Below are 115,343 nucleotides of genomic sequence, written 5' to 3' on the forward strand. Positions count from 1 at the left end.
TTCTCTTCCTGTAACGCTTTAAGTTCCTTAAGATGTTGTGCATCCATTCCTCCGTATTTCTGCTTCCACTGGTAGAAAGTAGCTGCTGAAATTCCATGCTCACGACAAATATCTTTTGTCGCTTTCCCAGATTCATATTCTTTCAGAATATTGATAATCTGATGTTCTGAAAATTTGCTCTTTTTCATAATGTTTAACAAACTAAATTTAATAATTTTAATTTGTCTGAAAAACAGGGAAGTTTACCGATCAACAATATTAATGAAACCAGTTCATTATTTCTTTTTTGCATCTGTAATGGCTTCGGAAATTCCGCTGCCTGCTGTTTCAAAAAAGGCAGGGCCAGCCAACAGATATACTTTTTCTAATTTTTTGGTTGTAGATAACTTGTGCTCTTTTAAGTAATTTTCGGAGCGATTGGCTTGAACAATACCTCGAACTACATTTCCTGCGATTAAGGCTGTTGGAGAATCTATTCCGGCATCTTTTAAATCGCTGGCAAAAGCAAAATTGGACACACCCAACCTCATCGCTTCCCGGGCTGCAACTTCTCCTACTGAAATCATCATATCAGGAGTAAATTTGTTCCGGTCTCCCAGACCGATTAATAATAATTTCTTTCCGGACATAGATCCGGTAGGAGGTGTAATTAAAATGGTTTCCAAAGAATGTCCCAGAAATTGTCCCGATTTTCTGATATTCGTAAGCTCGCCTTTTAAAGCTTCGTCTAAGTGTACCAGTCCGTTCAGATTAGCAGGCAAAGCCGGAGCCTTAAAAATATCGCCTTCTGTATATTCAAAAACGCAGGCAACCTGAAGTTGAGTATCCGCAGAAGAAGGCCCTTGCACCAGTCCTATCATGGAAATTCCATCCACAGAACCCCAATTTTTAGTCGTTCCTACCGTTGCTGTCTGCGCCAATATCAGGTTTGAAAACACTAATACAGCTGCTATCATTAATTTATTTACTAAATTTTTCATGATATTGTTATTTTACATTGTCATAGGAACCTCCATTAACAGAATCTCTGTACCTTCTGATGTAGCTTTAATGTTTAAATCATTAATATCCCAAACTCCAAAACCATCTCTTTCTTCTACTTGCTGACCCTCAATTTCAGCACTTCCTTTGAGGATAAAGGCATACACTCCATTTCCTTTTTTTCGGATCTGATAATTGATTTCTTTTCCCTGATCAAAAGTTCCCAAATGAAACCAGGCATCCTGATGAATCCACACCCCTTCATCATCGGCATTGGGTGAAAGGATCTGCTGGAATGTGTTGTGACTTTTTGTTTTGTCTAAAGTAATCTGATCATATCTTGGTGTCACATTTCTTTTTTTAGGATACACCCAGATCTGAAGAAATTTCACTAGCTGATCACTGTTTTTATTGAATTCACTATGCATGATTCCTGTTCCTGCACTCATCACCTGAATATCTCCACTTTTGATGATGGCTGTATTCCCCATGCTGTCTTTATGTTCCAGATCCCCTTCCAAAGGAATACTGATGATTTCCATATTATCATGCGGGTGGGTTCCAAAACCACGACCTGCTTCTACTCGGTCATCATTCAGAACTCTCAATACCCCAAAGTGCATTCTTTCCGGATTATAATAATTGGCAAAACTGAATGTATGCTGACTCAATAGCCATCCATGATCTGCCTTTCCTCTTGAATCGGCTTTATGAATGACAGAATTTTCTTTAATTTTCGAATCTGTATTAGGCAGATGATTATATCCTATAGGCTCTAACGGCTCTATTTCGTCAATTTCATTTTGCATTGTATTTCCCAGAGAAGCGGATGCTACAAACATTCCTGTTCCGAGTAACCCTTTTTTTAAAAAATCTTTTCTGTTCATATCTCAATTGTTATTTGTTTGTTTTGATAGGACAAATTTAGATCAATGAAAGGAACCAAACATTTAACTAGTTTAATAAATGACCTGAAGAAAAATATTTTTCCTGGTGCCATTCTGTTTTTAATTAAACCAGATCCATTGCTTTAGCCAGTCTGTAGGCTTCGATTGAGTTCTTTACCTGCAGCTTCTGAAGAATATTTTGCCGATGTCTGTTGACTGTATTTAAACTGATCTCAAGTGACTCCGCGATTTCTTTGCTCATTTTTCCATGAGCAATCAGCTTCAGTACTTCTTTCTCCCTTGCCGATAATATATCTCTATACCTAAATTCATTGTAATACAGCGTAGCACCATTCATAGAATTAACAATAACCCCGTTTTCATGAAGCATAGTATTCACATTGTTACCCGATATATTATAAATACAAAGTGCCAGTCTCACATTATTTTCCTCTACAGCATAGAACATTCGGTGCAATACCATGAGGTATTCTGCTGAACGGCTGCGCATTCTAAGGTTAATAACCATATAATAATCCATCCATTCAGCTCTTGGAATGTCTTTTAAAAAATGAAAAAAATAATGTTCCAGAACCAGCTTTTTCCTGACATCTTCAGGGTGTACTTTATTAAGGATTTCATCCTCCCAGATAGAAGAGATCTCTGATTCTTCTCCACTACGATCAATCCCGATCAGCGAACTCAAACCGCCATAATGAATCATACTTTTTCTGTTTTTAAGGTCTGTCAAAACACAGATCGCATTTTCAATTTCAGAATACATTTTTGCAATGGACCGGTACTTTAGCCAGATTTCGGAGACATTTTCATTTTCAAAAGATTGGTTTAATAATACTTTATCAAGCTTAGCTTTAATATTCATTGTATGGTTATTTCTAACTATTGAATTCTGTTTTTGGGGAAATTACCTTTGTAAATATAGATTTTTTAATGGTCATTCAATGAAACGGACATCAGTTTCAGACAATAACCTTCTGTTTATACTAAACTTTATACTTTTTTAATGAAAAAATTATTACTAGCGGCCACACTGTCTTTCATGATGGGATTTCTGCACTACGTCAGAGCACAGCGTTTAGAAAAAATGAATTGGTTCAATGAGCCTGAAAAATGGGAAATAAAGGACAATTCATTATCGATGTTCGTTACTCCACAAAGTGATTATTGGCGGATTTCCCATTATGGATTTACAGTGGATGATGCTCCGTTTTATTATGCTACTTATGGTGGGGAATTTGAAGTTAAAGTCAAAATTACAGGTGACTATAAAGTCCGGTTTGATCAAATGGGGCTGATGCTTCGTACAGATCATCAAAATTACATCAAATTTGGAATTGAATACGTAGATGGAAAATATAACTTAAGTACTGTAGTTACCCACACTACAAGTGACTGGAGTGTAATAGAACTTAAAGAAAAGCCACAGGCTGTATGGATTAAAGCAATCAGACGTCTGGATGCTGTTGAAATCTTCTATTCTTTTGATGACAAGAATTATATCATGATGAGAAATGCTCATCTGCAGGACAATACTCCCGTTATGGTAGGCTTAATGGCCGCCTGTCCGGATGGAAATGGTTTCAATGCAAAATTCGAGCATTTTCAGGTCAAGCACCTTCCTGATCAGAGAAGGCTGGACTGGCTGAATAAAAATAAATAAGATTTTTAAGGTCTCACCCTTGTCAAAGTTTAAAACCTTGACAAGGGTTGGCATTTCTACTTCTCTTTCGAAGCCAGACGTTTTCTAATCGTACTTACAAATTCTTTTGAAACACCAAGATAAGAAGCAATATAATATTGTGCTACTCTTTGTGGGATGGATGGATATACTTTGATAAATTCCAGATATCGGTCGGATGCGGATTTGGAAATGGTATCTACCAGACGACTTTGAAGCGTTGTGAGATTTCTTTGTACCAACATTCTGAAAACCCTTTCAAATTTAGGAATCTCATTTAATAATTTTTCTTTTGTTGTGGGGTTCAACATATAAATTTCCGAATCTTCTAATGTTTCGATATAAACTTTGGAAGGTTTTTGTTCCTGAAAAGAGGCAATATCACTGATCCACCAATCTTCAATGGCAAACAGTAACGTCACTTCAGTCCCATTATCATCCAAACAATACATCCTTACACACCCCTTATGAATATAACCTTCAAACTGGCAGATCTCTCCTTCTCTTAGCAATACGGTTTTCTTAGGAAACTTCTGACACACCAGCAAATCTGTAAATACTTTTTCTTCTTCCGGCGTGATGGTAATAAATCTTGAAATGTTTTTGATAATGTTTTCAAACATGGAGTAATGGTTTACTCCTGCAAATTAGGAAAAAGACTGTAAACTTCATTCTTTAAAAGTCCGCTTCCGCCTCCGTAATGATCAATTACTTTAACATCTTTATCTAAATCGGCACAGAATACTTTAATATCTTTTTCAAATTGATCCTCTAATCCTGAACTCAACAGTACAATATCTACATGATTTTTCTTGATGTACTCATAACAGAAATTTTCATCACTCTGAATTTCGGCCGTCCAGCCTTCATTATTTTCAATAATTCGTTTTAATACATCCAGAATTTCCTGATTCTTTCCTATGACTAAAAAATGTAAAGTTTTCATTGTAAGGTTTGATGTTTAAGGTTCTATATTTAAAATTAGGAGTTGATTATGGAAACCGGTATTTCATGATTAAACATAAATAAACAGCGATTTTCTCTCTTTAAGTTTGAGGTTTTTGGTTTTATGTCCTTTTCCTGTAATATCTTCTACCAGAAGAATTTCACCTGTCTTGAATTTCCTTTTTTCCCCCAGTGAAGTTTCTATTTCTACTCCGCCATCCAAAAGTACGATATATTGTTTTTGTGGAGCACAATGAAAATCATAATCGTAGGATGCAGAAACTTGTCTGAATTGCAATGCATTGACTTCAATCGTTTCAGAAAGGAAACCAATATCTCCCTGGTCAACAAGAGGAATTTCTATATTTTCAAAATGAGTTTCTCCTTTTTCATCGCTGAAAATTCTTGTGATATTCATTGTTTTTATTTTTATGAATTAATGGCTATCTTTTGCCTCTTATATCTCGCAAATTATTTTTCCCACAGATAACTCAGATTTTCACAGATGATCATGCTTTAAGATCTGTGTTATCTGTGAAATCTGCGGGAAATTATGAATGAGATCCTTCACTACGCTTTGCTTCGTTCAGAATGACAAATAACATGTTTTATCTCTTAAAAAAAACGTCTCTTTTCCTTACATCTCGCTGATTAAGCAGATCCAGCAGATTTTTTCACACAGATAACACAGGTTTTCACAGATGATTATGCAGAAAGATCTGCATTATCTGTGAAATCTGCGGGAGATTATGAATGAGATTCTCTATTTAAATACAATAGAGTTTGCCAGTTCAATTTCTTCCTGATTAATTGAATGTCCGAAATTGGCATATACCTTCTCCGTTACTTCCGCATTCATTTCTCTTAAAATATTGGCTGTAGCATATACTCTTTCTACAGGAACATGAAAATCTGGATTGCTGGTTCCCAATAATACTGGAGTTCCTGCAAAATCGCCTTTATAATTTTCACGGTTGATCTTATCTCCAATCACTCCTCCAATAATGGCTACTGCCCCACCAAACTTCTGAGCATTTCTGGCTAAAAATTCCAGTGTAAGACAAGCTCCCTGAGAAAATCCGAAAAAGTAAATATTTTCTGGAGCTATTCCTGCATCTGTTACTGCTTGTACAGTCTCTTCAACCATTTCCAATGCAGAAGAAAGCCACGGTTCATTTTGCTCTACCGGAGCCATGAATGACAATGGATACCAGGTATGATTCAAAGCCTGTGGGGCTACTATAGCGTAATCTTTTACATTCAAATGTTGTGAAAGGCTCAAAATATCCTGAGCACTTCCACCTCGTCCATGAACCATAATCAAAGCTTTTTTCGCCTGTCTTAATGGTATACCTGCGGTTTTTATATTTAAAATATGACTCATTATTTTTTATCTGTATTGTTCTGTTGGATAATTGATTTTAGGAAGAACATCAAGCAAACGTTCTCTTTGTGTTTCAAACTGTTGGGGCAACTGCAGATTTTCACCTAAAAATTCTGCTTCCTCATCGAGATCAAACCCAGGGCCAGAGGTGGCAATTTCAAACAAAACTCCTCCCGGCTCTTTAAAATAAACTGAAGTAAAGTATTTTCTGTCTTTCACTTCAGTATGTTCCAGTCCAAAAGCATTTAACCTTTCAACCATTTCAAGCTGAGACTGTGCATCTGGAGTTGCAAAAGCTACATGATGTACAGTACCTCTTCCTGCAAGTCCTTTCAATGCATTGGGAGCATAGATAAGATCTACATATTTTCCAGGAAGATCTTCTGTTCCTAGTCTTACTCTATCAGGGCTTTCAGAAATAACTTTATGATCCATCTGGGTAGTCAGAAGAGCCGCTGTTCTTTCATAAGCCTCCAACCATATTTCAACATGATGAATTCCTTTTAAAGCATAATCTTTAGGAATAAATCCATTATAATAGCCTTTTCTTTCATCTTTAGTATTAAAAACCAACTCTAGACCCAACCCATCAAAGTCTTCAAGATAAATAAAAACTTCACCGGATAATCTTTGCTGTGGCTGTTTATAGGCAATATTAAACTGATCCAGACGGCTCACCCAGTAATCCAATGCATCCATAGACACTGAAAAAGCAGTTGTATTGAGCATTCCTTTCCCGTGTCTTCCATTAATCAGATCTTTACCATACGGAAAAGTGGTCATGATGGTTCCTGGTGTCCCGTATTCATCCCCGAAATAAAAGTGGTACACATCTGAATAGTCAAAATTCACTGTTTTTTTAACCAAACGAAGTCCTAAAACTCCGGTATAAAAGTCTATATTTTCCTGCGCATTGCCTGTGATTGCTGTCACGTGGTGTAATCCTGTGATAAGTTTCATTATGTTGATTGTTATTAATGGGGTTGTTGTAATAATCTAAGAGAGCATAAAAGATAAAGAGGTGGCCCTTTTATTTGCTTTTCCCTCTTACATCCTCTAAGTATTTATTTTTCTTCTCTCAGCCACACATCATTATATTCCTCCGGATGACGTTTGAACTGTGCATGAACAAACGGACATAGCGGTACTATTTTCAGATCATTCTCTCTGGCATAAGAAACAAGCTTTTCCAATAAAATTTTAGCAAACCCTTTTCCTTCAAATTCCGGATCGACTTCAGTATGATATACGGTCAGTTTTTTTCCAATGACTGAAATATCCATTTTACCGGCTTTCTGATCATCTGAGAAAAATTGAATTTCTCCTTTTCTTCCTTCCAAAACGATTTCTGTTCTTTCCATATTTTTATTTTTTTCAAAGGTAAATCCTTTATTAAAGCTGAATCATGATCTATGATAACTTCGGCAATACACCTTCTATCTTTTCACGCATTCCTTCATATTGAACCGGTAATTTTAAATTTGTACCTAATTCCTCCAAAGATTCATCTACGGTAAACCCAGGATTATCTGTTGCAATTTCAAATAGAACTCCTCCAGGTTCACGGAAATACAATGAATAGAAATAATCTCTGTTGATTTTCGGAGTAATGCTCAAACCTGCGGATAAAGCTTTTTCACGATATTCCATCAAAATATTCTCATCTTTCACTCTGAAAGCAATGTGGTGATTGGTTCCGGCAGCATTTCTTCCGCTCGGAATTGTATCATTCTCTATAATATCGATGAGATTGGCTGTATCAATGGCATCTGTTGCCAATCGGTATCTTTCACCATCTTGTTTTTGAAGATCATATCCTAAAATATCAGTCAGTACTTTGATTGTAGGCTCAGCTCTTTTCAAGGTTAATGTTACATTATGGAATCCTTTCAAGGCATTTTCATCTTTAATATCATCTGTAGTCCATACTTTTCGGTGATCATCACCAGAGGGTTCTATGAACTGCAACTGAAGGCCATCGGGATCTTTAAAGGAAATCATCTTTTCACCAAAGATCTCATTTTCTTCAACATTTACATTGAAGTTTTTTAACCTGTTTTTCCAGAATTCTAAGCTTCCTTTAGGCACTGAATACCCAATATGAGTTGCCATTCCGCTTCCATTGGTACCTTGTCCCACTCCTTCCCATGGAAAGAAAGTAAGAATAGTTCCCGGTGTTCCATTTTCATTCCCAAAATAGAAATGATACGTTCCCGGATCATCAAAATTAACAGTTTTCTTTACCAATCTTACTCCTAAAACCTGAGTATAAAAATCTAAATTTCTTTTTGCATTGTCTGCAATAGCTGTAATATGATGCAGACCTAATATTCTATTGTCCATGTCTTTAATTTTAATGCTAAGTTACACCGACTGGAAATCCTGTACATTTAACTAGTTTAATAAATCAGCAAGATTTTTTTCTTTAAAACATAAAAACTCTCACAAAAAACACTTTATATAATTCTCAAAAATTTCAATTTATTTTATCTTTTTCACAACACACAAAAACTACCATTTCAAGTGCAAATCAATTAAAAAATTAAAATTCAAGTTTAAAACACAAAAAAATAAACAACACAAAAAACTGACAAACAAATAAATAAATCATTAACAATAAATTAATATTCAAAAACCCTACTTTTTTAGTGGACTAATTAAAATTATATTATATATTTGCAAACGTATTCAGGAAATAAAACAAAATGAGCACAGAAACAAAGAATAATGCAACACATAAACACATCATTAAAAATATGATGAAAACTATTTGTATGCCTGTGCATAAAGAATACTGTGGGTGACCTTACTTTTAATATGACATACTTTCAAAGGCCCTACCGAGTTGTAGAGCCTTTTTTATTTAAACACCAAAACATTAAAAAAAATAAAAATGAGCAATTCTAAAAACAAATGGCTGGTTCCATTGGCATTTACAAACATCTATGTAATATGGGGGATTACGTTTTTAGCTATTTCATTTGGCTTGAAAGGTTTTCCACCATTCATTCTTTCAGGATTGAGATTTCTGGTAGCAGGAATTTTGATGATCGGGTATCTCCTATCTAAAGGGGAAAAAGCCAATTCCCTGATCAACTGGAAGAAAAACGCGATCACCGGAGTTCTTATCCTAACCGGAGGAACAGGTCTTGTAGCCTGGGGAGAACAGTATGTTACAGCTTCTGAAGCTGCTATCTCTATAGCAACCGGGCCTTTCTGGTTCATTGCTATCGACAGAAAAAACTGGAAATATTATTTCTCAGATAAGTTTATTCCAATAGGTTTGATGATTGGCTTTGTTGGTTTAGTCTTTTTCTTAAAAGGAAGTGTTAATTCACATGCAGCACATGCCGCTACTGATGGTCATCTTCGTATTACGGCTTTTATTGTATTAGGATTAAGCTCCATTGCCTGGGTTTTGGGTTCTTTATATTCTAAGAAAAACCCCGCCTCACAATCTACCTTTATGAATATTGCTCAACAACTTATTGTTGCAGGAGCAGCTGCTTTTCTTATTGCCTTATTCAGAGGGGAATGGACTGATTTTTCGGTCTCTAGGGTACCAGTCTCAGCCTGGGCAGGAGTTCTGTTTTTGATCTTCTTTGGATCGATAGTCGCTTATTTGTCGTACATTTGGCTCTTGTCTGTGAAACCCGCTGCTTTGGTAAGCACCCATACCTACATTAACCCTATTGTTACCGTTATTGCAGGCTGGATTGTGGCCAATCAAAGCATCAATGGAGGCCAGTTATATGGTTTGGCAATCATATTGCTGGGAGTATTGCTGACCAATGTCACCAAGTATTTTAAACTTTCAAAACGGTCTAAGGTCAAAATCAGAAGAGTTAAAAGATTTTTTAACAGAACAGGCAAAAGATATCAGCCTATTTAATATAGTATAAAACATTAGAATGATAGAAATCAGAAACATATCAAAAACATTTTACCAGAAGAAACAGGCTTTTAAAGCATTGGATCAGGTGAGCCTCAATATAGATAAAGGAGATATTGTTGGGATCATAGGGTTCTCGGGTGCAGGAAAAAGTACCTTGATTCGTACGGTGAACCTATTAGAAAGACCGGAAGAAGGGCAAATTATTATTAATGGAAAGGATTTCACTCAATTGAGCTCAAAGCAGCTCGCTGAGGAACGTAAAAAAATAGGAATGATCTTCCAGCATTTTAATCTTCTTTCTTCAAGAACTGTTTTTGATAATGTAGCACTTCCATTGGAACTGGATCACATCAGTAAAGATCAAATTCATAGAAAGGTTAACGAATTACTGAAAATTGTAGGTCTTGAAGATAAAGCCAATGATTATCCTAAGAGCCTTTCGGGAGGTCAGAAACAGAGAGTAGCTATTGCCAGAGCTTTAGCTAACGACCCTCACCTTCTGCTTTGTGATGAAGCAACCAGTGCTCTTGATCCGGTAACCACTCAATCTATTTTACAACTGCTAAAGGATATTAATCAAAGACTAGGAATTACTATTCTTCTGATTACCCATGAAATGGAAGTCATTAAAACAGTTTGTAATCATGTTGCCGTGATAGACAAAGGAAAATTATTAGCCAAAGGAACTTTAAGTGAGATCATTTCAAACCGGGAAAATCCGGTGATCCAACAATTTATAAATTCAGATGTTATGACCCTGCCACAGGAACTCAGCAACAGACTACAGAAAGAGCCACAAGATGGTTTATTTCCACTCGTCGAAATAGAGCTTAACGAAAGCATAAGCGTTGAACAGATTCTTTCAGCGTTATATAATGAACATAAAATCCCTTACAAACTTTTGAAAGCAGATGTAGAATATTTTGGGAATTCTAATTTTGGTAAACTACTTTTGCAACTTCAAGGAGCGGCTGAGGAAAACCAAAAAGCCATTTATTATTTTAATCAGAATAAAATTCAAAATACAGTAAAAGGATATGCTTAGTGATGCAGTACTTGCCCTTTTGGCAAAAGGAACCTGGGAAACGGTTTATATGACATTTGTGTCTGGATTTTTTGGATTTGTCTTAGGGCTTCCGGTTGGGATTTTGTTATTTTTAACAAGAAAAGGACAATTGTTGGAAAATGCCATGTACTATAGAACATTATCCATTATTGTGAATATTTTCCGGGCCATTCCTTTTATTATTTTAATTGTGTGGATGATTCCTTTTACAAGAGTTTTAGCAGGAACATCTATTGGAGTCAATGCAGCATTGGTTCCATTAAGTGTGGGAGCAGCGCCATTTATTGCAAGATTAGTGGAAAATAGCCTTATTGAAGTCCCTCACGGATTAATAGAAACAGCAAGAGCATTGGGAGCGTCGCCTTTTCAAATTATTAGAAAAGTTTTACTTCCGGAAGCACTTCCTTCTCTAATTAATAATGCAACCATTACTTTAATCACCTTAGTAGGGTATTCTGCTATGGGAGGTGCCGTAGGTGCTGGAGGACTGGGACAGGTAGGATATCAATATGGATATATAGGTTATGATATTGTGATTATGAATACAGTTCTGATCTTATTGGTGCTTTTGGTATTCATCATTCAGTTTATGGGTGATAGATTGTCTAAGAAGTTTGACCATAGATAGGTTTGAAGGGTTCAAGGTGCAGGATTCGGGTTTGAAAGTTTTAGAGTAAGAGAGATGATTTTACTGTTGGAATTTTTTTACAAATTAAAAAGAATAGAATGAAAAAAATAAAGATTTTAGGTTTAATAGCTGCGGGAGTACTTCTTTTCAGCGCCTGTTCAGGGAGAAAAGATGATCCAAACTTTATCAGGGTCGGAATTACTTATGGACCGGAACAGGAAGTGGCTGAAGTAGCAAAAAAAGTGGCAAAGGAAAAATACAACCTTGAAGTGGAACTGATCCCCTTCAATGATTATGTTGTTCCTAATGAAGCCCTGATGAACGGGGATATTGATGCCAATGCTTTCCAGCATGCTCCTTATTTAACTGAACAATCTAAACAAAGAGGATATAATCTTGCAATTGTTGGAAATACATTTGTCTATCCTATCATAGCTTATTCAAAGAAAATTCAAAATATTAATCAACTGCAAAACGGGAGTACGATTGTTATTCCAAATGATCCTACTAACGGTGGGCGCTCTTTACTCCTGTTACAGAAAAATGGTTTATTGAAACTAAAAGCAGGGGTCGGATTACTTCCTAAGGTTACCGATATTACAGAAAATCCAAAACAGCTGAAAATTATGGAAATTGAGGGTGCCCAAATCCCAAGAGTTTTGGACGATAGAGATGTTGTAGTAGGAATCATCAATAATAATTTTGCAGCACAAGCCGGGCTGGATTCAGAAAAACAAGGCATATTTAAAGAAGATAAAGATTCTCCCTATGTAAACCTTGTGGTGGCAAGACAAGATAATAAGAACAGCCAGAAGGTAAAAAACTTTGTGAAAGCATACCAGTCAGATGAAGTGGAAAAGAAAGCCCTGGAAGTGTTTAAAGGTGGAGCAGTAAAGGGTTGGTAGTCGTGTTGAAGAGTTTCGGGGTGCGAGATTCGAGATACGGGAAACAGGATTGTTATCCCTTCACCTCTAATTGACGATTCACTTGCGAAGCAAAATTGACTATTGATATGTAAGGTCTCTCTGTCTATCATCTATCCGTCTATTATCTCTTCGTCTATTCTCTTTACATCTCTTATCTCACCAATCACATTTCTACCCAACAATAAATAACAAACTGTCAGCAATTTGCCGGCAGTTTTTTTATGTTCTAAAATTTATTTTCTCATTTTGAGATAATATAAAAATTTTGTTTATTTTTGCTTCAATCCAATAAAAAGGCAATATGTTAAAGAAAACCGCCATTGTAAGTTTATTCACCTTTATTTCTGTTTCTTATATGGCTCAGACTAATACTCCCGTATATTTAGACGAATCAAAACCTGTAGAACAGCGTATTCAGGACGCTCTTTCCAGAATGACGCTGGAAGAAAAAGTAGCAATGCTTCATGCTCAATCAAAATTCAGTTCTCCTGGGGTACCAAGGTTAGGAATTCCGGAATTCTGGACTACTGACGGTCCTCATGGTGTAAGACCTGAAGTGATGTGGGACGAATGGGATCAGGCTGGCTGGACTAATGATTCTATCATCGCCTACCCTGCCCTGACAGCTTTATCCGCTACCTGGAATAAGAAAATGTCCTGGAACTACGGAAAAGCATTAGGAGAAGAAGCTCGTTACAGAAAAAAAGATATTCTATTGGGGCCTGGTGTCAATATTTACAGAACACCTTTAAATGGAAGAAACTTTGAGTATATGGGTGAAGATCCTTACCTTACCTCAAAGATGGTGGTTCCTTATATTAAAGGAGTACAATCTAACGGGGTGGCAACTTCTGTGAAACATTTTGCCCTGAACAACCAGGAAATGTTTCGTCACACCAGTAATGTAAAGATAGATGACAGAACCTTGTATGAAATTTATCTTCCACCTTTCAAAGCAGCTGTTACAGAAGGAGATTCATGGACGATCATGGGAGCTTATGATATGTACAAAGGTCAATATGCCAGCCAAAATCAATACCTTTTAAACGATATCCTGAAAAAAGAATGGAATTATAAAGGTGTGGTCGTTTCTGACTGGGGTGCTGTTAACAATACTGAGCAAGCCATCCATAACGGGTTGGATCTTGAGTTTGGATCATGGACAAATGGCCTTTCTGCCGGAACTAAAAACGCTTACGATAATTATTATCTTGCAAAACCATATCTTGATCTGATTAAAGCAGGAAAAGTAGGAACAAAAGAACTGGACGATAAAGTAACCAGACTTCTTCGTCTTGCTTATAAAACTACCATGAACAAAAATAAGCCTTTCGGAAATATTGCTTCTGAAGAGCATAAAGCTGTTGCTAAAACAATAGGAGAAGAGGGGATTGTTTTATTAAAAAATCAAGGAAATATACTTCCTATCGACCTTAATAAGGCTAAAAAAATCGCCGTCATTGGTGAAAATGCCATTAAAATAATGACTGTTGGTGGTGGTTCATCTTCATTGAAAGTAAAATACGAAACGCTTCCATTAGATGGTATAAAATCCAGATTTGGAAAACAATCTGATGTGCAATATGCCAGAGGATATGTAGGAGATATAGGTGGTGAATATAATGGTGTAAAATCCGGACAAGACCTAAAAGATACCCGCTCTGAAACGGAATTGCTAAATGAAGCTGTAGACCTTGCCAAAAAATCAGATTATGTAATTTTTGTAGGCGGACTGAATAAAGCAGACTTCCAGGATAGTGAAGGAAACGATAGAAAAAATTATGATCTTCCCTACAATCAGGATAACGTGATTTCAGCACTTGCTAAAGCCAATAAAAATCTGGCTGTAGTTCTGGTTTCCGGAAATGCTGTGGCCATGCCTTGGATTAAAGATGTTCCAACAGTTTTACAAGCTTGGTATCTTGGTTCTGAAGCTGGAAATTCAATCGCTTCTATTTTAGCGGGTGATGCTAATCCTTCAGGAAAATTACCGTTTACATTTCCTGTAAAACTTGAAGATAATTCAGCACATCAGCTTGGAGAATATCCTGGTCAAAGGGATGAATTGGCAGCGGGAAAAGGAAAAGATCAGAAAAATCCAATCAATATTACTTATAATGAAGGAATATTAGTAGGATACCGTTGGCATGACACTAAAAACATCAAACCTCTTTTCAGCTTTGGACATGGATTAAGCTATACTACTTTTGAGTTGGGTAAAGCGAAGGCTGATAAAACAACTTTATCACTTAATGACACTATTACTTTTACTGTAACCGTTAAAAATACAGGGAAGAAAGCCGGAGCAGAGGTTGCACAATTATATATTTCTGACTTAAAATCATCAGTCCCACGCCCTGCCAAAGAATTAAAAGGCTTTGAAAAGGTATATTTAAATCCCGGAGAAGAAAAAGAAGTAACATTTACCATCGATAAAACGGCTTTAAGCTTCTTTGATGCTCAGAAACATGACTGGGTTGCAGAACCTGGAGATTTCGAAGCACAAATCGGGAATTCTTCTGATGCTATTAAAACAAAAATAAAGTTTACGTTGAAATAGTAAAAGATGGAAGCATGAAGATGGAAATTACTATTTGACAGCTAACTTATCTATCTATTAATTTTGTAGAACTTTGAAGCAGGTTTCCTATTGGAACCTGCTTTTTTTGTTTTTCACTCAATAAGCAACCTGATTGTTTAGATTTTCTCATAAATCTGCATAATTTGCGATATCTGCGAGCGCTTTAAACTCTTAAACCTTTAAGAAAAATAAAGATTTAAGAGAAACTAAGCTTATTCAAAGATGAATAAAGATACGCTGCTTATCAATAATTTCAGCTATAATCTTAATGATGCTTAAACACTTAAAAATTCTTAATGGTTCAGATTAAAAAAAAAGCAGGATTCAAAACTGAAACCTGCCTTTATATTGAACTACCTTTTTTATTTTGCTCCGCCGGAGTTTTTCTCAACATCCGTTTTGGTATTTTCTTTCACTTTCTGATTTCCGAAACGTTTTACAAAAGTAAGAGAAACACCGTACCAATCCCATTTTGAATACTCTCTAAAAGTTCCGTCAGGGCTATACGTTGTGTTATCTCCATAAGGTCTTTTAAAGATGTTCATAAGCTGCATACTCAACTCCATCTGGGTTTTCGGGAATATCTTGGTCACTGAAATATTATGGAAGACATTGGTATTGTTTGCGTATGAATTTCCGTTATTTTGATTGGCGAGCTCCATCCATGCACTTAAATTAATATTCTTATTAAACAGATTAGTATAAGAGATATTTGCAGAAGCTCCCCAGTAACTGATATAATCTTTACCACCCAGCTTATTCTTTTCATTAAAATCCTTATTATTAATATAATACCAACCAAATCCGGCATTGATATTCAGTTTATTTTTCAGAAAATTCTGATTGGTATTGGCAAAAAGATAATATTTTTCAACCTTTCCGTCAAAATTACCGGGTAAGGAAACCGTTCTTCCATTTTCCGTTACATAAGTCGTCCAATAATCCTGATTGGTATGCATGTATCTTGCGGAAATAAAATACTTTTTCAGAATTCCAAATTTCAGATAAAGCCTGTCATTGGGATTGGGATTCAGATAAAGGTTTCCTCTGGAATAGGTACCATTGATTTCAGGCATCAGGAAAGGGTTGAATTCAGAATACCACGGTCTCCAGATACTTCTATTATAGGTAAGGCTCAAATCAAATTTCTCTGAAAAATTATATTTCAGCAATAGATTGGGAAGAAAAGTCCCATATTTATCTTTTCTTTCCGTACCTGCTACATCCTGTCTTACTTTATAATCAATATATTCATATCGAAGTCCGATTCTGGTTTCCAGTTTTTCAAAAAAAGTTTTACTATAATTAGCATATAAAGAACTCAGCCTGTCTTCATAATGAAACCGATCGTTCTTAGATAGATTAGAATAGTCTGAAGCAGGATCATTGATACTGAATCCATAAAGACTGTTAGGAATCACATGATTATTAATTTCCGATTTACCCCCTACCTCTATTGTTCCGCCTGATTTACCTAAAGGTTGTGTATAATCTATTTTCAAGTAGTAATTACGCATCTGATTAGAACTGAGAACACCAAGCTGCTGATCTGTTTTCACCCCTTGTTTATCAATTTGTTTATCAATTAAGTTATCATTATTATTACTTGAATAATTGGTTCCTACATTAATATCTAAAATTCTATTCTTTTCTTTATCATAATATTTATAGAAAGCATTCGTACCCAAATTACGACTGAATCCCCAATCAGTTTGATTCTGACGGAAAGATTCGCCAGGATCTCCATCTCTGGAGATCATCCCATCAGATTCTGCTGTATGTAAACTCCTATTCTGTGAATATTCCAGGACAAATCCAAAATTATTCTTGTCATTGATTTCAAACTCTGAGGTGGAAGAAATAGAAGGACTTTCATTTCTCATTAGATTTTTCAGATTGAATTGCGTAAGTTTATTCCCGTCATATCGATGATCCCACGTCTGATTCGTCTGTACATAATTCCCGTTATTATACCCTCCTATAAGAGTCTGTGTGAATTTTTTCTTATGGTAGTTCAGGTTAAAATTTGTGTATTGTGAGTTTTTGGTACTCTGTCTGTTATTAAGAGATATACTTCCTTTTATCCCTTCATCATCTCTTTTTTTAAGGACAATATTGATAACAGATCCTGAAGTTTCGTAACGGGAAGATGGGCTGGTAATCACTTCAATCTTCAGTAGGTTATCAGCCGGAATTGTTTTAAGATATTCCTTTAATTCCTTTCCTGTAAAAACTGATTTTCTATCATTGATATAGACTGTTACCGTTTGGCCTTCAGCCTTTACTGCGTCATTATTATCTATGCTTACCAAAGGAGTCATTCTCAGAACATCCCATGTTGTATTTCCAGCTACGATAGCACTGTTGGCTACGTTAAAAACAGTTCGGTCTACTTTAGACTCTACCGTTGGTTTTCTTGCCACAATGGTAACCGCTTCTATCTCTTTTGCATTGCCTTTTACAGTATCCTTAGCAGCCGGAGTCTGAGTCTGAGCTAATGCCAGAGAACCCGTTAATACTGCTATAGGAAATAATATTATTTTCATGTGAAATCTTAGTTTATCTATAAGACCACTATATCTCAATATTTGTTACATCAAGAAAATAAAAATTTGAAATAAACCTCTCTGTTTTAACATTTTACAAAATTCAATTTTAGGAATAATTTAAAAAAATAACATTTATTAAGATAAAATAAATAAACAAAACCACTTACACCGAGAGCATATATAAAAAATTAAAGAAAAAAAAATTCTCTCAAGGTCAAATTTTAACATAAAAAAAGCCCGGATCTCACCCGGGCCGCTAGCAATAGCAAATTTACAAGGATTAAAAAATAAAAAATATGCTAGTTTATATTCTCAAAATAATGAATCATACCTACTTCTGAAAGATGGTGCTGATCCTCATTAAAATCAGAGTTCTGATTATTACTGTTTTCTAAAAAAGAATTACTGAATAAAGCATAAGAAGGTTTCTCTGCCCATCCATTTTTCAACAACTGATGAGCCTCCACGATCGGCTTGCCATATAATTTCCTGAAATTCCCAATACTATACTGCGAAAATGCTCCATAATGGACAATAAACTTCAGAGATAAATCGATTGTTGTACTCAAACTTTTACTCAATTCTTTTATTTTCCTGTTGAATGCGTTTCTCATTTTCCAAAGCATCTTTGAAATATTTTGATACGATGGATTTTCCTCATATCGATAAAATAAAATGGCATCGCCTTCGATTTCAGAAATCTCAAAATACTGATCATTCACATCAATCAGTGTAGATAGTAGTTGTCTTACAATATATTCTCCTGTGTAAAGTTTTGTATTGAACACAAATTCGGTAAATCCACTGAAATCCGGAATTAGAATGATACCCTCTTGTATATTTGTATTCTTCATAATAATCATAGATTAAAAACCTGCTGCATCATTAAAGACGAAGCAGGTTTAATTTTACTTTATTGCCATCCGCCACCTACGGAACGATACAGCGCAGTGATTGCATTCAATCGTTGAGCTTTCAGAGAAGCCAGTTCCAATTCAGCATTAAGCTTATTGGTTTGTGTCATAATCACCTCTACATAGGTCGCCGAATTATACTTAAACAATACATCAGCTTTTTTTACAGCTTCATTTGATTTCACCACCAATCCTTCTGCAATTTTCTGTTGCTCTTCAAGCTTTTGAATCTGTACTAAAGCATCAGAAACCTCTCCTACCGCTTTTAAAACAGATTGTTTAAAACCTATTTCCGCCTGATCTGCTAATACTTTAGACTGCTCATACTGCGTTTTAAGTTGCTTTCCATTTAAAATAGGCTGTGCAATGGCTCCGGCAGCCATTCCGAAAAGAGATCCCGGAACGCTAAACCATTTGCTGATCTGGAAAGCATTTACTCCTCCCTGAGCCGTAATATTCAAGGATGGATACATACTCATTTTAGCCACGTGAATCGCTGCTGCACTTTTTCTCACCTCCAATTCAGCAGTTTTTACATCGGGTCTATAACTCAGCAATTCTAACGGAATTCCCGCCGAAACATGATCCGGTGACTGAACATTATTCAGGCTTGCACTTCTTTCAATTTTACCAGGCATAGAACCGGTTAACAGACTCAATGCATTTTCCTGAGTAGCCACAGAACTTTCAATCGCAGGAATCGTTTTCAGAATCTGATCTTTTACGATTTCTTGTTGTTGCACTGCTAAAGCTGTTGTCAATCCAAGTTCTTGTTGCTTCACCAAAAACTTCAGGGTATTATCGGCATACATCAGATTGGATTTAGTAATTTCCAATTGAGTATCCAACATCAAAAGATTATAATATCCTTGAACAACAGCAGCTACCACTTGTGTTTTTACCGCCTTTGCTGCTTCCTGGGTTTTAAGATAATCAGCCAAAGCCTGCTCTTTTCTTCCTTTAATTTTCCCCCAGATATCAGCTTCCCATGAAAAATTGAGTGCGGTAGTATAATCTTCCGTATACCTCTTTCCCATGAACTGCCTTCCCATCATTCCGTTCATACTGTTGTCTGAAGCTCGATTGATCGTAGCGTTTGCTGTAGCATTCACCGTTGGAACATTTCCCCATTTACTTTGATTATACGCCAGTGAAGCAAATTCTATCTGTTTTAAAGCTACCTGCAGGTCATTATTCTGTATCATTGCTTTATCAATCAAACCAACTAAAACAGGATCTTTGAAAAAGTCTTTGTAACTGATCTTTGCTATATTTTCATTTTGCTCCACCACAATACTGTCACTCCTGAAAGCCTCCGGCATCTTCACTTCAGGTCGCTCATATTTCTGAACACCACAGGAGACCGCTGTTCCTGAAATGAATGCGATATATGCTATATTTTTAATTTTCATTGTTAAAATCATTTGAATTAATATTCCCAATCTGCATCCGTTACTACTTTTCCGTTAATTTTCTCATGCAAAGCCTGGAACATCACGAAAAGTACAGGTACTACAAAGATTCCCAGAATAGTACCGAAAAGCATACCTGAAATCGCAGCATATCCAATAGAATGGTTACCCATTGCAGATGGCCCTACCACAAAAATTAATGGAAGTAATCCTGTAATGAACGCCAAAGAGGTCATCAAAATCGGACGTAAACGTGCTTTTGCTCCTTCAACCGCTGAAGCAATAAGACTCTTCCCTGCTCTACGTCTCTGAATCGCAAATTCTACGATCAAAATACCATTCTTTGCTAAAAGCCCGATCAACATTACCAAAGCAATCTGAACATAGATATTGTTAGACAATTCCGCGAAAGTAATTCCTACAAAAACTCCTGACAAACCAACCGGAATAGCAATTAATACTGCAAATGGAAGAATATAACTTTCATACTGTGCAGACAACAGAAAGAATACAAACACAATACACAATCCGAAAATCATTACTGATTGCGAACTTGATCCCGCTTCTTCACGGCTCATTCCTTTATAATCGTAAGTATATCCCGGAGGAAGTACCTGCTTACTCACTTCTTCCACAGCAGCCATTGCCTGACCTGTACTGTATCCTGGAGCAGCCATTACAGTTAAGTTAGACGAGTTAAAGAGATTGAAACGATCCACCACTTCAGCTCCTGTTACTTGTTTTAAGCTAACCAAAGTATTAATAGGAACCATTTGGCCCAGATTATTTTTAACGAAAACACCGTTCAAAGATTCTTTATCCTGTCTCATTTCCGGAGTAGACTGTACTAAAACTCTGTAGTACTTCCCAAATCTGTTGAAATCAGAAGCCTGAATACTTCCATAATACCCTTGCATTACTCCTAACGCGTCAGAAACATTCACTCCTAATTGCGCTGCTTTCACCTCATCTACAAGTACTTCAAACTGTGGATAGGTAACATCAAACGTAGTAAACGCTACCGCTACTTCCGGTCTCTGCATCAAAGCACCCATCATTCCATAAGAAATATTCCCAAGGTTTTGAAGTTCCCCATTGGTACGATCCTGAAGCACAAGCTCCATTCCGCTGGTATTTCCGAAACCATCCACTGTAGGTGTATTAAGCACTAAGAAATTAGCTCTCTTATCCTGAGAAAGTGCCCCCTGAGTTTGTCCAATAATATCATTAATATTGTTAACAGCTCCTCTTTCTCCTGATTTTTTCAGTTTAACGAAAATAGAAGCTGCAGAAGAAGACATTGAACCACTGAACAGGTTCAATCCATCCACTGAAATCACTTTATCTACTGCCGGATTCTTCATCAAAAGATCTTCCGTGTCAGAAACTACTTTAGACGTTCGATCCTTAGACGCTCCCGGAGCAAGATTAGCAGTTACAATAATAAAGCTCTGGTCTTCATCAGGAATAAATCCTTTTGGAGTGGTCATAGACATCCAAGCGAACAATCCTCCAAAGGCAACAATTATTGCCAATGCAATCCATTTTTTCTTCAAAAGAAACAATACAGCTTTCCCATAACGGAATGTAAGCTTATTAAAACTCGCGTTAAATCCGGCAAAGAATCGATCTTTGAAATTCATTTTTTCATGAGCTCCTCCGTGATGCTGCTTCAGGAACAATGCGCATAAAGCAGGACTCAAAGTCAATGCATTAATCGCTGAAATCACAATCGCAATCGCTAATGTTAAGGCAAACTGCTGATAGAACAACCCTGTAGAACCACTCATAAATGCCACCGGAACGAATACTGCAGACATAATTAAGGTAATGGAAACAATTGCCCCTGTAATCTCACTCATCGCAGACATCGTTGCGGCTCTTGGGTTCAGTTTTTTATGTTCCATTTTTGCATGAACTGCTTCCACTACTACAATGGCATCATCTACCACAATACCAATCGCGAGCACAAGGGCAAACAACGTAAGAATATTGATTGAGAAACCAAATATCTTCATAAAGAAGAACGTCCCTACAATCGATACCGGAACTGCAATAGCCGGAATTAATGTAGATCTGAAATCCTGCAGGAAAATATACACCACAATGAATACAAGGATAAATGCTTCAATTAAGGTATGAATTACCTGATCAATTGACTGATCTAAGGCTTCTTTAGTTGCATACGGAATTTCATAAGTCACTCCTGCCGGGAACGATTTTTCAAGTTCCTTCATTCTTTCCTGAAGTGCAATCTGAACTTCATTTCCATTGGAGCCAGCCATCTGGAAAATAGCCATCGTTACAGAAGCTTTTTTGTTAAAATTAGAAGATACGGTATAACTATAAGCTCCGAATTCAATTTTAGCGATATCTTTTAGTTTTAAAACAGAACCATCGTTCAACGCTTTAATTGTAATATTTTCATATTGCTCAGGTTCCGTGAACTTTCCTTTATATCGAAGGACATATTCCATTACTTCTTTACTTCTTTCTCCTAATCTTCCAGGTGCCGCTTCAAGGTTTTGCGTCTGAATAGCACGGGAAACATCAGATGGAGTAAGATTATAAGAAGCCAATTTATTTGGATCAAGCCAGACACGCATAGAATAATCCTTATTTCCATATACCATGGCATCTCCTACCCCTTTTACTCTTTTCAGTTCCGGTACAATATTGATTTTTGCATAGTTTTCAAGGAAAAGATCACTCATTGAGCCATCTTTACTTGTAAGAGAAACCATGGCAATCATGCTGTTCTGTCTCTTTACCGTAGTAATTCCGGCCTGGATTACTTCAGCAGGAAGCTGATTCGTTACTTGTGCTACCCTGTTCTGAACGTTGATCGCTGCCTGATCGGGATTCGTTCCCAATTTAAAAATCACCGTGATGCTTAATGTACCATCATTACTCGCTGTAGAAGTAATGTAATCCATATTTTCCACTCCATTGATTGCATTTTCCAACGGCGGGGCTACAGATCTTGCAATCGTTTCAGCATTAGCTCCCGGATAGGCAGCTGTTACCATAACAGTAGGTGGGGCAATGTCCGGAAATTTTGTAATCGGCAGGCTGACCATACCGACGATCCCGAGAATGACAAGCAATACGGAAATAACCGTTGCCAGTACGGGTCTTTTTATAATTTTCTTTAACATGATTTCTTCTTACGATTTTTTCTGTTGAGCATTTTTCTTTTGTGCCACTACAGGAGTTCCCGGCTGTAGCCTGTCGAAACCAGAAACGATATACTGATCACCCGCTTTCAGCCCTTTTGTTACGATAAAATTATCGCCAGCTTTTCCATTAATTTCAACAGGAAGCATTTCTGCTTTTCCATTTTTGATTGTGAATACGAAAACCTTATCCTGAATAGTTCTCGTAGACGCTATAGGAAGCAAAACAACATTGCTATAAAACTGATCCAATAAGATCTTTCCTGTATTTCCACTTCTCAGAAGGTTATTCGGGTTATTGAATTTTGCTCTTAAAGTAATAGAGCCGGTAGTTTTGTTAAACTGTCCTTCCACAGCATCAATTCTCCCCGTTTCTGCATATTTCTCCCCTGCAGAAAGCTGAAGAGATACTGCCGGAGTATTCTTAATTACCTCATCAATATTGCTTCCTACATATTGTTTCTGAAAATTATTAAAATCATTTTCACTCAAACTGAAGTAAGTATACACTTGATGAATATCTGACAACAAGGTAATCGGTTCCTGATTAGTTGGAGTCATCAAACTTCCTAAACGATAGTTGAATCTCCCGATAAATCCACTTACTGGTGCTTTAATGGTTGAAAAATTAAGATTGATCTTTGCAGATTCAATAGATGATGTGGATTGACTCACTGCTCCTCTAGCAGCATTATAAGCTGCTTCAGCCTCTTTCACCTGAATATCGGAAACCATTTTATTTTTAAATAGTTCCTTTTTTCTGTCCAGGTCAATTTTTGAACTTGCAAGATTTGCCTGTGCAGTAATCAGTGCTGCCTGTGCACTTTTCAACTGCTCACCGAAGATTTGATCTTCAATTTTAAACAAGGGCTGCCCTGCTCTTACATACTCTCCTTCATCTACAAAGATTTTACTTAAATATCCTGTTACCTGAGGCCTGATCTCCACATTGGAAATCCCCTCAATGGATGCTGCATATTCTCTTGAAACAGAAGCATCCCCCTGTTTTACTATTTCTACAGGAAGTTCCGGTGCCTGCTGTTGATAAGATTGGTTTTGGTTATTTTTCCTACACCCCGCCAAGGCGATAAGCGAGAGGAAAATTATGGTTGATTTCTGAATAAAAAATCTTTGCATAACTCTAGTCATTTAAATTTTCGCCACAAAATTCGAATGAAAAAAGTTCAATAAGATTATTCAAAAAACTCCTTGTTTTGTCAAAAAGACACCTTATTTTGAAAAACATGAGATATATCATTAATAGACAAAAAACATAATATATTTCGAAATTTTAAATCAGAAATAACGTTCACTTTATCAAAAAGACATCTAAAATGAAAATTTTATTATTCATCAATACAAATCATCTTTTCTATATTCCAAAGGAGACCTGCCTGTATGTTTTTTGAAAAACTTGCTAAAGGAAGCCTGATCTGAAAACTTAAGCTTTACAGCTACCTCATTGATATTCAGATTGGGATTTCTAAGCAACAATCTAGCTTCTACGGCCAATACCTGATGAATAATCTCCCGAGGTGTTTTGAACATCGTCTTATTAATGACCTTAGTAAGATATTTTCGGCTGATAAACAACTTATCTGCATAGAATTGTACATTATGTTCTTCTTTGAAATGCTCCTGAACAAGTTTAAAAAAACTAGTCGTTAACTCATCCTCTCTAGGGGTAACTAAATGTGGTTTTTCTATTTTTTTAAAATAATTATCAATCTCGTAGATCACCAATGAAAAGTGATGCCAGATCATTTCATTGAAATAGTAATTATCTTTCTCCTTGTTATTCAGCGCTTCCAATTCACCAAGATAGAACTGCAATCTTTTATACAATTCCGGTTCATTCCTTACAATATGGGTAGGGTCAGAGGATAGGCTTTTCAGTACATTATTAGATTTATAGTTAAAACCAGCCTGTGAAATAAAATCCACTGAAAAGAAAATGTATCTTGCATTGTAATTGTCTGCAATATCATCTACCCAAAAGGTTTCAGCCATGGGACAAAAGACAATATCACCTTTATAAACCATGTACTTTTTATCATCCAGCCTGAATCCTACACTTCCATCCTGTACCAAAAAAATACAGAAATAATCAGAACGATAAGGGATATTGGGTTTGATACTATAATTCGCCTTGTCAATTTCCATCACCACAAACTCCTTGATTCTGAGATCAAATTCTACTTGTTGTAAAACTTCATCAAAAGCCAATTGAGAAACAAAATCGGGTTCTTTAGGAGGTTCTTTGCGGGATCTTTTAGCCATAGGAAATGGATTATGAAAGTACTAAGGTAATGAAAAAGGGGAAACTAAGGAAAAGCAAAACAATAATCATTGGGTACGGTACACCCTATTTTTTGCTTTTCTTCATTTATGGAAAACCGTAAAGTATCCGCTTTCAATGTTCCTATTTTTGAACCATTAATTACTCTTTTATAAAAACCTAATTATAAATACCATGATTCAAGACTCAATTTCTAATACTGATGAGATTCTGGAAAGGATCAAATCAGAATTACACAATGCAAAATCAGAAATTCTCATTGCAATGGCCTGGTTTACCAATCAGGATTTATACCATATCATCCGCGATAAGCTTAAAGAAAACATAACAGTATCACTTATTCTCTCTGATCAACCAGACAATGAAAAGCTTGACTTCGATCTGCTTGTTGAACTGGGATTGAATTTCACAAAAATAAAGAATATAGGCTATGGAATGATGAATCTTAAATTTTGTGTGATTGACAGAGCCTTAGCAATTTCCGGTTCATACAATTGGTCAAACAATGCCAAAAATAATCATGAACAGGTTTTAATTACCAATTACCCCAAAACAATCAACGAACTTACAGAAAGCTTTTTCACCATCAAAAACAGAATTGAGAAATTGAACAGCGGGCTCAGCATTGAAGAAATAGAAAATGAGGAAAAAACATTTGAGAAACCAACAATGAATAAACTCCCTAATGAAACAAAAGTTCAATCACTTAACTTCCAGGAACAGTCATTAAAAGAATTTAAAGATGTACTAGACAACATCATTGCTACCGAAGTAGGATCCTTTGACAAAAATCTTCTGAAAGAGAATGCTTATCAGCGAGCCTTTGAAAACCAGGGAGATCATCAGGTACTCCCTCAGGCAATGGATAGCCTTTATTCAAATTTCATTAACGAAATTGAAGTGATCACTGAGAAGAAAACAAGATTGAAAAACAGAATTGAAGAGCAACTTAAAGTAAGCATCAGCAATGTAGAAATGAAAACTCAGAATGAGATCGATACACTACAATACAACCTCATTTCTGAGACGCAAAATATAAAAGATACAATCCATACTACAGAGAAGGAAATTGAAGATAAAAAACATCGCATAGAAACTAATACATCTATTAAAATCCCTTTTATACAAGATAAAATTGATGTTTTGATAAAAAAGATCAATGAGTTAAAAGTAGATTTTGTTATGCCTCCGATCAACTGGCCTTTAACTTCACTTTTAAGTTTTATTACGGTGATGCTGATCTTGTATATTTTCGTCTTTTATTCTTCTGTAGCCTATATTTTTATCTTTTCAAAAGAAGATATTCTCTCTGAACTTAGAAAAGGAATTGTCACAGAAATACCCGAAGTTTTCAATGCCCATGCTATTACCAAGATTTGGAATAAAGGAGTGGGCGGGATTATGTTTCTCTTTCTTTTTGTAAGCATTCCATTAGCATTAGGTATGTTGAAGTTAATTAAGCCCGATAAAACACCTTTTGAAATAGCGAACCAACCTCAAAACATTCTTTTAAAAATCAACAAAATCATCCAAGAGAACAAAGGTTTGATATTGATTTTCCTGGTAGACTGCTTTATCGCCTACAAGGTTGCTAAAAATATCAATGATATAGAGTACCTCACCAACCAGACAGATAAAAAGTCTTCATTTTCTGAAATTGTATTTTCCCAAAACTTCCTTCTTGTTTTTACCTTAGGAACGTTAGGAGTTTATCTTTTCAGTTTGGTTATCAATAAACTCTATCATTCTCATCAAAAGAGAACAAAAACACATCATCAGGAGAAAACCGAATTTATTGTAAAAAAATTAGAAGAGGAAAAGGAAGTGCTTCAACTACAAATGAATGCCTTTAAAGAGGAAAACGGCCAATTAAATAGTGAAAACCAGGGATTGGAAAGAAACAATATCATTTTAAATAAGCAACTTCAGGAGTTTCCTATTTTAACTAATACCAAAATAAATAACTTTAAACAACTTCTCCTTACCTTCAAAGAGAAAGTAGAAAATCTGGCTCAGATCTATAAAAGCCAGGTAGATAACGACAGGCTTCCTATCTCAAAAACGGAAATGGAAAACAGAGTAAATATTTTCATGGAAGGCTGGAGTAAATATTTATATGAAATTTACTCTATCAATAAAGCAGAAGTTAAAACGACTGAAGCTATCAGAGAATGTGAAAACTGGCTTAATGTCATTGCATTTCATGAACAATTCACTTCAGAATTCGCTCAAAACTAATTTTACTAAGATGAAAAAACAATTCATATTAAGCTTCATTGCTCTATTATCTGTTTCTACACTTTCAAATTGTTGCAAAAAGAATAACACACCTTCTGCTGATTCATCATCAGATATCCCAAAAATTTACGATTATAACGTCCTCATTGTTCCGGATTTATCTAACAGAATCAACGCTGAGATTCACCCCAAGCCATTACAGGACACCGTACTCATCAACAATATTGCTGACAATATAGAAAGTCTTCTAAAAATTAAAAATAGACAAATGAACCAACTGGACACCTATAAAATTGATTTTATCAACCGGGGAATCCTGAATCAGAATATTGCAGATACTCAAAAGTTAGAAATTAATTTCAGAAAATTCAAAAATAATCAACGTGAGTCTTCAGATTATAAAAGAGGGCAACTCAAGTCAGACATCTCTTTATTAAAAAATAATCTTTCAAAAATCTACACTTACTCTTTACAAAATCTATCAGGCTCTGATGTCTGGAATTATTTTAACCAAACCGTAAGTAATTCTCTTATTAATACCCCTGATACAAAAGTTGACATCGGAAACAATCAGGCAATTATCAAAGGAACAAGAAATATCATCGTTTTATTCACCGATGGCTATATTGAAAGCGCAAATAATACTTCCGAATATACTCTGGATCAGAAAACCATAAAAAAAATAAGAGAAAGTTATTTGAAAAGCGGAAGTCATAATCTGGAAGAATTCATCAAATCAAAACCTGAATATCTGATAAGAAAAACCTCGACTCCACTCCGCAATACTTCCGTACTGGTTTTGGAAATAACAGACCGATCTTTAGACAAAAATGGAGCCAGCACCCTACAACCAACAGACTTTGAGATTATGAAAATTCTCTGGTCGCAATGGCTGACTGCTTCCGGAGCTTCAAAAGTTGAAATCTATCCAACCTTCTCTCAAAAAACAGAAGCTTACGAAGCGTTAAAAAGATTTATGGAAAATATTTAGATAAATGGAATGGTAAATAGAGTAAAGAGAGCAAAGGAAGTTAACTTATCCCGATCGCTCTCTTTTCACTATTTTTTATTTGTATTTTATATCTCAACAATCAATTCCTTCTCATAGCCGTTATCCTTTTCATCTATATAGCCGTGAGGATTACAAATGATTTCTGTTTTCCCAATATTATACCTACATGGCGTGTGAATATGGCCATGAATCCAATATAACGGTTGATATTCAAGAATCATCTCCTCCAGATTGGATGCATAAGCAGAAGTCAATGGATCTTTTTTGTAATGTTCCGGCACAGATTGAATACTCGGAGCATGATGGGTAACCACTATATTGGTAAGCTCTTTTGAAATTTCCAGACTTTCTTGCAGCCATATTTTTGAAAATTGATGAATCTTAAAGGTATCTATCGTTCTCATTTTTGAATAAGACGGATCGCGCTTGATCATTTTATAATCATTCATTTTCGGCTGGCAGAGCATTCCATATTCCACAGGGTTTCCAAAGATTGAAAAATCAGTCCATAAAGTAGTCCCATGAAAGCGTATCCCTTCAATATCTACCCATGAATTTTCAAGCACAAAAACATTAGAGTTTTCAGCAGCTTCTTTTATTTTATGGAGTGTCTTAGGGTATGAACCTTTATAATATTCATGATTTCCCAGAACATAAATAACCGGCTTATCAGAGATCGTTTCTTTAATCCATTCTATTCCTTTCGTTCCCAAATTAATATCTCCAGCCAGAACAATAACATCTGCATTATCAAAACATAATTCAGTCCGCCCAAACTCCTGATGAAGATCACTAATGATTTGTATTCTCATGATACAAAAGTAATAAAGAATAACACCATCCTAAAAAACAAAACAAAAAAAGGAACCCATGCCTAGACACCGATTCCTCACTCATATAGTTTGTGTAATTTTAAGGTCGCTTATTATGAAACAGCTATTTCTGTCTGCTTCACTTTTAAGCTTTTTACTATAAAATAGAATAACATTCCGAGGGCTAGAAGAGCATAACTAATCAATACGATCAGATTCAAGCTTCCCACCGCAAATTTTGAAGGAAAAACCTGACTCATTAAAGTCATAAACGACAGTCCGATCCCCGCTCCAAGGAAGTAAGTAGTAGAAGTCAAACTTGATGCCAATCCGTAATTAGCAGGTTCAACATCCTGAATTCCCATTACAGAAAGCGCTGTAAAACAGAACGTCATTCCAATTCCTGAGATACAAGCCGCTCCTAATAAAACAACAGTTAGAGGATGCCCTGTATACACAGAAATTAACAACAGTATCCCACCAGCCAGCATAAAAGCCCAACCCAATATTCCCATTTGAGACGAACTCAATCGCTTGGCAATATGTGGTAAAATAAATTTAGCTGTCAAAGCTGATAAAACACTGAACGGAACAAGCATCAATCCTGCAGAAGCTGCACTATACCCCATATCTTTCTGAAGCATTAATGAAATCAGGAATAAAAACCCGATAAAAAATGCTCCTAAGGTAAAGAAAGCAGCATTAGAAACCACTAATGAACTATGTCTGAATAATTTTAAATCAAATAACGGCTCAGCAACAGTTCTCAATCTGAAAAATACCATTAGTAATAACACTACCGCTGTTACTAAAGAACCTATTACAAGAAACGGTTCTTCTTTAACATGAACCAGTTCATGGGTTCCATAGGTAAGGCTTAAAAGCCCTAGCACCATTAATATTCCGGAAATTACATCTGTTTTCTGTGGAGTCTCATTCTTCTCATCTGTTGGTAGATAATAATAAGACAAAATGAGAGTAATCAAAAGAATCGGAACATTAATAAGAAAAACCCAATGCCAGCTTAAATAGGTACTGATAATCCCTCCTACTGAAAGGCCACTTCCCGAACCAATTGCTGCAAAGGAACTGAAAATACCAATTGCACGATTCCTCTCCTGTTCTTCTCTGAAAGTATTGGTTACAATCGATAAGGCTGCCGGCATTACTAGCGCGGCTCCTAATCCCTGCAAAGCACGGAATATTGCTAATACACTGAAACTTTCAGAAAGCCCTGCTCCTAATGAGGTCAACATAAAAATAAAGGCACCCAATAAAAACATTTTCTTTCTTCCAATCTGATCAGAAAGCTTTCCGCCAATGATTAAAAAACCTCCAAAGAACAATACGTACAAAGTCTGCAACCACTGTACAGTTCCTGCTCCGATATGGAACTGCTCTTGAATAGAAGGAATTGTTAAATTAATAATGGCAATATCCAACGCCTCTACAAAGGTTCCTACCGATGCTAAAATTAATATTATATTTTTCCTTGTATCCATATATTCAAATTTCCTGCAAAATTAAAATTAACAGAACGTATTTGAAAATTTTACATTAAATTTGGAACAAAGATACCACACATAACAAATCAAAAGAACAAAACTACTGAAACAACAAAAGTAACCCTATAAAAACAGAACAAATGCCAACAGAAAATTATATCTCAGACGAAAAAGATCTTTCCATCCTACGACTTCTTCAGAAAGATGCAAAGATGAGTGTACGAGACATTTCAGCCAGGATCAATCTAAGCCCAACACCTACTCATGAACGGATTAAGCGTATGGAAAAACTGGGAATCATTAGGGAATACACAGCTGTAGTAGATCGCAAAAAAGTAAATAAAGGGATGATGGTCATTTGTATGATCGCATTGAATGTTCACAATAAAAAAACGGCTGGAAAATTCATTGAAGAGGTTGGAAAATTAAAAGAGGTTGTAGAATTCTATAATATCAGCGGAGATTTTGATTTTATGCTTAAAATCCTTGCTCCCAATATGGATGAATTTCACGAATTTTTCATCAATAAACTATCTGAAATTGAAGGAATTGGCCAGACGAAAAGTATTTTCGTAATGAGCAGTATTAAGGAAAGTGCTCAAATTTTATAACTCTCCTAAAAGCCTGTATTCTACAAATTAATGTATTGACAACACAATTCCTGCCAACTCATACACAAAAACCCAGTATCATACTATATCTCAACAAACTAGCGTAAACAATTCCAACATTTAGGTTTTCAATACATCAGGTAGGTATTGGCTGCTTGTTTATTTTTTAGTACTTTAGTTCTTCAAATTTCACCTTATAAAAAAGGGGGAATTTTATTTAAGTTACAAAAAAAATGATGAGCACTAAATTTATTAATTCAGGCAACTGTAATAGGTTGTCCGGTATCATGATACCAAAAAATTCACGTCAATATAAGAGGAATCCATACAGTTTTACAACGGATTAAAACTGAAACAACAGGCTTATGAAAAGCTGCAATATATCTTTTCATACGAAAGTATCAAGATTGAGATTATGAAAATAATTTCATCATTATGTAAATGATTACAAAATCACACCCCATGAGCTGTATAAGTGATCCTTTTTTAAAAAATTACCCTTTATTTTTATATCTGTTTATTGCAATCTCTTTATGTAGCTGCAGTAAAAAAATCAACACCCAAGAAATCGATAACGCTTTACTTCAAAAAAATGAAAAATTAAGACTTGAAGGAAAAGACAAGGAACTCATCACTCTTAATAATGAAAACATCAACCTCTCCAAGCAAGGAGGATATTTAAAAGGAGAAGCTTTAGGTTATATTAATCTTGCCAATACTTATGGTATGATGGGAAAATACAAGACAAGCCATGCTTATCTGAAATCAGCTGAAAAAATCATCACCCATCTTAATGACAATTTCCTTTATGCTAAACTTTATCATGAGTATGGTCAGATCAATTATGTTACAGGATTAGTTAATACCGCTTTAAGCTACAATGCTAAAGCCATTTATTATGGTAAAAAACTGGATAAAAAAGGATGGTTATTAGGAAATATGTATGAACAAAGAGCAGATTTTATTTCCTCATCATATAGAGATTCGGCATTGATTTACCGCCACAAAGGCTTCCGTGTAGACCCTTCAGCTCTCAATGCATCGTTGATTGGTAATTATCATTTACAACAAACCAAAAATCTTGATTCTGCCACTTTATACAATAACAAAGCATTAAGCCTTCTTAAAAAAGCCGAATACGGAACCGTAAGACAAGGGATTATTTACTCTTTTTATGCTGATCTCCTTTCTAAAAAAAAGGAATATGAGAAAGCATTAAACTTTTATCAAAAAGCTTCAGACATTTTAGTCAAAACTAAAAGAATCAATAAATTACCTGGACTTTATCGACAGATTGCTTTCGTTTACCAAAGTCTTAATGATCGTAAAATGGAGGAAGTTTACACTTCCAAGGCTGAAGATCTGGATCAGAAGCTTAAATTATCCGGAAATGAAGCCATTGACCTTTCCCTTAGTGAAATCATTGAAGAAAAAAGCGAGAGTAATACTAATCTCATCTTTATTTTCATCGGAATATTTGCTCTTGTCACGGGTATTATTTTATTTTTATTGATCAGAAACAGAAAATATAAAAAGGAGGATCAACTCTCTGAAAGATCTAGTGCTTTAGCATTCTCATCAAAGGGAATAATATCGAAGGAAGATTTCGCAGAATTATTAGACCTTGCTAAAACTAATGATCTTAAATTTATCAAAAGATTTGAAGAGATCAATCCTGGTTTATTTCAGAATATTTTAAAAATCAATTCACAATTGACAAAATCAGAACTGTCTTTATGTGCTATGATATGGCTAGGCTTCTCTTCAAAAGACATTGCAGATTTTACTTTTATACAACACAGATCAGTACAAACTAAAAAAGGCAGGCTTAGAAAGAAACTTGATATTCCTTCTGAAACTGATCTTTATAGTTTTTTTACCTCTTTGTAGATTTAAAATATCACCATCAATACCCTCCTGCTCAACGGCAGGATTTTTTATATCTGATAAACTACAGTTTTATTTTTTTATCATATTCAATACATAATATTTAATATAAAATTTACATTATAAAGAATCTTTTTATTGAAAAAACAATCGATTTTCAAAGTTAGGAATGATACTTCTATTCAAAACATTCAACTTTAATATCATAAAAATAAATTGCAAAACCGTTCCCAAACAAAACACAAAAACCTATATATCAACAAATTAAACACAAGGTAGTACCCATAGTGTAGCTATGTCGTATGTTGTTTTTTGGAAAATCCTCACATTATTGAATATGTTTGCCATGTGAAAAATATAAACCTTATACAATTAAGAGTATTACTAAAAACAAACATAAATAATTTCAAGAATAATTATAAAACCTCCCCCTCTGCAACTACTTAATTTAATCTAAAAAAGTATTAAGAACACAAATGAAAAACACAAGTGATGAAAACCAGGAGGGGTGAGCGTTTTTACAAAAAAACAAATAATATTAACTAGAAACACAAATAAAAGAGAGGCCTATTTAACACAACATCCTATGATGAAACAATGTCTCAGCATTATGATCTTCGTCCGTTCATAAAAAATTGAGAATATTACAATTTATATTATTTGTTTAAATGAGAGATTGCCCTTTAAAAGCAGCAGTCTCTTATTTTTTTATAAAATACGACAAAAAAAACAGCAGTATATATTCATATACCACTGTTTCAATACACATTATAAACTTATATAAACCGGTTTCCCGGAAATTATTTCATATCAAGATTATTTATTTCCAGTAATTCCAGACTGATCCGTCAAATACCGCCAATGATTTACTGGTTGTATCATAACATACCATTCCCGGATATGGATTCTTTACATTAATATGCGGAGTAGCGATCTGAGGAAGGATCATTGCTTTATCCGTAGCTTCCAACACCAATACTCCATCTGCAGTACTGGATGATGCCCCGATTACAACCCCTTTCCCTAGCTCTGCAGAATTGTTTACCACAATGCTATTTGAGCTTCCTGCATCAGATAGAGGCTTCCATACATCATTCTCATAAACCTTTACTTTATTATCATTAACATCAAAGACAAATGTTCCATTCACTAAAGATCCTGTAGGAAGACCCGAAGTAGCCGGAAGGATCAATCCTTTTGTGTTCCCGGATACATTATTGAAATCAAGAACCGTACTGCTGCCATCTACCGTCTGCTTTCCAATAGCTACTTGGGCAACAGAAAGATTAAAAATAACAAGAGCAAGGGCTATGCTTATATTTTTTATATTTTTCATCCTTTTATCAATTTTTAAATTAATCATTACAGCTTCTCACCACGCACTTCCATTCAGTACCATTATAAAGCTTTACACATTTATCCTGTATATCATACAACAACATTCCTTCTTTAGGATCTGCAATAGCATCTCCTGGCTGTGGAGTCTGGCTTACATGCTGAACTCTTGTGATTACAAAGCCTTTATCTTTTGCTTCCATGGCAACAAAACCATTAGGAATATTTTCTGGCCAAGCATTGTTTTTTTGCTGTATGGTAATTCCGAACTTGGTAAAACCATCTGGTGTTCCTGTTGCTCCCGGTTTTGTACAAAAACTATCCATATCATCAATAATTGTAGGTGCGTTACCACAACTTGATTTATCATCAGATAATCCTTTTGGCCAAAGAGACGGACATAAAGCTGATGTAGCATTCGGGCCACAGAAACTTGCAGCTCCAGGGCCAAGACTGGTAACAGATGCCATTGCAATAGCTATAATCTGACTGTCATTACTTAAAACAGATCCATTACCACCACTCACATCTCCTTTAGCAATACAATAAGCTTTACCAGTAGGAAGACCTACATATTTAATAAAAGGATAAGTTGTTGACTGCTGAGTAAATGTACCACATATCTCCACTACACTATTGGTTCCCATTTCTAGAGTAGAACTTACATTGGGATAAGTTCCCATAAATGAAGTATCACCCTGTACTACTGATCCTACAAGAGATAAAAATGATTTAGTACCCAATTTAACTTTTGAATTTTGGTTCGTTCCAAAAGTACCTATAAGAATGGATCCATTAGACTTAACACTTGCTCCGTCTCCAATTTCTAAAACTCCGTCCACCTGAATATTAACAGACTGCAACTGTCCAGACTGAACAATAAGTGTTGCACCATTTGGGATGCTGATATTCGTCCCTACAGTAAGATTCCCATTAAGACAGTAAGTTGTTCCGCTTACCATTGGCTGTCCCGTATAAGGTGTACAGGTCTGGGCATAGGTAATACCGTAAAAGGCAACCATTAATAAAAAAATCAATTTTTTATTAATATCGAAAAAATTTAAGTTATTCATATATTTTTATGCTAAATTAACAAATTATTCACATTTTAATGAGAAATCATCAAATTTTCTACATCATCGAATCCCTACTCAACAATTAATATACCAAACTCTCTTACTATTATAAATAACAATACAATACCATGCCGAAATTTATTTTCATCAAAAATATTTTTTTACTGCGTTTAATTCTACAACATAAACAACTTATTGATAGGCAATGTCTTAAATAAATCAAAATTAAATATATTTAAGAAGTCATTTTATATTATTTAAAAATTCAATATTGTAATGGATATATAGCAGTTGACAAGTCTCAGAAAAAAGAAAAATCAGAAAACCTAAACCTATATGTATCAGCATAGTATATTTAAGAAATACCTTCTCTAATGAGAGCAAAAATCCTCCTAAAATCCTCCTGTATACCATAAATAATTTCAGATTTCCGGGTGACCAGCCAGGGAAAGCCATCATAATAAAATTTATCTATCAGAGCGACACCATTGATGTGAATAGACTCCTTTTTTCCATCCAGCAATCCTGGAATATTGATATAATTAAAGTTACTTTTACACCCTACTGCCTCTATGATGGTATCAATCTGATCATAATTCAATCTTAAAATGCCCTATCAGCTTTGAATTCAATATCTGCGCTATCAGCATAATCAACCTCCGTTTTAAGGGGAATTTCCATTCTATTTTGTTAGAATTCCCGAAACAGAAAGCCAAAAGACTTCTCTTGGATGATAAAGTATTTGTAAACGGAGTAAATGATTTTCTGGGTTCTAAAAATCCTCAACATTTTACAGTCGCTTTTAAAAATTTCATGGCTTTTTCACCAGTTTATTTAAAGGGTAATTTCAATAGACAATATTTATGAACCACGACTGCCTGATAAGAAGTATAGACAATACATATAGCGGCCTCTATAAAATTTGCATTAAAAAGCGTAAATTTGCCGCATGAATAACGATACTATTTGTGCCCTGGCTACAGCCAATGGAATTGGTGCTTTAGGCATTATCAGAGTTTCCGGAAATGATGTTTTGCCTATAGTTCAGAAAAGTTTTCCAGCGAAAAAACTGGAGAAACAAAAGTCCCATACCATTCACTACGGTTATTTTATGGATGGAGAAGAAGCAATTGATGAAATTATGCTTTCTATTTTCCTGGCACCGAAAAGTTTTACTACAGAAAACTCTGTAGAAATTGCTTTTCACGGTTCACCGCATATTGGAAAACGTATTCTTGAAACCCTTATTAAAAATGGCGCCAGAATGGCTAAAGCCGGAGAATTTACCCTTCGTGCTTTTATTAATGGAAGAATTGATCTTTCTCAGGCAGAAGCGATTGCAGATGTGATTGCTTCGGAAAACGAAGCATCCAGAAAGGTAGCCATCAACCAATTAAAGGGTGGAATCACTAATGAAATTTCGTTATTAAGAACAGACCTTCTGAATTTTGTTTCTCTTATAGAGCTTGAACTGGATTTTGCAGAAGAAGATGTGGAGTTCGCTGACAGAACTGTTTTAAGCGGATTGCTGGATAAAATTGATACAAAACTGATGTCTCTTATTGAAAGCTTCCAATATGGAAATGCCATTAAAAACGGAACCGCTGTTGCGATTATCGGAAAACCTAATGCAGGAAAATCTACGCTACTTAATGCTTTATTAAAAGAAGAAAGGGCTATTGTAAGCAATATCGCAGGAACCACGAGAGATACTATTGAGGAAGTTCTTCATATTAAAGGCCATGCTTTCCGCTTGATTGATACTGCCGGATTGCGTGAAACAGTGGATGAAATTGAAGCAATTGGAGTAAAAAAAGCCAAAGAAAAGGTCGAAAACGCTAATATTCTAGTATATCTGGCTGATGCTGCTACAGAAGATTTTTCCGAAGATATTGAAATGATCCAGTCTTTATTAAGAGATGATCTAAAATTAATTATTTGCGCAACGAAGATTGATGAAGTTACTCCAACAAAATACGAAACGGTAGAAGATATCTTCAGGAAGGCTATCTCGCATGAATTTGATTTCATTAAAATCTCTGCAGTTGAGAACCAAAATATTCAGGATCTTAAAAATGAATTATCATCTTACGTTGAACAATTAAAATCGGAAGAAAATAATGTAGTCATTATTAATCAGCGTCACTTTGAGGCTTTACAAAAGTCTTTAGAGGCTGTCAATAAGGTAAAAGAAGCTATTTCTTTCCAAATTTCTACGGAATTACTGGCTTATGAGCTAAGAAACGCCCTGGAACACCTTGGAGAAATCTCAGGAGAGGTTACCAACGATGAAGTGCTTGGAAATATTTTTTCTAAGTTTTGTATCGGAAAGTAGATGTTTTGAGACGATATAATTGAGATTTTTATAAAAATTAGAGCGAGTTGTTAACTCGCTTTTTTTGTGTTTATATTTTATGAAATAATGAGCAACGAGCATTACGCTCTCGCCAGCGAGGGTAAAAAGACATGCAATCTGGATTGCCTGTCTCATTTATTTTACTTTGATGATTATTTTTCCCTTTGATCTGCCAGAAGCCAAATGTTCAAAAGCCTCAATACTTTCCGAAAAAGGATATACAGTATCTACCACCGGTTTTATCATTCTATCTTCCACTGCTATTTTAAGCCAGGCCAACTGCCGTCCGTCAGGCTTCATGATCACCATCTTATAGGTAGCATCTTTATTTTCAATCGCTTGCGAAAGATTAGCTGGAAGTTTATAATTGGGAATACCCAAATGCCTTGCTGTTTCTTCGTCCAGTGGTCCCACAATGCTAACTACTCTTCCTCCCTTTTTTATGACCTCAAAGGCTTCCTCCGTGTAATTTCTTCCCAAAGTGTCAAAGACAATGTCAAGATCGGTTGCAATGGTTCTATAATCTTCTGTTTTATAATCAATAACACGATCCGCACCAAGTTCTTTTACCCAATCCATATTTTCAGTACTGGTTGTTGTATAGACATATGCACCTCTAGTCTTGGCAAACTGGATGGCAAAACTTCCCACACCACCCGATCCCGCATGGATCAGAACTCTGTCGCCTTCTTTCATACCCACCCGTTCTAAAGACTGAATTGAAGTAAGAGCAACGAGCGGAAGACTGGCAGCTTCCTCAAACGTAATATTAGTTGGTTTGACTGCGACTATACCACTGTCAACAGCAATATATTCTGCAATTGTTCCAAAACGCCGCTGCGCTACCCGGGAGTAGACCTCATCCCCAATTTCAAATTCAGTAACCTCACCACCTTTGTCAACAACAACTCCGCTGACATCAAAGCCAATCGTTGCCGGCAAATCCAAAGGCTGGGAATCTTTTAAGTTTCCGGCAATAAATAATTTATCAATTGGATTTACAGAAGCTGCATATACTTCAATAAGTACATCATGGGGCAGTATCTCAGGCTTGACAACTTCATTAAAAGCAAGGCTATCGGTAAGATCGCCATAAGATATTAGTTGCAACGCTTTCATAATATTCTTTTTTTTGTTTAACGGATATTAAGCTTTCCAATTTTCCGGTCTTGTACTGATCTCTTATATAATAACAACAGCCATTCCAAATAGTTCTACTATACCCCCAACAATCAAACTACATCAGAAATAAAATAGGGAACACAATTTTCATTCGCCATATATAAAAACCATTTACTCTGAATAGGTTGTTGTTTTTAATAATATTATATCAAAATTGTAATATTGTAGGAACAAAACAAAAAAAACAGATACGACACAGATATGACACCAATATAAAAAACTGATAACAAACCCATTAGAACCGCCGTAAAATTAACTTCTAAAGAATCTCCATTTCCACAACAAAATAAAGGAACTCATTATTTGACAACTTCTTTTTCGGCAGTCCAATTTTGTGCTCCTGTGGATATGGAGATCTGAAAGTCATACTGACATTCCTAATCCTTAAAATGAAGGAATTAATGTTATAAATTATTTGAATTTGTTCCCTGTTTTGTCCCTCAACTCTTAACTAAGAAAAAAATTGCTTACACATTCATATTCGGACATACTCTTTTTTGTGGGCACAGTTGATGAAATTTATTACATATCATCATATCAATATCATAAAAAGGACAGAAACCAGAGGTTCCTATCCTTAATTAATTAAAACCTTCTGAAAACAGATCTCCTATTTTTATTGGGATTTTAATATGCTCATTATCAAAATTGAGAATCCATAAGCCTATTAATTTTATCATGGTGTATATTGGCTTTTCCAGTCTTTTTTTACTACTACGATGTTTTCAAATACCGGAGAACAGCATGTTATATGATAAATATTTTCAACTGTTCACTATATTTTCCTATCTAAAATTGCACTATTTATGGTGATATAAACTTTATGGATTGGGTGAATTCCTGATTATTATACTACAAAGATGGCCGTTTCAGTATATACTAAGCTATATATATCCGGAATAATCTTACACATATCCCACTTTTTACAAGTCTTCCAAATTTCCAAGACGTCTTTGTTTCAACTGTTTGTAAAATGAAGGAGAAAGCCCTGTGATCTTTTTAAACTGGTTGGAAAGATGGGCTACACTACTGTAATTGAGTTTATAAGAGATTTCTGTAAGATTGAGTTCATCATACAACAGCAATTCTTTTACCTTTTCTACTTTATTAATAATGATAAAATGCTGAAGAGTCATTCCTTTCACTTCTGAAAAGGTATTGGCAAGATAAGTATAATCATATCCTAATTTTTCACTTACATAATCTGAGAAATTTTCTTTTGGGAGTTCCTCTGAATAATGAATCATTTCTATGACTACATTTTTTATTTTTTCTATCAGGATACTTTTTTTATCATCTAATACTTCAAGCCCTGTTTTAAGTAAATTTTCTTTCAGAATTTGTCTTAGTTCGGTGCTGATATCTTCCAATAATTCCACAGTTCCCAAATCTACAATAGCATTTTTAATGCCCAGCCTTTCCAGTTCCTGATGAACAACCATTTTGCAACGCAAACTTACCATATATTTTATATACAACTTCATCTCCCTTATTGTTTATACCTGTCAATTATTTCATTAACAGTCATTTACCCAAAGTTAATCTATTCAATCGGAAATATCTATGATTTATACAACAAATTAAAAGACAATTGCAAAGCTTTCCTTTTTTAATGATTGAAATTTACAGTTAACAAAAAATATTTCATAATGTCAAAAGAAAAAGAGGGAAAAAAGAAGTCAGATAAAACTCCACCCGCAAAATCCGCAAAAGAGAAACGGGAAGATAAGATGAATAAACGAAGAGGCTGGGAAAACGAATCCCAAAATACCGACAACTAAATGATATCTCTGAAAAAAGACGGAATTATACTCAGAAAAACAACATTAGACTTTGAGAGTGAGGGTGTTTTAAATCCTGCAGTCATTCAGGATAATGGAAAAATACATTTATTATACAGGGCTGTTGCCAAGAATAATTTCTCCAGTATTGGATACTGTACATTATCAGATTATAAAACGATAGAAACCCGGTTAAGCAATCCGATTATCATCCCCGAGTTTGAATATGAAAAACATGGTGTTGAAGATCCAAGAATCGTAAAAATCGACCATTTATTTTACCTTACTTATACGAGTTATGACGGAATTAATGCATTGGGAACTCTTGCTGTATCTGAGGATCTTACATCGTGGCAAAAGCTGGGGATTATTGTTCCCCAAATTCCATACAAAAAATTTAGACTTTTATCTGAATCTCAAGGTGAAATAGGTGAAAAGTACAGACGCTTCAATAAATTCCCACCTACTTATAAAAAGAATAAAGATATCTTCCTATGGGATAAAAATGTGATATTTTTTCCAAGACGAATTAACGGTAAGCTTTATTTTCTTCACCGCATAAGACCAGATATCCAAATTGCATGTATAGAAAGTATTGAAGACCTAACCCCTGATTTCTGGAAAGACTATTTTCTTCACTTTAAAAAACATATTGTATTATCTCCCCAGTATGAGCATGAAGTAAGTTATATTGGCGGCGGATGTCCCCCTATAGAAACCGAACATGGATGGCTTTTAATCTATCATGGTGTACATGATACCATTGAAGGATATGTGTACAGCGCATGTGCGGCTTTACTGAATCTTGACCATCCTGAAAAAGAAATTTCAAGACTTCCTTATCCTATTTTCAAACCTGATGAAGAATGGGAACAAAAGGGAGAAGTGAACAATGTCTGCTTCCCTACCGGAGCCATTGTAGAAGGAGAGACACTCCATATTTATTACGGAGCTGCAGATAAAAGAATAGCTGTTACTTCTTTAAGTATTCCGGAATTACTGAAAGAATTACTACAGTACATATCATAACTGGCTATTCACTACAGAATATCAGTCTTTAAAACAGATATCATCATGAATAAAAATATAAACCCAGATGTGGAGGGAAAGACAAAAAGACGATCTGTCCAAAATAAAAAAAACACAATTAACTATAAACCTGAAATTATCTTTATAAGTACTTTTCCTCCTAAGGTGTGCGGTATTGCAACGTATTGTCAGGATTTGATAAAATCTCTTCAGCTAAAGTTCAAAGAATCATTTAGCATAGTTACCTGTCCAATGGAAACTGAGGATGAAAGCTATCAATACGAAGAAAATCCTCAATATCGACTCAATACATCCGATGCTATTTCTTATTTGGAGCTGGCTGATAAAATCAACAAAAATGACAATATTCAATTGGTTATGCTTCAGCATGAGTTTGGATTTTTCGCTGAAGCTAAAAACGGATTGCCGCTTTTTCTTCAAAATGTAGAGAAAGATATCATCATTACTTTTCACACCGTTCTGCCGAAACCGGATTTGGAATTAAAAGAAAAGGTAAAAGAAATCAGCCGTTTCGTAAAATCTATTATTGTAATGACCAGTATTTCTGCAGATATCCTCACCAATGATTATGATATACCATCTGATAAAATTAAAGTAATTCCCCACGGTACACATTTACTACCATTTATCGATAAGATTTCACTGAAAGCGAAGTACGGATTTAAAGATAAAAAAGTTCTTTCAACATTTGGGTTACTGGGTTCGGGAAAAAATATTGAAACCACCTTAGAAGCTCTGCCTGAAATCATTTCCAAAAATCCAGATGCAATGTTTCTGATTATTGGAAAAACACATCCCGGCATCATTAAATATGAAGGTGAGAAGTATCGTGATTTTTTGCAGAATACTGTTAAGAGACTCCATCTGGAAAAACATACTTATTTTATCAACCAGTATCTGCCTTTGGATGAGTTGTTGGATTATCTTCAGCTTACCAATATCTATCTTTTCACTTCAAAAGACAGAAATCAGGCAGTAAGCGGTACCTTTTCCTACGCCATCAGCTGTGGCTGCCCTATTGTTTCCACTCCTATTCCCCATGCTCTGGAAATATTAAATGAAGACCTGGGAATTATTATTGATTTTGAAGCACCGAAACAACTTGCGTCTGCCGTGAATACATTACTGAAAAATGAAACCGCACAGGAAAAATTACGATCAAATAGTTTGGAAAAAATGGCTCCCACAGCCTGGGAGAATTCTTCTATTTCACATGCCCTATTATTTCAACAATACAGCAAAGATAAAATGACATTACATTATACCTTCCCCAACATTAATCTCAGCCATATCAAAAATATGACAACAGATTTTGGGATGATCCAGTTTTCTAAAATCAACAAACCTGATATCAATTCCGGGTATACTTTGGACGATAATGCCCGTGCTATGATTGTGGCCTGCAGACATTACGAACTGAGCAAAGATGAATCTGACCTTGATTTAATCTCAACTTACCTGAAGCTCATTAAGTTTTGTCAACAACCGGATGGATGCTTCCTCAATTATATCAATCAACACAAGGAATTTGCGCAGCAGAATTATGAGACCAATCTGGAAGATTCTAATGGAAGGGCTATCTGGGCACTGGGCTATCTTCTTTCTATAAAAGCTATATTACCGCAGCAGTTTTCTGATGAAGCGGAATCAATTATTGAAAAAAGTTTTCCGTCTATTGATAAAATACATTCTACCCGTGCAATGGCTTTTATCATCAAGGGATTGCATTATCAAAATGCTGAAAACAATATTCCATTATTGAAAAAGCTGGCCAATCGACTGGTAAAAATGTATCAGCATGAAAAACACAGAGACTGGCATTGGTTTGAAAGCTACCTAACCTATGGAAACAGCGTACTTCCTGAGGCTTTATTATGTGCATGGATTACGACACAAGACGAAATGTATAAACAGGTTGCCAATGAATCCTTCAAGTTTTTGCTTTCTAAAATATTTATTAAAGGAGGTATCAAAGTAATATCTAACAAAGGATGGCTACACAAAGAAACGATTAAAAGCCCTGAATCAATTGGTGGTGAACAGCCTATTGATGTTGCTTACACCATACTGGCCTTATCTACATTCTACAAGGTTTTTAAGGACGAAAAATATTTACAGATGATGAGGAATGCTTTTAGCTGGTTTTTAGGAAAAAATCATTTACATCAGATTATTTATAACCCTGCAACAGGAGGATGCTATGATGGTCTTGAAGAGAAAAATGTCAATCTCAATCAGGGTGCTGAATCCACAGTAAGTTATCTCATGGCAAGGCTTTGTTTTCCAAAATAGCACCTTTAAGGGGCAATCTTATTGCGTTTACAATGTAATAATTGATAAAAAAAAAGAGAGATCTGATCTGATATTTGTAAAAGTGTGATATGTGCAACATAAAAGAAACAATCTGTAATACAATAAATTATTAAACGCTCAACTTTGTACTGTAGCAATGAAGTTACACTAAAAACCCACCTTATGGACACCAGCCACAACAAAGACGATAAATCTTTCAAAATTCCGGAAAACTGGAATGAACAGTCAAAACAACTGAAAGAAAAATTTTCAACATTAACGGATTATGACCTAAAGCTTGAAGAGGGTAAAGAAAAGGAAATGCTTGAAAGAATCGGAAACAGATTAAGAAAAAACCGAGAAGAAGTTCTCAGTATTATCAAAGAAATTAATCTTTCATAAATTGTTTTCAAGGACAGTTAAAGCCTATGATAAAGACATATTCATCAAAAGTTTTAACTGAAAAAAGGGACGGAATATTAGACAGTTCTGTCCCTTTTATTTACAATATCTTCTATTCTTTTTATGCTTAAACCAACCGTGATGAATCATAAAGAACTTGAGAAATCAAAAGTATATATTACCAGCCACATTGTAGATTACATTCCAAATTCTGTAGTAAGCAAAACGATACTGGAAAAACTAACCGGCACTATCAGCACTTTATCTTTTGATGACAAAGAAGGATTACCCGAAAAAATTTCTCCTTTTGACGCTGTTGCACAGATTATTGAAGGTAAAGCAGAAGTTATAATAGACGGAGCTTCTTATTTTATGGAAGAAGGAGAATGCATTATCATTCCCGCTCATAAATCTCATTCTATAAAAGGAAATAAGCGCTTTAAAATGATAGTAACGATAATAAAAAGCGGCTATGAATAATGTAAATACCATATCTATTTTAACAAAAAAGATATTTAAAAAAACGGTTGAAATTCAAAAAGAATTTCCTGAATTGTATGAACTTTTAGACGAAACTCCACTATTTTTTTCTGCAAAAGAGAAAAATATTACAATTAAAGATTTAAGACAATATCTTATTTCACTTATCATACAGCAAAAGTCCTTTGAAAAAGGGATTATCAAGAAAAAAGATTTACAATAAAACCTTAATGAAAAAGCGAACTAAACACCCCAAGAAGAGATTAGGATTCCGAAATAAACCTCAATCTAAATTTTCATCTTATTAAATATTTTGCAGTGAAAACAATACATCTTTTTAGGTTCAACGATACTATTTTCCATAAAATTCCTTTTTTTAAAGAAGAACACAGGCTGAAAAACGATGTAACAGAACTCGATGTAATGAATATTGAAATCGTCACCGAGTATATTGTGAAAACCCATGATGATTTCAGTTTTGAGAACACATCCAGAAATGACCTTCTATCAATGTGCAAAGAAGCACAAAAAACAATTGAACATTATTTTGTGATAAGCCTAGATCATTTATGATTCTATATGAAATGATAAAGAAAAATAACATCTCCTACATAAGCAGGTTTGACCTGATCTCTTATAAGAAGCTTCGCTTCTACCACTACCTTTACCGTTCCTCTGAGATCTGTTACCGTTTTTACAGATGCCTGTAGCCTCACCTCACTATCCACCAGAACAGCCTGCCCAAATTTAAGATTCTCAATTCCGTAATTGATTTCCATTTTTACATTTCTCACCTCTGCAATTTGTTTCCAGAGATAAGGAATCAGTGATAATGTTAAGTAACCGTGAGCTATAGTGGACTTAAAAGGGCCTTCCTTTTCTGCTTTTTCTTTATCAGTATGAATCCACTGATAATCCAGAGTTGCTTCTGCAAATCTGTCAATCTGAGCCTGATGTATTGTATGCCAGGCAGAAGTTCCTATCATTTTACCTTCCAGAGCTTTATATTCAATAAAATTGTTGATGACAGTCATTCTCTTTTGTTTTTATATTAAGCTGGTTGTATTCTTTCCTTAAAAACCTCTCACTAAAAGTAAGAGGCCAAATGAACATTATGGAAATAAAAAATAGTGTATTTATAGTAATGTCCGTTCAAATACCATATCCAAACAAATAGCCTGAATTCTGAATTTGTAAAAAAATATAAAAATATGAAACTGAAATTGCAAAAAATTATCTTTTGAAATATCTACAATCAAGTTTAAATTATGCCAATTTTACATTGACAGCATTTAAGCCCTTGTCGCTTTTTTGTACATCAAAAACGACTTTATCATTTTCACGAATTGCACTTACGCTCAATCCTGAAGAATGTACAAATATGTCCTTACTTCCATCTGCTGGAGTAATAAATCCGAAGCCCTTTGCTTCATTGAAAAATTTTACGGTGCCTTGTTGCATTGTAATTATTATTAAAAATTGAATAGTATGTTCTGTAAACGCTACAGAATTTATTTATAAAATGATCTGACCGGTACTGTAAAGCCGATCAGCTTTTGAATATTTTTAAGGTCTACACGTTCGTCTGCATCACAAAACGAAATAGCAGTACCCTCTGCCCCAGCCCTTCCGGTTCTTCCAATCCGATGAACATAAGTTTCCGGGATATTAGGAAGTTCGTAGTTAACAACATTGGGAAGGTCATCTATATCAATGCCTCTTGCTGCAATATCTGTAGCCACCAATACATTAATTCTGCTGGTTTTAAAATCATCAAGTGCATTTTGCCTGGCTGCCTGTGATTTATTTCCATGAATAGCAGCGGCAAAAATCCCTACATCTTCTAATTGCTGAACAAGTTTATTCGCGACATGTTTGGTACGGGTAAAAACTAATGATCTGACCGTACTTTTTTCCTGTAATATATCAATCAACAGATCTGTTTTATCTTTTTTCTCTACAAAATATACAGACTGCTTTACTGTTTGTGCCGTTGAAGATACAGGAGTTACGGTAACCTCAACAGGATTATTAAGAATGCTTGCAGCAAACCTCTTTATACTTAACGGCATGGTGGCAGAAAAAAATAAGGTTTGTCTTCTTCTGGGAACTAAGGCTAACACCTTTTTTACATCATTTACGAATCCCATATCAAGCATCCTGTCTGCTTCATCCAAAACCAATATTTCAATCTTAGAGAGATCAATATGTCTTTTATCCACCAAATCCAATAATCTTCCTGGTGTTGCTACAAGAATATCCACTCTTTTTCTCAGAGCAGCAAGCTGGCCACCTATTGAAACTCCCCCAAAAACAGAAAGTTGGGATAAAGGCAGATATTTGCTGTAAATGCTAAAGTTTTCTTCTATCTGTATCGCCAATTCCCGGGTTGGAGTAAGAATTAAGGTACGTATTTCTTTATGTTCAGGATTATGTCTTTTCAGTAACTGTAATATAGGCATAGCAAACGCTGCAGTTTTCCCGGTTCCGGTTTGTGCACATGCTATGATATCCCTTCCTCCCAGAATATGTGGAATTGCAGTACTCTGTATTTCGGTGGGCCTGGAATATCCGGCTTCCGTTACAGCACGAACAATGGGATTGATTAAGTTTAAATTTTTAAAGCTCATTATAAATTCCGGTCTTCCGGTAGTTGGTAAACAAATCTGTTGATCAGAATTTGAATTGGTGTACGGATAAACAAATAAAGAATACCTTTCCGGTTTATCATTTTGCTTGCTTTATCGGTAACAATATCATTCAATATTATTTATGATCAGCAATAACATATCATTCCTATTTATAGTAGGATTTTTACAATCTTCGACTTTTTACTCATGAAATCAAGATTATAAATGGGTAGCTGGAAAAGCAAAACTGGAAAAGAAAATTGTGATTTTAAACTATTACAGAATAGCAAAGGCAGAAACCTGTTTTATAAATGTTTTGCAAACCTACGATAAAAAAAACAAACAAAGCTATATTTAATTAACTGATTATCAAAAATTTATTTATACCTTCCGCACGTTAATCGAATTGTTTGCAGATGCGGATGATTTTAAGCTTCCCAAAATGCAAACTGCTTTTCCCAAAACCCAACCTCAGACCCAGACCCTGAAATCACATGCAACATCGCATGTAAAAATTGCCTATTTTATTATGATTCATCATAAACCTCATGTATTCAAGGCAATGTTTCAGAAAATTTATACAAAAGATCAGTTCTATTTTATTCACATTGACAGAAAAGCCCAAGACTCTTTTACAGAAGAAATACAGCTCTATATAACACAATTTCCGAATGTTTTTATTCTAGAAAGTCTGAATATTGTTTCAGGTGGCTTCAGTATGATCCAGGCAGAGCTTAATGCAATGGAGTTTCTCTTAAATGCAAGCCGGGAATGGGATTATTTCATCAATCTCAGTGGTGAAGATTATCCCCTGAAATCCCAACCCATCATACGTAATTTTCTTACCGTAAATAACGGCCGGAATTATCTATTCTACTATGATCAGAAATTTTACAGACCAGATACCCTGAAAAGAATACAGAATCATTTCACTGAATTAGCCTATATGATCTCCTCATTCATCTATAAAAGAGAATTTATGAAAGGAGTAATACCCTATATTGGTGGGAAATGGTTTATGTTTACAAGGGAAACTTGTGCTTTCTTAACAAGCAATAAAAAAGTAATGGACTTTGAAGATTACTACCTACACACTTTTTTACCTGCCGAATCTTTTTTTCAGACTGTTCTTATGAACACATCTTTTAATGACATTATTGTGAATGATGATAAAAGAGCAATATTTGAAAAATCAATTTTTCATAATAAACAAGATATATTGAAGTATATAGATTCTCTGAAATCTACCAATCAGCTCTTTATCAGAAAAATAAACCATAAAACAGATGAAAATATCCGGAACTATATTGAAAACACCTTTCTTCTTCCCTTAACCGAGGTTGATGAAGTGGAAAGAGAATTAAAAAGAGACGACCAGCAAAATAATTAAACTTCTGGGTGAAAGAAAGAACACCATGGAAGAAACTGAACCTGAGAAATAGTCTCTGATCTACATTACAATAACACAAAATCCCTTTAAACAGATATTTAAAGGGATTTTTATTTACTATATGATTTTTAATCATAGAAATTTTATTCAGCTTTTATATTCCAAGGATAAGAATCCTGTTCAGGAATATTATAGAATTCTGCTGTGCTATCTAAAGACAGCTCATCCGTTATTGGGAAACAATATCTAAGTGCTGAATGCTTTATTTGATTGATATAATCATTATTTACAAACCAAAGTTTTTGAAAATCTGCAGTTTCAACAATATCAGATAAACGATCGGTATTCACATTTCCAAAAGATTTTTCAAAAGAAATAAAATTCTTTATCATCCCCTTTTTATCGATGCATACTTTTTTATTTAAAAATACATTATGCTCTAAGCTTTCTAAATAAAAATTTAAATTCATATAGATAGGATTTTGGCTTTGAGAAATATAATTAGACAGCGATAAATCGTCCTGTGAAAAATAGAAATTTTTCTCAGACTTACTAACCGTATGATTATAAATGATTAGCTCTGTTTTATTCAAGTCTTTCCAGCCCTGATCTATAAATGCAATATCAGCATCTGATAAGAAATTATGATTAAGAACAATCTGTATTGTTCTCATAAATGAATTTTCAAATTTTTTGACAATAGAAACTAATTTTTCAAGTTCCATTTTATCTTTTACCCAAATTTCAACTTTACCGCAAAACAATTCGTTAAGCTGAGTAAGTACAGATTCAATATCGTAGTTTTCAAAATTTTCTACTTCAATAATTGAATTATTGATGATATCAGGTGTTACATAAGAAGTATTAATTTTAGGATACTGATTGACATCATCCACATAAAATCCGAAATCATTTTCTACAAGAAAATCAAGAATTTCAGCAGAATCTTCTCTCAGGTCGGAATCATTTTTAATTTCGGAAATATTTTTAACCTCACAAGTGTCTGTGATTAAATCATAGATATACTCATCAATTTCAAGATAGCTAATCTTATGCAGATCAAAAAGTAAAATCTCCTCTTCTCCCTTAACAGGAATACAATTCGCAAAAAGTTTAAAGAAATAATTTTCAGGAGTTTTCATCATCTATTTTTTTGAGTTTAAGTTTCGTTGTAGGCTTATAGCTTACATACCTTTGATAGGCTGAAGATTTATGTATTTTACTGGCAGTAGATGTTTCGTAGCCAGATTCCATCTGTCTGATTTTTTTAAAATCCATCTGAAACATAAATCTAAAATATAAAGGAAGTGTTTTTAATTCATCTTCACTGAAGTACTGAAATTCATTCATAATCATTATTTATTAACCATTCTGCGACCTCTTTTTCCAAGGTATAGTTCGTAGGAGTGCTATACCCAATTATTTGCCCTACCGGGTTTACTTCAAGGAAATAAAACTCTCCGGAAGTTGTTTTGATAATATCAATTGCTCCGCAGTTCAACCCTAGATCCTTCATTAATCCAGTGATCTTTGTTTCAATTTCTTCAGGAAATTTAAAAGGAATCATTCTTACGGTTTCCGCATCAAAACCTACACTTCTTTTGATATCTAAAGTCTTAGAATTCAAAATCGCTGTTGGGAAGAATTTACCATCCAGATAAAAACATCTGATTTCGTGAGCCGAGTCTATTTTTCCTTGTAACAATGATGGAAAGAAAGATTCTCCATCATTCATAGCAGATAAATCCATTTTTTCTGTAAAAGATTTATAGCAAAAATTTTGGTCTTTATCTACAATAAGCTTGGAATCTGATATCGGTTTTGTGATATACTCTGTCTCAGTATCCAGTTCCGCAGTCACAGAGTTTACAATAAAAGAAGGAGCTATATTAATCCCATGTTTATGAGCCAGATATAAAGTATACAACTTATTGTGATTCTTATTGGCAAAGGGATTACATAAGGTTTTTTTACCAGAGAGCAACATGAATATAAAGGAACTGATTTCATTAAGCTCCGAACTTAATTCAAAATTCAATTGAGATCGGTTAGGAATATCTTTAGGAAGCTGAAATCCGAATTCATTCCATCTTCTGTACCAAACCACATTAATTTCATCAATTGAAATTACCATGTCATTGATTTTTATTATTCCTTTTGCTACATCAATATATAAAGACTTATTATTGAGAATATCTTCACTATTCAGCCTAATAAATGGTGCTTTTTTATACAGAAGCCAATCGATGACCATGTCAGTCGTTGGTTCTTTTTCATTTGAAAAAATTAAAATCATAAATTAAAAAAAATTAAAAAAATAAAATACAAGATCAGATCCTGTATTTTATTTTTTTTATATGTGCATTTATTATTTAGTTATCGAAATCAGCAACAAGTGAACACAAAGTTTGCTCACCTTTTTTATCTATATCGTGATCCCATGAACACATTGTAATATCAAAAGATTCTTCCATTTGTTGAAGTCCGCCATGTGCTTTGGCCATCTGATTTTTGTTGATTACCTTCATTTTAGATAAATCAATCTTTTTCATTTCTTTTTTCATATCAGTTTAATTTTAAAAGTCAATATCTTTAAATACAGAACATAATGATCCTTTGTCATAATCGTATGCAACCGAAGTTAATCCGATATCTGCAACTTCTTCCATTTGCTGAAGTCCCCCATGCAGGGTAGCCATTTCTTTTTGATCAATTACCTTTAATGTACTAAGGTTTATTTTTTTAGCATTTTTTTTCATAATTAAGATTTTATAATGTTATACATCATTATCACTGAAAAGAGATGAAAATCCTCCGTCATGCTCAATATCTGAGAATAAAGAAGAGAATTTTTCAGGAGCCAATGACTCATCAGGAGAGCTTGATCCTCCAAGAACTGTAATTAAGCTCTTCTTGTCAACGACTTTTAGAGACTTAATATCTATTTTTTTTACTTCTTTCTTTTTCATGATATGTCATTTATTTGTCAATGTCTGAAAATAGAGAAGAAAAAGAACCTTTATCTGTATCATCAAAAAGTGATGTAAAGGCCGCAGGCGCTAAAGAGTCTTCCATTTGCTGAAGTCCTCCATGAAGTGTTGCTAATTTCTTTTGATCAATTACCTTCAATGTACTAAGGTTCATTGTTTTGTTCGCGTTTTTTTTCATAGTAATTAAGATTTTAAAAATGTGTTATATATCATTATCACCGAGAAAAGATGTATTCATTTCTTTTCTTCGTGATCAGCTGATGAACATTAATTAGTTTTCAATATCTGAGAATAAAGAAGAGAAAGAGCCTTTGTCTGTATCATCAAAAAGAGATGTAAAGGCTGAAGGGGCCATAGTATCTTCAATATTGATTGCTCCTCCATGAAGTGTTTTTAATTTGTTTTGATCAATTACCTTTAGCTTATCAAGGTTCATTGTTTTGATGGATTGTTTTTTCATAGTTAAAATTTTTAAAAAGTTTTACATGGTTGATTAGATCTGAAAAAAGAGATAGAATTTCCCGCTCTACCCAAATATTTATGAGTAAAGAGATTTTTTTTCAGATATTAATGACTCTTGAATCTATTATTTCCCAAGAATTGTCATTAATTTTTTCGTGAAGAATTAGTTTTTATTTTTCAATATCTGAGAATAGGGAGGAAAAAGTATCAGTGTTATCATTATCACTTACAAGAGAAGACCATGCAGACTGCTCTAGGGATAATTCTCTACCTCCACCGTGTATTGAATTAAGATTTTCTTTGTTGATTACTTTTAAAGAGTTTAAATCAATCTTTTTAGAATTTTTGTTAGTTTTTTTCATAGTTAATAAGTTTTTATAAAATTATTTCTTTAAACAAAAGCTACTATTCTTTGCTCGTACCCTTAATTTCAAAAATCAATTATTTAACAAATTAAGCAAAAAGTACAAAACATGAATAAACAACCTTTATTTTCTTGAGTATTTCACTCTCATGTGGTTAGTTTGGTAAATATATAAAAAAAATGAATAGAAAATTTTTTTTTATACTTATCTTAGAAAAAAAATTAATTTTTCATGAAAAAGCACTCTCAAACAATGAGAATTAAATATTTGCCAATACTATATATATTTATATTTCAACCTCTTATTGGACAAAACTATGAGCAATTAATTTTAGAAGCTCAAAATAACATTCAAAAAAAAGATTATTGTAAAGCTCTTGCCAGCTATAATTTAGCTTTAAAAACCCCTGAAGGAGTAAGTGAAAAGAATCCTTACACATTTTATTATGCTGCTATAAGTGCCAGCCATTGCAATGACAACAACCAATCTATCCTATGGTTATCAGAAGCTCAGAAAAAAGGATTGGGTAATAAGCCAGGGGAAATAAACCATATCGAAAAAGACAGTGCTTTCGAAAAATTACATGAACTAAAAGAATGGAATGAAATCATTGGGAAAATGAAAGAAAGCATAATTGAAAAACAGGCGATAGAAGATAAACTGAATAAGGAGTGGAATCAATCGATCCAAGAAAACGCTTTAAAGCTAATGGATAAGAAAGGTCTCACTACCGGTTCCGGATATGCATTGTTTTTCACACAGGTAAAAGATTTAAAAGTTCCCTACCTAGTTTTCATCCCTCAAAAATTTGATTTTCAAAAGCCCTCAAAAATGATCGTGTATCTTCATGGCGGTATTGTAAGTACAGACCGATTTAATCATGATCAGTACCAGCTGCAGCAAGAACCTATTTTCTCAATAGCAGACACGCTCAATACAATTGTTGTCTATCCTTTGGGCAAGAAAGATTTCGGCTGGGTTAATCAACAGGAAGCGTTTGATAATATTTTCACAATTATTAATAATGTTAAAAAGAATTTTAAGATTGATGAGAAGAACATATTCTTAGGCGGAATGTCTAATGGTGGTAATGCTACATTTTATTTTGCCACACAAAAACCCAATATATTTAAAGGCTTTTTCGCCATCTCTGCCAACCCGCATGCTTTTCCAAGGAAAATAGAATTTAAAAATTTGGCTCAAGGGAAAAAATTTATAACATTAAACTGTCAGGATGATAGTGTTTATAATTTTAAGGAGGTTGAAAAGGTATATTTAGATAATAAAGGTTTAGCTAAAGACTGGACATTTCGTTCTCTTCCGGAAGGTGAGCATGGCTTTATTTATAACCCCGAAAATGGGAAAGATCTTTTGGGAGAAGTTGTTAAAAGTCTTATAGAATAGAAAAAGACTCCACTTTTTAAAAAGTGGAGTCTTTTTTTTAATATCGATACGTAATCTCTATTGTAAGCTTTAAAAGTTTAATTACATTCAAATGTAAGTATAGAATTTTTGATCTCTTTATTAAAAAACAGTAACTGATATCCATATCCGGAAACTCCATTGAAAAGCCCAGGAATGATGAGTCCTCTATTATTTTTAATAAAAGATAAGCTATTAAATGAATTGAGATGGCTTTCTATTTCGCTTAATAGTTTGGTATCCTTAATATGATCAGAAAAACGAACGAGAAGTTCAGAGTTCCCAAATTTCCCAAAAATCAATGAATCATTTCCTTTGAAACCATTTTTATAGGTAGATTCAACACAGTTTTGCAAATCGGTTTTTAAAATATTTAAAAAGTCTTCCGATTGAAATATATTGGATTCTATTAATTCCAAACGAACCAATCCTATTCCAGGGGCACCATGCGACCATCCAAAAGTAGAATACTTTAGTTCTTCAGAAACAAAACTTCTGTTGTCTGCCCAATTATTATGTTTTGTGCTATATAGGGTATTTTCAAACAATACAGCCTGTTGAATGATATTTTTACATTCAGCATCTTCAAATAATTTAAAGTATCTTAAAAGTGACAAAATGATACCAGAAGACCCATGGGCTACTCCACATAATGGCTGATGATGGAATTCTGAAAGCCAGTGTATCCCTTCCGGGGTTACAACAGCAGAAGAAATCATTTGATTATAGGTAAAATGGATCAACTGATTTACAGCTGAGTCATTCTTTATTTTTTTGAGTTCAATTAAAGCAATTAATAATCCTGCCCTTCCATAAATAACTCCATTATTTTGAGATTTTTCAATATTATTCATTAAATCGGAAGATTCAATACAGCGTAAAGCTTCATTGATGTATTGATCGTCATTATAGATCCTATACATTCTTGATAGAAAATATATTGCCCCGCCCATTCCTGCCATTCCTATATATTCAGAGCTGCATAATTGTTGAACGTTATCTTTATAAAGACGGGATATCGTTTCGCTTATATAAGAGTTTTTGAATATTTTATTTGCTTCGGCTAAGAATAATATGTCTCCAAACATCCCATTAATTAGATCACGATGAGTATATTCCAGATTATACTGATTGGCTTCTTTATAAGATTCCTGAAGAGTAAAGTAAGTACTGCTCTCGCCTACTAAGTTTTTGAAATGATCATATATTAAATTGATATTCTCTGAAACATATCTTTTGGAAAATATCTTCGTAGAATTCTGAGATGTATTCTGAGCAAAACTATATCTGATTAGTAATAACTGCTGCTCTAAATCTCTTTTTGAGATCTTATTGTACAACTTATAGTGAAGAGCATCTAACGGACTTTTTTCAAAAAACTGATCCTGGCTTAATCCACTGGTGTTTTCCAGAGTTGTGGATTTAACATTGCAATAATAATAAGGAATATCATTATTATACAGGTCTGCTACTTCCGAATCTAACAAATTATTAAATCCAAAATAAGGTTCTTCCAATTGTTGCATAAATGAAATTCTATCTTCCTGATCCGTTAATAAAATAGGAGATAAAGATTCATACAATACATGAGAATAGAGGTAGGTATTTCGGAGTAAAAAACGGATAGGATAATCTGCTGAGTCTGTATCAAAAAATGCTATTAATTCATCTTTATTCTCCATTAAGAAGAGATATGATTTTTTAAAACCGGCTAGTATTTCATCAATATAATCATTAGCATTCTCCTGCCCATCAAGTTGAAAATTATTGGGTTTAACCAATATATTTTTTCCTTCAATTGCTGTTATTTCTCCATTTTCAATACTTATAGCTTCTCTTTCTATTGGAGAGTCTTGGGTGATATCCGCATTGAGATTTAACCCACTAAAATCTACCTGCTGATTTCCTACTTTAATCTTTTTAGGCAAAAGTCCTATAGAAAGTACATTATGCTCATTTCTTCGGGTATTAACAATAGGATACAAAAGGGATTCACAGTCTATGAGCACCAAACCTTCTGTGTCATTAACAATTATATTTTCGTAATGAAAATCTGTACCATTAAGGAAGTACAAAAGACAAATTGTATGTCCTATTTCTTCAAATAAATAAGCTTTTTGGGTGTCCTGATTGGAAGACTTAATAAATTCTGTCCATGAATATTTTTTTCTGTATAAAGTCTTAGGTAAATAGATATTGGTACCACAAGAATTATTATAATAGGTAAGAAAATTAGAAAAGCATACTTCAAGAGCTAAGTCTCTGGGTTTAAAAATAATAGGAGACTCATTATTTATTTTCAGTAAGCTGGTGCTTTTATTTTTATTATGATTGTCACCCAATCCGATCCTTATATATTCAATATCAGAATTTTGGACATTGAACATTGCCTTAATTTCGTCGAAATCGTTTATATAGTTAGAAATAATATCATTAAGATTCTCAACAAAATAATTAATATTTTCAAAAACCAATCTAAAAAGCTCCGGATATTCTTCGAGTACATATTTTCTATACTCTACGGATAAAAGTTCTTTTTCAAATTCTAATAATTTTTCTTCGCCGGATTCTTTATTGAGCTCTTCTTCAAAAACTCTATACTCAACTACTAGTGCCCTTTCAGAGATTTCTATGATGGTATCATATAGGGAATTAAAAGATAATGTTATTGCTTTTTCAGATATAAAACCTTCTGCAATTAAAATTTTTTGTTGGGCTGCCTCTAACCAATCTGAAAATAAATTTAAAAACAAGGTCTTTTTATAATTCTTATTTGTAATAAGGGTTCTTTTTTTTACGATGAAAAGTGAATTATATTCCATATAGGTGATAATAAGTGAAAAACTTTTATAAGTTTATCTAAAATTTGAAAAAGCTGCTATGATGTTTTAATTGTAATTTCTGATGACTACCTGGCTACAATAGCAAAGGGCTATTCTCAATAAATTAGAGAATAGCCCTTTGTTAATTATGCCTGATAATTAAAAAGGCCAAGGCCAGCAGCTGCTACCGTCTGGTCTACACTCTCCACTGATCGTATAGAAATGGCCACACTTATTAGATATTGTAATCTCTGCAGATTCTTCGATTGCTGCTACACCTCCTTTCACTTTATTCAACAAATCCTTGTTTAAGTTAGGAAGTTTTGAAAATTTCTCAAATTTTGTTTTCTTGGTTTTCATAAATAAATTTTGGTATTAAACTTTTTTAAATATAATAAATATATCAATTCCTAAATTATTTTTGTTTCATAAAATTTCAAAATTAACGCAACTATCAGAGAAACAGCTATAATAATCACATTAATTCTCCCTTTTTGGGGATTAAAAAACAAAGATTTTAACAAATCAACCACTTTATCCCTATCAAATACCAATAGTAAAATTATCAATATCTGGTAGTAAATCGCAGATGACAATGCGACAATATGAAATACATAGTCCTGAATAATAATATTGACGAGTATCGTTGTTAAAAGTAAACAGCCTAAAACCCTTGTTCTATTAAATAATATCAGCAGCGCTCCTGTCACTTCAAAAAAGCCAATAATAATAGGATATAATTTTGAATAGCCGTAAAAAGCCCACATAAGCTGCTGGCCGGATAACTTGCCGATCACCTGTGTATTTTCAACACTTCCAAATTGAAATGGTTTACTTAGCCCATAGATAAGCATAGAGATAGACACTATAAAAATAGAAGTCCAGTAAATAAAATCTTTTAATGTTGTTTTATTAAGCATTGTTCTGGTTGAATTAGTTTTTTTCTATATAAAGTGATTTTTCAAAAGAAAGTCAAATATAATCGGAAAAACCATTACTTAGATCAAATACTCAAAAATTATCATGTAAGAGCTGGGAATAAAGGCAGCACTTCTTCCGAGAGTTCTTCCATTCTAACGATTGTTGGCTTGCAGTAAATTTGCCAAAAAAAGGTTGCCAAAAGGGTAAAACAATACTTTCGATTCCTAATGCAATATTTTTGTAATTCCAGCAAAGTGAGACCAATACTAGAAACGTCTATTAGCCAAGATATTTTTTAAAATCAATTTCCAAAATTCACGAAATGGGGTACTTCCGTTGCAAAGCTATTCATTGGCAGAAGATTATTTCTATTGCTGTTAAAATCAAAAACAGAATTATTATCAAATGGAACCCGAGGATAATACGTGAAAGAAATCTGGATTCTGTTGAATACCAAAAATGGATTATTAATTAAAACACCCACCCCTATTTTAGTATTTGCATGGGTGCTTAATAGCTTTTGATCAGGCATACCCAGCCAGCCCACAGCCATTGTTAAATAAGGACTGAAATGAAAGTTTTTCCATGTTTTATGGATGAACATTTGAAGCTGATATCTTAAAACCAATTTTTTGGTTCCGATATAATCTGCATTATATACAGGAAACTCATCCGGAGAAGAAAGAGTAATACGATCTTTATAAGAATAATTATGCTGCGGATTTCCTAATGCCACTGTTGGAGAAAAGAAATGTCTTACTTTGGCAAATTTCCAATCCATGAGATTCGTAAAATACGTTCCATCTATACGAAATGATTCTTTGTTTTGATTATCTTCATTAAAAAACCTTCCAAACTGTGCTTTTAAAGTAAAGTATCCCAATCTTGTAAAGCTCCCGTAAGATGCAGAAACTCCCACATAAGGATTCACTTCTTTGTTTCTTGATAAGCCACCTGCAATAAGACTCAGTGAATTTCCGTAAGCAATATCCTCCGGCAAATCATATTGGAAAATATTTTTCTGAACGGAAAAGCGTCTGTTTATAAGCCCAACGGACACCAAAAAGCTGTTGTAGGAGCTAAAATATTTATACTGATCGATCCCTGGGCTGTCCTTATACTGATAGTTCTGAAAACGTCCTATCACGGCAATATTACTGGTCACTTTTTCACCAGAATCTGATGCAACAGGTATTTGATACCCACCCCATAAATCCTGACTGTACACCTTGATCTGAACTTCCGGAAAAGCTGTATCTGTTTCTAAAGGAAGAAGTACATTACGCTTAAAATATTCAAAAGTAAAACCACCCGCCCATTTGGTCAAAGGAGAGAAAAAGTCTCGTCTCACATTGAAATTGATTCTTTCATTTCTTAAAAAATCTCTTTCGCCAAGGATTTGAGCACTGATATAAGATCCAAAAAGATTGTGTGTGGTATAGCTTCCTAAGAGGTAGTCCTGCTTTTCTTTGGAATCATTTCTATAAAGGAAATCAAGGGTATGCCCTAATCCTAAAACATTTTCCTCAGTCACTCCCAAACCGATTTTACTTCCGGAATAACTCACTCTCGGCTTCAGACTCCAGGAATCCAGGACTTTTACTACGACATCGATAGAATCTTTACTGGAAGTATCGTCCGAAACACTGATATTAACCCTATTGACAAAAGGCATGGTTCTCAGCAAACGTTCAGATTCGTAAAGTTTCTGAGCGTTATATTCTTCTCCTTCCTTAAAAAGCAAATAATTATTAACGATGGAAGTTCTGGTGGTGGAGTGAAGATGATCTGTAAACCAATCGTACCACTTCAGTTTTTCTTTCTGGTCTTTTGAATCATATCCAAAAGGGTCAATTGTTTCTATTCTTACATTCCTAATGTATCTTTTATTGTAAGCTTCCTGCGGTAATTTTTCAATTCTGGACTTCACTGAAGTAGAATCTGCTTCTCTACGGAATATGAAACGATGAAGAAATTTGGTGACTTTTCTTTTATCTGAAAATTCTTCTATCTTATAATAAAGCGAGTCTTTCTTCTCTTGTGCATTTAAAAAGAAAAAACCACTTAAAAGGAAAATTAAAGTTACAATCGATCTAGTCATTTGCCGTCAAAATTCAATACAATTATTTCAAGAATCTAAAAATCAAAATACAGTGAAATAAGAAAATATCTTATAAATATACTACTTTTGAATGAAATTTGGTTATATAATACACTAAATACCATCCCTAACAAATCAAAAGCAACCGATATTCTCCTTCATTTTCAACAGGTGCTCGGTGAACACAAGGCAGAACCTGCTGTGTCGGGTGATCTACTGCCAGTCGCCAAAGATGTCCTATTCCCAGATTCGTAGGGGTTGCATCGGGTTTGGGCTGATAATGTAAATCGAAAAAACAATCTTTCAAAAAGGTTTCAAATTCCTCTTCTGGGCCATCATGCAGTTCTTTAAGCTTTTCCCGGATTTCAGGCACCTCTATCTTTTGCATAGCCTGATTATTGGGCAGTATATCACTCGCAGCTCCAAAGTAAGTGCATAAAAAAGTATCGGTTCCAATGGGTGAACGATCCACATGATATGAATATACATCGGTTGAAATGAAATCGAATTCTACATCCCGCTCATAGTTTTTAAGTAGATTAAGAGAAGGTGAAGCACCGAAATCCGTGAGTAATTGTAAATCATTTAAGATAATTTCCCTGGCAACATTTCCCTTTTCTGATAAGTGTAATGCCAAAAGATCCTCAGCAGAAACTTCTGTAATATTCTCCTCAAGGGTAAGCTTGGAAACAATTTCTTCAAAATCTCCTTCTAAATTCCTGTACCAGCACATGGCATTGATATCGCCCTGAAAATGAGTATTTACAAGTTCAGAGAATGTAGAAACCATTCCTATTTGAGAATTGTCAGAAAATATATCATTCATATCTTAGAATAAATGTCTTTGTCATTGTTCTCTGCAAAAATAAGGAATCGCTTTTATTATAACTCTAATCCGCCAGAAACAAAACTGACTTCATCTAACTTAAAAATCCTTCACAAAAAATGTTTAGGTTTCTTGCCCTGTGCCGCGTGTTCTGCAATTTCAGTAATCCGCTTATTTCGGGTTTCCGGTCGTTTGGCAAGAACGATCCATTGGAGCATCATTTTTTTCATCGACTTGCTTAATCCCCAGAAATACTCTTCTGAACCTGTATACTCTTTAAAAGCTTCATTCAGATCTTCCGGAATGATCAGATCTTCTACTGTATCAAGGATTGCCCATGACCCATTTTCCTTAGCCAATCTGATGCATTCATACCCAGCTTCTGCCATTAATTTATCATCAATGAGCCGCTGCACTTTTTCTTTATTGATCCTAGACCATGTACTCTTCGGTTTGCGTTGACTGAATAATTGTTTGAAAGAGTTTTCATTAATGGTTTTTCTCGTGCTGTCAATCCAGCCAAAACAAAGCGCTTCGTCCACCAGTTCACTCCATTCCACTACAGGTAATCCTGATCTTTTGGTATTACAGATAACCCATACTGATGGATGAGATTGGTGAAATTCCGCCAGCCATTTCCGCCACTCTGCTTTTGTATTGATATAAATCTCCTTTCTTTTATGGGTTGCTTCCATCGTCGTTTTGTTTGGAATTAATGTAACATTATTATACACGAAAATACAGAATATCTGATATTTATCCCACATGATTACATGGTCATCCTCTCGCCTTTCATCTCAACAGTTTTTCTCCTTTTCCGTAAAAAATCCTTTATTTAATTTATTCTATTGTAAAAAATTATTAAACCCATATCAATTATGTTTAAATATTTGCTATTTAACATAAAATTATTCTGATTTATTATTAAGTTTGTTCTCGATCTTATCTTATGAAAAATATTGATTTCTTAAAAAGAAACCTCATTCCATTTATCATATTCTGCAGCACACTAAGTAGCTGTACGTCAAAAAATCAGGAAAAAGAAAGTTTCGATTACCCGCTTTTACAGAAAAATGAAGCCCTTCGTCTTGCCGGAAACTACGAACAAGTATTACACCTTAACCGGGAATATCTTCATACAGCTCAAAAAAATGGCTACACGGATGGGATTGCACTTTGCTATATTAATATATCCAACCTGTCTGTTACTGTAGGAAACTATGAAAAAGGGCTGGCATTTTTAAAAAAAGCAGAAGAGTTACTCAAAGATTCTGATAATAAAGCTCTAAAAGCAAGACTTTTTCAGGAATATGGTCAGATGAGTAAAGTAACCAAGCTGTACAACACTGCACTTGGGTATAATGCAAAAGCCCTTTATTATACTCACCAATGCTCTTTGACAGATAAAAAGAAATACAACCTGCAAAAGGTTTTTGCAAACAGAGCCGAATTTCTTTATGATATCAAACAAAATGACTCTGCTCTGATCTATTTCCATAAAGCCATGCAAATTGACAATACAGACCTCATCAACAGTCTAATTGCAAAGCATCAGCTATACTATACAAAACGAATAGACTCAGCAGAATTTTATATTGAAAGGGCTCTTGCTATCGCTGAACAGAAAAAAGGAATATTGGAATCACAGAAAGGACAGGTGTATCGAGTTGCTGGTGATTATTATAAGATCAAAGAGAAAGATTCTCTATCCCTACAATATTATCAGAAAGGATTAGCTATTTTCATTCAGACTCATAGGATCTATAATATTCCCTATATATATGAAGCAATGGCAGAAACCTATGGCAATCTGGGAGATAAAGAGAAACAAACTGAATTCAAAAATAAATTCATCCATGCAAAAGAGCAGTTGGCCAACATTCAGAATAATACTGTAAATCTGCTTATTGACAAATTATTGACTGAAAAAGAAGCTTCTGCACAGACTTTTAAGTTCAATACCCTTATGTTTTCCGGATTACTATTACTTGTGATCGTCTTTGCCGGAATCCTGGTTTACAAAAGATTGAAACATACGAAAAGGCGAATCATCAATGAAACTGCTAACTTAAAAGATAGTATCATACGATTGCAGAGTGAAAGTGAAAGCCTGAACAGCATAATGACTAAAAATAATAATGATCTGATCCTACTTGCTGAAAACAATGACTCTTCTTTTTTAACCCGATTTCAGGAAATATATCCGGATTTCATTGATGCTTTGCTTACAAGAAATAACGACCTTTCCGCCACAGATTTGTGGCTTTGTGCTATGATCAGGCTTAATTTCAGTTCTAAAGAGATTGCCTCTATAATGTCTATTGAGCACAAATCTGTTCAGCAAAAAAAATATCGATTAAGAAAAAAACTCAGCATTCCCACTGAAGAGGACTTTCTGGTCTTTTTTCAAAAACTGGAGAACGATGAAAACCCTTGATAATAAAATTCTACAATCATCAATATTTGGTTGTAAAATCCACTCCTCTATTCGGATAAAAATACAGCATTACCTAGATCTTTATTAATCTTTATCATGATATGTTTTTTATGCTTTCCCGTAAAAACAAAACGTAAAAAGAAGTGTACATTTGAGCCCTAAAATATAAACGATGGAGAATTTCCAGTTTTGGAGCGGATATTGTTTATAAAGGAACACCAAATTAGACAACATATAGATTTCAATACGATTTAAGAGAGGCAAACGTGTATTATAAAGAAAACAAAAAATATTATTTTAAAATTGATACTGAAAACAGTGAAGGAGTTGAAGTATTTGTGGGACAAAACGCAGGCAATCAACTCAATAAAGACATTCTGAATGCAAAGGCAGAAGTTTTAATCATCTCTCCCTATATTGATGAAGTAAAGCTGGATGATCTTATCATGCTGAAAAACAGAAATATTAATGTGAGATTAGCATTCAGTGATCTTCGCCCAGAACAATATGGTAGTATTTTACGAAAGCTCATTCATCAGAACCGGGTAACAGATGCAAAGAAAAAAGAGAAAAGGGAAAGTTTAAAAAATCTTTTCTTTTTGTCTTCTATTGTACTGTTTTGTTTGGGAATTTTTGCGATCATTTATTTGGGAATCCATCTGGTGGATGATCTTACCAATTCCAATAACGTTGTGGCGCTTTTGGTTGCTATTGCTTCCTTATATGGATTCTTCAGATGCTGGGAAAAGAAAACAGAAGTAGAAAAAATGCAGATCTACACTTATCATTACTCTGAAAATTTAAATTTTAAATTTATCAGGAATAACCGTTATGACAATAAGTTTCTGCATTCAAAGATTTATATTATTGATCGCAAAGTTGCTTATCTTGGATCATTGAATTATACTAAGAGTGGATTCACTACTAATTTTGAATCCCGAATCAGAATTACCCAAAGGGAAAAGGTAAACGAATTGGTTCGCTTTGTACACGATATTTTTGAAGACCATATGAATCTTAAAAAACATGAACTATTCTATCTTGGAAAGCAGGTCTACAGTGAAGAAATGTATTAATTTCTGTCCATAAAGACACAAATACTTCTGTAAAGCCTCTTACCAATACTTCCAGTCATTGATGACATTCTATAAAAAACAATGCCCTCCATAAGAGGGCACTGTTTTTGAAAATGAAATATGGATTAATTTTTAATCAACTTGCCTTGCAACGAGGTTTCTCCCGCTTGTACAATGACAATATAAGTACTCTGCAACCAGTGAGAAATATCTACATTTACCTCTCCTGAAGCTGCTTTTAGTTCCTTATGGAATTTAACATTACCCATGGTATCAAAAACCTTGATCTGTGTCGCCAGTAATTTCTCATTACCGGTATTGTATGACACTTTTACAATCTCCTTCGCAGGATTCGGCATCAATTTCAGTGATGAAGCCGTAGTAAGACTTGGTGTTTTAGCCGCTGAAGCAATAGACTTGCCTTTAATTTCAGGCTCAACAACAAACTTACAATCACCCTGACCCATGAATAAGATCGCATCACTTCCGCCAGGGAAGTTTGAATTTGGATAGAATGCCAACGGATTCGCATTCATATCGTATGTTCCTCCTGCCGGAATCGTAATCATAGATGGAAAATAAGTTCCATATCCGTTAACGCTTGAAATTGTAAGCATTATCGGCTGGCTTCCCGCATTATATAAGGTTCCGTGAACATTATAATGATCGCCATCCCATTTGAATGCTGTGATATTAGCATCAACTTGACATTGAGTTTCTACACCACATTTTTTACCAGGATAATAGTTCAGTGCTCCTGAATAATATTCACAATGAAGTCCAGGTGCATTCTGATCAATTCTTAATTGATAGCTTCCGGATGCATCAACATAGTAGAATGGATAGATAACGTCATTCACTCCACTTTGTAAATTAACTCCAAATCTCTCCCATTGGTGATAATCGAAGTTCCCTTTTGGTCCTAAGACATAACGATCTTTTTCTCTACAGAAATCATAACAGCCTGTAGGGAATACCCACATCAGACTTTCTATGCTCAACGGTACATCTTTCTGGCCAAACACTTTACAACCGCTTGGAGCTGTATAAATTACTCTATATACCCCTCCTTCTTCTACGGTAATTGATTGTCCACTCATTCCGTTACTCCAGTTGTATTCTCCATTAGTCGGCCCTGATGCTGTTAACTTAACTCTATAAGGCTGGCAGCTCACCTGAGTAGCTGTAATGACAGGTGCTGCTGGAGGATTACTCACTGTAACCACAAATTCTTTAGATCCGGCACAATCTGTAGTTCCCGGTATACGAGCTTCCAACCTAAAGGTATAAGTACCTGCAGGTAACCCGCTTGTAGTGTAAATAATCGGGTGAGTAGCAGACCAGCCCGTTGTCACTGGAACGGCATCTCTTAGCCATCTATATTCCAGCGTATTATCACCTACAATACCTCTAAGCGTTATTGAGCCATTAGAACAAACATTTGATTGTCCTGAAATATTCACGTATGGTGGTTTCTTAAATGCTACACCTACTGATTTAACACTCATATCAAAATTCATACATCCATTTGCGGATATCAGTACAGGCCAATAATTTCCTGTTTCTGTAGGAATGTAATTTATTGAATTAGATACTCCAGATGCTACTGAATTACCATTCATCCACATATAACCTGACGGCGCAGTGCCCGACGGAACAAATGAAATTACCGGAGAAGCTCCTTCACATGCTACTACACTTAAAGGAGTAAGCGATCCAGTAAGATTAGCTTCATTGATCGTAATAGAACGAACAGCAGAGTTATATACACATCCTTGCGGTGTTGTCACTTGTAAGCTCACAGACTTTAATCCGGCAGTATTGAATGTAACAGTAGTGCCTGATTGTGAAGTCACGAAAGATGTTCCGTCAAAATTCCAGGTATAAATATTTCCAGGAGTATATGATCCCGCGGAAAGACTCACTCCACTTCCTTTACATGCTGTATTCGGTAGTGTAAAATTCATATCCGGAACTGGTGCTAATGTAACTGTTTTCGTCATTACACATTCAGGATATCCAAGTGTTGGTGCAGACACCCTCATTGTAAAGGTGTAAGTACCCGGTGCCAAATTGTTGTAATTAGCAGTCTGACCAATCTGATCAGGGTATCCAGGCAAACTAAATTTATACACAACAGCATTGGTATTGGCACCAAGATCAAATACTGTAGAAGTATTGTATAAAGTAACATTATATCCATTGCCGTTACAAGTCTGGGCAACATTAAACTTAGGTTCATAATGTTTTTTAACTTCTACACTTGCAGAATACCAACATGTACCATATCTTACTCGAAGGGAAACAATATGTGCTCCTGCTAGATTGGTCTGGAAGGTAGCTGAAGGCAGTCCTTGAGGACTCACCAAAGTAAGCACCCCGTTAGAAACCCATTGGATCTCATCCGGTGAAGTGGTAAAATTCACGTTACTTACAGTAATTGTGTTGCAACCTGTCCATTTCGGAACGAAAGAAAATGGTGGTGGCGATGGACAATTACCTGTAGATGGGCATGAATTTGTTACATGAATTTCCTGTGAATATACAACACAGCCATTTTGATCGGTTGCTCTTACCTGATAAGTACCTGCAACCCCCATTCCTGATAAAGTATATGAGTGGGTATTATTACCGATAGGCGCTCCATCTTTGAACCACTGCCAACCTGTAGTATTCGTAAGTCCTGTAGAGCTATTAGCCGTAAGCGTATAAGGCTGCATAGGATAATCTCCACAAACTTCAAGATTGTATACTGGTGAAATAGTAATAATGGTCTCCGGAAGAATAATGAAACTTGCGCTTGCTTTAGGTTTATAAGCACATCCATTAGTTCCGCTATACGTTACAGTAACTATCTGAGAAACATTACCCCCCGTATTATTCTGAATATATCCGTTATTTGGGAAATCATAAACTCCAGACGGATTGAACCCTGTCGTGTAAGTAGATCCATTCGCAAAAGTAAATGTTACATTTGTTGCAGAGGTAATAATACCCTGGTTAACCGTAAAGTGTAAATTCGAACCTAAACAAATATTTCCAACATTTGTAAAGTTTATTACCGGAAGTTGTAACTTACTTATTGGCATGGTCACTATTTTTTCTTTTCCACATACTACAACTCTTAATTTAAGATTTGTTGTATATATATTATTAGCAACCTCATTGATGTTTACGGTAACATTTTGGGAATCTTTCCCATTGATAAAGCTTCCGAAATTAGGATTTTCAAAGCTCCATTCTATAATATCCGGAACAATATTTCCCAGGTTCGCTTTAAACATCTGAGTACTGCTCGGGCAGAAAGGCCCTGGATTCGGAATGATAGAAATAGTATTAAGATCTATAGGTGTCACTGTTTTAGATACAGCTTTGGATACACAACCTGCCGGGCTTAACAATTTATTAGCAACGGAAACAACATACGAAGAAGCTCCCGGGTTAAATATAATAGTCACAGAATCCCCTGTATTACCTCCTTGAATAGTACCATTCGTAACACTCCATACAGGAACTACTCCTCCTATCATGGTAATGGTTGAGTAAACATAAGGTCTTCCCGGGCATATCACTGATTCTCCCATTATAGTAGGTTTCGGAGGTTTCGGCATAGGTACCACCTTAACGAATATTGCGTTACTCTCACAAGCTCCGCCTTCTTTAATTGCCGTAATCATATAGCTTCCTGCCGTTAAAAAAGGATAATCAAGAGGTATAGTGGTTGCTTGTGGCGAAGTATATACTAAATTACCGTTTAAAGTAATGTTCCAAATAACAGGGACATTGGGAGAAGCGATAAAGGTCTGAGGAGTTCCTATACAGATTTCCTCTTGTCCGCCTGATATTGTTACAGGTGCTTCCACTACAATCGTTTTTTCTGCATACCCTTTACATTTCAATAAAGTATTAGTGTATTCAACAGTCAATGTATACGTACCAGGTACAGTTCCTGTGAAAAGAACTTCATTCCTTTGTTGATTGTACGTCAACATTCCAGATGCAGGGCCTATTACATCCCATTTTTCAATTTTTGTAGTTGGCCATTGTGGGATAGAATACTTATATTGTTTTCCTAAACATACTATTGGCTCACCTTTAATGGATCCTTTTTTCAAAATCACCGGAATCTTAACAGTCGTCCACTCTGGGCAACCACATTCAGACTTATACATTACATAGCCGAAACCATCTTCAGGATCTACATTATCCCATTTTACCTCGATTTCATTTTCGCCGGTAACAGACCATGATCCTCCAATGACTTTCCAATCTCCTTTGCATGCATTCTGAACACTGTATTTTGCAATGCTTCCTTCACATACTACAGACGCACAGTTGATCTGGATAGGAGGAGCCTCCATTACTTCTAATTTTCGATAAGTTGTTTCCGAACACCCACACTTGTTAGTTACCGTTAATGCAACGGTCATTCCGCCTCCTTGAGTATAGGTATGAGAAGGTTCAAAAGCTGTGGACGTTGTTCCATCTCCAAAATCCCAAAAATAGTTGACAATATCCGTCCCGCCATTCGCATGAGAAAAATTCTTAAAATGAACCTCTGTATTTTTACATACTCTGTCTTTGAGATTTACCATTTCAAATGATGCGGAAGGTTTATGTATTTTCTCAATGCAGATGTTTTGGACTTCCATTGTTCCATTAGTAAATGTTACAAGTGCCTGTAAGGAGCCTGATCCAGCAGTTCCCCATACAATGGTAGCCTCAAGATTGGCTCCCCCTGAAGTGCTCTGTACGTTCCCTCCGGTAGATGTCCAGGCAACAAAAGAAATATTCGACCCGTGAGCCGTATATTTTACGGTACTGCCCTCACAGACACGAACACATTTTCCGGAGTCGATATCTGCCGCTGCAAATGAATCGGTACCCGGCCCTTTTTCGCCACGGTATATCTGACATCCCACTTGGGAATCCCAGGTAATATTGGTTAATGATTGTGCTTGCAGCCCCCAAGGTACAAGGAGCCAACATAGTAGAAGCCATCTGAAGATGTGCTGCCTACTAAAGTAAGTAGTGTTTTTCATGGTTATTAAAAATGTATTAATTTTCATTTGGAAATTAATAAAAATTTTAACACTAAAATCATTTATAAGTGAAAAATACAATAATATCAAACATTAAATATCAACAAAACACCATCATTACTGACTAAATCACAATTAATACACCCGAAAAACATTTATAAAAAAGTAAATTTTTATCCTTTTAACGTGATAAAAAGAGAATTTTTTACTACACAAATACTTATTTTAAAGAAAAAAATTAACACAAAACAACAGTCAATTATCTCATTTTTTATTTTTTAATAATATTTTAAACCCAAAATGTTCTTTATTAATATTAATCATAGCATATTTGAATAACAGCCGGAATCACTCCACACAATACCCCGGCTACCCGATTATATTGAATAAGAATTTACTTGTATTATTGTTATTACAAATTCACAACCATGAAAAGAATTTTCACCTACCTCCTGTTTATTCTCTTTTCTCTTCCTTTCCAGGCCCAGAGCAACCAGCCTCAGGCTTTATCCGACACCCTGAGTAGACCCAAAACACCCCAAAAAGATATCGTAGACATCCTTCATCAAATTCTTCATAAAAAAAGCAATGGAGATACCATACGCGCTGAGAAGAAATTCAACTGGTCGATGATCCCAGCTGTCGGATATACTCTACAGACAGGGTTTGCAGGTGTTATAAGTGGTAACATTGGTTTTTATCAGCAAAGATCCAAAGGCCAGAAAATCTCCAACATTTCCACCAGCTATACCTATTCTCAGTACAAACAAACAATCTTCCCTCTATACGCCAATATCTGGACAAAGGGAAACAAAATCAATTTTGTCAGTGATTTTAAATACCTCAATTACCCCTCAGAAGTATATGGACTGGGAGGAAAAAGAATTTCAATAGAAGCAAACTCCAATACAGCTTATACCGTTAACTTTAAATACATAAAACTGCATCAATCCGTCATGTTTAATATTTTAAAAGATTTTTACATAGGGGGAGGAATCTATTATGATCAGTTTTGGAATATCAAAGTCACAGATTCACTGGGAACAAAAATAAGTCATCTTCTCTCCCGGGATTTAAAAACATCCGAGAGAGCATCAGGACTCGCTATAAAAGCTCTATACGACAACAGAATCAATCAAATCAACCCTCAAAACGGAGGATATATAAGCATTACTTACCGTCCCAATTTCACTTTCATGGGAAGCCAGTCCAATTGGTCTTCACTTCAAATAGATGCAAGAAAATATGTTCACTTTCCAGCTAATTCAAAAAACATTCTTGCATTTTGGGGATTTGCCTGGTTGACAACAAGTAAAACAACCCCACCCTACCTTATGCTCCCCAGTACAGGATGGGATGACCAGAACAACACAGGAAGAGGCTACATACAAAGCAGATTTCGTGGAAAAAACATGTACTATTATGAAAATGAATATCGTTTTGGGATTACCAGAAACGGATTGTTAGGAGGAGTCGTTTTTGCAAATGTTCAATCTTTCTCTGCAGACCTTTCCAATGAGTATAAAAAACTTCTCTTTGGATACGGAGTTGGATTACGCATCAAACTCAACAAGCACAGCAACACCAACCTATGTATAGATTACGGTTTTGGCCAGAATAATTCACATGGCTTTTTCGCTAATATTGGAGAAGTATTTTAACTGATGATCACATTAAAAAAAATATCAACAAAGATAAAACATCCGCCTTACCTAAGGATAAAAGCCTCAAACTATCCTTCTTATTAAGTAAAAAAGAACTTATTTTGCGTTAGAAAACAATTAACAGGTACAATGAAAAAATACTTCAAGGAAATAATGATAGTTTTAATAGTACTGCTGTCACGGTTACCTTTTATTTTTAATAGTTTAGGTTCTGATTTGGATGCCTGGAGAGAAGTATATACCGGAAAAATACTCTCTGAAGATCATACTTACAATGCTTCCCGACTCCCCGGTTATCCGTTTCCGGAATTTTCATATTCATTACTCTACAATTCTCCTTATTGGATCATCAATTTAGTGTCAGTTCTGTTTACAGTCGGTTGCTGTTTATATCTTTTTAAGATTTTGAATTTCCTTAAAGTCAATTTATCTTTTCCCATCTCAATAGTATTCTCTTTTGTTCCGGTTATCTATCTCAACAGCACTGTAGCCATGGAATACAATTGGTCTTTATTCTTTTTACTAAGCAGCACTTATTATCTTCTGAATAAAAATCTTTGGGCATCTGCTATTTTATTTGGACTGATGGTCAGCGCAAGATTCAACAACATCATCTTCCTGCCCGCTTTTGTTTTTTTAATTTATGCTTATTCAAAAAAGGACATCAAAAAGGTAATTCAGTTTTCAGCTCTGGCCTTTCTTTTCACTTGCCTGTTCTTCTCCCCTGTTATTTTTAAATACGGAATCAGCTTCCTGCAAAGTTCAGGAGACTCAGCATTTAACCTTTCAAGTTTATTAAGTCTAGCTACACTATACATATATGGAGCTTTAGGAATATCAGCCATTATTCTAGGCTTAGCCATCCAGTTCTTCACTCAAGGATATCAAAAACTAAATAACTTACCCAAAAATAACTTTGCTGTATTCAGCATTCTAATCATCATTTTAAATCTGGTATTTTTTATTAAGTATCCATTGGAAGCCGGATATCTTATTCCATCAATCCCTTTTGTTCTTACACTCCTTCAATATATAGTAAATGAAAAACTCATGAAACCTGTATTATTTGGACTACTCCTTTCTCCTTTTTTAATTCATGTAAACGCAGCAAAAGTCCAGATTAAAGGAACTGTATTTGTCAATGAAAATTATGAAAATCAGCAATTACAATACGCTAAAGATCTCATTCGGGAAATCAATACACACTCTAAAGACAAGCCTACTATTTTTCATTTAGGCAATTATTCCGAGCAAGTCTTACTGATGGGAAACTTTGACAAAAAAAACAATATAAAAATCGTTAAAAATCTTAGCGAGAAGGACCAGGAAGAGATCATCACTCAAAAGAGTTCACTATACTACATCAACACCGGTGACGGAAAGATAGAAAATAGCAAAACCCATATGCTGGATAAATACGGAGTTTTACTTTATAAGGATTTTGAGTTAAAAAAGTAAACACACTGAATTCTTTCAAATCTTGCACAAAAAATGAAATACTTATCTTTGTTTTTTCGAGGCTTATTATAAACTTTTATTCGAAAATATTCTACATGAAAAAAAATAGCTTTTTATTTTCCGCCAAAGGAATTCTTATCGCAGGCTTTTTGTCCTTAAACACAGTAATCTATGCTCAGAAAACAACTGATCTTTCCACCATTTCAGAAAAAACACTAAGCAGCATTCTGGAAAAAAACAGAAATTACTACACACAAGGCAAAGTAGCAGATTATATTCCTGAACTGGGTAAGATGGATGCCAAAGCAATTGCATTTTCAGTAGTAGACAAGAATGGAAAAGTATTCAACACAGGTGATGTACAAAAGAAATTCACCATGCAAAGCATTTCCAAAATCATTGCTTTAATGGTTGCTGTTAACGAAAGAGGAGAAGCTAATGTTTTCGATAAAATGGGTTATTTTGGATCAGATAGACCTTTTAATCATTTTTCAAATCTTGAAACAACAGGAAAGCCACTTAATCCGATGATGAATGCAGGCGCAATCCTTACCACCTCCTTAATCCCCGGTGAAGACGAAAAACCCTTCCTTAAAGTATTGGACATGGTACGTTATATCACCAAAAACCCATCCATTGACTATAGCAAATCTGTATATGAATCTGAAAAATCTACAGGACATCGTAACCGCGGAATGTTCTATATCATGAAAAACAGCGGATTGATTTCAGGAAATGAAGACCAACTAGATAATTATTTCAAGCAATGTTCTATTGAACTTACCGCTGAAGATCTTGCGAAAATCGGATATTTCTTTGCCAATCAATGCGTACGTTTTGATGGCGACTCTCAATATAAAAATGCTGATGTTGCCAAACTGATAGAATCTCAGATGCTTACTGCCGGAATGTATGAATTCAGTGGTGAATATTCCCGAATGGTAGGACTACCCAGCAAATCAGGAGTAGGCGGTGGAATTACTGTAAGTGTTCCGGGAAAAATGGGTATTGGTGTATTCAGCCCTGCCTTGGATCAGCATGGAAATTCATTGGCCGGATATCATATCATTTTAGACCTTGCTAAACAGTATAACCTAAGTATATTCTAAAGAGATCACACTCTGTAAAAAACTCCAAGAACAAATTGTTTTTGGAGTTTTTTATATTATTTATTTTTTGCTTTTAACAAAAATTCACTAATTACATCAGCCATATCCACTAATACATGCCCTTTTTCTGGATCAATAAAAAATTCAAAATCAGGCAGGAGACCGGCAAGTCTTGTTTTAATTTTCTCTGAATCGCGAACAACATCATGAGCACCTCCGATAAAAAGAACAGGCATTGCTAGTTTCTTCAATTCTTCATCAGAAAAAATATATTCTTTATCCATTCTGGAATTAACAGCCGATTGCATAAGCTCCATAAAATCTAAAACCTGATGATCCACCTTTTGATTCCCTATGATCAATTCATTGATTTTTCTTTTCCCGAAATTTCCGAAAAGAGAATAAAATACCGCCTTCAAAATAAAACTACCCGTTGTATTTACAATTCCGGCCGGAGAAAGCAAAGCGAGTCTTTTCACTTTTTCAGGATACTTTACTGCAAACTTAACAGCAATCCATCCACCCTGTGAAAGCCCAACCAAACAAGCCTTATCTATTTTTAATTGTTGGAAAACTTCATTCAGCCAGTCACTGTAGTTTTCATTTTCATAAGACAGCCTGTTTTGCTCACTTTTCCCAGGCTCACCGATAATATCAATAGCATACACTTTATATTCATTAGCATACATTGTAAAATCTTTTACCCATGATACCGCATTGGAGTTAGCACCATGAAGCAAAACCAACTTAGGATGAGTATCATTTCCAAAGCTCAAAACATTTGTTTTTCCAAAACCGGTATCCACCATATCCTGCCTAACGATTCCGTTGAAATCTGACAAAGAATTATTGTACTGCATAAGCACTTTTCTTTGATCATCATTTGATTTAAAAACAGCTACCTGTTTCATATATTCTTATTTTTTGATTAAACCTTCTTTTTATATCCAAAATAATTTACGGATCTGATCATTTCCAAAAACAGAATCACTATTTCTTTTTAAATAAAAATTATTCAAAATTAGACACAGTAAAGACCATCATTTGAAATGAAGATGAATTAATACAATTTTTGATGATATGTGACTTGAAAAAATAAGTCAGATAGTATCCAGGTAAAGTAAATATAAAACTGATTTCCAGCAGTCCGCTGAATATAATCCGGTTTTATAGGGAGCAAAAATACAAAATTTATGTAAAGATAAAAAATAAAGAGGATTAATAAATTAAAATTTACGATACTGTTTCTTAAACAATCTATAAACTAATAGGTATAAAACAATTTATTAATATTATGAATTTCTCAAACTATTTTGTTAAATAATTCACAAAAACCATTCCCTACTTTCACTTCTATAGCATTCCATTTCAGCTTCATGCGGAATAACCTGAAATTTTTATCTCATTTTCAAATTCAATTTTTACAGGATTTATCGTTAATCCGGAATGTTATCTTTTTGTAATATTAAAGAAAACAAATCTCTTCTTTTTGAAATATTTTATTTTTTATTCCTATCTTTGCTTAACATTTCTTTAACTATAATTCTTTATATTTATAGTTACATAGTTTGTGCCGGCTTGTTTATAATGAATAAGAAAATAAACCGAATACTTTAATAACATTTGAATAATTAACAAATGTTTGTTAAAAAATTATTATCGAATTTTATTTATGATTAATAAAATATCATAAATTTATTATTTCTATTCACGCATAACAAACAATAAGTCTTTATATTCATAAGATTGATGTTTCAATGCGAAATCGCATATTATTATTTTAATATTAATTGCTATGAAAAACTTGACCATTACGAGGCTAATACCTCTTGAAAAGCTGGACACATACCTTTACTCTAATTACCTTAGGGCTATATACACCTTGTTGAATGATTCTCAACAAAAAAGCCTGACGATTAAAAATTTAATAAAAACCAATTTTATGATTTTGTAATAAGCATTTTTCTTTGCTTCAAAGACTTATGTATTTTTTACAATATCCTTACTAACATATCACGCCATGAAAAACTTAACCATTATTGGACTAACGCCTTTTGAAAAGCCGGATGTCAGCCTTATGCCTAAATTGCATCAGGCAGGTATATTTCCTGTCCTAAGCTTAGGCCAAGAGTTAACGACCGCCCAGGAAGCACTTAGTCAACTGGAAGAAACAGCCCTACCCTCTTATGGTATTTATGTTTCTAATCAAAAATTATCAACACTTCAACTTTCTGAAAGTGTAAGATTTGCGATCTTACCATTCGGAATGAAAGTTCCCCAAAATCCGGAGCTGGATATTATCTATCAGGTAACCAGTTTAGAAGAAGCAAAACAAGCTGAACAATCAGGAGCTAAAGGAATTATCATCAAAGGAAATGAAGCAGGAGGTCAAATCGGTTACGAATCCACATTTGTATTGTTCCAGCGCATTATCAAAGAAATCATAAGCATTCCAGTATGGGTACAAGGAGGAATAGGTCTTCATACCGCCGCTGCTGTAAAAGCTTTAGGAGCAGCAGGAGTTGTACTGGACAGCCAGCTTGCGTTATTCCCTGAAAGTTCTGTTCCAAAGGACATCAAGGATTTATGCTCAAAGTTGAACGGAACTGAAACCAAAATCATTGCCGATCACCGTATATTGGTAAGACCCAATTCCCCTTCATTACCAGACGATATCAATGCTGAAGAGCTTAAACAATATTTTACAGATCTTGATATCAGCAAGAGCTATATCCCAATGGGACAAGATATTTCGCTGGCAACCGACCTGTATGAAGAGTTCAGAACGTTGAAAAAACTGGCATTCGGACTTAAAGAAGCCATGTATGGTCATTTAAAGCAAGCCAAAACACTTCAGGTTATTGACCAAAACAATCCATTAGCACAGGAACTTGGATTAAAATATCCAATTGCACAAGGCCCAATGACCCGCGTGAGCGATGTTCCCGGATTCGCCAATGCCGTTGCAGAAGCCGGAGCATTACCATTCGTTGCCTTATCACTATTGAAAGGGAATTCTGCAAAATCTTTGGTCATGGAAACAAAAGAATTAGCAGGTAACAAAACATGGGGTGTAGGTATTTTAGGATTTGCTCCTCAGGAACTAAGAGATGAACAAACCTCATACATTCTGGAAGCTCAGCCGCCTGTAGTATTAATCGCAGGTGGACGACCGGCTCAAGCTAAAGTATTTGAAAAAGCGGGAATAAAGACATTCCTGCACGTTCCCTCTCCTGCCTTATTGGATATTTTCCTTAAAGAAGGTGCAAGGAATTTTATTTTCGAAGGCCGAGAGTGCGGTGGTCACGTAGGACCATTATCAAGTACAGTTCTTTGGGAAAAACAAATTGAGCGTATACTAAAAGAAGATCACCCGGAAAATATAAGTGTATTTTTTGCAGGTGGAATCCATAATGATTTCTCAACAGCATTTGTTTCCATCATGGCTGCTCCATTGGCTGCCAGAGGGGTAAAAGTAGGGGTATTGATGGGAACTGCTTACCTGTATACTCAGGAAGCTGTACAAACCGGAGCCATTCAGGAAGAATTTCAGTTACAGGCTATGCAGGCTAAAGATACTGTATTATTAGAAACAGCTCCAGGCCATGAAACCCGCTGCTTAAATACAGCATTTGCCAACCACTTCAATACCGAAAAAGCTAAACTTTTAGCTGCCGGAACGGATAAAAAAGAAGTATGGGAAAAACTTGAAAAATTAAATGTAGGCCGTTTAAGAATTGCAGCAAAAGGTATAGAACGTCAAGGAGATCAATTAGTAAATATTCCTAAAGATGACCAGCTTGATCTTGGAATGTACATGATTGGCCAGATTGCCACTATGCAAAACAAAGTGATGACTCTTGAAGAGCTTCACCAAAATGTAAGTATCAGCAATCACGAATACATCCAAAATGCAGCGTTATCAGAACAACCTACATCAAGCGAAAAGCCTTTGGATATTGCGATTGTTGGAATGGAATGTATTTTCCCTGGTGCTAAAAACCTTGATGAATTCTGGAGAAATATTATTTTAGGAAAAGACAGCGTTACTGAAGTTCCGGATGAAAGATGGAATAAAGATCTTTATTACAAACCGGATTCAGACGAAGCTGATGTATCGCATTCCAAATGGGGTGGCTTTATTCCAAAAATAGACTTCGATCCACTTGCATTTGGGATTCCGCCGCAATCTCTTGCTGCTATTGAACCTACACAATTGCTTACTTTATTGGTAGCAAAACGTGCTATGGAAGATGCAGGATATGGCGAAAAACATATTAATAGAGAAAACATCTCTGTAATTATTGGAGCTGAAGGAGGTAACGACCTTGCCAACAGCTATAGTTTCAGAGGATATTATAAACAAGTCTTTGGAGAACTTCATGAAGAAGTAAAAGAGGCATTCCCACACACCACAGAGGATTCTTTCCCTGGTATCTTAGCCAATGTAATCGCAGGTAGGATTACGAACCGTCTGGATCTTGGTGGAAGAAACTTTACCGTAGATGCAGCATGTGCTTCTTCATTAGCCGCTATTGATTTGGCTTGTCAGGAACTTGTATTAGGTAAATCTGATATGGTTCTTGCCGGAGGAGCAGATTTACATAACGGAATCAATGATTACCTGATGTTCTCCAGCACGCATGCTCTTTCCAGAAAAGGAAGATGTGCTACTTTCGACAGTGAAGCAGACGGAATTGCCCTTGGAGAAGGAATCGCTATTCTTGTTTTAAAAAGATATGAAGATGCCATCAACGATGGAGATCGTATTTACTCTGTAATCAAAGGAGTGGGCGGATCCAGTGATGGAAAAGCTCTTGGATTAACAGCTCCTAGAAAAGTAGGCCAGGTAAGAGCTTTGGAGCGTGCTTATACCCAAGCAGGAATCAGTGCTGCCTCTGTAGGATTGGTAGAAGCTCACGGCACAGGAACTGTGGTTGGAGATAAAACAGAATTAAGTGCTTTAACAAATCTATTCAGTCGTTCGGGTGCTTTACCGGGACAGACACATCTAGGTTCTGTGAAGACACAAATCGGACATACTAAATGTGCTGCAGGATTAGCAGGATTAATTAAAGCTTCTCTTGCTGTTTACCATGGTGTGAAACCTCCTACCCTTCACCTTAAACAGCCTAATGCTTACTATAACGCACAAACCAGCCCATTCTCTTTCCATGCTGAAACGGGATTATGGACGGAGAAAAACCGTTATGCAGGAATCAGTGCATTTGGATTTGGAGGAACCAATTTCCACACTGTAATTGCCAACCATCCAAAACAGGATAACTCTATTGCAATGCAGTCGTGGCCTTCAGAATTATTTGTATTCCGTGGGGATACATATGAAGAAGCTAAAGGACAATCAAGCCAGATCAAAACATTATTGGAAATCAATGATGAGATTCCATTAAAAGATATTGCATACAGTTTAAGTATTGCTTCAGAAAAACCAATTCAGTTCAGTATTGTGGCTGATAACGCTGTAGATCTGATGATGAAGCTTGAACTGGTATTGCTAGGAATTGAAACCAAAGATACTTTTACTGTTAATAAAAAAGAAGGTAAAGTAGCATTCACATTCCCTGGACAAGGAAGTCAGAGAATCAACATGGCGCGTGATTTATTCGTGGTTTTCCCGGCTATGCGTAAAGTGATCGATAATTATCCTGAACTTGAAAAAGTAGTTTTCCCTTCAACAACATTCAATGAAGCGGATTTAAAACAACAAAAAGAAACCATTAAAGATACTCGTTTAGCACAACCGCTTCTAGGAATCGTTGATCTTGCATTGGCCAAATTCTTAGAATCATTAGGAATTATTCCTGATATGCTGGCTGGTCATAGCTATGGTGAATTACCTGCTCTATGTTTCTCAGGAGTATTTGGTGAAGATAAATTGGTTGATTTAAGTATCCAGAGAGCTCAATCAATATTAAATTCAGTAGAAGGTGGAGATCCGGGTTCAATGCTAGCAGCAAGTGCTACTCATGAGCGCTTACAGCCGATCATTGCTAAAGTGGAAGGATGTTACCCCGTTAACTTCAATGCTCCTACTCAATGTGTTATTGCAGGAAGCACTCCAGCTATCAATACATTACTGGAAGTCCTTAAACAGGAAGGAATTTCTGCTAAAAAACTAGAAGTAGCGTGTGCATTCCACAGTCCATTACTGGCAAAATCAAAAGATTTATATGCTGAGGTATTAAAAGACGTTCCTTTTGAGGAAATGCAGATCCCTGTATGGTCTAATACGACAGCAGAAGTATATCCATCGAAACCTTCAGACATCAAAGAAAGATTGACTGATCACTTAGTTCAGCCAGTAAGATTCGTGGAGCAAATGCAAGCGATGTATAACGATGGAGCGAGAATCTTCATCGAAGTAGGGCCTGGAAAAGTCCTTACAGGATTGGCAAAATCATGTCTTGAAAAAGACCAGTTGACCTTATATGTTGAAGACAGCAGCCGTAACAAATTCAGCCATTTACTGTGCATGTTAGCACAGTATTTAGGAACCGGACGCAGCTTCAATATAGAGAAACTTTTCGATGGCCGCTTCGTTCAGCTTGTTGACATCAACCAGCCTGAATCGTACAAAAAAAGCCCTGCCATCTGGCGCGTTAACGGACAAGCAGCACATCCGACAACAGGTTCATTACCTGCTAATGGTGCACTCCCTATCATAAATCCTATTCCTATGAACAATTTTACGACTCACAATACGCAAGCTCCTGCACCGGAAAGCCTATCAACGGCAGAACGTATGTTGCAGGAATATTTAAACAGCATGAAATTAATGATACAGGCACAACGTGATGTGATGCTTTCCTTTATGGGACAGAATCCTCAAGTGAATCCAATGCCTGTTTATAATACTCCAATACCTGCCGCCGTTCCTGAACGTACTATTCCTGTACAGCAGGTTCAACAGACAACTGTTGCAGTAGCAGCTTCTGCCGTTGCTGTAAAAGCAACTCCAACAAGAGATATCAAAGCTTTATTACTACAGGTTGTAAGTGATAAAACAGGATATCCTCAGGAAATGCTAGGAATGGAAATGGATCTTGAAGCTGACTTAAGTATCGACTCTATCAAGAGAGTGGAAATCATCGGAACCCTTCGTAACGAATTGGGAACCTTAGCTAAAGGCAATACCAATGAAGATATGGTGATGGAACAGTTAGCAGGAATCAAAACCCTAAGCGGATTAGTTTCATGGCTTACCGAGTTCTCCGGAGCAGATGCAACACCAGCAACTCCTGAAAAAAACGGAACTGCACCTGAAGTTTCTTCAAAACCACAAGCAAAATCTGCATTATCACTAGAAGACCTTCAAAACGCTATCCTGAATATCGTAAGCGAAAAAACAGGATATCCAAAAGAGATGTTAGGACTAGACTTAGATTTGGAAGCAGATCTTAGTATCGATTCTATCAAACGTATGGAAATCATCGCAGATCTTAAAAACAAAATCGGTTTTGGTGAAAACCTTGAACAGGCTGATGATGTAATGGAAAAACTGGCAGCCATTAAAACCCTTCGTGGATTGGCAAGCTGGATCAGTGAAATGAGCGGCGACAATAGTGAAGTAAAAAACGAAGTAAAGGAAGAAGTAACTTCTGAACCGACTAACAATGTATTATCACGTCTTCGTTTCGATATCACTCCTACAGATGCTTCATCTGTACAAAATACAGATATTTTGCAAGGAAAACGCTTTGCGATCACCCAAGATGACACCCAACAAACCTCAGCAATTAAAGCTGAATTGGAAAAACACGGTGCTATTGTAGAATTGGTAGATGCAGACAAAGATCTTTCCAATGTTGATGGATTAATTATGCTAGACCTATTCTCAGCAACCGATAAACCAAGCATTATCGATCATGTAGACCTGATCAAAAAACTTGATTTCGACAAAGCAAAATGGGTCTACTTAATCTCCGATATTGCGGCTCATATTCAGGAAGTAACTGATGCTCGTGTACTGCGTCATCACCAGGGTTATCCGGGACTTTTCAAAAGTTTAGCAAGAGAATTCGATCATACAACTTGCAGATTGATCAGTTTGAGCACTCCTCAGGAAGTAAATCAGATTGCTGATATTACTTTAAAGGAAATCCTTACCAACGATAAACCAGCTGAGGTTATTTATAAAAACGAAAAAAGACATAAGGTAGATATTATCCCTTCCCCATTGTCAACAAGTTTAAATGAAGCTCACATTCAGCTAGATCAAAAATCAGTAGTACTGGTATTAGGAGGAGCACAGGGAATCACTGCAGAATTGGTGAAACACATGTCTCAGGCATATCCATGTACTTATATTTTAGTAGGAAGATCAGCAGATCCAAGAAATGAAGCTTCTGCTAAAGAATTCGAAGGAATGAAGACTAAGGAAGAAATCAGAGCTTACTTAATTAAGTCCGGAAAATTCACTTCCCCTGCTGAGATTGAAAAAGAAACCACAAAAGTTTTCAAAAATAATCAGATCCTACGCACAATCCGTGATATGGAAGCACTTGGAAACACCATTATTTATCAATCATTAGACCTTTGTGACGAAGAAGGATTAAGCAGCCTGATTAGCGATATTTATGAAAAATACAATCGTTTAGACGGAGTAATCCACGGAGCAGGTCTTTTAGAAGATAAATTGTTCAAACAAAAAACAACTTCATCTTTCGGACGTGTATTTGATACCAAAGTAAAACCACTTCGTGTATTGGCTGAACAACTTCGTACAGACTGCCAGTTTGTAGTATTATTCTCAAGTATTGCATCCGTATACGGCAACAAAGGCCAGACAGATTATGCGGCTGCCAACAGCGTACTGGATGATTACGCTAACGCTCTGAATAAAAGATTAAAAGGAAAAGTAATCTCCATCAACTGGGGACCTTGGAAAGGAGCAGGAATGGTTTCTTCCACCCTTGAATCTGAATACGAACGTAGAGGTATTTCTATGATCCCATTGGATGAAGGAAAAGAAATCTTCCTTAACGAAATAAAATACGGAACTGAAAGCCAAGTGCTTATCATGTCAGGAAATAATTGGTAATCCTCTGTAAACACTAAACATGAAAAAAACAGATGTTGCTGTAGTTGGACTATCCTGCGTCTTTCCCGGGGCGCAGGATGCCCATACTTTTTGGCAGAATATTGTCAACAAAGTAGACTCTACCCAATCGGCTCCGGCTGATCGGATAGATCCGGTACACTTTAGTGATGCCACCAATCCTGTCGATCGTTTCTATTGCCAACGAGGCGGGTTTATCCCTGACTATGAGTTTGATCCTACCAGCTTTGGAATTTTACCCCTTGCAGTGGAAGGAACAGAACCCGATCATTTACTGACCCTTGATTTGGTTCAGAAAGCTTTGGAAGATGCCGGAGTATTTCAAAAGAATACTTCTCTTGAAAAAGCAGGAATCATCATCGGGAAAGGAAACTATACCGGGCCGGGAGCTACCCGTGCCATTGAAATTGTAAGAACCGGAGAACAGATCTCCTCCTTATTGCAGGAATTGCTCCCTCAGGTATCTTCTGCGGATATTGAAAAAGTAAAACATGCTTTCCAGGAACGCAAAGGACGTTTCGCTGCTGATACTGCTATGGGATTAATTCCCAATCTGGTAGCTTCATTGGTAGCCAACCGTTTTGACCTTGGAGGTGTTGCTTTTACCGTAGATGCTGCTTGTGCCAGTGCTTTAATCGCTGTAGATCACGCTGTACAGGAACTTCAGAGAGGTCGTTCCGATATGATGATCGCCGGAGGTGTTCACACCGGACAAAATGCTGCGTTCTGGAGTATTTTTGCTCAATTGGGAGCAATGTCCCGTCAACAGCAAATCAAGCCCTTCAGTATGGATGCTGATGGATTACTGATTGGCGAAGGCTGTGGTTTCGTCGTTTTAAAACGATTGGAAGATGCCGTTCGCGATCAGGATAAAATCTATGCGGTGATCAAAGGTGTGGGTGTCAGTAGTGATGGTAACGGAACCAGCGTAATGAGCCCATCCGTAAAAGGACAGCTGAAAGCTTTAGAACAAGCCTGGATCAATGCTGATCTGGATAAAAATAAAGTAGGTTACCTGGAAGCCCATGGTACCGGAACTCCGCTTGGAGATAAAACAGAACTTCAGACCTTAGCACAGTTCTTTGGGAAAGAAGAAGCTGCTCCGGTAGCAGGAATCGGATCGGTAAAGTCCAATATCGGACATGCTATGCCGGCTGCAGGAATCGCAGGACTGATTAAAACCTGTCTTGCTTTACACCATGACACATTACCACCAACATTGTACTGTGAGAATCCAACAGCAGACATGCAGAATACAAGATTCGAACCGGTACAGGAAGCCAAAAACTGGTCAAAAACCGGACTGCCAAAAGTAGCGGCGGTCAATGCTTTCGGATTTGGAGGAATCAATGCACACGTTGTTCTTGAAGGCTATGATATGCCGAAAAAAGACAATGTTCTGCTATTGGCAAGACCTACCCATGCAGCATTGCTTGCTGCATTAAAAAATAACGAAACAACAACAGGAGAAGGAGATTTCAGAGTAGCGATATTTGATCCTACGCCTGCAAGAGTAGAAAAAGCCCTTAAAATTGTTTCTAAAAACCTGATCTGGAAAAACAAACAGGACATTTGGTACACTTCGACTCCATTATTAAAAGATGGCGGAAAAGTAGCCTTTGTATTCCCTGGTTTGGATGGACTGGCAAAAGGTGAGGTGGAAAGTGTAAGCCGTTATTTCGGATTAACAGCCCCTATAGAAACAGAAGGTGAAGGCCTTTTAACAGATGCTTTAAACATCTTCAACAACTGCAGTATCCTTGATAATTCATTAAAAAAACTGGGAATCATCCCGGACATGAATGCGGGACACAGTTTAGGAGAATGGCTCGCAGGATATTCATCAGAATTAGCAGAAGCCAATTCTGTAAAAGCTCTGATCGATGTATTGAATCCGGAAACTTTTGAATTAAAAGACTCTAAATTCATTGCCATCGGAGCCGGAATTGATGTCGTACAGCCTTTTATTACTGAAATTTCAGATCTGTATGTTTCTAATGACAATTGCCCTAATCAGGTTATTCTTTGTGGTAGCAATGCTGCATTGGATGAATTGGTTCCGCAATTAAAATCAAAACAAATTTTCCATCAGGTACTGCCATTCCAATCCGGATTCCACTCTCCTTTTATCGCTGATAAACTGGATGTGATCCTTGCCGGAATGGAAAAAGCTCAGTTCCAGAAAACGAAGATCCCGTTATGGTCAGCCACTACATTAGAACCTTATCCTGCAGATCAGGCAGCTATCAGAAAACTGAGTGCTGAGCATTTGGTTGAACCTGTTCGTTTCCGTGAACTGACAGATAAATTATACGATGAAGGTGTAAGAGTTTTCATTCAGGTAGGTACAGGAGGTCTGATCGGATTTATTGATGATACCTTAAAAGGAAAAGCATTCAGTACAATTGCTTCCAGTGTTCCTGCCCGTTCTGCATTGGCACAGTTACAACGTGTTGTAGCTTCACTATTTGTAGAAGGTAAAACGATTGCTCTTGACTTTTTGGAGCTTCAGCAGCAATCAAAAAAATCATCAGGTAAAGGAATAAAGCTGGAATTAGGCTCGCCTATTATCCGAAATTTTAAAGAAGTAAAAGCATTAGCTCCAGCCTTTGAAACACCAAAACAATATACTGCTTCAGCCATGACTGCTAAAAGTGGTCATCCGCTGGTACAAGCATTCCAGGACAACGTTGCCGATATGATCCGTATGCAGGAAGAAGTATTGACTTTATTCCAAAACCGTCCGGAGATCACAATCCCACGTCCTGCTCCTGTAGTACAACAAGCAGCACCCAAAGCACCAAGAAGTACAACCTTCACAAAAGATCTGTACGTAACGCTGGAAAGTCATCCGTACCTGATTGACCACAGCTTATTGAGACAACCTAAAGGATGGGCTCATGTAGCAGATATGGAACCGGTTATTCCGATGACCATGATCTTTGAGCAGCTTGCAGAAATTGCAGAAGCAGAAATTCCGGGAACACAGGTTCATAAAATCATGAATGTAAGTGTATTCCAATGGATGAACGTAGCCCAACCTTTTGAAAAAACCGTAAAAGGACAATGGCGTGGCGAAAACCATGCGTATCTGGATATTGAAAACTTTGCCAATGCTGAAGTGATCTTAAAATCTGCACCTGTCCCTACTCCAACCTTCAACCTTTCTGTTGGTGATCTTTTACCAATTGAAAGAACCCCTGAAGAAATCTATGATGCTCACATGTTCCATGGTGATAAATACCAGGGAATTACAGAAGTTTCAGCGGTTGGAAAAAAAGGAATCGTTGGAAAGATCAAAGGAAACGGCGGAAAAGGCTCTCTATTGGACAATGCCGGACAGCTATTCGGACTTTGGTTACAGCTTACGTTGGTGAAAGATCGTATTGCATTCCCTGTGAAGATCAGAGATATTGAATTCTTTGGCGATATGCACGATCAGGAAGGTATTTTTGAATGCACCTGTATGCTTACCGAACTTAATGATGAATTTGCCATTGCAGATATCATTCTGAAAAGAGACGGAAAAGTATGGTGCGCCATCACAGGCTGGCAGAACAGAAGACTGGAAATTGATGCCGCTTTATGGAATGTTTCCATGTCGCCATTGCACAACCGCCTTTCTGAAGAGATTGCTCCGGAAGTATTTTTCTTCCACCAGGCCTATACCAGAGTCGCTTCATGGGATTTTATTCTGAAAAGATATTTCAACCAAACGGAAAAACAGCATCACCAGCAATTATTACCAAACAAAAAGAAAAACTGGATGGTAAGCCGTGTAGCCGTAAAAGATGCCGTGAGAAATCTTCTTCGTCAGGAAAAAAATCATGCCTGCTTCCCGATCACCTTTGAAATCCGTTCCGATGAAGTGGGGAAACCTTACCTCATCAGCGATTTTACAGAAAACATCCATATTTCACTCGCTCACAAAGGAAAAGAAGCTGTGGGAATTGCTAGATATGGTAAATCTGTAGGAATTGATATGGAACTCATGGAAGAACGCAGCGAAGGATTCTATGACCTGGTATTTACAGACAATGAATTAGCCTTATTAAAAGGCAGAGATCAGGCAGAATGGACGACCCGTTTCTGGGTAGCCAAAGAAGCCTACGGAAAATTCTTAGGAACCGGACTGAAAGGGAATCCAAAATCCTTCGAAGTCGAACTTATAAAAGAGGATCACTTGTGGATCAACAATATTGAAATCAAAACTATTAAACATAAAAATTATATTATCGGATGGACACTGTAAACGCAACATTAAAAATGAACCACGAAGAACTTTTTACTTTATTAAAAGGTTTTATTACTGAAGTGATAGGTGCTGAATTTGTAGAGGAGATGGACATTACTCCGGAAAGTTCATTCACCAAAGATCTTGAAATGGACAGCATTGAGATTGTCTCTTTCTCTGAAAAGATCAAGGCGCATTTTGGCGATCAGATCGACTTTACAGGTTGGTTATCTTCTATGGATCTTGACCAGCTTATTAATCTTGACCTTAGTATGATCATCAATTATATCTACGAATGCCAATAATCACTGTCAATAATAAACAAGTTCATATACAGGAACTCAACAAAGGAGCCGAACAAACCGTGGTACTCATCCACGGTATGTTCAGTAACCTGTCCATTTATTATTTTAATATTGCCCCAATTCTGGCAAAACATTTCCATGTGGTGATGTACGATCTGAAAAGTCACGGGATGAGTGAACGCTTTTTGGATGGGTACGACCTTGATAACATGTCATCCGATCTGATGGGTTTAATGGATCACCTTCAACTGGAAAAAGTACATCTTGTAGGCTATAGCTTCGGCGGTCTTATTGCTTTAAAAACAGCATTAACATATCCTGAACGCGTCAATCAACTGGTGGTGATGGAGGCTCCGGATCCTCAGGATGAAAAAGCCCGTAACATCATTGATGAATACAGCAAGGAATTCCTTGAGCATTATGTAGCCAATTTTACAGATACTACCAAAGTTCAGATGGGCAAAAGACAAATGGAAAAGAACCATCGTATGTATGAGTTTTTGTTTAATCAAACCAGCATCAAAGCAGATATGATCAGGGAAAAACATTTTCTTGGTGAAGCGGATTTCAATCAACTGAAAGCTTCCACTTTATTGCTTTACGGTGCTGATTCCAACTGCAGACCTACAGGAGAATGGCTGCAGTCTCAAATCAGTTCATCCGAACTTGAATTGATTTCCGGCGATCACAATATTCCGATTCAGGAACCTCAGCTGATTGCAGAGACAATCGCTCAGTTTTTATCTAACATCTTAACGAAAAACCATGGCTAAATTTGCATTTATAGTTCCACCATTGACAGGACATGTCAATCCTACCCTAAGCATCGGTGCTACGTTGCTGGAAAGAGGGCATGAAGTAGCCTGGATCAGCCTTGACCCAACTTTAGAGGCGAAACTTCCGGAGGGCGGAAAATTATTACTGATCCAATACGATCAGACCGACGAAGAAAAGAAAGAAAGCGAACAATATCTCGATATTATTTCCAAAAAAGTAGTGTATGGAATCGACAGTGTGAAGTTCCTTTACGAGGAAGTTCTTATTCCATTGAACAGACATTGCTATAACGGAATTGTTGCTTTATTAAAGACATACCAACCCGATTTAATTATCGGTGACCACCAGTTATTTGCCGCTCCGATAGCTGCCAAAGCATTAGGAATTCCTTGTGCGACTTCCGTTACGGCTCCGGCTGCCATTAAGATCATGAATGAGCTTCCAAAAGTACACGAATGGGAAGTGAATCAAATCATCGATTTACAGAAAGAACTAGGTTTCAATGAAGAGCGTTCTCTGGCCACTTCAGATCTGTTGACACTTGTTTTAACTTCAACCTATTTCTTTGGCGAAATGGATGATCTTCCTTCTCAATATCAATTCACTGGGCCGGTTCTTACTGAAAGACGTATCTCTTGTGAATTTGACTGGGACAGATTAAAAAATGCCTCCAATAAAAAGATTTTAGTAAGTATCGGAACCACTTTTGATCACGATCATAAAAAGGCATTCTTCCAAAAGGTAGTGGATGCTTTTAAAGAGGAAGATTTAACGGTGGTAGTAGTTTCTGATCCACAACTTTTCGAGCAATGGCCGGACAATTTTATGGTTTATCAGCAGGTTCCACAATTGGATCTGTTACCTCATCTTGATGGAGTGGTTTGCCATGGCGGTCACAATACCGTTTCTGAAACCTTATCCAACGGAATTCCTTTGGTAGTCATTCCGATTGCGTATGACCAGTCGCACGTTGCAGGACGTGTGGTACGTACAGAAGCAGGTGAAAGACTTAATTTCAACCGATTTAAAGCCAATCATCTGAGAGAGGCAGTACAGCAAATTTTAACTCACCCGAGCTACCGTGAGGCTGCTCAAAAAGTAGGACAATCTTTTATGGAAGCAGGAGGAGCATCTACAGCAGCTAATTTATTGGAAACGGCAATTACTAAAGCATCAAAACACGAAAAACCATCTAAGTTTTTATTCGTTGTTCCGCCATTTTTCGGACATGTGAGCCCAACATTAAGTGTAGGTGCCAGTCTTATTGCCCGTGGGCACGAAGTAAAATGGTTTGGAATTACGCCTTTAGACAACAAACATATTCCCGAAGGTGGTTCTTACTACTATCCGGAAGAAGATCTTATTCCCTATCAGGAAGAAATCGCCCGTATTTTAAAAAGACAGGATGATGGCCCAGCTTGTTCAGGCCCTGAAGTGATGAAACTGGCATTAGAAGAAACGTATGTTCCTTTTGCCAAAATGATGATGCCTGGATTAAGCAGATTGACAGAAAGCTGGATGCCGGACGTGATCGTGAACGACTGTATCACTTTCGGAGGAGCACTTTTCGCCCATAAACATAATATTCCTTGTGTAACAACAACACCAGTACCACCGGATGTAATGGGAGACACAGAAAAAAGTGCCCCAAAAATCTGGGAATGGCAGCAAAATCTGATCAAAGACTTACAAAAAGAAGTAGGCATTCATGAAGAAGGAATTTACATCCATTCGCATAAGCTAAACATGGTCTTTACTTCACAGGCTTTTGCAGGTTTTGATACGGTGCCATCGCATATGAAATTTGTAGGCCCGGTAAAAGGCCGTCCGAATGATGCGCCATTTGACTGGGATAAATTAAATGCTTCTACCACTCCTAAGATCTTCGTATCACTGGGAACTTTATTGGTAGACATCAGAAAAGCTTTCTTTGAAAAGATCATCGCTGCATTCAAAGATCAGCCTGTGACAGTGATTGCTGCTACTCCACCGGAAATCTTTGAAGAATGGCCGGAGAACTTCATCGTAAACAGCTTCGTACCTCAATCAGCTGTGATGCAGCAAATGGATATGGTGATCTGCCATGGCGGTTTCAATACCGTAAATGATACTTTCCGTAATGGATTGCCAATGTTGATCACGCCTATCGCTTACGACCACTTCCATATTGCAAAATTAATTGAGCAGGCAGGTTGCGGAATCAGCATTCGATACAAAAGGCTTCGTGTAGAGGCTCTTCGTGAAACTGTTTTTGAATTACTGGAAAATCCTAAATACAGAGCTGCTGCCAAAGAGGTTCAAAACACCTTTACTCTTGCCGGAGGTAATGATAAAGCAGTAGAATTGCTGGAAAACTTTGTACAGGAACATTCCACATTAGCTTCTGTGTAGCCTATGAAAAGAAGATTGTTATTTGGCGAACGAATGTTACTGGGAGACGGCACAGAACCCTTCAATGCGGTGATCCCTTTCAGGCTCAGAGGTACCTTTACATTAAAGGATATCCAGGAAGCTTTGGCTAAGATCCAGAAAAAACATCCGTGGTTAAAAGCGTTGATCGCTCATGACGAGAAAAACATTCCCTGGTTTGATGTTCCTGAAAACCCTATTTCCATCCCGGTGCGCATTGTTGCCCGAAAAAGCGAAGATCACTGGCAGGAAGAATCCAGAAAAGAATGGAATACCTTATTTGACCCTAAAAAATTACCCCTTATCCGGTTTGTCTGGCTTAAAGGGGAAAACGTTTCTGACATGCTTTTTGCGTTCCACCATTGTTTATGCGATGGTGGTTCTGCAATGGCTTTTCTTTACGAGTTTTTAAAAGTACTGGATAATCCCAATGCAGATATTGGAATAGAAAACCCTATTCTAGGTATTGAGGACGTAGTTCCGGCGAATATTTTAAACAGTCGAAAGCAGAAACTAAAGGCAAAATTCATTGGAAGACTGGCTGCTACAGCAATTAAGTATATTCCTACCGGTAAAAAATCCATTGATCGCAAGGATGACTATCTGCTTCATTGGAAAGTGGATGAAACAGTATGCCAGCAACTGGTCTCCTATTGTAAATCCAATGATGTAACGGTGAATACGTTTTTAAGTGCTGCTTTATTGCAGGCCTTTAAAGAAGTAAAAAGAGAGGGCGCTTTTAATAAAGTTTCCTGTCCGGTAGACATCAGACGTTTTGCTTCACAGATCAAAAATGACCATATCTTCGCTTTTGGGCTGATGATTGTGGTTTCGGCGAATGAAAAACTGAGCTTCTTAGAAAATGTACGTTCGATGCAGGCTTCTGTAGAACGCAAAACCTCTAAGCTCAATCCGTATATTACCATGATGGTGATGGAATCCGGTCATGATGCGTTGAATAATTTCACTAAGCTTTTAAAGAACGGAAAATCCTCTAACGACTGTATGTTTTCCAATCTAGGACGCATTCAGATTCCTCATGAGTATAAGGAATTTTCTGTAGATACTATTTTCAGTCCGTCTGTGATTGGCCCATTGGGAAATACAACGACATTGGTAGTCTCTACCTACCGCGGGAAAATGGATTTTTCCTTTGTGGGAAGTGAAGGCTATTTGCCTTATCTTGATGCCATCGCCATCCGCGATGAGTTTATGCAAATTATTAAATTACAACTGGAATACATCGCTGTATCATGGTCAAAAGAAAACTAATGATGGTGGAAAGGATTATGTATGTAGATCCCAAAACGCCCGTAAACTGTATATTTGCAGCCAAAATAAAAGGAGAACTTCCGGAGCAGAATTTTAAAACTGCTCTGGAAAAAATCCAGCAGAAACATGCGTTGCTAAGAGTGGTTATCGACTCTAAAAGCGAGAAATATCCCTTTTTTATAGAAGAAAAAGAGATTGCCCCTATCCCACTCCGCATCGTGGAAAGAAAAACAGACCAGGACTGGCTGACAGAGTCTCAAAAAGAATGGAAAATCTTATTTGAGGATGAGAAAATGCCACTAGCCCGTGTAGTCTGGGTAAGAGGTCAGGATGTTTCTGAAGTATTTTGGGCCATTCCGCATTGCATTTCAGACGGAACTACCGGAGTTACCTTAATGCATGAGCTTCTTCAGCTTTTGGATAATCCTGATCTGCAATTAGAACCTTATGAGGCGTTCACATCCGTAGATGAATTTTTACCTTCCAACTTTAATGTAAAAACTAAGAAATTCAAAGCCAAACTTTATCTGACCTTTGCCAGGTTCTTCTTTATGCTACAGCAGAAAAGTAAAAAGAGAAACTTTGGAAAAGACTATGTTCTTCACCAAAAACTGGATCCGACAACCACAGCTCAAATTACTGAGCGATGCAAAGCTAACGGAGTTTCCGTGCATGCTTTATTGTGTGCTGCGTTCATGCAGGCATTTCAGGAAGTAAAAGGAAAAGAAGCCAAAGGGAAAGTGATCAGTCCGGTAGATGTGCGTCATTTTATTCCGGAGATCAAAGAGGATCATTTATTTGCTTTTGCCCCAACGGTTGATCTTGCGATTAAAAAAGGAAGTTCCGATCTTTTGAACAACGCCAAGCACATTAAAGAAGACCTTACTCAGAAAATAGGAAAAATGGAAGCCCGCGAATTGCTGTGGATGGGTGAACAGATGCATCCGATCGTTGACCGTATGATCTCCATGCTTAAATCAAGCAATGGTGGTCATGATGTAACCTTATCCAATATGGGCAGGATCAACATCCCGAACGAGTACAAAAAATTCAGTGTAGAAACCATCTTCAGTCCAACAGTAGCATTCCCATGGCTGAACTCAAACACTTTGGTAGCGAGTACATACAATCATCAGATGGATTTTATATTTTTGTCCAACGAAGACTTCCTTCCCAAAGCGGAAGCCGCCCAAATAAAAGAGAAAGCCATAGCGCTAATGACCACCTCATGAAATTGAAATTTAAGCCAAAGCCGCCTAAAAAGCTCAAAAAAACAACCCTTAAACGCTTTCTCATGAAGCGTACAATTTATTATGTCCTTCCCAATGTATTTTTCAATTTCATCATCGCCTATGCCAGCTTCAAAGAATTAGGCTACACTCATTTTTTCTCCGGCGAACAGAATCTGGCCCGCCTTACCTTACCCATGGCCTTATTTCTCCCCGTTGTCCTCACCATAGACATCATCAAAAGAGTAACCGATGCCGCCGGACAAGGCGCCATTGAGTTTACTGTAGATGAAGAGTTAAATATTAAAAAATTAATGACCAAGCTGAGTATTCTGCATGGAGTGATTACCTGTTCTTTGGTATTAGCTATGCTTTTTTTAGGGCAGTATAATTTTTCAAAGGATTATAGGCTGGATGCTACGGCGATGGCTGTTGTTGTGGGGGTGCTGGCTGGAGTGCTGTCTGTGGTGTTTGTTTATTTGCCGGTTTGGAGATTGAGGAGGTGGATGTGTAGGAGGATTGAGATCATAGCATAAACTCAATTGTAAAAATTTATTAAATTTAAAATCAAAATATTAAATCATTTAGACTTTTATATGTTTATCTGACGAAAATAATTAATCTTTTAACATTTCATAATTGCCATTTAGTTTTGTTTGAAAGCAAAATAACAATTCCAATTTTTAAGATCATATTTAAAGTTTTATTTTTAGTAGATAAAAATGTTATAACGATATATTTTATAGTAAATTTGTCTTCTTTTTACCAGCAAATAGGTTATAAAAACATTGCTATTAATAGTCTTAAAGACTGTTATGTTATACGTAATGAAGAGGTATAAGATATAAAAAACAAAAAATGACAAGCACAGTTCAAAGAGATATATTACAAAATAAAATATGGAAAATAGCCAACGAAGTACGTGGCTCTGTAGACGGATGGGACTTTAAACATTTTGTACTAGGAACACTTTTTTATAGATACATTAGTGAACACTTTGCAAATTATATGGAAGGGGGCGATGATAGTGTTAATTATGCAAAGTTACCAGATCATATAATCACACCCGAAATTAAAGCCGATGCAGTAAGAACAAAAGGCTATTTTATATACCCTAGTGAATTGTTTGTAAATATTGCTGAAAAAGCCAACACAAACAAAAATCTCAATACAGATTTAAAAGCTATTTTTGATGCTATCGAGAGTTCTGCAAACGGCTATCCTTCTGAAAATGATATTAAAGGACTTTTTGCTGATTTCGATACGACAAGTACACGTCTAGGAAATACAGTAGAAAACAAAAACAGTCGTTTAGCTGCTATATTGAAAGGCGTGGAAGAGTTGAATTTCGGAAGTTTTGAAGACAACCAAATCGACCTTTTTGGTGATGCTTACGAATTTTTAATTAACAACTATGCTGCAAATGCCGGAAAATCAGGTGGAGAGTTCTTTACTCCACAAAACGTATCCAAACTTATAGCACAGCTGGCGATGCATAAACAAACTGAGGTAAATAAAATATATGATCCAGCAGCAGGTTCAGGATCTTTGCTACTTCAGGCCAAAAAACATTTTGATAATCATATTATTCAAGAAGGCTTCTTTGGACAAGAAATCAACCATACAACATACAATCTGGCTCGTATGAATATGTTTTTGCATAACATCAATTACGATAAGTTTGATATTGCATTAGGTAATACCCTAATTGATCCTCAGTTTGGAGATGAAAGACCTTTTGATGCCATTGTGTCCAATCCACCGTACTCAGTCAATTGGATAGGATCAGACGATCCAACCTTGATTAATGATGACCGTTTTGCTCCTGCTGGCGTATTAGCTCCTAAATCTAAAGCCGATTTTGCCTTTGTATTGCACGCACTTAGTTATCTTTCCAGTAAAGGAAGGGCGGCTATAGTATGCTTTCCTGGAATATTTTATAGAGGTGGTGCTGAACAAAAGATTAGAAAATATTTGGTGGATAACAATTTTATAGAAACCATTATCGCTTTACCGTCCAATTTGTTTTATGGCACTTCTATTTCTGTAAATATCCTGGTACTTTCCAAACATAAGACCGATACCAAAACCCAATTTATAGATGCTACGGGTGAAGATTTCTTTAAAAAAGTAACCAATAATAATGTGTTGAAAGACAAACACATTGATAAGATAATGAACCTCTTCGATAGTAAAGCAGATGAAGCTCATATAGCGGCATCTATCGATAATACAAAAATTGCTGAAAATGACTATAATCTATCTGTAAGCTCGTATGTAGAGCCCAAAGACAATCGTGAAAAGATTGACATAGTAGAATTGAACAAGGAAATGGCCAAAACCGTACAAAAGATAGATAAGCTACGTGCTGATATTGATAACATTATAAAGGAGATTGAAGCATGAGTTATTTAGAAAAATTATTAGAAGGTGTTACTGTAGAATGGAAACCTTTGGGAGAGTTCGCTGATTATGAACAACCTACCAAATACTTGGTTGATTCGAGTAATTATAATGATAATTTCCAAATCCCTGTTTTGACCGCCGGAAAAACTTTTATTCTCGGATACACTGATGAAACTGGTGGTATTTATAAAGCATCAGAAATGCCTGTAATTATTTTCGATGATTTTACAGCAGCTAATAAATGGGTTGATTTTGATTTTAAGGCTAAGTCATCAGCAATGAAAATGATTACATCTAAAGATAAATCAAAGGCTTCATTAAAGTATATTTATTATTGGTTGAACACTTTGCATAGTGAATTAATTGACGGCGATCACAAACGACAATGGATTAGTAATTATTCCAAAAAACTTATTCCTATTCCTTGCCCGGAAGACTCCAAAAAATCAATCGAAATTCAACAAAAAATAGTTGATATTCTCGATAAGTTTACAGAGCTTACAACAGAGCTTACAACAGAGCTTACAGCTCGTAAACAGCAGTATAATTATTATCGTGAGCAATTGTTTGCTTTTGATGAAAACGAAATCCAACATTTACCTTTGGGAGATGAAAGTATTGGAGAGTTTCAAAGAGGTAAGCGTTTTGTAAAAACTGATTTACTTACAGAAGGAGTTCCTACTATTCATTACGGAGAAATGTACACACATTATGGTACTTGGGCAGATACAACAAAATCTTTTGTGAGTGAAGAGCTCGTTAAAAATAAAAATCTGCGGTTAGCTCAAAAAGGTAATGTGGTTATCGTTGCGGCTGGTGAAACAATTGAAGATATTGGAAAAGGGACAGCTTGGTTGGGTGACGAAGATGTGGTTATTCATGATGCTTGTTTTTCATATAAAACCGTTTTAAATCCAAAGTTTGTCGCTTATTTTACACGAACCAAACAATTCCACGATCAGATTAAAAAACACATATCTTCTGGTAAAATTTCTGCTATTAATGCAAAGGGGCTAGGAAAGACAATAATTCCAATACCTTCTCCTGAAGAACAAGAACGCATCGTTTCTATTCTAGACAAATTTGATATTCTAACTAATTCAATAAGTGAAGGTTTGCCAAAAGAAATAGAATTACGACAAAAACAGTTTGAGTATTACAGAGATTTGTTATTAACATTTCCAAAAGATGAGATAATCGCATAATATGGGACAAACACTAAATCAGATAGCTCAATCTTTAAAGGTTGCCAATAAAAAAGTGCAATTAATTTATGCTTTTAATGGTACTGGTAAAACACGTTTGTCACGTGAATTTAAAGAATTGATAGCTCCCAAAAATCCAGAAACCGAAGAAGAGGAAACAGGAATCAAGATAATGTACTACAATGCATTTACCGAAGATTTGTTTTATTGGGATAATGATTTAATGAAATTGAAAATTCAGCCCAATGAGTATACAAAATGGATACTTCTGGATCAAGGACAAGAGCCTAATATAGCAGCTCATTTCCAACGTTATACTAATGATAAATTAACACCTACTTTTAATGAGGAATATACTATTAAGGATCAAGACAATAGGGATGTAACGATTCCTGCTTACTCTGAAGTACGTTTTTCATTTGAACGTGGAAATGATGAGCCCTCTGAATTTGTGAAAATTTCTAAAGGTGAAGAGAGCTGTTTTATTTGGAGTGTGTTTTATAGTTTACTAAGGGAAGCTATAGAGGTGTTAATCCCATTAGGGGAGGCACAAGAAGAAATAAAATCATTGACCGTAATAGCTGAATCAAAAAGCAAAGACACAAAAAAAGCAGAAAATCTAGCTAAAAAAAGCAGAAAGAAAGAGGACGCTAATAAAGCAGACGTATTGAGAAATGAAGCGGAAGTGGCTAATATTGAATTGAGCACAGCACAGGAAAAACTCAAAAACTTAGGCGGGCTATTTAATAATTTGGATTATGTATTTATTGATGATCCGGTAAGTTCACTCGATGATACCCACTTAATCGAGTTGGCTGTAAATATAGCTGAGTTAATTAAGTCTAGTAATTCAGGAGTAAAATTCATTATCACTACTCATAATCCATTATTCTACAATGTGCTATTTAATGAATTTAACGGAGTAAAGAACACAATAAAATGGCGTTTAGAAAAACTGGACGATGGAACTTTTTCAATAAATGAGCTAGTAAGCGACTCTCCATTCTCGTATCATTTATTTCTTTTATCCGAATTAGAAAAAGCTATACAATCGCCAAATGATATAAAAAAGTTTCATTTCAATTTTCTTCGTAATATATTAGAAAAAACATCTACCTTTTTGGGACACAATAAATGGGAAGACCTTTTACCCCAAGAATCACGTGAAGCATATTACAAACGAATAATAAATCTCTCCAGTCATTCTAAACATCATGGTGAAGAAATATCAATTATTGAAGAAAATGATAAGCGGGTATTGAGCTTTCTGGTAGAAGAAGTGAAAAGAAGATATGGATTCAAATCAACTATTAACCCAAATGTCATAGAAGAAAATGGCACAGTATAACACCATAACCGAAACCAACAATTTCATCGTTCTCGATAAATACGACAAATATTCAACATTGAACGAACCACCTGCGGTCTATCAGACGGAAGCTGCCCTTGAACAGGATTTTATCCGGGACTTGGTCGCTCAGGGTTACGAAAAACCATCTAACCTTACGACACAGCAAGCTATGTTAGCTAATATAAGGCAACAACTGCAGGCACTGAATAATATGGAGTTTACAGATGCGGAATGGATTCGTTTTGTAGAAGAATATTTGGATAAACCCGGAGACAGCATCGTTGATAAAACAAGAAAGCTTCATGAAAACTATATTTACGATTTTGTATTTGATGATGGTCACATCCAAAACATTTATTTAGTAGATAAAGAGAACGTTGCTCGCAATAAAGTGCAGGTAATTTCACAATTCGAACAAAAAGGAACGCATGCCAATCGATATGATGTAACAATCTTGGTGAATGGTTTACCTTTAGTACATGTAGAAATAAAAAAACGTGGAGTTGCTATCCGTGAAGCATTTAATCAGGTACATCGTTACAGTAAAGAAAGCTTCAACAGCGAAAACTCACTTTTTAAATATTTACAGATATTTGTTATCTCAAACGGTACAGACAGTCGTTATTTTGCCAACACTGTAAAGCGGGATAAAAATAGTTTCGACTTTACCATGAACTGGGCAAGAGCGGATAACTCTTTGATTAAAGACCTGAAAGATTTTACAGCCACTTTTTTTCAGAAACATACATTGCTAAATGTATTACTCACCTATTCTGTTTTTGATACTAGTGATACATTACTCATCATGCGTCCGTATCAGATAGCAGCAACAGAAAGAATGTTGTGGAAAATAAAAAGTTCTTATGAAGCAAAAAAATGGTCTTCTGCAGAAGGTGGCGGATTTATATGGCATACCACAGGCTCAGGAAAAACCCTGACCAGTTTTAAAGCGGCAAGACTGGCAACACAGCTTGACTTTATAGACAAAGTATTCTTTGTTGTGGATCGTAAAGATTTGGACTTTCAGACCATGAAAGAATATCAGCGTTTTTCGCCCGATAGCGTAAACGGTTCCGATAGTACTGCCGGTTTAAAAAGAAACATCGAAAAAGAAGATAACAAAATTATAGTTACCACTATACAGAAGCTAAATAACCTCATGAAAAGTGAAGGTGATTTAGCCATTTATCAAAAACAAGTAGTATTCATCTTCGATGAGGCGCACCGTTCTCAATTTGGTGAAGCTCAGAAAAACCTAAAGAAAAAATTTAAAAAATTCTATCAGTTTGGGTTTACCGGTACACCAATCTTTCCTAAAAATGCTTTAGGCGCTGAAACCACAGGAAGTGTATTTGGTCGCGAATTGCATTCCTATGTGATAACCGATGCTATTAGAGATGAAAAGGTATTGAAGTTCAAAGTAGATTACAACAATGTACGTCCACAATTTAAGAAAATAGAGCAAGAGCAGGATGAAAAAAAACTGAGCGCTGCAGAAAACACAAAAGCATTACTTCATCCAGCCCGTATTAAAGAAATCTCGCAATACATTCTGCAAAATTTCAGAATTAAAACCCATAGAAATCAGGGTAGCAACAAAGGATTTAATGCCATGTTTGCCGTAAGCAGCGTAGATGCTGCCAAATGCTATTATGAAGAACTGAATCGTCTGCAAAAAGAAAGTGAAAAGCCGTTGAAAATAGCAACCATTTTTTCTTTTGCAGCCAATGAAGAACAAAACGCCATTGGTGAAATTCCTGATGAAACTTTTGAACCATCAGCAATGGATATTAGCGCAAAAGAATTCTTATCCAAAGCAATCAATGAGTATAACGCTATGTTCAAAACCAGTTTTGGAGTTGAAAGTAAAGAATTTCAAAACTACTACCGCGACCTTGCAAAAAGAGTAAAGAGCAAAGAAGTAGACCTTATCATTGTAGTCGGCATGTTTCTTACTGGATTTGATGCCCCTACACTGAATACACTTTTTGTAGACAAAAATCTGCACTATCATGGGCTAATGCAGGCATTTTCGCGTACCAATCGTATTTATGATGCTACAAAAACCTTTGGTAACATTGTTACATTTAGAGATTTAGAACAGGCAACCATTGATGCCATCACTTTATTTGGAGATAACAATACCAAAAACGTAGTGCTTGAAAAGAGCTATAAAGAATATTTGGAAGGTTTTACAGAGGTTGCTACTGGTGAAGCCCGCAGAGGTTATATTGATGTTGTAAATGAATTGAATGAAAAGTTTCCCGATCCTGATGAAATTGTCACAGAAAAAGATAAAAAGGAGTTTGCGAAACTTTTTGGTGAATATCTGCGTGTAGAAAATGTTTTGCAGAATTACGATGAATTTACTCACCTTAAAGCATTACAGGCTATAGATGTAAATAATCCTGAGGCTGTCAAAGCATTCAAAGAGACTTATTTTGTGACAGACGAAGCTATTTCAGCAATGCAAGAAATAGCTTTATTACCAGAAAGAACCGCTCAGGACTATCGTTCCACCTATAATGACATACGCGATTGGTTAAGACGAGAGAAAGATGGAAAAGAAGCCGAAGCATCTAAAATTGATTGGGATGATGTTGTTTTTGAAATAGACTTATTAAAATCTCAGGAAATAAACCTGGATTACATTCTAGAGTTAATTTTTGAACATAACAAAAAGACAAAAGACAAAACTGCTTTAATTGATGAAATTCGTAGAGTAATTCGTGCCAGTATTGGACAAAGAGCAAAAGAGAGTCTTGTAGTCGACTTTATTAATGAAACAGATCTTGATAAAATACAAGAAAAACCAAATATTTTAGACGCATTTTATACTTATGCAGGTGAGAAACAAAGAGCTGAAGCTTTTGAGCTGATAACAGAAGAGAATTTAAATGAGGAGGCGACAAAGAGATATATAACTACATCATTAAAACGTGAATTTGCCAGTGAAAACGGAACAGAACTGAATGCTATCTTACCTAAAATGAGCCCGTTAAACCCACAGTATTTAACCAAGAAACAAAGTGTTTTTCAAAAAATTAGTGCCTTTGTCGAAAAATTCAAAGGAATAGGAGGAAAGCTTTAAGTAAGAATCAGATAACAGTATAAATTTAAATATGAAAAGCTCAACATTCTGTTGAGCTTTTCACTTATAATATTGCAAGTTTATCCCTTCTCAATCAACCTCTCCAGCCTCCCCATCATCTCATCCTTCTCCTTCAACATCCTTTCATAAAGAGCAATCTTTTCTTCGTTTAATTTCTTAATTTCTTCTAATGCTTCCAACCATTTTTCAGAAGTATTAATAGTAGGATTTATCTGAAATACCTGGCCTGTGGCATTATCATTAACTGTAGTCACTGTGTTTGCAATAATATTCACCGCCTGTTCCTCATCAAAATTCTGAAATGCTTCCACCGGAATTTTCAATACTTCAGAAATTCTTTTCAGTAAAGGATCTTCAATAATTTCTTTCTGTTCCAGCAGAGAAACTTTCTTCTGGTTCCAGTCGTCCCCAAGGTCAAAAGCCAATGCTTCCTGCTTAATGCCCAGCATTTCCCTGAATCGTTTTACATTGCGTCCCTGATGTATTTTATGTTCCATGATAAATCAACATTTATGAAGTTTTAAATATAGAAAAAAAATTATTAAAACAACCTTAATCTCCCTAAAATTGATGAGTTCTCTCCATTTCAAATTGATCTATTCTTTCCCACTTTAGACCTAGACAAAATTGACAATATGGTTTTAATAATTTAATAAATCCATGAATTTATTACCATCAAAATATCTGTATTATCATATTAATTACAGATAAGCCAAAAGTCACTTCTCATAGATTTAAATAGTAATAACTCTCTAAAGTGTTATATATCAAAAAGAAAAATTATTAGAAGGTATATCCCCATAATTCTAAACAGCATTAAATACACAACTTTCGTTGTTTTGTGGTACTTTATAGTATGTTTTTGTAATTTTACGGGCTAAATAATAAAAACTAGACCTTTACATTCAAATGGATAACAACACTTTGATAACAGGAAAAAAATATATAAAAGATATATTTAGTCCTGAACAATTCTACAACATTCCGGAATACCAAAGACCCTATGTTTGGGGAGTAGATCAAATTGAAAACTTTCTGGATGACATAGCCAATGCTTTGGAAAATAACAAAGAAAAAGAATACTTTCTAGGTTGTATGATTTGGAATACACGTGAAAATGTGGCTAATGAAATTAAATATAAATTTCAAGATATCTTAGATGGTCAACAGCGTTTCTTAACCCTCTTCTTATTACACGCATCTTTACGTAATCTCTCTAAAAGTATTGATTTGAAAAAAAGTGTTCAAAAAAAACTAATACAAGAAGCAGATGAGTTTAATAATGTTCCGGCGAGACATAGAATAGAATTTGATATTAGAGATGATAAAGAATTCATTGATAGTTATATCATAAGTGAAGTTGAACTAAATTTTGCACAGCTAGAACAAATTACTAATAATCATGAAAACAGTACCTCTGTAAGAAATTTGGCGAATGGACTCAGCATTATATTAAATTGGTTTCGTAATAAGGAAAAAGAAAATCCGGAAGAGTTTCAAGTATTCCTGACGGAGTTTTATAAATACTTATCAACAAAAGTTTTAGCGCTTTATTTAGCGACACCCAATAATCTTGATGATGCCTACAATCTCTTTACCGTACTCAATAGCAGAGGCTTACAATTGCAAATGAGTGATATATTAAGAGCGCAAAATCTTAGGGTCATTACAGATGACAAAATAAGACGGGAATACGCAAATAAATGGTCTGATTTTGAAAATAAAATAAATCTTCCCTATAAATCTTTTGATGAATTTTTATGGACAGTTGTATTTATAAAAATGAAATATAAAAGTGACGATAACCAAAGTTTGACAAAAGCTTTTGATTATATGTTCAAAAAAGGGATTATTATTAAAGGATCAGAAACATTAGATTTAATTGAAAAATACCTTAAACATTTTATTGCATTAAATAATTCCAGTATCAATAGTAAAGAATCGGCAAGTTTATTTTTTAATATAAACTTTATCCTTTCCAGTGTATACGGTTCCCAGTATTTAACCCCATTAATGCATTTTAGAGAAGTTTTTGGAGATCATAATATTATTGAATTTCTCATTAAAATTGACAATCTATATTCTTTGAGCTGGCTTTTGGGGAGAAGACAATCCATGACAAGAACATTTAATATCCTGAAAAAAATAGATTTCTATGGTGATAAAATTAACAATAAAGAAATAACTGTTGAAGAAGGAAGTGCTTTAATGATTAATGACAATTGTTTACAATATGAATATTTTGATGAAAATATAAGCTCAGAAAAACCTTTGGATATTAATGATTTAGAATTAAGTTTAAAGAATGATAAATGGGGTGGTTTTAGTGGAACGAAGGTTAATAAAACCAGATATATCTTATTAAAATTAGATTTATTAATGGGAAATAAGACCAATCAACTTCAATACAATAAGAGCTCATCAAGTATAGAACACTTATTACCACAAAAAATTGAAAATACACTATGGTCAGTAGATTCTGATTTCCATAAGGAATGGCTTCACAAAATCGGCAATCTTGTGCTGATCGACAGAAATAAAAACTCTTCTTTAAGCAACAAAGATTACGAAACTAAAAAAAATAAATATAAAGGAGCAATTGAAGCTAGAGCTAACACCAATTTCGTTTTAATGAACTATAATGAATGGAATAAAGACTCTATCATTTCTAATCAAAATAGAGTCATTGATCTGATTATGAAATACTATAGAGGAAATTCTCTTAAAACATTTTTAGAATTGAAAAAAAATTAATTTATTTTTCCAGCATAAAAAACCGCTTTTTTAAGCGGTTTTTTATTAAGTATCAATACACAAAAATAAATCATAAAACTTAGCTCCCCGATCCCGGCCCATTCAAATACTCATTACTAATATCCTTCTCCTTTTTAAAATCCATCTTCCCAAACTTATAGCTGAAGCTGATCCCGAAAGAACGATACGGTAATTCTCTTACAGAATAAGAATCGTAATCTCCGGTGCTCACAGTGGTTACCTGCTTGATGTATTTATTGAACGGATTGGTAATGGTAAAGCCTAAACTTGCCTTTTTATTCCAGAATTCTTTTCTACCGGCAAAGGTATAGGTGATAGATTGAGGATTTTTCCCTTGAATATTTTTAGCGGTGGAGTTATAATTTCCGAATACTTCCAGAATAAAGTTCTTTGGAAACTGATAATTAAGATTCAGGTTCGCACGGTACCGCATTCCCATATCCAAGTTTCCTACATAAATATGGCTTACAATATATCGGTGAAATACCATGATATTACTTCTCAGATTCAGTTTGTTCTGGAAAAATGGGAGTGATAGAGAGATAATTCCGCCGGAGTTGTATTCTTTCCCGATATTATCTCTTGCGGTTACCGATACATTCGTGTACTCCGTTCCATTGGCTGTAAAAGTAGGATAAAAAGTGGTAATTTGTTTTAAATCCTGACTGTTGATTCGCTCAACAAGGGATAAGGAGATATTCCCTCCATTCGTAAAGTTTTTCGTGTACCCAAGTTCCATATTATCTCCGATTTCAGGCTTCAGCGCCGGATTTCCTGTGGTAATATTGTGTGGATCACTGAAATTAAGGAAAGGATTGAGTTCCGTATATTCAGGACGTTCCAATCTTCTTGTGTAGGATAGCTTCACTGTTTCACCACTATCAAATTTATGAGATAAGATGAAGGATGGAACTAATAAACCATACGATGGGATGTTCGTATTTGGGAAATCTATTTTAAGGGTTGTGTATTCATATCGCAAACCCGCTCTTACATCCAGCCAGTTCAATAGTTTAAACTTGGAAGAAAAATAGGCCGCATAAACTCCCATATCATAATTTAAATGATAAGACTGCAAAGGATCTGTTTCATATTGCCCGGATGAAGTATTCAGAACATGAACATCCGTGGCATTGGTAATATGTTGCTGTACCGTTTTAAGCCCCATTTCAAAGGTAACATTATCATTCAGAGGATGAACATAATCTACTGAGATATTGTGGCTGTTATCCGTTCCCGGATTACTTCCTGAAATACCATTGTAAGGCGAAGCTGCTCCTGATAAACTTTGAGTCTGAAAATAACTGCTCTTCGGTGAACCATAACTGAACACATAGTCTGCCGTAAGCTCCTGCCCTTCTTTGGCAAAGGTTTTTCTAAAACTCAGGCTTCCATCTATAGAACGAACCGAGGATTGATTATCCGAAGTCCTGGATCCGATGATTGAAGAAACATTGGAGGTATTATAATCGGTAATATACTGTTGCTGATTGATTAATCCGGTACTTTTATTGGAGAAACTGTTGAAAGATAGCGAACCGCTTAATGAACTGCTTTTATTCAAGCTCCAGTCGAAGCCTAAACCTGTACGGTAGCCATGTCTTTCAAAATCAGTATAACCATCCTGTAACAAATGCGTGCTGGTATTGGAAGAAGCATCTCTTGAAGTTCTGTCCTGTGAAAAAGGAGTTTTGGCTTTTAACTGAGCATTCCCGCTAAAGAAAGCATTCATGCTGAAGCTATTATTCTTATAATTCAGATTCAGAGATCCTGTTTCAAATAAAGTTCCGCCCGTGGCATTGATACTTCCATTGATTCCCCTTACCTTATTATCCTTTAAAACAATATTGATAATTCCACCCGTCCCCTGAGCATCATATTTAGCTCCCGGACTGGAAACCACTTCAATACTTTTAATCTGACTCGCCGGAATGGAAGCCAACGCATCAGCCAAACTGTTTCCAAATATACTGGACGGCTTTCCGTTAATCAAAAACCTGATATTAGCATTTCCCTGAAGCTCCACATTTCCATCCGCATCCACCGTCACCTGAGGGACTTTTCTCAGCACATCAATAGCCGCTCCATTCTGAGAAGTCACATCATTAGCCGCATTAAAAACGATTTTATCCACCTTATTTTCAATAACCGCCTTTTTACCAACAATGGTTACGCCTTCTATTACTGTTTCTCCATTCGTTAATTGAATATCACCAAGAGTAATCGTTATATTATTATCGCCAAGTTGAACATCTGACGTTGTTTTATTTTTATACCCTGCATAAAAAACAGCCACTTTATAAGTTCCGGAGGCAATATGATCGATAGAAAACTCTCCTTTTTCATTGGAAGTAGTTCCGTTTACTTCTTTATTATCCTGATTGAAAAGTCCGATACTGGCATGATCTATTGATTTCCCTGTCTTGGAATCTACAATTCTTCCGCTTATTTTCCCCTGCCCAGCTCCCTGCTGAGCGTTCACCAAACCTATCGAAAAAAGCATGGCTGCTAAAATTGTTACTTGCTTCACCGTGATATTAGAATTAATACAGAGCAAAGTTGGGAATCAATTTAGTAGAAATTCTGAATTTTCTACTGAAATAGGTTTAATAGGCACAAAAGAGCTAAACAAGTAAGTGATTTTTAAGTAACAAGCTTTACGTATGAGAAGTACCTTAAATTTTTGAAAATATTTGATTTTCTTCTAAAGTAAATTTACTTATGCCGTATCATTTTAAACTAGCTTAATCGAACTAAACAGTTTTAAACAAAAACTTTTGTGGTTAAATTTTCAGAACTACTTATTGAGTTTGCTCCAACTTATCAGATGATTTCTCTAAGTTCTACGCCATTCATAATACTTTAACAACCTTTATAGCCTATCCCCAGATAAATTTTCGTTCTTTTGCAAAAAGTTTTAATTTTTACAATAGCATGTCTAAGTTTGATGAAATCCGGTATTTCTATGATCAGGAAGTAAATGAAAGATTGCAAAGCATAGCCCGTGATCCGATGATGAAAGCACTGATGAACTTTACTTTTCCCGGTGAGGATGAGCAGGTTTGGCTGGAACAGTTTAAAAATGTTCATTCCATAAGTGATTTTCAGCATCAGTTTGTAGCGTATGCTGTTCGTCAGATTCTTGCCAAAAGTTCTGAAGGATTAACGACTTCAGGTTTTGATAAGCTTGATAAGAACACATCTTACCTTTATATTTCGAATCACAGGGATATTGTACTGGATACTTCCCTGCTTAACCTCGTGTTGCTAGAAAGTGGCCATATTATGACAGCTTCAGCCATCGGTGACAATCTTGTGAAAAGAAAGTTTCTGAATGTATTGGCCAAACTAAACCGGAACTTTTTAGTTCAGAGAGGGCTGTCTATTCGTGATCAGCTTAAAAGCTCACAAACCCTGTCTGAGTATATTGATATGCTGCTACACGAAGAAAATCGCTCCGTATGGATTGCACAGCGTGAAGGTCGTGCTAAAGACGGAAATGATGCTACTCAGCAAGGTGTTTTAAAAATGCTTGCAATGGCAGCCGGAGATCAATCTCTGATCGATTATTTTAAAACATTAAAGATCGTTCCTATCTCCATCTCTTATGAATATGATCCTACAGATTCCTTAAAAATGCCTCAACTGCTGGCACAACATAGAGACGAGGAATACATCAAAGGAAAAAACGAAGATTTCACCACTATACTCAGTGGAATTTTAGGCCAGAAAAAGAGGATTCACCTGCACGCCGGCAATGTTATTGATACAGAGCTGGATGATATTGCCGCTACTATTGAAAATAAAAATAAACAGCTGCAAGCGATTGCACAGGTCATTGATAAATCTATCATTCAAAACTATAAACTTTGGCCTACAAAATATATAGCCTATGATCTGATCAACAATACAGATACCTATGCTTCACAATATACTGAACAGGAAAAACAATTGTTTATCCGAAGACAGGAAATGCGTATCGATCCGTCTGATCCTGTTTCTAAAGAATATTTCCTGTCGATGTACGCCAATCCTTTAGTCAATAAATTAAAGGCTGAAGAAAAGTAATTTCTTTACCCACAGATTTTCTCAAATTCGCACAGATATTTTTATAGAAAAGTACCTGAACCCTTGAAAATATTTTTTAGCCACTAATACACCATTTTTTTCGTGAATTAGTGGCTAAAACAATCGCATACAAACCTTTAACTCTCCTTTATTGGTGTACTTCTACCCCAGAAAGAGTATCTTCGTATTCATTATTATTAGGTACATTCCATGAAAAAGATGATTCCCTCCCATCACAATCAACTGGAGAATTCAACAATCAGACTCATGCCATTATCCGTTTTCCATGAGAAAAAGGCAGAAGTTCATCGTGATGATCATTATATGTTTATTATTCAGAGAATAGGTGACTTTACGTTGGAAGTTGATTTTAAAACCATCACATTAAAAGATGCCTCTCTTTGTTTTGTAGCACCGGGGCAGATTCACCAGTATATTGATCAGAAAAATAATGATGGCTGGTTTTTATTTATAGAAGCTGAAAGTGTTTCTGAGTTGCATCGGGAAATTCTGGATCTATATCAATGGCTTCATCAATCTGTTTCTATTAAAGCTAATGACTTGCTTTTTGACTTGCTTCTCCTTCTTGAAAAAACTGAAAAAGAAACTACATTATATAGTCCATCAATAGAGACTTCACTCGCTGATGCTGCGATTGGAATTATTATTTCAAGGATTTCAGAAGAGCCAACGTTACAGATTCCACAGAAGGGTCAGAAATATAATATTACAAGACAATTCAAAAAATTTATTTCCGATCATTTTAAAAGTACCAAGCAGGTGCAGCAATATGCTCAATTATTAAAAATCACTCCTCTTTATCTGAATGAAGTGGTAAAAGAGGTCACAGGATATCCTGCCAGCTTTTGGGTTCAACATAAAATATTGTGGGAAGCCAAACGCCTATTGGTGTATACAACCATGGATGTGAAACAAATTGCATTTGAACTAGGTTACGATGATCCGGTGTATTTTTCACGGTTCTTTAAAAAAGGAACAGGAACAACAGCATTAGAATTCAGAGTAAAAAACCAAGATTTGTCCCATCATCACCATTAAATAACTATCGTTTCACTTATACACTCATTATAATTTTGTCCCATCAATTCATCACCAATATATAACAGGATTGATGCTTTAAAATTATGATACAAAAACACACAAACCAACGTATTGCCATTATAGGAGCAGGATTAGGAGGCTTATGTCTTGCTCAGGGATTAAAAAAGAACGGACTAGATTGTAAGATCTTTGAAAAAGATGCAGCCATCAATACCCGAACTCAAGGATATAGAATCAGAGTGAATGAACCAGGCCGAAAAGCACTACAAACATGTCTTCCCCAGGATTTGTATACCCTTTTTATAAATACCTGCGCAACAAGCTATCGTGGCATGAATGTACTCACTACAACTCTTGAATCTTCAAGAAACGAACTGGTAGAATCATGGAGTGATGGGATAAAAGAGATACCGGATCTAAAGCCCAACCGACTCACTCTACGTGAAATTTTATTACAAGGATTGCAGGAAAATATCAGTTTTGGAAAAGAATTAAAAGGCTGGACAGCATTAGAAAATCAAGAAGTAGAATTATCCTTCACTGATGGTACCAAATACATTGCTGATCTGGTCATAGCAGCTGATGGGGTACATTCTAAAATCGGATCTGAATATTGCAGAGATCAAAAAGTGAATACAGGAAATATTACGATCTACGGAAGAACATTCTATTCTCCGGAAGCTTTGAAAGCTATTTCTCCGGAACTGCAAAAAGGAACCTCTGTCATTATAGAAAATCAGTATTCACTGATTATTGATGCAATGGTATTCGACTCTTCCCGAAAAGATACATCCTCGGATCTATTGAGTCCTGTTTCCAACTATTTCTATTGGGCTTTTATAGGAGATCCTGAAGCTTTTGGACTTTTGCAGGCTGATTTTTACAACCATTCAGGAGAAGAAATTCTTCCCATTATTCATCAGCTCACCCATGATTGGCATTCTCAGCTGAAGGCATTGTTCAATTATGCAGATCAAAAATCATTGTCTATTAATCCTATACGCTCCTCTCTCTCCAAAGAGCCCTGGCCATCAGGAAATATTACCGCCTTAGGCGATGCTGTACATACCATGAGTCCAGCAGGAGGTGTGGGTGCCAATACAGCATTTATAGATGCTGCTCTTTTAACGGAAAACATAATGACCCATAGCAATATTTCAATGGCTATAGCTGACTACGAAGATAAAATGAGAATATATAGCAATCAAGCAGTGGAAATCTCTTTACAGGGTGGAGAAATTTTGCATGGAACCAATGAGAAATAAAGGCAATGCTATTGTTTTTAAATAGGAACAGATAACGCTATATGACAAAAAAATCCCGGATCATTAATCCGGGATTACATTATTTTTGATCTCTAAAAGTGAGTATTATTAATACCAATGAGCTTATAATGAAGACAGATAAAGGTATTATAAAATCTAATTTTATATGATTGTAGCGATCTATATCTAGACAACCTGTTAAAGGAATCGAGGTCATTAATAAAGAAATAAAACAAAATACCTGAAGATATCTTTCTTTATATTTTTTAGCATTAAAAAAGACAATAATAGTACCGATTACTAATGGTAAGTAGATTAATCCTTCCCATAATATATTATGTAAATGACCATAATACACTATTTCCTGAATAGAAACGAAGGAATAAATTAATAGTGTTACCATAATAGGCAAGCCCTTTTCGTCAATAGAACAAGTAAGCAGAAAAGAAATTATTGCTATTATTTTAATACTTTTTTTCATAGTTATTTTATTGACAGCCTTTGCTCTGTGGAGCATTTCCCTGAGTTGTATTTCCATTATTATTTTCTATTAAATTCGCAACGGTATTGGGATGATCAATTCCGGATGTATTGGTAGCAACACCAGCATAATTTAGAATGGTAAGTGTAAAATCTGCACAATTATTTAATCCTAAATCATAGGTTCCTCCGGAATATGAAATAGAAGCAGCTATAATGTTTTGGAGTTGTGTAGGGGTAATATTTCCGACATTCCAGGAATGGGTATATATATGTCCACCATCGTCTCCAAATATTCCAGGCCCCGTTATGACACCTGTTAATCCTGTTTTAGGATAAAAGCCATATGTCATTGTATTATTTCCTTGTGTAATAGAAATAAAAGCATGGCCTACTCCATGGCCGCTACCCATTTTCTCTGCGTAGACACTTAGTTTTGCCGATTGGCTGATATTTAAGCAGCTCAAGAATTTTTTAATATCATTAATAGCTACATCAGGAGGCGGAGCCATTGTCATGGCTACGATATCTCCTCCAATAGGAAGGTCTGGGAAATCGGGAAATGTAGGAAGCCCAATTCCTGGATCTATAGGCCATGGAAGACCGGGACCAGGTACGGTAATAATAACTCCCGGTATTTCATTAATAGGAGGTTCATCTGTACAATTAGGATTATGAGGTTCATTAAAACAGTCTATCCATCTTGCATTCGGATTATTAAACTTTTTATTGTATTCCAAAGATACTTGAAGGAGAATACTCTTCATCATTTGATCTTCAATATTACTTAAATCTGAAAGATAAACTGTTTTTTCATCCTTACTCAAAGCAGCCAAAACAAGCCCATTTACTTTTTTTTCTTTTACTAAAGGAAATAAAATCCCTCTTCGCCCGTCTATAAAGTTAAAAACCTGTGTACTGAACCTAAAGTCTATCTTGCCGTTAGGATTGAAATTTTCATTATTTTGAACCGGATGCACTTTATATGATTTGTAAAAAACTAAGGGCAGCTTTTGATCATCAATTTTCTTATAGCTTACACTTTCAGTTTTCTCATGTAAAGGATCATCATCATCTGTACGACAAGAATAAAGAGTTAGAACTACTAATAACAGTAGGGATAAAGATTTAAAATTCATGTTATTTTTATTTAGAACAAATATAAATAAATATTTATCACTGCCTAATGACTTTTATCACATAGCAAAAACTAAAAGAAAAATAGGTGAAACTTAAATATAGAACTCTTATCGCCTTTTCTGAACACTTACAGAGATTACTTTACCACTACCATCGTATGTAATCACTTTTCCTTCACAATGATTATTGAGCGTTGAAACAGATTTACTTTGGACTTTTCCGTCAGCCATAGTAGTAAATATTTGTTTACCATCAATCATTTGAGCTTTATTTTCAGAAAGTATTTTTCCATCTTTCCCCTGAATAGTCAATTTTGAATACATCTTTCTTGTATCGGAATCGTATTGATACGTATTGGTAACAGGAGATTCTCCATCATAAATACTCTTTTCTGTTAAAACTCGTCCGAGATTATCATAGGTATAATGAATCTCTCGCTTCATTTTGTTCTCTTTATCAAAGTCATATTTTATATCTACCTGTCCTTTCACATTAAGATGAAACTCTTCCCTGGAACCATAGCTTGAATGAATGACAAACTGATGGGGTAGATATTTGAAATTAAGTTTCATTTCTCTTTTCCCATTTTCAGAAGTCACAATAGAATCCAATAATCCTACTGTATTGAGGTAATATTTTTGGACACTTTTAAGCCCTTCCCGCGAATAGAGATACTCCAGCATTTTCCCGTTTCTGTAGGTAAGATCTGCGGTATAGCCTATCTTTTCCTGTTTTTCATCCAAATAAATGATATCCCGAAACTGCCCGTTACAATTTCCGCCATCTTCAAAGTTTAATAAAGGATAATAAGCAGTATTGCTATGATTAATAATTCTATCTGCATATTTTTGATCGGGTGTAAAAGTAATGGCTTCCATGGAATTCCAGGTCTTTGAAGCTTCTTTTCTGGCAGTTTGATTTTTATTTTCGGATTCTTGTTTCTTTTTCAGATCTTCAGACAGATATTTTTTAACGAAATGTTCATAGTTTTTGGGATTATATTCAATCAGAGGTTCGTTTTTCCCGTCAAATAAAATCATAGCTGTCCGTTTCGGAAAGTTTTGAACGTCTACAAACCAAATTGTTGTTCCATTAGAGAATTTAAAAGTTTTTGCATTGGTTCTGGCAATCATCAATCGCTCGGTAGCCCCTCCTGATTCTCTGTAAAACCTGTCTGCAATCTCCTTGTGATCACGGATACAATCTTCCGAAGCTGTAATGTTTTCATTTTCTACAAAAAATACCGCTTTAGAAGGATTTGAGATCCTAAAATTGGCTTTATCATCCGAAGTAGCAAGCCTGAACATCTTAGGAGAACAGGAATATAACAACAGAAACAGCATGATAAAAGAAAGTATTTTCATCATTATTAATCTTATTCTTAAAAATACAAAAAATAAAGTGAATGAAATCAGGACAATAATGTGTACATTTAAAAAGTAACCTTGTCTACAACCAACATGAAATACAAAATATTATTCTTTACGGCTTTAATTTCAGGAATATTCCTTTCATCAGCACAAACGTTAACACCTTCTGAAATCTGGTATACTCTTATTCCGAATAAGATTAATACGGATAGTCTTTTAATCAAAAAGGGATTTACAATGAAATATTCCGACCCCAAAAAACTTGGCGGTAACCTTGCCTGTTATTTTAATAAAAAATTTGATGAATGGCTGTTTATTAATGATAATGAACAAGGGCAAACAACATCCGTTTCTTATCTTCTTCCTGATTTAAAAAAGTATAAAAACAATCTGATTGAAAAGAAACTATTATCACAGGGAGAAGAAGTGACTCCAATGGGGAAAACCTATCAGGAAAACAAAATATATTACCATCTTGTTTATACTTTTGAAAACTTTAAACCTACTTCTAAACACTAAGAATATCATACCAATGAAATAAATAACAGCCTAACTTCCAGCTTACAAACTCAATTACCTCTCCATAAAAAACTGTCTAACAAATAAAAAAAGAATCACCTATTCATTGTTTTCAATCCCCTTCAGTTTCCCTCTTGCAATATCCGCCCTTATTCCTCCTATTAAACATAAAGCCTTATCTTCGCAAAAAAAATTTGACAATATGAAAAAAATGATATTTTTGGCTTCGGCTGTTCTGGTATTAAATTCATGTGTAGTAAGAACTGCAACTAAAGTAGTTTCTGGAGCGGTAAACATAGGCTACAAGGCAGTAAAAGGAACCGTAAATGGGATTAGCTGGGCGGTAAGCAAAGCAAAAGGTAAAATAGATGAAGACCGTTTGGATGGAACCTGGAAAGTAGTAGGTGTTTACAAAGGTTCTTTCGAAGATTTTACCAAAGACCAAAATCCGGAAAGTACATTTTCTTCTGAATGTGCAGGCGGCTTTGACCAAATGATTTTCAAAGCTAAAAAATCGAAATTCAAACCTGTACACTGTAGTACTGATAAGGAAGACTGGGTAAAATACTCACTGGAATTCGGAAAAAATCCTATCACCAAAGAAAAGGAAAACTATATTGAATACAATTCCAATAATTATATTTCAGTAATTGATGTCAACAGTAAGACGATGGTTCTGGAAGGTAATCTGATGCCTAAACTGGCATTTTCCGGGGCAAAATTATATCTTTTAGAAAAGGTAAAATAAAAATAACAGAGCCTGTCTTCATAATGAATGACAGGCTTTTTTATGAATGAAAATTTCTAAAGGATTCTATTGTTTTAAATGCAAAGGTTTATTTACAACCGTTATCATTTTAAGAATAGACTTAAGAAACTATTTATTTTCTATATCAACAATTTTCTTTCCTTCATTGCCCAAATAATGAAGAACCAGCTTTTCATAGACTTTATAACCATCATCAATATTGGTAAAGATAATGATACCTCTACCTGAATTCGGAAGTATGATCGCAATACATCTTGTCCCCTGATCGGCTCCGCCATGAGATAATGCATATTCACCATTACCCAGATCATAGATTTCAAAACCAAGTCCGAAATACTTATTTTCTTTAGTTTTCACCTGTTTGGTTATCATTTCCTGAAATACTTCCGGCTTCAGATTTTTCCCTTTCATCACACTGACCATAAAGTTTCCGTAATCCC

At 35.5% G+C, this 115,343-nt stretch carries 93 protein-coding genes (1 of these 93 running past the window's edge); 43 read left to right on the forward strand and 50 right to left on the reverse strand.

What is annotated here, in order from left to right:
- The 4 genes from GTR01_RS14460 to GTR01_RS14475 form a co-directional block, all read right to left on the reverse strand.
- Positions 1–188 (reverse strand): transposase (locus GTR01_RS14460; RefSeq protein ID WP_160138522.1); only part of this gene is annotated, 188 nt, incomplete at its 3' end.
- 87 nt (positions 189–275) lie between these two features.
- Positions 276–980, reverse strand: a complete 705-nt coding sequence (locus tag GTR01_RS14465; protein ID WP_160138523.1) for a M17 family peptidase N-terminal domain-containing protein — start codon at positions 978–980, stop codon at positions 276–278.
- Between the two features lie 12 nt (positions 981–992).
- Positions 993–1,868 (reverse strand): pirin family protein, encoded by an 876-nt coding sequence (locus GTR01_RS14470; protein ID WP_160138524.1) that lies wholly within the window; start codon positions 1,866–1,868, stop codon positions 993–995.
- A gap of 124 nt (positions 1,869–1,992) precedes the next feature.
- Positions 1,993–2,751, reverse strand: a complete 759-nt coding sequence (locus GTR01_RS14475) for a response regulator transcription factor (RefSeq protein WP_160138525.1) — start codon at positions 2,749–2,751, stop codon at positions 1,993–1,995.
- Positions 2,752–2,892: 141 nt separating this feature from the next.
- Here GTR01_RS14475 and GTR01_RS14480 point away from each other — a divergent pair, with 141 nt between their 5' ends.
- Positions 2,893–3,549 (forward strand): DUF1349 domain-containing protein, encoded by a 657-nt coding sequence (locus GTR01_RS14480; RefSeq protein WP_185155134.1) that lies wholly within the window; start codon positions 2,893–2,895, stop codon positions 3,547–3,549.
- A 56-nt stretch (positions 3,550–3,605) separates the two neighbouring features.
- On the opposite strand, the gene GTR01_RS14485 is transcribed toward GTR01_RS14480, so the two are convergent.
- The 7 genes from GTR01_RS14485 to GTR01_RS14515 form a co-directional block, all read right to left on the reverse strand.
- Entirely contained in the window at positions 3,606–4,190 is a 585-nt protein-coding gene (locus GTR01_RS14485) for a Crp/Fnr family transcriptional regulator (protein ID WP_160138526.1), read from the reverse strand.
- Between the two features lie 11 nt (positions 4,191–4,201).
- On the reverse strand, positions 4,202–4,513 hold the full coding sequence (locus tag GTR01_RS14490; RefSeq protein WP_160138527.1) for a hypothetical protein: 312 nt from the start codon (positions 4,511–4,513) through the stop codon (positions 4,202–4,204).
- 69 nt (positions 4,514–4,582) lie between these two features.
- Positions 4,583–4,930, reverse strand: coding sequence for a hypothetical protein (locus GTR01_RS14495; protein WP_160138528.1), 348 nt, complete (start codon positions 4,928–4,930; stop codon positions 4,583–4,585).
- A 345-nt stretch (positions 4,931–5,275) separates the two neighbouring features.
- Positions 5,276–5,896: an alpha/beta hydrolase gene (locus GTR01_RS14500; RefSeq protein ID WP_160138529.1), complete on the reverse strand. Its 621-nt coding sequence runs from the start codon at positions 5,894–5,896 to the stop codon at positions 5,276–5,278.
- 6 nt (positions 5,897–5,902) lie between these two features.
- Complete coding sequence (locus GTR01_RS14505) at positions 5,903–6,856, reverse strand: ring-cleaving dioxygenase (protein ID WP_160138530.1); 954 nt, start codon at positions 6,854–6,856, stop codon at positions 5,903–5,905.
- A 104-nt stretch (positions 6,857–6,960) separates the two neighbouring features.
- The gene (locus tag GTR01_RS14510; RefSeq protein ID WP_160138531.1) at positions 6,961–7,257 is read right to left on the reverse strand and encodes a GNAT family N-acetyltransferase; all 297 of its coding nucleotides are present in this window, start codon (positions 7,255–7,257) and stop codon (positions 6,961–6,963) included.
- Positions 7,258–7,306: 49 nt separating this feature from the next.
- Positions 7,307–8,239 carry a ring-cleaving dioxygenase gene (locus GTR01_RS14515; protein ID WP_160138532.1) on the reverse strand — a complete coding sequence of 311 codons (933 nt, stop codon included), beginning with the start codon at positions 8,237–8,239 and terminating at the stop codon, positions 7,307–7,309.
- A 550-nt stretch (positions 8,240–8,789) separates the two neighbouring features.
- Here GTR01_RS14515 and GTR01_RS14520 point away from each other — a divergent pair.
- The 5 genes from GTR01_RS14520 (at position 8,790) to GTR01_RS14540 (ending at position 14,971) form a co-directional block, all read left to right on the forward strand.
- Positions 8,790–9,788 carry an EamA family transporter gene (locus tag GTR01_RS14520; RefSeq protein ID WP_160138533.1) on the forward strand — a complete coding sequence of 333 codons (999 nt, stop codon included), beginning with the start codon at positions 8,790–8,792 and terminating at the stop codon, positions 9,786–9,788.
- A gap of 19 nt (positions 9,789–9,807) precedes the next feature.
- Positions 9,808–10,836, forward strand: a complete 1,029-nt coding sequence (locus GTR01_RS14525; protein ID WP_160138534.1) for a methionine ABC transporter ATP-binding protein — start codon at positions 9,808–9,810, stop codon at positions 10,834–10,836.
- On the forward strand, positions 10,829–11,485 hold the full coding sequence (gene metI, locus GTR01_RS14530; protein ID WP_160138535.1) for a methionine ABC transporter permease MetI: 657 nt from the start codon (positions 10,829–10,831) through the stop codon (positions 11,483–11,485). The genes GTR01_RS14525 and metI overlap by 8 nt, the downstream gene beginning before the upstream one ends.
- Before the next feature lie 98 nt (positions 11,486–11,583).
- Positions 11,584–12,390 carry a methionine ABC transporter substrate-binding lipoprotein MetQ gene (metQ, locus tag GTR01_RS14535; protein WP_160138536.1) on the forward strand — a complete coding sequence of 269 codons (807 nt, stop codon included), beginning with the start codon at positions 11,584–11,586 and terminating at the stop codon, positions 12,388–12,390.
- Between the two features lie 322 nt (positions 12,391–12,712).
- Positions 12,713–14,971 (forward strand): glycoside hydrolase family 3 C-terminal domain-containing protein, encoded by a 2,259-nt coding sequence (locus tag GTR01_RS14540; RefSeq protein WP_160138537.1) that lies wholly within the window; start codon positions 12,713–12,715, stop codon positions 14,969–14,971.
- 383 nt (positions 14,972–15,354) lie between these two features.
- On the opposite strand, the gene GTR01_RS14545 is transcribed toward GTR01_RS14540, so the two are convergent.
- The 6 genes from GTR01_RS14545 to GTR01_RS14570 all read right to left on the reverse strand — a co-directional run bounded on the left by GTR01_RS14545 (position 15,355) and on the right by GTR01_RS14570 (position 25,323).
- Entirely contained in the window at positions 15,355–17,538 is a 2,184-nt protein-coding gene (locus tag GTR01_RS14545) for a TonB-dependent receptor domain-containing protein (RefSeq protein ID WP_160138538.1), read from the reverse strand.
- A 302-nt stretch (positions 17,539–17,840) separates the two neighbouring features.
- Positions 17,841–18,395: a DUF2652 domain-containing protein gene (locus GTR01_RS14550; RefSeq protein WP_160138539.1), complete on the reverse strand. Its 555-nt coding sequence runs from the start codon at positions 18,393–18,395 to the stop codon at positions 17,841–17,843.
- Between the two features lie 59 nt (positions 18,396–18,454).
- Positions 18,455–19,867: an efflux transporter outer membrane subunit gene (locus GTR01_RS14555; RefSeq protein WP_228452245.1), complete on the reverse strand. Its 1,413-nt coding sequence runs from the start codon at positions 19,865–19,867 to the stop codon at positions 18,455–18,457.
- Between the two features lie 17 nt (positions 19,868–19,884).
- The gene (locus GTR01_RS14560; protein ID WP_160138541.1) at positions 19,885–23,025 is read right to left on the reverse strand and encodes an efflux RND transporter permease subunit; all 3,141 of its coding nucleotides are present in this window, start codon (positions 23,023–23,025) and stop codon (positions 19,885–19,887) included.
- Positions 23,026–23,034: 9 nt separating this feature from the next.
- Complete coding sequence (locus GTR01_RS14565; protein WP_160138542.1) at positions 23,035–24,180, reverse strand: efflux RND transporter periplasmic adaptor subunit; 1,146 nt, start codon at positions 24,178–24,180, stop codon at positions 23,035–23,037.
- 216 nt (positions 24,181–24,396) lie between these two features.
- Entirely contained in the window at positions 24,397–25,323 is a 927-nt protein-coding gene (locus GTR01_RS14570; protein ID WP_160138543.1) for a helix-turn-helix domain-containing protein, read from the reverse strand.
- A gap of 193 nt (positions 25,324–25,516) precedes the next feature.
- On the opposite strand from GTR01_RS14570, the gene GTR01_RS14575 reads away from it, so the two are divergent.
- Together GTR01_RS14575 and GTR01_RS14580 are read left to right on the forward strand one after the other, a co-directional pair.
- Complete coding sequence (locus tag GTR01_RS14575; protein ID WP_160138544.1) at positions 25,517–27,580, forward strand: phospholipase D-like domain-containing protein; 2,064 nt, start codon at positions 25,517–25,519, stop codon at positions 27,578–27,580.
- A 10-nt stretch (positions 27,581–27,590) separates the two neighbouring features.
- A complete protein-coding gene (locus GTR01_RS14580; RefSeq protein ID WP_160138545.1) occupies positions 27,591–28,571 on the forward strand; it encodes a hypothetical protein in 981 nt (326 codons plus the stop codon).
- Positions 28,572–28,657: 86 nt separating this feature from the next.
- On the opposite strand, the gene GTR01_RS14585 is transcribed toward GTR01_RS14580, so the two are convergent.
- On the reverse strand, positions 28,658–29,404 hold the full coding sequence (locus tag GTR01_RS14585) for a metallophosphoesterase (RefSeq protein ID WP_160138546.1): 747 nt from the start codon (positions 29,402–29,404) through the stop codon (positions 28,658–28,660).
- A 113-nt stretch (positions 29,405–29,517) separates the two neighbouring features.
- Positions 29,518–30,906, reverse strand: coding sequence for an MFS transporter (locus GTR01_RS14590; protein WP_160138547.1), 1,389 nt, complete (start codon positions 30,904–30,906; stop codon positions 29,518–29,520).
- A gap of 143 nt (positions 30,907–31,049) precedes the next feature.
- Between GTR01_RS14590 and GTR01_RS14595 the strand changes: the two genes are divergently transcribed.
- Both GTR01_RS14595 and GTR01_RS14600 read left to right on the forward strand, forming a co-directional pair.
- On the forward strand, positions 31,050–31,520 hold the full coding sequence (locus tag GTR01_RS14595) for an Lrp/AsnC family transcriptional regulator (protein ID WP_160138548.1): 471 nt from the start codon (positions 31,050–31,052) through the stop codon (positions 31,518–31,520).
- 462 nt (positions 31,521–31,982) lie between these two features.
- Entirely contained in the window at positions 31,983–33,410 is a 1,428-nt protein-coding gene (locus GTR01_RS14600) for a LuxR C-terminal-related transcriptional regulator (protein WP_160138549.1), read from the forward strand.
- 817 nt (positions 33,411–34,227) lie between these two features.
- On the opposite strand, the gene GTR01_RS14605 is transcribed toward GTR01_RS14600, so the two are convergent.
- The 3 genes from GTR01_RS14605 to GTR01_RS14615 all read right to left on the reverse strand — a co-directional run bounded on the left by GTR01_RS14605 (position 34,228) and on the right by GTR01_RS14615 (position 36,419).
- Positions 34,228–34,743 carry a hypothetical protein gene (locus GTR01_RS14605; protein ID WP_228452246.1) on the reverse strand — a complete coding sequence of 172 codons (516 nt, stop codon included), beginning with the start codon at positions 34,741–34,743 and terminating at the stop codon, positions 34,228–34,230.
- 19 nt (positions 34,744–34,762) lie between these two features.
- Positions 34,763–35,815, reverse strand: coding sequence for a hypothetical protein (locus GTR01_RS14610; RefSeq protein WP_160138551.1), 1,053 nt, complete (start codon positions 35,813–35,815; stop codon positions 34,763–34,765).
- A gap of 358 nt (positions 35,816–36,173) precedes the next feature.
- The gene (locus GTR01_RS14615) at positions 36,174–36,419 is read right to left on the reverse strand and encodes a hypothetical protein (protein WP_160138552.1); all 246 of its coding nucleotides are present in this window, start codon (positions 36,417–36,419) and stop codon (positions 36,174–36,176) included.
- A 348-nt stretch (positions 36,420–36,767) separates the two neighbouring features.
- Between GTR01_RS14615 and mnmE the strand changes: the two genes are divergently transcribed.
- Positions 36,768–38,153: a tRNA uridine-5-carboxymethylaminomethyl(34) synthesis GTPase MnmE gene (gene mnmE / locus GTR01_RS14620; protein ID WP_160138553.1), complete on the forward strand. Its 1,386-nt coding sequence runs from the start codon at positions 36,768–36,770 to the stop codon at positions 38,151–38,153.
- 156 nt (positions 38,154–38,309) lie between these two features.
- On the opposite strand, the gene GTR01_RS14625 is transcribed toward mnmE, so the two are convergent.
- Positions 38,310–39,293 carry an NADP-dependent oxidoreductase gene (locus tag GTR01_RS14625; RefSeq protein ID WP_160138554.1) on the reverse strand — a complete coding sequence of 328 codons (984 nt, stop codon included), beginning with the start codon at positions 39,291–39,293 and terminating at the stop codon, positions 38,310–38,312.
- A 986-nt stretch (positions 39,294–40,279) separates the two neighbouring features.
- Positions 40,280–40,840, reverse strand: a complete 561-nt coding sequence (locus tag GTR01_RS14630) for a helix-turn-helix domain-containing protein (protein WP_228452247.1) — start codon at positions 40,838–40,840, stop codon at positions 40,280–40,282.
- A gap of 165 nt (positions 40,841–41,005) precedes the next feature.
- Between GTR01_RS14630 and GTR01_RS24780 the strand changes: the two genes are divergently transcribed.
- The 7 genes from GTR01_RS24780 (at position 41,006) to GTR01_RS14660 (ending at position 45,934) form a co-directional block, all read left to right on the forward strand.
- Positions 41,006–41,137, forward strand: coding sequence for a hypothetical protein (locus tag GTR01_RS24780; protein ID WP_262885753.1), 132 nt, complete (start codon positions 41,006–41,008; stop codon positions 41,135–41,137).
- Positions 41,138–42,166: a pesticidal protein Cry7Aa gene (locus GTR01_RS14635; protein WP_160138555.1), complete on the forward strand. Its 1,029-nt coding sequence runs from the start codon at positions 41,138–41,140 to the stop codon at positions 42,164–42,166.
- A 45-nt stretch (positions 42,167–42,211) separates the two neighbouring features.
- Positions 42,212–44,479: a glycosyltransferase gene (locus tag GTR01_RS14640; protein WP_228452248.1), complete on the forward strand. Its 2,268-nt coding sequence runs from the start codon at positions 42,212–42,214 to the stop codon at positions 44,477–44,479.
- 183 nt (positions 44,480–44,662) lie between these two features.
- On the forward strand, positions 44,663–44,881 hold the full coding sequence (locus GTR01_RS14645) for a hypothetical protein (protein ID WP_160138556.1): 219 nt from the start codon (positions 44,663–44,665) through the stop codon (positions 44,879–44,881).
- Positions 44,882–45,022: 141 nt separating this feature from the next.
- Positions 45,023–45,361, forward strand: coding sequence for a cupin domain-containing protein (locus GTR01_RS14650; RefSeq protein WP_185155135.1), 339 nt, complete (start codon positions 45,023–45,025; stop codon positions 45,359–45,361).
- Positions 45,354–45,584, forward strand: coding sequence for a hypothetical protein (locus tag GTR01_RS14655; RefSeq protein ID WP_160138558.1), 231 nt, complete (start codon positions 45,354–45,356; stop codon positions 45,582–45,584). Before GTR01_RS14650 ends, GTR01_RS14655 begins: the two co-directional genes overlap by 8 nt.
- Positions 45,585–45,679: 95 nt before the next feature.
- The gene (locus GTR01_RS14660) at positions 45,680–45,934 is read left to right on the forward strand and encodes a heme oxygenase (RefSeq protein ID WP_160138559.1); all 255 of its coding nucleotides are present in this window, start codon (positions 45,680–45,682) and stop codon (positions 45,932–45,934) included.
- A gap of 2 nt (positions 45,935–45,936) precedes the next feature.
- On the opposite strand, the gene GTR01_RS14665 is transcribed toward GTR01_RS14660, so the two are convergent.
- The 3 genes from GTR01_RS14665 to GTR01_RS14675 all read right to left on the reverse strand — a co-directional run bounded on the left by GTR01_RS14665 (position 45,937) and on the right by GTR01_RS14675 (position 47,991).
- Positions 45,937–46,395, reverse strand: coding sequence for a MaoC family dehydratase (locus GTR01_RS14665; RefSeq protein ID WP_160138560.1), 459 nt, complete (start codon positions 46,393–46,395; stop codon positions 45,937–45,939).
- A 232-nt stretch (positions 46,396–46,627) separates the two neighbouring features.
- On the reverse strand, positions 46,628–46,822 hold the full coding sequence (locus tag GTR01_RS14670) for a cold-shock protein (RefSeq protein WP_047430072.1): 195 nt from the start codon (positions 46,820–46,822) through the stop codon (positions 46,628–46,630).
- 50 nt (positions 46,823–46,872) lie between these two features.
- A complete protein-coding gene (locus GTR01_RS14675; RefSeq protein ID WP_160138561.1) occupies positions 46,873–47,991 on the reverse strand; it encodes a DEAD/DEAH box helicase in 1,119 nt (372 codons plus the stop codon).
- A 442-nt stretch (positions 47,992–48,433) separates the two neighbouring features.
- On the opposite strand from GTR01_RS14675, the gene GTR01_RS14680 reads away from it, so the two are divergent.
- Complete coding sequence (locus GTR01_RS14680) at positions 48,434–49,381, forward strand: beta-1,6-N-acetylglucosaminyltransferase (RefSeq protein WP_160138562.1); 948 nt, start codon at positions 48,434–48,436, stop codon at positions 49,379–49,381.
- 143 nt (positions 49,382–49,524) lie between these two features.
- Here GTR01_RS14680 and GTR01_RS14685 read toward each other — a convergent pair whose 3' ends face one another.
- The 9 genes from GTR01_RS14685 to GTR01_RS14725 form a co-directional block, all read right to left on the reverse strand.
- Positions 49,525–50,523 carry a hypothetical protein gene (locus tag GTR01_RS14685; RefSeq protein WP_160138563.1) on the reverse strand — a complete coding sequence of 333 codons (999 nt, stop codon included), beginning with the start codon at positions 50,521–50,523 and terminating at the stop codon, positions 49,525–49,527.
- Positions 50,510–50,731: a hypothetical protein gene (locus GTR01_RS14690; protein ID WP_160138564.1), complete on the reverse strand. Its 222-nt coding sequence runs from the start codon at positions 50,729–50,731 to the stop codon at positions 50,510–50,512. Before GTR01_RS14690 ends, GTR01_RS14685 begins: the two co-directional genes overlap by 14 nt.
- A complete protein-coding gene (locus tag GTR01_RS14695; protein WP_160138565.1) occupies positions 50,724–51,677 on the reverse strand; it encodes a hypothetical protein in 954 nt (317 codons plus the stop codon). The genes GTR01_RS14690 and GTR01_RS14695 overlap by 8 nt, the downstream gene beginning before the upstream one ends.
- Before the next feature lie 76 nt (positions 51,678–51,753).
- Positions 51,754–51,945, reverse strand: coding sequence for a hypothetical protein (locus GTR01_RS14700; protein WP_160138566.1), 192 nt, complete (start codon positions 51,943–51,945; stop codon positions 51,754–51,756).
- 12 nt (positions 51,946–51,957) lie between these two features.
- Positions 51,958–52,140 carry a hypothetical protein gene (locus GTR01_RS14705; protein WP_160138567.1) on the reverse strand — a complete coding sequence of 61 codons (183 nt, stop codon included), beginning with the start codon at positions 52,138–52,140 and terminating at the stop codon, positions 51,958–51,960.
- Positions 52,141–52,158: 18 nt separating this feature from the next.
- Positions 52,159–52,350, reverse strand: a complete 192-nt coding sequence (locus GTR01_RS14710) for a hypothetical protein (protein ID WP_160138568.1) — start codon at positions 52,348–52,350, stop codon at positions 52,159–52,161.
- A 10-nt stretch (positions 52,351–52,360) separates the two neighbouring features.
- Entirely contained in the window at positions 52,361–52,549 is a 189-nt protein-coding gene (locus GTR01_RS14715) for a hypothetical protein (protein WP_160138569.1), read from the reverse strand.
- 93 nt (positions 52,550–52,642) lie between these two features.
- A complete protein-coding gene (locus GTR01_RS14720) occupies positions 52,643–52,831 on the reverse strand; it encodes a hypothetical protein (protein ID WP_160138570.1) in 189 nt (62 codons plus the stop codon).
- 172 nt (positions 52,832–53,003) lie between these two features.
- Positions 53,004–53,195: a hypothetical protein gene (locus tag GTR01_RS14725; protein WP_160138571.1), complete on the reverse strand. Its 192-nt coding sequence runs from the start codon at positions 53,193–53,195 to the stop codon at positions 53,004–53,006.
- A gap of 234 nt (positions 53,196–53,429) precedes the next feature.
- Between GTR01_RS14725 and GTR01_RS14730 the strand changes: the two genes are divergently transcribed.
- Complete coding sequence (locus GTR01_RS14730; RefSeq protein WP_160138572.1) at positions 53,430–54,602, forward strand: prolyl oligopeptidase family serine peptidase; 1,173 nt, start codon at positions 53,430–53,432, stop codon at positions 54,600–54,602.
- 77 nt (positions 54,603–54,679) lie between these two features.
- Here the strand turns inward: GTR01_RS14730 and lanM are convergent, their stop codons facing one another.
- From lanM to GTR01_RS14760, 6 genes are all read right to left on the reverse strand, one after another.
- A complete protein-coding gene (gene lanM, locus GTR01_RS14735; protein ID WP_160138573.1) occupies positions 54,680–57,442 on the reverse strand; it encodes a type 2 lanthipeptide synthetase LanM in 2,763 nt (920 codons plus the stop codon).
- A 159-nt stretch (positions 57,443–57,601) separates the two neighbouring features.
- Positions 57,602–57,802 (reverse strand): hypothetical protein, encoded by a 201-nt coding sequence (locus GTR01_RS14740; RefSeq protein WP_160138574.1) that lies wholly within the window; start codon positions 57,800–57,802, stop codon positions 57,602–57,604.
- Positions 57,803–57,852: 50 nt separating this feature from the next.
- Positions 57,853–58,362 (reverse strand): hypothetical protein, encoded by a 510-nt coding sequence (locus GTR01_RS14745; protein ID WP_160138575.1) that lies wholly within the window; start codon positions 58,360–58,362, stop codon positions 57,853–57,855.
- 302 nt (positions 58,363–58,664) lie between these two features.
- A complete protein-coding gene (locus tag GTR01_RS14750) occupies positions 58,665–60,464 on the reverse strand; it encodes a POTRA domain-containing protein (protein WP_160138576.1) in 1,800 nt (599 codons plus the stop codon).
- A 127-nt stretch (positions 60,465–60,591) separates the two neighbouring features.
- A complete protein-coding gene (locus tag GTR01_RS14755) occupies positions 60,592–61,290 on the reverse strand; it encodes a DUF1826 domain-containing protein (protein ID WP_160138577.1) in 699 nt (232 codons plus the stop codon).
- A 110-nt stretch (positions 61,291–61,400) separates the two neighbouring features.
- Positions 61,401–61,985, reverse strand: a complete 585-nt coding sequence (locus tag GTR01_RS14760; RefSeq protein ID WP_160138578.1) for a YdeI/OmpD-associated family protein — start codon at positions 61,983–61,985, stop codon at positions 61,401–61,403.
- A gap of 254 nt (positions 61,986–62,239) precedes the next feature.
- On the opposite strand from GTR01_RS14760, the gene GTR01_RS14765 reads away from it, so the two are divergent.
- Complete coding sequence (locus tag GTR01_RS14765) at positions 62,240–63,727, forward strand: hypothetical protein (RefSeq protein WP_160138579.1); 1,488 nt, start codon at positions 62,240–62,242, stop codon at positions 63,725–63,727.
- Between the two features lie 266 nt (positions 63,728–63,993).
- Positions 63,994–64,803 carry a phospholipase D-like domain-containing protein gene (locus GTR01_RS14770; protein WP_160138580.1) on the forward strand — a complete coding sequence of 270 codons (810 nt, stop codon included), beginning with the start codon at positions 63,994–63,996 and terminating at the stop codon, positions 64,801–64,803.
- A 125-nt stretch (positions 64,804–64,928) separates the two neighbouring features.
- On the opposite strand, the gene GTR01_RS14775 is transcribed toward GTR01_RS14770, so the two are convergent.
- Positions 64,929–69,845: a PKD domain-containing protein gene (locus GTR01_RS14775; protein WP_160138581.1), complete on the reverse strand. Its 4,917-nt coding sequence runs from the start codon at positions 69,843–69,845 to the stop codon at positions 64,929–64,931.
- A 428-nt stretch (positions 69,846–70,273) separates the two neighbouring features.
- On the opposite strand from GTR01_RS14775, the gene GTR01_RS14780 reads away from it, so the two are divergent.
- The 3 genes from GTR01_RS14780 to glsA all read left to right on the forward strand — a co-directional run bounded on the left by GTR01_RS14780 (position 70,274) and on the right by glsA (position 74,076).
- Positions 70,274–71,506 carry a BamA/TamA family outer membrane protein gene (locus GTR01_RS14780; protein ID WP_160138582.1) on the forward strand — a complete coding sequence of 411 codons (1,233 nt, stop codon included), beginning with the start codon at positions 70,274–70,276 and terminating at the stop codon, positions 71,504–71,506.
- A gap of 156 nt (positions 71,507–71,662) precedes the next feature.
- Positions 71,663–72,967, forward strand: coding sequence for a hypothetical protein (locus tag GTR01_RS14785; protein WP_160138583.1), 1,305 nt, complete (start codon positions 71,663–71,665; stop codon positions 72,965–72,967).
- A gap of 95 nt (positions 72,968–73,062) precedes the next feature.
- A complete protein-coding gene (gene glsA / locus GTR01_RS14790; protein WP_160138584.1) occupies positions 73,063–74,076 on the forward strand; it encodes a glutaminase A in 1,014 nt (337 codons plus the stop codon).
- Positions 74,077–74,132: 56 nt separating this feature from the next.
- Here glsA and GTR01_RS14795 read toward each other — a convergent pair whose 3' ends face one another.
- Positions 74,133–74,987 carry an alpha/beta fold hydrolase gene (locus GTR01_RS14795; protein ID WP_160138585.1) on the reverse strand — a complete coding sequence of 285 codons (855 nt, stop codon included), beginning with the start codon at positions 74,985–74,987 and terminating at the stop codon, positions 74,133–74,135.
- Between the two features lie 1,109 nt (positions 74,988–76,096).
- Between GTR01_RS14795 and GTR01_RS14800 the strand changes: the two genes are divergently transcribed.
- The 12 genes from GTR01_RS14800 to GTR01_RS14855 all read left to right on the forward strand — a co-directional run bounded on the left by GTR01_RS14800 (position 76,097) and on the right by GTR01_RS14855 (position 101,434).
- The gene (locus GTR01_RS14800; RefSeq protein ID WP_160138586.1) at positions 76,097–83,137 is read left to right on the forward strand and encodes a type I polyketide synthase; all 7,041 of its coding nucleotides are present in this window, start codon (positions 76,097–76,099) and stop codon (positions 83,135–83,137) included.
- A 19-nt stretch (positions 83,138–83,156) separates the two neighbouring features.
- Entirely contained in the window at positions 83,157–87,407 is a 4,251-nt protein-coding gene (locus GTR01_RS14805; protein ID WP_160138587.1) for a type I polyketide synthase, read from the forward strand.
- Positions 87,395–87,694 carry an acyl carrier protein gene (locus GTR01_RS14810; protein ID WP_002977699.1) on the forward strand — a complete coding sequence of 100 codons (300 nt, stop codon included), beginning with the start codon at positions 87,395–87,397 and terminating at the stop codon, positions 87,692–87,694. The genes GTR01_RS14805 and GTR01_RS14810 overlap by 13 nt, the downstream gene beginning before the upstream one ends.
- Positions 87,685–88,467: an alpha/beta fold hydrolase gene (locus GTR01_RS14815; protein WP_160138588.1), complete on the forward strand. Its 783-nt coding sequence runs from the start codon at positions 87,685–87,687 to the stop codon at positions 88,465–88,467. Before GTR01_RS14810 ends, GTR01_RS14815 begins: the two co-directional genes overlap by 10 nt.
- Positions 88,460–90,862 (forward strand): glycosyltransferase, encoded by a 2,403-nt coding sequence (locus GTR01_RS14820; protein WP_160138589.1) that lies wholly within the window; start codon positions 88,460–88,462, stop codon positions 90,860–90,862. The genes GTR01_RS14815 and GTR01_RS14820 overlap by 8 nt, the downstream gene beginning before the upstream one ends.
- A 3-nt stretch (positions 90,863–90,865) precedes the next feature.
- Positions 90,866–92,152, forward strand: a complete 1,287-nt coding sequence (locus GTR01_RS14825; protein ID WP_160138590.1) for a condensation domain-containing protein — start codon at positions 90,866–90,868, stop codon at positions 92,150–92,152.
- Positions 92,134–93,384, forward strand: coding sequence for a condensation domain-containing protein (locus GTR01_RS14830; RefSeq protein WP_160138591.1), 1,251 nt, complete (start codon positions 92,134–92,136; stop codon positions 93,382–93,384). Before GTR01_RS14825 ends, GTR01_RS14830 begins: the two co-directional genes overlap by 19 nt.
- A gap of 62 nt (positions 93,385–93,446) precedes the next feature.
- Positions 93,447–93,917: a hypothetical protein gene (locus tag GTR01_RS14835; protein WP_228452249.1), complete on the forward strand. Its 471-nt coding sequence runs from the start codon at positions 93,447–93,449 to the stop codon at positions 93,915–93,917.
- 322 nt (positions 93,918–94,239) lie between these two features.
- Positions 94,240–95,787 carry a type I restriction-modification system subunit M gene (locus GTR01_RS14840; RefSeq protein WP_160138593.1) on the forward strand — a complete coding sequence of 516 codons (1,548 nt, stop codon included), beginning with the start codon at positions 94,240–94,242 and terminating at the stop codon, positions 95,785–95,787.
- A complete protein-coding gene (locus GTR01_RS14845) occupies positions 95,784–96,992 on the forward strand; it encodes a restriction endonuclease subunit S (protein ID WP_160138594.1) in 1,209 nt (402 codons plus the stop codon). Before GTR01_RS14840 ends, GTR01_RS14845 begins: the two co-directional genes overlap by 4 nt.
- Position 96,993: 1 nt before the next feature.
- Positions 96,994–98,340 (forward strand): AAA family ATPase, encoded by a 1,347-nt coding sequence (locus GTR01_RS24640; RefSeq protein WP_228452250.1) that lies wholly within the window; start codon positions 96,994–96,996, stop codon positions 98,338–98,340.
- The gene (locus GTR01_RS14855; RefSeq protein ID WP_160138595.1) at positions 98,327–101,434 is read left to right on the forward strand and encodes a type I restriction endonuclease subunit R; all 3,108 of its coding nucleotides are present in this window, start codon (positions 98,327–98,329) and stop codon (positions 101,432–101,434) included. The genes GTR01_RS24640 and GTR01_RS14855 overlap by 14 nt, the downstream gene beginning before the upstream one ends.
- A gap of 80 nt (positions 101,435–101,514) precedes the next feature.
- Here the strand turns inward: GTR01_RS14855 and GTR01_RS14860 are convergent, their stop codons facing one another.
- On the reverse strand, positions 101,515–101,952 hold the full coding sequence (locus GTR01_RS14860) for a helix-turn-helix domain-containing protein (RefSeq protein ID WP_160138596.1): 438 nt from the start codon (positions 101,950–101,952) through the stop codon (positions 101,515–101,517).
- Between the two features lie 412 nt (positions 101,953–102,364).
- Here GTR01_RS14860 and GTR01_RS14865 point away from each other — a divergent pair, with 412 nt between their 5' ends.
- Positions 102,365–104,209, forward strand: coding sequence for a DUF262 domain-containing protein (locus tag GTR01_RS14865; RefSeq protein ID WP_160138597.1), 1,845 nt, complete (start codon positions 102,365–102,367; stop codon positions 104,207–104,209).
- 79 nt (positions 104,210–104,288) lie between these two features.
- On the opposite strand, the gene GTR01_RS14870 is transcribed toward GTR01_RS14865, so the two are convergent.
- Complete coding sequence (locus tag GTR01_RS14870; RefSeq protein ID WP_160138598.1) at positions 104,289–106,760, reverse strand: TonB-dependent receptor; 2,472 nt, start codon at positions 106,758–106,760, stop codon at positions 104,289–104,291.
- A gap of 404 nt (positions 106,761–107,164) precedes the next feature.
- Here GTR01_RS14870 and GTR01_RS14875 point away from each other — a divergent pair, with 404 nt between their 5' ends.
- From GTR01_RS14875 to GTR01_RS14885, 3 genes are all read left to right on the forward strand, one after another.
- On the forward strand, positions 107,165–108,298 hold the full coding sequence (locus GTR01_RS14875) for a 1-acyl-sn-glycerol-3-phosphate acyltransferase (protein ID WP_160138599.1): 1,134 nt from the start codon (positions 107,165–107,167) through the stop codon (positions 108,296–108,298).
- A 210-nt stretch (positions 108,299–108,508) separates the two neighbouring features.
- Positions 108,509–109,357, forward strand: a complete 849-nt coding sequence (locus tag GTR01_RS14880) for a helix-turn-helix domain-containing protein (protein WP_160138600.1) — start codon at positions 108,509–108,511, stop codon at positions 109,355–109,357.
- 86 nt (positions 109,358–109,443) lie between these two features.
- Positions 109,444–110,625, forward strand: coding sequence for an FAD-dependent oxidoreductase (locus GTR01_RS14885; RefSeq protein ID WP_160138601.1), 1,182 nt, complete (start codon positions 109,444–109,446; stop codon positions 110,623–110,625).
- A gap of 79 nt (positions 110,626–110,704) precedes the next feature.
- Here GTR01_RS14885 and GTR01_RS14890 read toward each other — a convergent pair whose 3' ends face one another.
- The 3 genes from GTR01_RS14890 to GTR01_RS14900 form a co-directional block, all read right to left on the reverse strand.
- Positions 110,705–111,106 carry a hypothetical protein gene (locus GTR01_RS14890; protein ID WP_160138602.1) on the reverse strand — a complete coding sequence of 134 codons (402 nt, stop codon included), beginning with the start codon at positions 111,104–111,106 and terminating at the stop codon, positions 110,705–110,707.
- Positions 111,107–111,113: 7 nt separating this feature from the next.
- Positions 111,114–112,244 carry a hypothetical protein gene (locus tag GTR01_RS14895; protein ID WP_160138603.1) on the reverse strand — a complete coding sequence of 377 codons (1,131 nt, stop codon included), beginning with the start codon at positions 112,242–112,244 and terminating at the stop codon, positions 111,114–111,116.
- Between the two features lie 108 nt (positions 112,245–112,352).
- The gene (locus GTR01_RS14900; RefSeq protein WP_160138604.1) at positions 112,353–113,612 is read right to left on the reverse strand and encodes a hypothetical protein; all 1,260 of its coding nucleotides are present in this window, start codon (positions 113,610–113,612) and stop codon (positions 112,353–112,355) included.
- 93 nt (positions 113,613–113,705) lie between these two features.
- On the opposite strand from GTR01_RS14900, the gene GTR01_RS14905 reads away from it, so the two are divergent.
- On the forward strand, positions 113,706–114,134 hold the full coding sequence (locus GTR01_RS14905) for a hypothetical protein (protein ID WP_160138605.1): 429 nt from the start codon (positions 113,706–113,708) through the stop codon (positions 114,132–114,134).
- A gap of 202 nt (positions 114,135–114,336) precedes the next feature.
- Positions 114,337–114,882: a hypothetical protein gene (locus GTR01_RS14910; protein WP_068944066.1), complete on the forward strand. Its 546-nt coding sequence runs from the start codon at positions 114,337–114,339 to the stop codon at positions 114,880–114,882.
- A 129-nt stretch (positions 114,883–115,011) separates the two neighbouring features.
- On the opposite strand, the gene GTR01_RS14915 is transcribed toward GTR01_RS14910, so the two are convergent.
- On the reverse strand, positions 115,012–115,343 hold the 3' end of the coding sequence (locus GTR01_RS14915) for a serine hydrolase (protein ID WP_160138606.1). The gene runs 1,156 nt beyond the window's last position; the window shows 332 of its 1,488 coding nt (coding positions 1,157–1,488); its start codon lies off the right edge, out of view; it ends in the stop codon at positions 115,012–115,014.

The sequence above is a fragment of the Chryseobacterium sp. c4a genome (assembly GCF_009900745.1).
Lineage (GTDB): Bacteria > Bacteroidota > Bacteroidia > Flavobacteriales > Weeksellaceae > Chryseobacterium.

Coding starts and splice junctions, on each gene's coding strand:
- GTR01_RS14465 (WP_160138523.1), bottom strand. CDS start 980: ATGAAAAATTTAGTAAATAAATTAATGATAGCAGCTGTATTAGTGTTT.
- GTR01_RS14470 (WP_160138524.1), bottom strand. CDS start 1,868: ATGAACAGAAAAGATTTTTTAAAAAAAGGGTTACTCGGAACAGGAATG.
- GTR01_RS14475 (WP_160138525.1), bottom strand. CDS start 2,751: ATGAATATTAAAGCTAAGCTTGATAAAGTATTATTAAACCAATCTTTT.
- GTR01_RS14480 (WP_185155134.1), top strand. CDS start 2,893: ATGAAAAAATTATTACTAGCGGCCACACTGTCTTTCATGATGGGATTT.
- GTR01_RS14485 (WP_160138526.1), bottom strand. CDS start 4,190: ATGTTTGAAAACATTATCAAAAACATTTCAAGATTTATTACCATCACG.
- GTR01_RS14490 (WP_160138527.1), bottom strand. CDS start 4,513: ATGAAAACTTTACATTTTTTAGTCATAGGAAAGAATCAGGAAATTCTG.
- GTR01_RS14495 (WP_160138528.1), bottom strand. CDS start 4,930: ATGAATATCACAAGAATTTTCAGCGATGAAAAAGGAGAAACTCATTTT.
- GTR01_RS14500 (WP_160138529.1), bottom strand. CDS start 5,896: ATGAGTCATATTTTAAATATAAAAACCGCAGGTATACCATTAAGACAG.
- GTR01_RS14505 (WP_160138530.1), bottom strand. CDS start 6,856: ATGAAACTTATCACAGGATTACACCACGTGACAGCAATCACAGGCAAT.
- GTR01_RS14510 (WP_160138531.1), bottom strand. CDS start 7,257: ATGGAAAGAACAGAAATCGTTTTGGAAGGAAGAAAAGGAGAAATTCAA.
- GTR01_RS14515 (WP_160138532.1), bottom strand. CDS start 8,239: ATGGACAATAGAATATTAGGTCTGCATCATATTACAGCTATTGCAGAC.
- GTR01_RS14520 (WP_160138533.1), top strand. CDS start 8,790: ATGAGCAATTCTAAAAACAAATGGCTGGTTCCATTGGCATTTACAAAC.
- GTR01_RS14525 (WP_160138534.1), top strand. CDS start 9,808: ATGATAGAAATCAGAAACATATCAAAAACATTTTACCAGAAGAAACAG.
- metI (WP_160138535.1), top strand. CDS start 10,829: ATGCTTAGTGATGCAGTACTTGCCCTTTTGGCAAAAGGAACCTGGGAA.
- metQ (WP_160138536.1), top strand. CDS start 11,584: ATGAAAAAAATAAAGATTTTAGGTTTAATAGCTGCGGGAGTACTTCTT.
- GTR01_RS14540 (WP_160138537.1), top strand. CDS start 12,713: ATGTTAAAGAAAACCGCCATTGTAAGTTTATTCACCTTTATTTCTGTT.
- GTR01_RS14545 (WP_160138538.1), bottom strand. CDS start 17,538: ATGAAAATAATATTATTTCCTATAGCAGTATTAACGGGTTCTCTGGCA.
- GTR01_RS14550 (WP_160138539.1), bottom strand. CDS start 18,395: ATGAAGAATACAAATATACAAGAGGGTATCATTCTAATTCCGGATTTC.
- GTR01_RS14555 (WP_228452245.1), bottom strand. CDS start 19,867: ATGAAAATTAAAAATATAGCATATATCGCATTCATTTCAGGAACAGCG.
- GTR01_RS14560 (WP_160138541.1), bottom strand. CDS start 23,025: ATGTTAAAGAAAATTATAAAAAGACCCGTACTGGCAACGGTTATTTCC.
- GTR01_RS14565 (WP_160138542.1), bottom strand. CDS start 24,180: ATGCAAAGATTTTTTATTCAGAAATCAACCATAATTTTCCTCTCGCTT.
- GTR01_RS14570 (WP_160138543.1), bottom strand. CDS start 25,323: ATGGCTAAAAGATCCCGCAAAGAACCTCCTAAAGAACCCGATTTTGTT.
- GTR01_RS14575 (WP_160138544.1), top strand. CDS start 25,517: ATGATTCAAGACTCAATTTCTAATACTGATGAGATTCTGGAAAGGATC.
- GTR01_RS14580 (WP_160138545.1), top strand. CDS start 27,591: ATGAAAAAACAATTCATATTAAGCTTCATTGCTCTATTATCTGTTTCT.
- GTR01_RS14585 (WP_160138546.1), bottom strand. CDS start 29,404: ATGAGAATACAAATCATTAGTGATCTTCATCAGGAGTTTGGGCGGACT.
- GTR01_RS14590 (WP_160138547.1), bottom strand. CDS start 30,906: ATGGATACAAGGAAAAATATAATATTAATTTTAGCATCGGTAGGAACC.
- GTR01_RS14595 (WP_160138548.1), top strand. CDS start 31,050: ATGCCAACAGAAAATTATATCTCAGACGAAAAAGATCTTTCCATCCTA.
- GTR01_RS14600 (WP_160138549.1), top strand. CDS start 31,983: ATGAGCTGTATAAGTGATCCTTTTTTAAAAAATTACCCTTTATTTTTA.
- GTR01_RS14605 (WP_228452246.1), bottom strand. CDS start 34,743: ATGAAAAATATAAAAAATATAAGCATAGCCCTTGCTCTTGTTATTTTT.
- GTR01_RS14610 (WP_160138551.1), bottom strand. CDS start 35,815: ATGAATAACTTAAATTTTTTCGATATTAATAAAAAATTGATTTTTTTA.
- mnmE (WP_160138553.1), top strand. CDS start 36,768: ATGAATAACGATACTATTTGTGCCCTGGCTACAGCCAATGGAATTGGT.
- GTR01_RS14625 (WP_160138554.1), bottom strand. CDS start 39,293: ATGAAAGCGTTGCAACTAATATCTTATGGCGATCTTACCGATAGCCTT.
- GTR01_RS14630 (WP_228452247.1), bottom strand. CDS start 40,840: ATGAAGTTGTATATAAAATATATGGTAAGTTTGCGTTGCAAAATGGTT.
- GTR01_RS24780 (WP_262885753.1), top strand. CDS start 41,006: ATGTCAAAAGAAAAAGAGGGAAAAAAGAAGTCAGATAAAACTCCACCC.
- GTR01_RS14635 (WP_160138555.1), top strand. CDS start 41,138: ATGATATCTCTGAAAAAAGACGGAATTATACTCAGAAAAACAACATTA.
- GTR01_RS14640 (WP_228452248.1), top strand. CDS start 42,212: ATGAATAAAAATATAAACCCAGATGTGGAGGGAAAGACAAAAAGACGA.
- GTR01_RS14645 (WP_160138556.1), top strand. CDS start 44,663: ATGGACACCAGCCACAACAAAGACGATAAATCTTTCAAAATTCCGGAA.
- GTR01_RS14650 (WP_185155135.1), top strand. CDS start 45,023: ATGAATCATAAAGAACTTGAGAAATCAAAAGTATATATTACCAGCCAC.
- GTR01_RS14655 (WP_160138558.1), top strand. CDS start 45,354: ATGAATAATGTAAATACCATATCTATTTTAACAAAAAAGATATTTAAA.
- GTR01_RS14665 (WP_160138560.1), bottom strand. CDS start 46,395: ATGACTGTCATCAACAATTTTATTGAATATAAAGCTCTGGAAGGTAAA.
- GTR01_RS14670 (WP_047430072.1), bottom strand. CDS start 46,822: ATGCAACAAGGCACCGTAAAATTTTTCAATGAAGCAAAGGGCTTCGGA.
- GTR01_RS14675 (WP_160138561.1), bottom strand. CDS start 47,991: ATGAGCTTTAAAAATTTAAACTTAATCAATCCCATTGTTCGTGCTGTA.
- GTR01_RS14680 (WP_160138562.1), top strand. CDS start 48,434: ATGCAAACTGCTTTTCCCAAAACCCAACCTCAGACCCAGACCCTGAAA.
- GTR01_RS14685 (WP_160138563.1), bottom strand. CDS start 50,523: ATGAAAACTCCTGAAAATTATTTCTTTAAACTTTTTGCGAATTGTATT.
- GTR01_RS14690 (WP_160138564.1), bottom strand. CDS start 50,731: ATGAATGAATTTCAGTACTTCAGTGAAGATGAATTAAAAACACTTCCT.
- GTR01_RS14695 (WP_160138565.1), bottom strand. CDS start 51,677: ATGATTTTAATTTTTTCAAATGAAAAAGAACCAACGACTGACATGGTC.
- GTR01_RS14700 (WP_160138566.1), bottom strand. CDS start 51,945: ATGAAAAAAGAAATGAAAAAGATTGATTTATCTAAAATGAAGGTAATC.
- GTR01_RS14705 (WP_160138567.1), bottom strand. CDS start 52,140: ATGAAAAAAAATGCTAAAAAAATAAACCTTAGTACATTAAAGGTAATT.
- GTR01_RS14710 (WP_160138568.1), bottom strand. CDS start 52,350: ATGAAAAAGAAAGAAGTAAAAAAAATAGATATTAAGTCTCTAAAAGTC.
- GTR01_RS14715 (WP_160138569.1), bottom strand. CDS start 52,549: ATGAAAAAAAACGCGAACAAAACAATGAACCTTAGTACATTGAAGGTA.
- GTR01_RS14720 (WP_160138570.1), bottom strand. CDS start 52,831: ATGAAAAAACAATCCATCAAAACAATGAACCTTGATAAGCTAAAGGTA.
- GTR01_RS14725 (WP_160138571.1), bottom strand. CDS start 53,195: ATGAAAAAAACTAACAAAAATTCTAAAAAGATTGATTTAAACTCTTTA.
- GTR01_RS14730 (WP_160138572.1), top strand. CDS start 53,430: ATGAAAAAGCACTCTCAAACAATGAGAATTAAATATTTGCCAATACTA.
- lanM (WP_160138573.1), bottom strand. CDS start 57,442: ATGGAATATAATTCACTTTTCATCGTAAAAAAAAGAACCCTTATTACA.
- GTR01_RS14740 (WP_160138574.1), bottom strand. CDS start 57,802: ATGAAAACCAAGAAAACAAAATTTGAGAAATTTTCAAAACTTCCTAAC.
- GTR01_RS14745 (WP_160138575.1), bottom strand. CDS start 58,362: ATGCTTAATAAAACAACATTAAAAGATTTTATTTACTGGACTTCTATT.
- GTR01_RS14750 (WP_160138576.1), bottom strand. CDS start 60,464: ATGACTAGATCGATTGTAACTTTAATTTTCCTTTTAAGTGGTTTTTTC.
- GTR01_RS14755 (WP_160138577.1), bottom strand. CDS start 61,290: ATGAATGATATATTTTCTGACAATTCTCAAATAGGAATGGTTTCTACA.
- GTR01_RS14760 (WP_160138578.1), bottom strand. CDS start 61,985: ATGGAAGCAACCCATAAAAGAAAGGAGATTTATATCAATACAAAAGCA.
- GTR01_RS14765 (WP_160138579.1), top strand. CDS start 62,240: ATGAAAAATATTGATTTCTTAAAAAGAAACCTCATTCCATTTATCATA.
- GTR01_RS14775 (WP_160138581.1), bottom strand. CDS start 69,845: ATGAAAAACACTACTTACTTTAGTAGGCAGCACATCTTCAGATGGCTT.
- GTR01_RS14780 (WP_160138582.1), top strand. CDS start 70,274: ATGAAAAGAATTTTCACCTACCTCCTGTTTATTCTCTTTTCTCTTCCT.
- GTR01_RS14785 (WP_160138583.1), top strand. CDS start 71,663: ATGATAGTTTTAATAGTACTGCTGTCACGGTTACCTTTTATTTTTAAT.
- glsA (WP_160138584.1), top strand. CDS start 73,063: ATGAAAAAAAATAGCTTTTTATTTTCCGCCAAAGGAATTCTTATCGCA.
- GTR01_RS14795 (WP_160138585.1), bottom strand. CDS start 74,987: ATGAAACAGGTAGCTGTTTTTAAATCAAATGATGATCAAAGAAAAGTG.
- GTR01_RS14800 (WP_160138586.1), top strand. CDS start 76,097: ATGAAAAACTTAACCATTATTGGACTAACGCCTTTTGAAAAGCCGGAT.
- GTR01_RS14805 (WP_160138587.1), top strand. CDS start 83,157: ATGAAAAAAACAGATGTTGCTGTAGTTGGACTATCCTGCGTCTTTCCC.
- GTR01_RS14810 (WP_002977699.1), top strand. CDS start 87,395: ATGGACACTGTAAACGCAACATTAAAAATGAACCACGAAGAACTTTTT.
- GTR01_RS14815 (WP_160138588.1), top strand. CDS start 87,685: ATGCCAATAATCACTGTCAATAATAAACAAGTTCATATACAGGAACTC.
- GTR01_RS14820 (WP_160138589.1), top strand. CDS start 88,460: ATGGCTAAATTTGCATTTATAGTTCCACCATTGACAGGACATGTCAAT.
- GTR01_RS14825 (WP_160138590.1), top strand. CDS start 90,866: ATGAAAAGAAGATTGTTATTTGGCGAACGAATGTTACTGGGAGACGGC.
- GTR01_RS14830 (WP_160138591.1), top strand. CDS start 92,134: ATGGTCAAAAGAAAACTAATGATGGTGGAAAGGATTATGTATGTAGAT.
- GTR01_RS14835 (WP_228452249.1), top strand. CDS start 93,447: ATGAAGCGTACAATTTATTATGTCCTTCCCAATGTATTTTTCAATTTC.
- GTR01_RS14840 (WP_160138593.1), top strand. CDS start 94,240: ATGACAAGCACAGTTCAAAGAGATATATTACAAAATAAAATATGGAAA.
- GTR01_RS14845 (WP_160138594.1), top strand. CDS start 95,784: ATGAGTTATTTAGAAAAATTATTAGAAGGTGTTACTGTAGAATGGAAA.
- GTR01_RS24640 (WP_228452250.1), top strand. CDS start 96,994: ATGGGACAAACACTAAATCAGATAGCTCAATCTTTAAAGGTTGCCAAT.
- GTR01_RS14855 (WP_160138595.1), top strand. CDS start 98,327: ATGGCACAGTATAACACCATAACCGAAACCAACAATTTCATCGTTCTC.
- GTR01_RS14860 (WP_160138596.1), bottom strand. CDS start 101,952: ATGGAACATAAAATACATCAGGGACGCAATGTAAAACGATTCAGGGAA.
- GTR01_RS14865 (WP_160138597.1), top strand. CDS start 102,365: ATGGATAACAACACTTTGATAACAGGAAAAAAATATATAAAAGATATA.
- GTR01_RS14875 (WP_160138599.1), top strand. CDS start 107,165: ATGTCTAAGTTTGATGAAATCCGGTATTTCTATGATCAGGAAGTAAAT.
- GTR01_RS14880 (WP_160138600.1), top strand. CDS start 108,509: ATGAAAAAGATGATTCCCTCCCATCACAATCAACTGGAGAATTCAACA.
- GTR01_RS14885 (WP_160138601.1), top strand. CDS start 109,444: ATGATACAAAAACACACAAACCAACGTATTGCCATTATAGGAGCAGGA.
- GTR01_RS14890 (WP_160138602.1), bottom strand. CDS start 111,106: ATGAAAAAAAGTATTAAAATAATAGCAATAATTTCTTTTCTGCTTACT.
- GTR01_RS14895 (WP_160138603.1), bottom strand. CDS start 112,244: ATGAATTTTAAATCTTTATCCCTACTGTTATTAGTAGTTCTAACTCTT.
- GTR01_RS14900 (WP_160138604.1), bottom strand. CDS start 113,612: ATGATGAAAATACTTTCTTTTATCATGCTGTTTCTGTTGTTATATTCC.
- GTR01_RS14905 (WP_160138605.1), top strand. CDS start 113,706: ATGAAATACAAAATATTATTCTTTACGGCTTTAATTTCAGGAATATTC.
- GTR01_RS14910 (WP_068944066.1), top strand. CDS start 114,337: ATGAAAAAAATGATATTTTTGGCTTCGGCTGTTCTGGTATTAAATTCA.